The sequence below is a fragment of the Orlajensenia leifsoniae genome (assembly GCF_004570845.1).
Classification (GTDB): Bacteria; Actinomycetota; Actinomycetes; order Actinomycetales; family Microbacteriaceae; genus Orlajensenia; species Orlajensenia leifsoniae.
The window spans coordinates 1-112355 of sequence record NZ_SPQZ01000007.1; the positions used below are offsets into that span (position 1 = coordinate 1).

Here is a 112355-nt window from a genome sequence, read left to right on the forward strand (position 1 = left end):
CAAGGCCAACGCCCTGCTCGAGCTCGACATCGACGGCAAGACCGAGCTCGTGCTCGTCAAGGACGTGCAGAAGGACCCGGTCCGCCAGATCATCGAGCACCTCGACCTCATCGTCATCCACAAGGGCGAGAAGGTCCAGATCGAGGTTCCCGTGCACGTGACCGGTGAGACCGTCGCCGGCACCATCGCCGACCTCGACGCCAAGACCCTCCTGCTCGAGGCCGAGGCGACCCACATCCCCGAGAACGTCGTCGTCGATGTCGGGGGACTCGAAGAGGGTGCCCAGATCTTCGCCAAGGACATAGAGCTGCCCCGGGGCTCCTCGCTCATCAGCGACCCCGACATCTCCGTTGTGTCGCTCGTTCCTTCCGAGATCTCAACGTCAGCTTCTGTTCAAATGCGACTCAAGGCTCTCATTGCCCTTTTCGGTGAGGACGAACTTGGACACGTTCTAAGGGTAACCAACCCGGAGTTGCTCCGCCTCGATGAAGCCTCAGCCAAGAAGTCGAATGCACTCGACGCCCTCGCGGGTCTGGAGCGAGTAGCAGTCTTGGCAACCAATCGATGGGGATCTGCCGCTATCGATTGGCTTCGTGGACCAAACATTGTCCTTGAAGGAGCGCGTCCGATGGACGTGCTCGAGCTCGATGGGCCTGACGAAGTGATCCGAGCAATACGACTCAGCGCGGCATAGGCGTGATCGTCTATCGCGTTTTTCCATATGATCCCGCTGCTGCGGTGGGAACCTCAGGACATCCCGACTACTTGCACCGCCCGCAAGGAGGCGGACGCGCAGATAATGCAAACGAGTACGACACCTGGTACTACGCACTTACGCCCGAAGCCGCCGTCGGTGAAGTGTTCGGAGAGTTCGCCGAGTGGTCGGATGAGATGTTCGACGTTCCCTACTTGCCGTCTGGAAGACGTGCCCTTGCCGCGTATGAGATCCCGGACTTGCTTCGGTTTATCGACCTAGACGATGCGCGGAATCTTGTAGATCGAGGCTTACGGCCAACGCAAGTGGTATCTAAGAATTTGGGAGTTACGCAGGGGTGGGCTATGGACGTCTTCCGCGAGCGGAATTCGAACGGCGCGCCTCGATGGGACGGCTTACGTTGGTGGTCCTTTTGGCGTCCAAATTGGACGGTCTTTGCCAGATGGCGCCCAGTCGGAGGCTCACCCGATCACCAACTTCTGAATATTGAGTACATCGACATCACCCATCACGTAGTCGATGTGGCACGCAAAGAACTGCGACGCCCGCGCCGCTAGACGGATTTGGCAAGCGGGGCCCGGCGAGACCGCCGAGAATTCTTTCCCATTGTATCTACGGGACTATCACCGAGTAGTTTGCGCGGCCCGTCCATGCCGCTGCTCGACTCTTGTCGTCATCCCTGTATCCGCCGGACAGTCTTCAGACCTTCGCTACCGGTCCAAGGCGTGCATGCAAAGTCGACCATTTTCGATCCTCAGTTTAGAAACGGAGTGGCCCGCCCAGGAAACTACCCGACGCGTGGTTCTCAAAGGGGTGCGTCCGCACTGTGCGAGTCTCCGCGGGCTCTCAAATCGCGCACTGCAACATTCCTCCTTGGCGATCACTGGAATAGTTTGCTGCTTAGCTTGGAACATCTCCTCAGGACCGCCGTATGTGCCCGGTTAACTGAAGGCCTTCCGGATTGCCCAAGATCGCCACGATAAGTCCCTCGGATCCGCAAGGATCCGGGGGACTTCGTCTTTGCCGCGACCCGGGCGTCGGGACGACCCGATAGCCTCGCGCTATGGAAGCCGTTCGAGAGCCGCAGGGCGATCGGGCCTGGCAGCCGGGAACCGTCCGGGACGCCGCCGGCGGCATCGTCGCCCTCACGATCGCGACCTTCTTCGCCATCACCACCGAGATGCTGCCGGTCGGGGTGCTGCCTGCGATGGGCGACGACCTCGGCGTCTCGGAATCGATCGCCGGGCTCCTCGTCACCGTCTACGCGTTCATGGTCGCCGTGCTCGCCGTGCCGTTGACGCTCTGGACCCGACGGATGCCGCGCAAGGGCCTCCTGCTGGTGACTCTCGCCGCGTACACGGCAGGCAACCTGGTCGTGGCCCTGGCGCCCACGTTCGCCGTGGTCGCGGCGGGCCGCGCACTCGGCGGCATCGCCCACGCGCTGTTCTTCTCGTTGAGCATCGCGTACTGCTCGCGTCTCGTGCGGCCGGAGTTCACCGGGAGGGCACTCGCACTGGTCACGGCTGGGGCGTCAGCCGGCTTCGTGCTCGGCGTTCCCCTGTCGACGTCCCTCGGCTCGGCCGTGGGATGGCGGGTCGCCTTCGGCGTCCTGGCGGCGGGGTGCGCTCTCGCATTCGTGTCGGTGGTGGTCCTGCTGCCGGCCGTCGCCGTGGACGCCGGACACGACCGCGACCATCCCGAGCGTCGAGCGCGCCGAGGGCGCCTAGCAGCGGTCTCGGTCACGAATGCGCTCGTCTATCTGGGCCAGTACTCGGTCTACACCTACATCGCCGTCATCCTGCTGGCGTCGGGTCTGTCCACGGCCGGCGTGGGGCCCGTGCTGCTCGTGCTCGGCGGCCTCGGTCTCGTCGGAACCTGGTTCGCCGCCGTCAGTCTCGACCGCCGCCCGCGGTCGAGCCTGCTGATCGCGCTCATCGCGATGGTCGTCGGGCTCATGGCGCTCGGGTTCGCGTTCCCCGACCAGGTCGGGGTGCTTGCGGCATCCGCCCTCTGGTTGACCGGCTTCGGTGCTGTCGCCTCCAGCTTCCAGACCGCAGCCATCCGCACGCTAGGTGCGTCGCCCGACCTCATCGGGGCGCTCGTCAACGCGACGGCGAACATCGGCATCGGCGGGGGAGCGGCTCTCGGTGGAGCCGTGCTGGCCGGCATCGGACTCACTTGGCTGCCGTACTGCGGCGCGGCCCTCATCCTGGCCGGCGTGATCGTCATCGTCGTGTCCCGGCGGGCGTTCCCGTCATCTCCCACCGCGAGCTGACCCGACCATGGTGAAGCCCCTGCTCCGAGACGACGCCTTCGAGGCCGTCGCCGCAGACATCATGGCCGATTCGGCGAATGCCGATCTCACCGCTCGCGGCTGGACTCCGCTCTTCACCGGCTCCCGCACCTCCCGTGTCGTGATCATGAGTCAGGCGCCCGGGCGGATCGCGCAGGAGTCCGGCATCCCCTTCGATGACGCGAGTGGGCGACGCCTCACCCGCTGGCTCGGCGTCGATCATGCACAGCTCATCGATCCCCGGCACTTCGCGATCGTTCCGATGGACTTCTACTACCCGGGTAAAGCTCCGTCGGGAGATCTGCCTCCGCGCAGGGGAATCGCGGAGAAGTGGCATCCGCGCATTCTCGAACTGATCACGGATGCCCGGCTGACGGTGCTGGTCGGCTCCTACGCCCAGCGCCATGTGCTCGGCAGTGAGCGCCGTGCGACGCTGACCGAGACCGTGCACGACTGGAGCGCCTACGCGCCGGCGGTCGTCCCGATCGTGCACCCATCACCGCTCAACACCGGTTGGCTCATGCGCAATCCGTGGTTCGAGTCCGAACTGGTTCCCGATCTGCAGGCTCGTGTGACCGCAGCCCTCGCAGCGCCGGCGCCGACTCGCCAGGCGCACTGACCCCATTTCGTGGCGGATCCGGCCGGTCGTCAGTGAGGGCTCCTCAGCCTCAATAGAGTGGGACTTGTCGAACGGAGTTGCAGATGACCGACGCGCCCTACCGCGTCCTCGTTATCGAAGATGACGAGGACGTTGCGCTGTTCACTCGCACCGTGCTCGAGAAGCGCGCAGGATGCGATGTGCGGGTTCTCTACTCGGGCATCGGCGCCATCGACGTGGTGCGCGAGTTCCGGCCCGACGTTCTGGTGACGGATGTCGAACTCCCGGGCGCCAGCGGACTCGACATCCTCGAGCAGGCGCGCCTCATCGATCCCTCCCTTCCCGTCATCGTCATGACGGCGCACGCCTCCGTCGACTACGCGGTCCGGGCCCTGCGCGATCGCGCCGACGAGTTCCTCACCAAGCCCGTGCCGAGCACAGTTCTGGTCGAGACGGTCCACCGTCTCGGCGCGAGGTCGCGTCAGGCGGCTGCGGCGCGTCAGAAGCGCACAGTGCTCGCGATCGGCGCCCACCCCGACGACGTCGAGATCGGCGTCGGAGGGGTTCTCGCGGCCCACGCCGCAGCCGGCGACCCGATCGTCATCCTCACGCTCTCTCGCGGTGCCCGCGGAGGTGCCGCCGACGACCGCCAGCACGAGTCGCTGGCATCAGCCGAGATCCTCGGTGCGAGGCTCTTCATGGAGGACCTCGAGGACACCCGCATCCCGAACTCCGACCCGACGGTGGGCATCATCGAACGGGTCGTCGCCGAGGTGTCTCCGGGCATCGTGTACACGCACACGAAGAACGAGCGACACCAGGACCACCGCTCCGTGCACGAGGCGGCTCTCATCGCCACCCGCAGGGTCCCGACCGTCGCGTGCTTCCAGTCTCCGTCCTCGACCATCGAGTTCCGGCCCAGCCGCTTCGTCACCATCGACGGTCACACCGACACGAAGCTCGCCCTGCTGAGGGCGTTCGCGTCGCAGGCCGGCATCCGCGACTATCTCGAACCCGACTTCGTTCTCGCCACCGCCCGCTACTGGTCGCGCTTCGGCACCGGCCGCTACAGCGAGCCGCTCGAGATCATCCGTGACAGCGCCGCGATCGGCGCTCCGTCATCCATCGACACCTCGGCCGGCGCAGTGGCGTCGAGTCCGAGACCTGGGGAGGAAATGTGACCGTCTCACGAGTGCTCGTGACTGGAGCCGGGGGACCGGCAGGAGTGGCGGTCATCCGGTCGCTGCTCAAGCGGGACGACCTGGAGGTCTTCGCCGCCGACATGGACGGCTGGGCCAGCGCGCTCTACCTCGTTCCGGCCGAGCGCCGCCGCATCATCCCGGCCGGCCTCGCGCCCGAGTTCGTCGACGCCATCATCGCGCTCGTCGCCGAGGACGCCATCGACGTGATCGTGTCGACGGTGGATGCCGAGCTCCCCGGCCTCGCCGACAGGCGCGCCGAACTCGGCGCCGAGCTGGCGGCCCCATCGGCCGAGGCACTGCACACCACGCTCGACAAGTGGCTGCTCATGCAGGCCGTCGAAGGCAAGGCACGTATCCCGCACACCGAGCTGCTCACCCAGGAGGGTGCCGAGTACGACTGGGTCTTCCCCGTGATCGTGAAGCCCCGCAGCGGTGCCGGCTCCCGGGGAGTGCACCTCGTGCACACCCGCGCCGAGCTCGAGGCCGCGGCGGGCGACACCAGCCAGATCATCCAGGAGAACCTGCCCGGCGACGAGTTCTCGGTCGACGTCATCCTCGGTGCCGACGGCCACGTCATCTCGGCCGTGCCGCGCCTGCGAGCCCGCGTCGATTCCGGAGTGGCCGTCGCCGGTCGCACCGTGCACCGCGCAGAGCTCGAGGACACGGCCGCCGCGTGCGCGATCGCCGCCGGACTCGTCGGCGTCGCGAACGTGCAGTTGCGCTACGCCACCGACGGAACCCCTGCCCTCCTCGAGATCAACCCGCGCTTCTCGGGCTCCATGCCGCTCACAGTCGCGGCCGGCGTCGACATGCCGTCCCTCGCCGTCGATCTCGCTCTCGGGCGCGAGCTCCCGCACACGGTCCCGTTCCAGGAGATCGCCGTCACGCGGTTCCTCGAGGACATCTTCCTGCCCGTCGACGAGATCATCGCGTCGTCATGAGCGCGGCATCGCATCCGGAGCTGAACGGCGACTGGCATGTGCACTCGCAGTTCTCCGACGATGCGACGAGCACGATGTCGGAGAACATCCGAGTGGCGGCCGAGCGCGGCATCCGTCACCTGAGACTCATCGACCACGTGCGGGTGAGCACGACCTGGGTTCCCGAGTTTCTCGCGGCCGTCGCCGCTGAACGAGTCTTCGCGCCCGATTCGCTCACCGTGCACACAGGGGTCGAGGCGAAGATCCTCGACGCGTCCGGAAGGCTCGACATCCCCTCCGACCTCGTGGTCGGGCCGGGCGGAGTGGATGGCATCGTCATCGCCGATCACCAGTTCCCGAGTCACGACGGCCCGTGGACACCCGAGCGCACGCGTGCCGAACTCGCTGCGGGACTCTCGACGACGGATGCGCTGGCCACGCTCGTGCACGCCACGATCGGCGCCATGAAGCTCGCTCCCGGCGGCCAGCTCGCGCATCCGTTCTCGATCCTGCCGAAGATCGGGATCAGCGAGGACGACCTCCCCGACGACCTGCTCGCGGAGTGGGCGGATGCCGCCGCCGCGACGGGCACGAGCATCGAGGTCAACGAGAAATGGGCCTGCCCGGGCCCACGCGTGATCAGGGCGGCCCGAGCGGCCGGCGCGACGGTCGTCGCCGCAACGGACAGCCACGTGGCCGAGGACGTCGGACGCTACGACCGCGTCATCGCATTGCTGGATGCCGCTGTCCCGGGGGAGACCGCATGACACCGGCCGACTGGGGGAACATCCTCGAGACGATCCTCGTGGTCGTGCTCGTCATCTTCGTGGCGCTCGGCATCGTGCCGGTGCTCATGATGGCGTACCAGTTCCTGCTCATCCCCTTCCACGCCTTCCGCAACCACTACCGGAAGGCGGCGCCCTACCTGCCCAACGTCGCGGTGATCGTGCCGGCCTGGAACGAGGGTGCCGTGATCGGAGCATCGATCGACAGGCTCATGTCGCTGGAGTATCCAGAGGGGCGCCTGCGAATCTACGTCGTCGACGACGCGTCGACGGATGACACTCCCGACGTCGTGAAGGCGAAGGCGCTGCAGTACCCCGGCGCGGTGTTCCACCTGCGACGGGACGTGGGCGGTGAGGGCAAGGCGCACACGCTGAACCACGGCATCCGCATCGTGCTCTCCGAGGACTGGATGGAGGCGCTGCTCATCATGGACGCCGACGTCATTTACCTGCCCGACTCGCTGCGCCGCATGACGCGGCATCTCGCCGACCCCGAGGTGGGCGCCGTCACGGCGTACATCCGCGAGGGCAGCACAGAGAAGAACTTCCTCAATCGCTTCATCGCCTTCGAGTACGTGCTCTCGCAGATCGGCAGTCGCCGCGCGCAGAACGTGCTCGGGGCCCTGGCCTGCCTGGCCGGGGGCGCTCAACTGCACTCGCGCTTCAACCTGGTCGACATCGGCGGCGCCATCGACACCAGTTCGCTGGCCGAGGACACCGTGACGACGTTCAAGACGCAGCTGGCCGGCCGACGGGTGGTCTTCGAGCCCTACGCCGTGGTCCTCGCCGAGGAGCCGCTGGCCATCGCCGCTCTGTGGAAGCAGCGTCTACGCTGGGCGCGCGGCAACGTGCAGCTCACCAAGCGCTACAAGGACGTCTGGTTCCGCCCCTCGAGGAAGCACAACCTCGGCAGCATCTCGTTCGGCCTGTTCTGGTTCAGCGTGTTCCTGCTGCCGGTGCTGATGATCCTCTCGTCCATCGGTCTCATCGGCCTCCTCCTGTTGGAGTCGAACCTGGCCTCGGAGGTGTTCCGCATCCTCTGGGTCACCGCAGCCTGCACCTACATCTACACGATGCTGCTGGCGGCCCAACTCGATCCGGTCACCGGACGCTCCAGCTGGCGCGAGGCGATCCTGTTCCCCGGGCTCATCTCGATCGTGATCATGGTCTCCGCCCTGCTGCCCGGATTTTTCGAGGTGGTGGTTCCCGCCTGGTTCGGCTTCCACATCACCGAGACCGGCCTCTTCCTCTGGACCCTGTTCACGTACATCTGGATCTCGGTGTCGATGCTCGGCGCCTGGCTGACGAAGGCCGTCGACGGCACCCGGGCAGGGCGCTGGCTGAGCCCGCTCCTCACCTACATCGTCGGCTACGGTCCCATCCTCTGCGCTGTAACCTTCGACTCGTACATCAAGGAGGCTCGCGGAGCCGCCATGGTGTGGGACAAGACTGAGAAGACAGGACGGGTGATGGGATGACCGAGCTCGGTGAGCGCGCCCTGCAGCGCGAGATCGACGACAACCGGCGCTCCGAGCGCCGCCTGATCCCGCAGGCCCTGCTGGCATTGCTGATCGTGGCGGCCATCGTCTTCGTGAGACAGGTGTACTTCCTGTGATGGCCGACGATCCGACGGCTCCCTGCCGCGTGCTGATCGTCGACGACAGCGACGACCAGCGCGAGTTGCTCGGCAAGCACTTCACCAAGGCCGGATGCGTCATCGAGCTGGCTGAATCCGGAGAGGACGGCCTCGCCGTCGTGCTCGACTTCGCGCCGGACATCATCGTTCTAGACCTGCTGCTCCCCGGTGCCGATGGCTGGATGATCACCACGCGGATGCGCGCGCTCGCCCCTGAGGCTGCCATCGTCATCTCCTCGGTACTCGACGCCCACGACTACCCGGTGGCGGATGCAGTTCTGCCCAAGCCGTTCACCGGTGATCAGGTGCGCGCGATCGCCGAACGCCTGCGCAGGGAGCATCCCGTTGCCGACTGAGAACCGGGCGCTTCGCACCCTCGTCGCCGACGACGATTCCGACATCCGCTCGCTCATGGAGATCACCGCGATCATGGCCGGCCTCGATGTCGTGTCCGTCGTCAGCGACGGCAGGGCAGCACTCGAGGTGATCGAGCGAGGGGGCATCGAGCTCGCCATCCTCGACGTCTCGATGCCCGAGATGAGCGGCCTCGAGGTTCTCGCCAGCATCCGGTCATCGCGACCCCGGACGGAGCCGCGCGTCGTCATCGTGTCGGCCAGCGTGGATGCGGCTTCCCTCGCGGCCGGACTGGAGTCGGGCGCCGACGACTACGTGACCAAGCCGTTCAGCCCGCGCAGGTTCGCGGAGCGGTTGAAGGAACTGATCGAGGAGTGGGACGCATGACGACGCCGACGTGGATCGGCCGCCTCGTCGGTGACTCGCCGACGCCGGGACTGAAGCAGATCCCGTCCGTGGCAGGGCTCGCCCTCGCGCTGCTGGCCATCCTCTTCGCACCGCGTGCGGGCATGACCGATCCGGCTTGGGGATGGTTGGGCATCCTCATCGTCGTCGTGGCCACGATCGCGGCCTTCCTCCTGCCGTGGCGACGCATGCCCCATACCTGGACTCTGGCCCTGCCTCTCGTCACCATGGTGGGCTTCGGCTTCTTCCGCGTCGGCACGGGTGGGGCATCCTCGCTCTTCGGCGCGCTCGTCATCCTCCCGGTCGTCTGGATCGCCACCGAGGAAGGCCGGCGCTACATCGCGGTCGCCGCCGTCTCCGCCTGCGTCGTGCTGCAGATGCCGTATCTGCTGGGTGAGGCGTCGTGGACCGATGGCATGGTGCTTCGAGGCTTCTTCTCGCCGTTCGTGTACCTCATCTTCGCTGCCATCCTCAACGATCTCGCACACCGGTCCCGGCTGCAGATCGCCTCGCTGAGCACCCTCGCCGAGCAGCGCGCGACGCTTCTCGCCGAAGCGGAGAGGCAGGCGCGCGATCTCGAGGCGAGCGAGGCCCGACTGCGTGAGTCCGAGCAGTTCAACCGCAGCATCTGGGAGGCCATCGTCGCGGAGTCCGTCATCGCCGTCGACCTTCGCGGCGAGGTCGTCGCCTGGAACCCCGGGGCCGAACGGATGCTGGGTCACACGAGCGACGAGACCGTGGGCAGGAGCTACATCGTCGACTTCATCGATGCCGGCCAATTGGTCGAACGCACCGCGGAGTTCGACTCCAGCATCGATCCCATCAACGACCACGACCATTTCGTCGACCTGATCTCGGCGGCGCGCGAGGGATACGGCGACAACGCCGAGTGGACCTACCTGCACGCCGATGGCACGAAGATCCCCGTGCAACTGTCGGCATCGCCGCGCATCGACCAGACGGGTCAGGTCGTCGGCTTCATCTTCATCGGCACCGACCTCACGCAGGCGCGCGAGGTGAACAAGCTCAAGGACGAGTTCGTCGGCATGATCTCGCACGAGCTGCGCACGCCGCTCAGCTCGATCCTGGGCTACCTCGAGCTCATCCGAGACGAGGCCGAGGAGCCGCTCACGCCCGAGCAGCTCGCCTACTTGGCCGTCGCCGAGCGTAACGCGAACCGCCTGCTCTCACTCGTCGGCGACCTGCTCTTCACGGCGCAGGTGGAGGCGGGCAAGTTTCCGCTCGAGCGTCAGACGGTGGAGCTCGGCGAGATCGTCGCCGCTGCCGTCGAGTCGGGGCGTCCGGCCGCCGAGCGCAACGGCGTGAACCTCGAGGCCGAGCTGCCGCAGAACCCCGTGGTCGTCGACGGCGACCCGACGCGGCTCGCCCAGGCCTGCGACAATCTGATCTCGAACGCGCTCAAGTTCACGGGCCGCGGTGGATCGGTCACGGTCTCGCTGACCGAGTCCGAGACCGAGGCCGTCATCGCCGTACAGGACACCGGGATGGGCATTCCCGCCGCCGAGATCGACAGGCTCTTCACCCGATTCTTCCGCTCGTCCACGGCTATGCGTCAGGCCGTGCAGGGTGTGGGGCTCGGCCTCAGCATCACGAAAGCCATCGTCACGGCGCACCATGGCCTGATGGGCGTCTCGAGCGTCGAGAATGAGGGAACGACATTCACCATCGCACTGCCCCGACCACTCGGGATCCGGCGCGGGGTCGAGGTCGCAGGAAACCAGATGAACGAGGAGTCGACTGCATGAGCGAGACCAGCATCAGGCGGAACGACGATGGCGGGCGCTACGAGCTCTCCATCGACGGCGAGATCGCCGGCTACGCCGAATTCCGGCAGAGCCCGGGCGAGATCATCGTGACCCACACGCAGACCCTGCGCGACTACAAGGGCCAGGGCGTCGCGACGCGGCTGACCGAGTGGATGCTCGCCGACGCTCGAGAGCGCGGCGAGCGGGTCGTGCCGAAGTGCCCCTTCCTCGTGGAGTACCTCGAGACCCACCACGAGTTCGACGACATCATCGATCGAGGCTGACGGATGCCGTCACTCGACGACCGGACGGCTGCCGGTGCTGCAGACCTCGGCGTCGCCGTGGCGCAGTTCGCGCCCACCGACGACGCCGGGTCCAACCTCGCCGAGATGACCAGGCTCGCCCGTCTCGCGGCATCCCGCGGCGCACAGCTCGTCGTCTTCCCCGAGTACTCGGCCTTCTTCAGGGCCGAGCTCGACCAGGACATGGTCGATGCGGCCGAGCCCCTCGACGGGGAGTTCGTCCGCGCTCTCGCCGACCTGGCCGCCTCGCTCGGGATCCACATCGTGGCGGGTGTTCTCGAGCAGTCGACGGATGCCGCACGCTTCTCCAACACCCTCGTCGCCTTGAACCCGCGCGGTGAACTGGTGGCCACGTACCGGAAGCAGCACCTCTACGACGCCTTCGGCCAGACGGAGTCCGCCCGAGTCGTGCCCGGTGCCATCGGCGAGCCCGAGACGTTCGTGGTGGGCGGCATCCGCGTGGGAATGCAGACCTGCTATGACATCCGTTTCCCCGAGGTGACCCGTCGCCTCGTCGACGCCGGCGCCGACCTCGTGCTGGTTCCCGCCGAATGGGTGCGCGGGCCGCTCAAGGAGCACCACTGGCGCACACTCGCGACGGCGCGCGCCATCGAGAACACCGTCTACGTCGCCGCGGCCGATCACGCACCGCCGGTGGGAGTCGGCACCAGCTTCGTGATCGATCCGATGGGGGTCGAGCTCGCCACGATCGGTGAGACGACGGATGCCGCCCTCGCCTGGGTCAGCGCCGAGCGCATCGCGGCCGTGCGTCGCACGAACCCGGCGTTGGCGCTGCGGCGCTACGCCGTGGTGCCGCGCTGACGCGTCTCCGTCGCTGAGCCGCGGCGGCGGCGTCGGTCGGCCGGTCAGTCGTTCAGTCGTTCAGCCGTTCAGCCGTTCAGCCGCGCGAGTCTCGCGACGGCGTCCTCGAGCACGCTCGTGCGCTTGCAGTAGGCGAAGCGTACGAGGGAGGCGTACTCGTGGCGCCGATCCTCGTGCACGAAGGCCGTGATCGGAACACCGACGACTCCGGCCAGGGCGGGCAGCGATCGGCAGAACTCCACGGCATCCGGATGCCCGAGCGGAGCGGCATCCGCCACCACGAAGTAACCGGCCTGGGGGAGTGAGACCGTGAATCCGGCATCCGTCAGCCCCGACGACAGCAGGTCGCGCTTCGCCCTGAGGGTGTCGGCGGCCGAGGTGAAGAAGCTGTCTGGCAGGCCGAGCCCGACGGCGATGGCGGGCTGGAACGGTGCACCGTTGACGTACGTGAGGAACTGCTTGACGGCGAGCACGGCCGTGACGAGCTCGGCCGGCGCGGTGAGCCAGCCGATCTTCCAACCCGTCGTGCTGAAGGTCTTACCGCCCGAGGAGATGGTGATGGTGCGTTCGCGGCCGCCGGGCAGGGTGGCGATCGGCACGTGCTGCGCCTCGAACACCAGGTGCTCGTAGACCTCGTCGGTCACGATGATGGCGTCGTGGCGCTGCGCGAGCTCGATGATCAGCTGCAGCACCTCGGGGCCGAACACGGATCCCGTCGGGTTGTGCGGCGTGTTGACGATGATCAGTCGGGTGCGATCGGTGATCGCCGCACGCAGGTCGTCGAGGTCGGGCTGGAAGTCGGGAGCGCGCAGGGGAACCGTGCGATGGATGCCGTTGGCGAGCCCGATGATCGCGCCGTAGGAGTCGTAGAACGGCTCGAACGTCACCACCTCGTCGCCCGCCTCGACCAGCGCCAGGATGGTCGCGGCGAGGGCTTCGGTCGCTCCCGCCGTCACCAGTACCTCGCTCTCGGGGTCGAGGGTGATGCCGCGGAAGCGCGACTGGTGAGCCGCGATCGCCTCGCGGAGCACGGGCATGCCCCGCCCGGGCGGGTACTGGTTGATGCCGGCGGAGATGGCGTCACGGGCGGCCTCGAGCACCTCGACCGGGCCGTCCTCGTCGGGGAAGCCCTGACCCAGATTGATGGCGCCGGTGCGGGTGGCCAGGGCGCTCATCTCGGCGAAGATCGTCGCCGCGATGCTGCCGTCGGCACCGAGCAGGCCGGCTCCGCGAGCTGCGCGTTGCCACGGGGCGTCGGCCGTCATCGGTCTCCTGTCGTCGTGCGGTCGGGGCATCGAGATGACGGACGCCCTCCACACCCACGCTAGGCGACCAGTGCGGCACACTTGTGGATTTCTCTCGCGACGAGCCGCGCGAATGGCCTACCGTGACTGCATGCGCGCCGCATCCCACCGCTACACGCTCCTCGGTGCGGTGCTGCTCGCGACGGGTCTGTCGACGGTCGCGCTCGGCGGATGCGCCGCGTCACCGAAGCCGCTTCCGTCGGCCAGCAGTACGCCGTCCGCCACCCCGGTGTTCGCGTCGGACGAGGAGGCGCTCGCAGCGGCGGAGGAGGCGTATGCGGCGTACCAGAAAGTCAGCGATGAGGTTGGGCACGACGGGGGCACCCGACCCGAGCGGTATGAGGCGGTTGCGATTGGGGAGGCGCTTGAAAATGCGCTGAAGAACGCAAGCCAATATCGCGACGCCGGCGCCACCCTGATCGGATCCACCTCGTTTTCGACCCAGGAGTTGCAAACGGCCGAGTATGCGAAGTCAGAAGCTCTCGAGATCGTTCTGTACGTATGCGACGACGTATCTCTTGCTGACATTGTCGATGAGACGGGAACTTCTATCGTCAAACCCGATCGGCAAACTGTGTTGCCATTCGTCCTAACCGTTGTAGGGAGTGCAGACCAGCTTCAAGTTTCGGAAAAGGTTCTCTGGGACGGAAAGAACTTCTGTCCATGAAAAGGGCCGGGTTTCTAGTTGCGCTAGTGCTGGCTATTTCGTTGGGGTCTAGTCCTGCATACGGGGCGGGCGGCCCATGTCTTGATTTTGATTCCATCACCGGTGGCTGTCCGACATCCTCGGGCTCGATCAACGACGGCAGCGTCGACATCAACGCGCACACCGGCGGCAGTACCGACGGCGACGGTGGGGCATCTGACGGCGGTGGAGACGGCGGTGAGGCCGGCGGGGGCGACGCCGCACCCCCGCCCGACCTCATCATCAACCCTGCGGTGGGTGACGACGGCGTCGACGTGAGCCTGCGAACGCTCACCGGCGGTGACGGCGATGGCGGATCCGTCACCTGCGGCGCCATCGTCGACTGCACTCCGCAGGAGCCGACGCCGCCCACCGTCGTCACCCTCGACGACATCGCCTCATTCCGACCCACGACGCCGTCCCAGACGATGGAACCCGATGGCTGGGCCGTCATCGGGCTCCCGGCCAACTTCTTCACCATCGCCGCCGCCGAGACCGAGGCGGGCACCCTGCTCGGCTTCGACGCACGTGTGCGTTTCACGCCGGTCGGCTACAGCTGGGCCTCCAGCGATGGTGCCTCGGCGTCGAGCGGAACCGGCGGCGCCAGCTGGGCGGCTCTCGGGGTGCCGGAGTTCACGGCGACACCGACCAGCCTGACCTTCACGACGACCGGGCGCATCACCGTGAGCGCATCCGTCGACTATGCAGCCGAGTTCAGCTTCGCAGGCCAGCCGTGGCGCCCGATCGCCGGTACGCTGACAGTGTCGGCGAACGACATCATCGTCACAGCAGCACAGGCTGAAACGGTGCTCGTCGCTCGGGACTGCGTGCGAAATCCATCGGGTCCAGGCTGCTGACGACCGGAAGCTTGCGGGTCATAGGGAACTCTTATGCTCGGGCAAGTCTGCTCACAGTCTTCACGAAACCAACGCACAGCTTCGCCCGCCAAGCTGACATCGCTTGGAAGGAGCAACCATGACCGAGAGCAACACCCCGGACGGCACGCCGGAGCAGATCGCTTCGCACAACGCCCCCGAGCAGACTTCCCCTGAGGCGAAGACGCCCACCGGACCCACCGAGGTCATCGAGCCGACTGTCGAGCACGCCGCTGCTCCTGTCGTTTCCGAGCCCGCGACTCCGGATGCCGCGACCACCCCGATCGCGCCGGCCGCACCCGCCGCGCCTGCCGCGCCGGTGACCCCGCCGGCAGCAGCCGCCCCCGTCACCCCGACCCCGGCACCTGTCACCCCGGCACCCGTCGCCCCCGCTGCGGCTCAGCACCCGGGCGCACACCCCCAGACCACCGACGCGTTCGGCCAGCCCGTCGCTCCGGCCGCCACGGTCTACGCTCCGGGCACCGCCCCGCAGCCGTACGCCCAGCAGACGCAGCCCACGCAGCCCTACGTCGGCGTTCCCGCAGCACCCGGAGCAGCCGGTGGCAACGGCGGCGCCGCCGGCGGAACCACCGCGACCAAGCGTCGTGCGACCCTCCCCATCGTTGCCGCGCTCATCGCCGGCGCCCTCATCGGAGGAGCCTCGGGAGTCGGCGTCGCCGCCGTGCTCACGAGCAACGACGACACGACGCAGTCTTCGACCTCGGCCGAGCCGCAGAACGTCGTCGTCAACAACACCGACTCGGTCAATGAGATCACCGCCGTCGCCGCCAAGGCCTCGCCGAGCGTCGTGACCATCTCGGTGCAGTCCGATGCCGGAGCGGGAACAGGCTCGGGCATCGTGCTCTCGAAGGACGGCTACGTGCTCACGAACACGCACGTCGTCACCCTCGACGGCAGCGCGAGCGACACCCAGATCCAGGTGCAGATGTCCGACGGAACCCTCTACACCGCGAAGCTCGTCGGCACCGACCCCGTCTCGGACCTCGCCGTCATCAAGCTGACGGATGCCTCGGGCCTGACCCCCCTCGAGTTCGCGGACTCCAGCAAGCTCAACGTCGGCGACTCCGCCGTCGCCATCGGCGCGCCGCTCGGCCTCGCCGGCACCGTCACCAACGGCATCGTGAGCGCGCTCAACCGCTCCATCCAGGTGGCGTCCTCCGCAGCCCCCGACGACTCGACGCAGGACCAGCAGGACCCCAACGACGAGAACGGCCAGGGCGGCGACAGCCCGTTCAACTTCTGGAACCTGCCCGACGACGGCAGCGGCCAGCAGCAGGCGCAGCCCCAGGCCACGTCGACCATCTCCCTCCCGGTCATCCAGACGGATGCCGCCATCAACCCGGGCAACTCGGGTGGTGCGCTGCTCAACTCGAAGGGCGAGCTGATCGGCGTGAACGTGGCCATCGCCAGCGCCGGAGCCACCACCGAGGGCAGCCAGTCGGGCAGCATCGGCGTCGGCTTCGCGGTCCCGTCGAACCTGGCCGAGCGCGTCGCGAACGAGATCATCAAGGACGGCGCAGCCTCCCACGGTCTTCTCGGAGCGAGCGTGCAGGATGCGACCAGCGCCGAGGCCGGAGTCGTCGGTGCCCTCATCAAGGAGGTCTCCTCCGACGGAGCGGCAGAGAAGGCGGGCCTCGAGTCCGGTGACATCGTCACCGAGTTCAACGGCGTGCCGATCTCGAACGCCACCGACCTGACGGCCCAGGTGCGCTACCTGGCCGGCGACGCGAAGGCCGACCTCAGCTACGTGCGCGACGGCAAGAGCGAGACCGCCACCGTCACCCTCGGCGAGTACACGGCAGGCTGATCGGAGCCGACCGATCCTGAAGCCGCCGCACCCCAGGGTGCGGCGGCTTCAGCCGTTTCCTGCTGCGGGTGTTCCCAGAATCCCTGCGATAGGCTCAATCGACCGTCTGACGAGTGGATGCAATGACCGAGAACGCCCCCAGCGGCCCAGCAGAGCTGCTGCCTGGCGTCTCCTACGTCATGCCGGTGCTCAACGAGGTGACGCACGTGCGCGCCGCGGTGAAGAGCCTGCTCGAACAGGACTACGTCGGCGAGTTCGAAGTGGCGATCGCGCTCGGCCCGAGCATCGACGGCACCACCGAGCTTCTCGCCGACATGGCGGCCGAAGACCCGCGCATCAGGGTCATCGACAACCCGGTGGGGTCGACTCCCGCCGGTCTCAATGCGGCGATCCGTGCGTCGCGGCATCCGATCGTCATCCGCGTCGATGCCCACTCCAGCCTGCCGAGGGACTACGCGCGCATCGCGGTGGAGACCATCCTCGCGACCGGCTCGGCCAACGTCGGCGGCATCATGGACGCCCGCGGTCACAGTCCGTTCCAGAAGGCCGTCGCCCTCGCCTACACGACCAAGGTCGGACTCGGCGGCTCGTCGTTCCATGTCGGGGGAGTCGAGGGACCGGCCGAGACCGTGTACCTCGGATGCTTCCGGCGAGAGGCCATCGAGGCCGTCGGCCTGTTCGACGAGGGCATCAAACGCGGCCAGGACTGGGAGCTCAACCGCCGTCTGCGGCTGGCGGGGGAGACGGTATGGTTCACCCCGCGACTCAAGGTCGTCTACCGCCCCCGACCGAGCGTCTCCCGTCTCGCGCGCCAGATGTTCTCGACCGGACTGTGGCGCGGCGAACTCGCGCGGCGGTTCCCCGCCAACAACGGTCTGCGCTACTTCATCCCTCCGCTAATGGTGGTGGGAGTCACTCTCGGCGTCCTGTTGGGCCTCGCCGGCGTGGTCCAGGCCCTCGTGGGAGCCCTCCCGTGGATGCTGATCGGCTTCGCCATGCCGGCCGTGTACGCGCTGTTCGTGGTCGCGGCCACCATCCTGTCAACCACGGGCGCCGGAATTCGCGTGTCCCTGTGGTTTCTCCTAGTCTTGCCGTGCATCCACTTCTGCTGGGGGCTCGGCTTCCTGCCGGGCTATCTCTCACTGACCAGCAATATCGCGGCGCACACGGGGAGATGAGCTTGGCGGCAACACACGAGTCGGCGGCGTCTCCCGAGCGTCCGGCGCGACCGTCGTCGATCGCCGAGCTGCGCGCCGTCGCGCAACCACCGGAGGTGCGAGGCCGTCGCAACGCCGAGCACTGGACCGCGTCGCTCTACCTGCGCGACCTCTCGCCGTACCTCACCTGGATGCTGCTGAAGACGCGTATCTCGGCCAACGGCGTGACCGGACTGATGATCCTCGTGGGCTGGTCGACGGCCGCAGCCCTCCTCATCCCCGGCATCTGGGGCGCGCTTCTCGCGCTCGTTCTCGGCCAGCTGCAGATGCTCGTCGACTGCTGCGACGGAGAGGTCGCCCGCTGGCGCCGCACGTCCTCCCCGGCTGGTGTCTTCCTCGACAAGGTCGGGCACTACTCCACCGAGGCGCTCATCCCCATCGCCCTCGGCATCCGTGCCGCCGCCTGGCCGTTCGACACTCCGGAGGACTACCTCTGGACCACACTCGGCACCCTGCTCGCGCTGCTCATCGTGCTGAACAAGGCGTTGAACGACATGGTGCACGTCGCCCGAGCGAACGCCGGACTCACGAAGCTCGCCGACACCCACGGAGAATCAGCACCCACCCACAGTCTCGTCGCCACCCTCCGTCGGGCCGCGCGCTTCGTGCCGTTCCACCGTCTCTACCATTCCGTCGAGCTCACGATGATCGCCTTCATCGCGGCTGTGATCGGTCTGTTCGTCGGCCAGCCCGAGGTCGACCGCATCCTCGTCGTCGTGCTCGTTCCCCTCGCCTTCCTCGCACTGATCGGCCACTTCGTCGCGATCATGGCCTCCAAGCGTGTCCGTTCCTGATCCCACGGTCGGGGTCGTCGTGCTCACCCAGGGCACGCGTCCCGACGACCTGGCCCGCGGCATCCGGTCGCTCCTGGATCAGACCGGTGTGAGCCTCGACATCGTGTGCGTCGGCAACGGATGGGAGCCGACCGCGCTGCCCGCCGGAGTCGCCGCTCTCGCCCTGCCCGAGAACCTCGGCATCCCTGCCGGACGCAATCGCGGAGTCGCGCAGGTAAGCGGTGAGTTCCTGTTCTTCCTCGACGACGACGCGAGCCTGCCCGATCCCGAGTTTCTCGCGGCGGCGGTGGCGAAGCTGCGCGCCGACGCCTCGATCGGCCTCGTCCAGCCCCGCGTCGTCGACCCCAGCGGGACCACGCCGCCGAAGCGCTGGATTCCGCGCATCCGCAAGGGCGAGGCCGAGCACTCCAGCAACGTCTTCTCGGTCTGGGAGGGCGCCGTCATCCTGCCGCGCGCGGTCTTCGACGCCACCGGCGGCTGGGCCGAGCCGTTCTTCTACGCCCACGAAGGCATCGAACTGGCCTGGCGGGTCTGGGACCAGGGCAAGCGCGCCTGGTACGCCGGCGACCTCGTCGCGAACCACCCGGTGATCACGCCGACGCGGCACAGCTACTACTACAGGCTCAACGCCCGCAACCGGGTGTGGCTGGCCCGGCGCAACCTTCCCGCGGTGTTCGTACCGCTCTACGTGGCCTCCTGGACCGGCGTGCAGCTGCTGCGTTCGGTGCGCAATCGCGACGGCCTCGGCGCCTGGTGGGGCGGCTGGCGCGAGGGGTGGAGAACGGATGCCGGTGAGCGTCGGCCGCTCCGCTGGCGCACGGTGTGGCGCATGACACTGGCGGGGCGCCCGCCCGTCATCTGACGTGGGCGCTCGAATCGCGGGATGATCGCGGGCGGCATCCGTCGTCGACCCCCATCGCAGTCACCCGGGTAGGCTGGAACCGTGGGTGTGATGAAGGACGCGAAGCTCGGCTTGCGCTATGTGAAGAGCGTCTTCGCCAACCGCCGGGCCCAGTCGGAGCTGCGCCAGAAGCTCGCTCTCAAGCCGCCGCTCGAGCCGTACCGGTTCAAGGTCGCGGTCTACTTCGCCGACGGCAAGGTCAACCTGTACCAGATGCGGCAGTGGTACAAGCCGCTCGCCGAGTTGTCGAAGACCTGGCCCGTGCTCATCCTCAGCCGTGCCTCGGGCTCGGCGTCGATCCTGCTCGACGAGGCGCCGGTTCCCGTGGCGTACGTGCGCAAGGTCGTCGACCTCGAGCGGGTGATCGACGAGCAGGACCTGCACGTCATCTTCTACGTCAACCAGAACGCCAAGAACTTCCAGATGATGCGCTACGGGCGCCGCTGGCACGTTTTCATCAATCATGGTGAGAGCGACAAGATGTACATGACCACGAATCAGTTCAAGGCGTACGACTACGCCCTGGTCGCCGGTGACGCCGCCCTGTCGCGACTGAACAAGGTGCTGTGGGACTACGACTTCGCGAAGCGTGCGCTGCCCATCGGCCGGCCGCAGGCGGACCACTACTCGGGCGATCTGCCCTACACTCCGGATGCCCGCGAGGTCGTGCTCTATGCGCCGACGTGGGAGGGCGACCGGGCGGCAGCGGCGTACGGTTCCGTCGCCACCCACGGCGTCGCGCTCGTGCGCGCCCTGCTCGCGAGCGGTCGGCATCGGGTGATCTATCGCCCGCATCCGCGCTCCGGAGTCGTCGACGACGCCTACGGCGCCGCGAACCGCGAGATCATCCGCATGATCGCTCAGGCCAACGCCGCAGACCCGACGGCGCAGCACATCTTCGACCAGGGAGCCGACCTCGGCTGGCAGCTCGCCGCTGCCGACGTCGCCGTCGTCGACATCTCTGCGATGGTCTACGACCGTCTGGCCACCGGCAAGCCGCTCATGATCACGCGACCGGTGAACCCGGCCGCCGAGATCGACACCGGCGGATACCTGTCGGACTGCGAGTGGCTGACGGCCGCGGACGCCCCGGGCATCGTCGCCTTCGTCGACGAGCTGTCGCACGGGGACGACGCGCGCGAGAGGCTGCGCGTGTGGGTGGAGCGCTACTTCGGCGACGCGACTCCGGGGGCGGCCACGGCGCGCTTCCACGCGGCCGTACAGCACCTCATGGACGAGTGGGAGCGCAACGCCGCACTGCACGCGGCCGATGGAGAGGTCGACGAGCACGATGTCGGCGAGGACGACGACCCGGGCATTCTCGGCCAGTAGACGGCGTCAGCGGTCGAGGCCGCCGAGATCGGCGCTCGATCAGCGCGCTTCGGGGTCCGGTTCGCCGAACAGGTCGTCGAGGGGATCCGGCTCGAGAGCGGCATCCGGTGCCGTCAGGCTCTTGCGACGGGGACGGATGGCGCGCATCCGCCCGTTGATGATGTTGCTGGCCCGGGAGACGCCGCCCTGCACTCCAGCGAAGGCGCGCGTCGCGATGTTGCCGCGCGAGTCGCCGACCACGATGTCGTGCGGTTCGAGTTCATGGGGGAGCGTCTCGGGCGGCATCCCGAACGCCAATCGCGACGACTGCACGACGCGTCCCGACACGATCCGGTTGCCGACTCCACCGATGACGGCACCGATTCCGAAGGGGATGGCCTTGGAGAAGACGCTGGCGCCGGCTCCCACCACGAACTTGCGCAGGAACATCGACTTGAGCTTGTCGGCCAGCGGCCCGACGAGCGCGCGTGGCAGGTTCGCCGTCACGAGCTCGCCCCAGTAGGCGCTGCGCACGGCTCCACCGCCGGACACCTGTCCGGCGAGCTGGCGCACCAGGCTCGAGCCCTCGGAGCCGAGCATCATCGTCATGATGAGGGCGCGGGCCCGATCGGGGTCGGCCACGGCGATACCGTGCACCTCGGCGACGGACTGCGCGTACAGCGCCGTCGCCTCGAGGAAGCCCGCGGTCTCGACACCCGAGAGCACGATCGTCATGCCCGTGCCGATGCCGGGGACCACCGCCGTCGCTCCGACGGCCGCGCCGCCGGTGGTGGTGGCGGCCATGTACCGCCGCTCGAGGATGCGCACCAGCTGTGCCGGGGTCGCATCCGGATTGCGTCGACGGATGCTGCGGATGTGCGCGAGCACCGCGGGGCGCTGCACGCCCAGTCCGAAGTCGATCGTGCGCACCAGGCGCGGCGGCAGCTCGCCGCCGACGGGGGTGCCGCCGGTGGAGGAGACGATGGGCTTCGGTGTGCGTGCCATAGAGGACGAGCCTATTGCGAGAGTCTGAGGGATCCCCCTCCCTTGCGGATGGTCGCCCGATGTGGCACGAGGCGCCCGTCGCCGGCCGGGCCCATCCGCAGCATGCGGTCCGCCCCGCGAGCCTCCTCGAACTAGATTCGAGGTATGACGCAGCTCATCACCTGGGAATCCATCGAGGGCCTCGAGCGCCGAGCGCCCCGCCTCGTCGCGACTCCCGACCAGCATCGCGCAGTCGCCGAGACCGTCACGGCCTGGGCGACGGATGCCGCATCCTTCGATGTCGACGACGGCATCACGCGGGCGCACCTCCTCCTGGTGGGGGCCGAGCACCTCGAGATGGCCGGCGACCTCGATGAGGCGCGTCGGCTGGCCGAGACTGCCGCCACGCATCCGACTGCGGAGCCGTTCGGGGCGCATCCGACGCTCATCTCGCTCGCCTTCGCAAGCGGCGACGTCGATCGGGCCGTGGCCCTGGCCGACGAGGTCAGGGCGGCGCCGGAGGCAGGCCTGCACATCATCCTGATGATCGCCGAGACCTTCGAACTGAACGGCGACCTGGCGAGGGCCGAGCGCTGGAACACCATCGGTGCACGGCGGGCGTCGGCCGCCAGCCTGTCGCCCACCGAGCAGTACCTGACCTTCCTCGGCGGGCGCTTCCGGGCGCGACGCGACGCGGGCAAGCCGCTCGACGGCCTCGACGACGAGGCGCAGGAGTTGCGCGCCGAGGCCGGGCTCGACCCGCTGGTCTGAGCGGCATCCGTGGCCCGAAGCGGTCAGGCGGAGCGAGCGGCCCGACATGCCGCCGGCCCGCCGGCCCGCCGGCCCAGCTCAGGCCTTCGGGGGCTTGGCCACTCCGTAGTCGGCGTTGTAGGCGTCGAGCACGTCGCCGATGGGGCCGTCGAGCACGAGCTTGCCCTTGTCGAGGTAGAGGCCGCGCGTGCAGAAGCGACGCAGGTCGCGCTCGTTGTGCGACACGAAGAACAGCGTGCGTCCTCCGGCGAGGAGCTCCTCGATGCGGGCGTAGCACTTCTCGCGGAACGCCTTGTCGCCGACGGCGAGCACCTCGTCGACGAGGATGATCGGCTCCTCGAGACGCGAGATCACCGAGAAGGCGATGCGCACCTTCATGCCGCTCGAGAGGTGCTTGTAGGGCGTGTCGAGGAAGTCGCCGATGTCGGCGAACTCGATGATGTCGTCGAAGCGCTCGTCGATCATGCTGCGCGTCATGCCGTGCAGTCCAGCCGTGAGGTGGATGTTGTCGCGTACTGTCAGGTCGTCGACGAAGCCGCCGGTGATCTCGATGAGCGGCGCGACGCCGCCGTGCACGGTCACGCTGCCCTCGTCGGGAAGCATCACCCCGGCCACGAGTTTCAGCAGGGTGGACTTCCCCTGGCCGTTGCGCCCGACGACGCCGATGGCCTCGCCCTTGCGCACGTCGATCGACAGCCCGCGCAGCGCCCAGAACTCGCCGGGCCGGCTGCGACGGGCGCGTCCGGCGAAGAGATCCTTGAAGTTGCGCCGGCCGCGCTTGTTGCGGCGGAACCTGATGCCGGCATCCGCCACCCGGATGTCGATGGCTGCAGCGCTGGATTCGGTCTCGATGGCGGCGTCGCTCATCAGATCTCCTTCAGGACGGAACGCTCGAGCCGCCGGAACAGCAGGAGCCCGACGACGAGGAAGGCGACGGACACGAGAGCCGAGATGCCCACGTCGAACCAGTTGAGCTGGTCGGGGAAGAAGCCTGCGCGGTAGAGCCCGAAGATGCCGGACAGCGGGTTGAACGCCGCCCACACCTGCAGGTCGGCCGGCAGGTCCGTCGTGCCGTAGATGATCGGCGATGCGTAGAACAGCAGGCGCAGGATCAGCCTGACCGCGCGCTCGATGTCCCTGAAGAACACCACGAGCGGCGCCACGATGAGTCCGACGCCCACGGTGAGCACGGCCTGCAAGAGGATCGCGAGGGGGAAGTAGAGCAGGTCGACGTTGACCTGCGCGCCCGAGAAGATCGCGAACAGTGCCAGCACCGGCAGCGACGCCACGAACTCGATGCCCTTCGAGAGCACGATGCGATTCACCCAGATGGTGCGGGGGATCGTGGTGGAACGGATGAGCTTCGCCTCACGCAGGAACGCGCGCGTGGAGTCGGAGATGGTGCCGTTGAACCACATCCAGGGGAGCAGGGCCGTGAGGAGGAAGACGATGTAGGGCTCGGCGCCGACGCTGCGCTCGAAGATGACGGTGAAGACGAACCAGTAGATGGCCGACATGAGCAGCGGGTCGAGGATCGACCAGACGTAGCCGAGGGCCGACGTGGAGTACCGCACCCGCAGGTCGCGGCGGGTGAGCAGCCAGAGGGAGTGGCGATAGCGCGAGAACGGGGTCCACTGGGGGCGCGACTCGGCGTAGGAACTCACGCCGTCCATCGTATGCGCCCGCGCGTCGTGCTCCTGCTCACGCCACCGTGCCGCGTCGCTGCGCCGCGTCGCTGTGCCGTCGCGCCCCGCTGGTGCCGGCATCCGGAGCCGAAACCATGCCGAGACGACGAAAGCAGGCCGAAACGACGAAAGCAGGCCCGATGGGCCTGCTTCCGTGAGTTTCAGCCGATGCGGCCTGTCATGACGATCACACGAAGTGGTTCGCGCGCTCCAGGTCTTCGGCGAAGTCGATCTCGACAGCGTAGAGGTCGGTGATGTCGACGGGCTCGACCAGGATGCGCTCCTTCTCGATCGCGAGCTCCAGGCCGCGCTCGAAGTAGTCCTGGTCGTTCACCTTGGTTAGGTGGCGGATGAAGGTGGCCTTGTCGGCGCTCGAGATGTAGTTGATGCCCACGGCCTCGCCGAGTCCGCCCTTGACGGTCTTGGAGAGCTCCTTGATGTAGCCCTCGGCGCTCATCGTGTACTTGACCTCTTCGTCGGAGACCTTGGAGTGGTTCACGGTGACGAAGGACTGGTCGCGCGCGATCATCTCGGCGGCACGGTCGAGAACGGTGGGGTCGAAGACGACGTCGCCGTTCATCCAGAGCACGCCGCCGGCCTGCGATGCCTGGAGGGCACGCAGCAGGCTCTTCGAGGTGTTGGTCTGGTCGTACTGCTCGTTGTATACGAACGCAGCGTCGGGGAAGGCCTCGATGATGTGCTCGAGCTTGTAGCCGACGACGATCGTGACCTTGGCGCTGCGGCCGAAGGCGTGCTCGATGTTGTCGAACTGCTGCTTCATGATGGTGCGTCCGTCGCTGAGCTCGGTCAGCGGCTTCGGCAGGGAGCGGCCGAGACGGCTGCCCATGCCTGCGGCAAGAATGACGACCTGGGTGGTCATAGTGATCTCCTCGATGGAATTCGGGTCGACCGTACGTTTCATGAACATCCACCATCGGACGTTCACCCACGGTTCACCCACACGTGTATGTGAAGACACGCCTTTATGCCCGGTTCACCTTATCGTGCCGGGTCGGTCGGGGGCCAGACACGGGGGACGGCGTGCCTCGATTGTGACCTGCTGCTGAGCGTATTCACAGGGACGGGCGTCATCTGCCGTTCGGCTGTCGCAGGGGAGTTGGTAGGTTTACTCCGTGAGTTCTGCGCAGCGATTCCCAGACCCGCACGACCAGGGGGCGACGGCCGAGGAGGCCTCGATCGAGGGCGCTTCCGCGACGGAGGATTCCGCGGACGCCGCACGTTCTCGGGGGACATCGACGGCGACCTCGTCGGTGCCGGATGCCGGTTCCGATGCGGCGTCCGACGCCCCGGCTGCTCCGGCCAAGCCCGCAGCGCGCAAGCCGGCCGCCCGCCGACCCGCCGCTCGCAAGCCGGCGGCGTCGAGAAAGCCGGCGGAGACGTCTGCTGCGGCGGAGGGAGATGCGTCAACCGACGCTGACGTGACAAGCGAGAGCGCCCCCACGTCTCCCGCCGTCTCAGCGCCCAAGCGACCGGCCGCTGCCCGGAAGACGACCACGCCCCGCAAGCCGGCGGCGAAGACCGGCGGCACCAGCGCCGCCACAGCGAAGACGACGTCCGCCACACCGAAGAGCCCGGCAACGTCGAAGACTCCCGCGGCGAAGACGACCGCCGCCGCGAAGACGACCCGGGCGACCCCCGCGCGCTCGACGAGTACGCCGGCACGAGCCGCCGCTGCCGCCAAGGCCGCAGCCGCGAAGGCTGCCGAGGCCGCAACCGCCGAGACGACGGAAGCGGCGACCGCTGCGTCTGCGAACGACACGACGGGGAGCGCCGCGACGCCCGCGGCACCCGGCACGCCCGCGGCGAAGGCCGCGACCCCGCCCCGCAAGCGCCCTGTGCGCGCCCCCAAGGCCCCGCCGGCCGTCGTCAAGGCCGCGCCGACGGTCGCCGCCGCCGAGGTCGTGCGCGATACGGCCACGGCCGAGCCGCGGCATCCGTCGACGACGCAGAAGGATGCCGCAGACACTCCGGCCGATGCTGCAGCAACGACCTCTCCCGGGAGCGCCACGACGTCCGCCCCCACGGAGACCGAGACCACGCCGGAGACCGCAGACGAGACCGCCGTCATCGAGGCGTCGGAGGCCGAGTTCCCCACGGACGACGACCTGGTGGCCATCGGCCTCGTCGACGCCCCTCCGGCCGAGCTGACGATCGAGGACACCGCTGCGGCGGTCGCCGAACTCGAACTCATCGAAGAGCTGACGATCGAGCAGATCGACGAGGACGAGGCCGAAGCCGAGGCCGAGGCCGCAGCGGCAGCCGCGAAGGCCGCGGCCCGCAAGAAGCGTGCCACCCGCAAGCTGCCCACCGCGACGAAGGCGCCGGCGGCATCCGCCCCCGCCGTACTCACCATCTCGGGCCTCGCCAAGAGCTACGGTGCGACGCAGGCCGTCGCCGGTATCGACCTCGAGGTTCGCACCGGATCGTTCTACGGGATCGTCGGCCCCAACGGCGCCGGAAAGACCACGACCCTGTCGATGGTCACCGGACTGCTGCGACCGGATGCCGGAACGGTCGTCGTGCACGACGTCGACGTCTGGAAGGAGCCGGCCAAGGCCAAGCGCATGACCGGCGTGCTGCCCGACAGGCTGCGTCTGTTCGACAGGCTCACCGGAGCCCAGCTGCTGTACTACTCCGGCGTGCTGCGCGGGCTCGACGCTCAGACCGTGCGCACGCGCTCGGCCGACCTCGTCTCCGCCTTCGGGCTGGAAGAGGCGATCAACCGCCTCGTCGCCGACTACTCCGCCGGAATGACGAAGAAGATCGCCCTCGCGTGCGCCATGATCCACTCGCCCCGCCTCCTGGTGCTCGACGAGCCGTTCGAGGCCGTCGACCCCGTGTCGGCCGCCAACCTCATCGAGATCCTGCAGCGCTACGTCGCCGCCGGCGGCACCGTCGTGCTCTCGAGCCACGGCATGGACCTCATCGAGCGCGTCTGCGACAGCGTCGCCATCATCGTGCAGGGCAGGGTGCTGGCAGCCGGGACCCTCGACGAGGTGCGCGACGGCGAACGACTCGAAGACCGGTTCGTCGAACTGGCCGGCGGCCGCAAGGTAGCAGAGGGGATGGAATGGTTGCACAGCTTCTCGGACTGAAAGTCCGGCTCTTCGGCAACCTGTTCCGCCGCGGCCCCTGGCAGATCGTCGGCATCATCGTCGGGCTGATCTACGGCCTGGGCATCGCCGTCTTCCTGATGGCACTGCTCATCGGCCTGCGCTTCGCGCCCGACGTCGAGTTCCTGCGCGACGGGATCGTCCTCGTGGGATCGATCGTCACCGTCGGGTTCATCGTGGTCCCTCTGTTCATGGGCTCGGATGACTCCCTCGATCCCCGGCGGTTCTCGCTGTTCGGCATGCGCAACCGCGACCTCTCGTTCGGACTCGCGCTGGCAGCCTTCGTCGGCGTCCCGGCCCTCGTCCTGGCGATCACGCTCGTCGGCTTCGTCGTCACCTGGACGCGCGGCTTCGGTGAGGCCGTGGTCGCGCTGATCGCGGCAGTGCTCGTGCTCGCCACCTGCATCATGCTGTCCCGCGTCTCGACCTCGCTCGCCAGCCTCTTCCTCGCCACCCGCCGCGCCCGCGAGGTGAGCGGAGTGCTCGGCGTTCTCGTGCTCGTGCTGATCTCGCCGATCATCGTGCTGCTCGCCCAGGTCGACTGGGCGACCTCCGGTCGTGGTCTCGTCCGCGAGGTCAGCGCCATCCTCTCGTGGACTCCCCTCGGTGCGATGTGGGCCATTCCGGGCGACGCGGCCGCCGGCGAGTGGGGAGCATCCGTCCTGAAGCTCCTCATCGCCCTCGCCACGCTCTGGCTGATCTGGCTGGCGTGGCAGGCGCTCGTGGCGAAGACCCTGGTCACCCCGGGCCGCCAGACCCAGTCGCACGCCTACCACGGCCTCGGCTGGTTCGACAAGATGCTGCCGGGGGCCACCGGCGCCGTCGCCGCCCGCTCGCTGACCTACTGGATCAGGGACGCTAGGTACTGGGTGTCGCTCATCATGATCCCCGTGCTGCCGGTCCTCCTCGTCGTGCCCCTCGCTGCGGTTCAGGTGCCCACAGGGGTTCTGGCCCTGCTGCCGGTGCCGGTCATGTGCATCTTCCTCGGTTGGACCGTGCACAACGACGTCGCCTACGACTCCACGGCCGTCTGGCTGCACGTGGCATCGGGCGTCAGCGGCTTCGCCGACCGCATCGGCCGGCTCGTGCCCGCGTTCTTCCTGTCGATCCCGCTCATCGCCCTCGGCACGATCGTGAGCATGCTGCTGTACCGCGACTGGAGCGTGCTGCCGTCGTTCATCGGGGTCTGCGCGAGCCTGTTCCTGGTGGGACTCGGATGCTCCAGCTACACCTCGGCGCGCTTCCCGTACCCGGTTCCCAAGCCCGGCGCCAGCCCATTCGCCCAGCCGCAGTCCTCGGGCACGGCCGCAGCGACCGTGCAGTCGCTGACCTTCCTGGTGGCGCTGGTGCTCACGCTGCCCGCCCTCGTCTTCGGCTACCTCGCCCTGTTCGTCGACCCGGCGTGGCATATCGCCACGCTCATCGAGGGCGTCGGAGTCGGCCTGATCGCACTCGTGCTCGGCGTCGTCTGGGGGGCGCACACGTTCACGAAGCGCGGCCCCGAGATCCTGGCCTCGGCGATCCGGGCGTAGTGTCCGCCTGAGCGACCGAGGCGCGGCATCCGACCCCGCCGATGCCCGCTCGGGCGTTCTACACTGGAACCCATGAGCGAAACCTTCCGTGCGAGCATCGCCGACCCGGGTCAGCCCGGAGGCGGCACGTCCACCCTCGACCGCGAGCTCGAGGAACTGCTCGAGCAGGAGTCGATCGAACCCGGCGACCACGAGCGCTTCTCGCATTACGTGAAGAAGGAGAAGATCCTCGAGTCCGCCCTCTCGGGCAAGCCGGTCAAGGCTCTCTGCGGCAAGAAGTGGACGCCGGGGCGCGACCCCGAGAAGTTCCCGGTGTGCCCCACCTGCAAGGAGATCTACGAGAAGCTGAAGGCCGAGTAGACCGTCTGAGGCTGCAGCCCGACCGTCGTCCTGACGGTCGTCGCCCCTACTTGTAGACGGTGGGGATGGCCGCTTCGCCGGCTCCCAGCCGGAACGCCTCGATCGGAAGCTCCTGCATCACCGCGGCACGGTGCTCGCGTGCGGCCTTCGTGCCCGCGGCGCCGAGGAAGGCGGGATCAGCGACCCCGTCGCGCATGAGGGTCGCCTGCAGCGGGCGCTCCCGAGACTCGTCCTGAACGCCTTCGGGCTCGCCGTCGGGTCCGTCGCCGAGGTAGACGATCTCCTCGCGGGCCGTGCGGGTCGAGTCGATGCGCCGCACGGCGGTCTTGCGGCCGCCGACGCTCACCTTCTGGGCACTGGACTTCGCCACCGACACCCACTCGTCGTCGTCACCGCGGCGGGCGACCAGCTTGTAGACCATGCCGGCTGTGGGGGAGCCGGAGCCCGTGGCGACCGAGGTGCCGACCCCGTAGGCGTCGACGGGCGAGCCCGAGAGGGCGCCGATGAGGTACTCGTCGAGGTCGCTGGTCACGGTGATCTTCGTGTTGACGGCGCCGAGGCTGTCGAGTTGTTCGCGAACGGATGCCACGACCGACGGCAGATCGCCCGAGTCGATGCGCACGGCTCCGAGGCCGGTGCCGGCGACGCGCACGGCCGTCTCGACGCCCTTCTCGACGTCGTAGGTGTCGACGAGCAGCGTGGTGCCGGCACCGAGGGCCTCGACCTGTGCCCTGAAGGCGTCCTCCTCGGTGTCGTGCAGCAGCGTGAAGGAGTGCGCTGCGGTTCCCATCGTCGGCACGCCCCATGTACGACCGGCCTCGAGGTTGCTGGTCGCACCGAAACCGGCGATGTAGGCGGCGCGCGCCGTGGCCACGGCCGCGTACTCGTTCGTGCGGCGCGATCCCATCTCGGCGAGAGGGCGGCCGAGCGCCACCGACACCATGCGGGCGGCAGCACTGGCGACGGCGGAGTCCGAGTTCAGGATGCTGAGGATGAGGGTCTCGAGGATGACGCCCTCGGCGAAGGTCGCGTTCACGATCACCAGCGGCGAGCCCGGGAAGTACGCCTCGCCCTCGCGGTAGCCCCAGATGGTGCCGCTGAACCTGTAGTTCGCCAGCCAGTCGAGGGTCGACGGATGCACCACATCGGCGGCGCGAAGCCAGTCGAGCTCGGCATCCGTGAACCGGAAACGGCCGATCGCCTCGAGCAACCTGCCGGTGCCGGCGACGACGCCGTAGCGGCGTCCTGCCGGGAGGCGGCGCGCGAAGGCCTCGAACATCGACTCGCGATGAGCCGTGCCGTTCCGAAGGGCGGCGTCGAGCATGGTGAGTTCATAGCGGTCCGTGAGGAGCGCAGAGGAGCTGGTCACGAAAGATCACCCTATCCCGCACGACTAAGCTTGCACGTCGTGACGGATGCGCCGATTGGAATCTTCGACTCCGGCGTGGGCGGCCTCACGGTGGCCCGCGCAGTGAAGGACGCCCTGCCCAACGAGTCGATCCTCTACATCGGCGATCTCGAGCACTCGCCGTACGGCCCCAAGAAGATCGCCGACGTGCGCGGCTACGCCCTCGACGTTCTCGACGACCTGGTGGACCAGGGCGTGAAGATGCTCGTGATCGCCTGCAACACCGCATCCGCCGCCATGCTCCGCGATGCCCGCGAGCGCTACAGCGTGCCCGTGGTCGAGGTCATCCAGCCGGCAGTGCGCCGCGCGGTGGCCGCGACCCAGAACCGCCGCGTCGGCGTCATCGGCACCGCGGGCACCATCAACTCGCGCGCCTACGAGGACGCCTTCGCCGCGGCGCCCGAGCTGCAGCTGTTCACGGCGGCGTGCCCGCGCTTCGTCGAGTTCGTCGAGTCGGGCGTCACCACCGGCGCCGAGGTGCTGGCCGTGGCCGAGGAGTACCTCGCCCCGCTGCGCGAGGCCGACATCGACACTCTGGTACTCGGATGCACCCACTACCCGTTCCTCCGGGGCGCCATCTCCTACGTCATGGGCGAGAAGGTGACCCTGGTCTCGAGCGACACCGAGACGGCCAACGACGTCTACCGCGTGCTGGTCTCCCAACAGCTCGAGCGCACGGCGAGCAGTCCGCCCAGCTATCACTACGAGGCGACCGGCCCGAGCGTCAGCGCCTTCCTCGACCTGGCCCACCGCCTCATCGGCCGCGACATCGACGCCGTCGATCTCGTGCAGACCGGCACCATGCACATCATCCGCTGAGAGGCCTGACGAGGCTCCCGCCTCGCCTGCCGCATCCGTTCCACCCACAGACAGGAATCCACCGTGACAGACCTCATCCGCGTCGACGGCCGCGCCGCCGACGACCTGCGCCCCATCACCATCGAACGCGGCTGGAGCGACCAGGCGGAGGGCAGCGCCCTCATCTCGTTCGGACGCACCAAGGTGCTCTGCACGGCCTCGTTCACCAACGGCGTTCCGCGCTGGATGGCAGGCAAGGGCAAGGGCTGGGTCACGGCCGAGTACTCGATGCTGCCGCGCTCGACGAACAGCCGCATGGACCGCGAGTCCGTGAAGGGGCGGATCGGCGGACGCACGCACGAGATCAGCCGCCTCATCGGCCGGAGCCTCCGCGCCGTCGTCGACATGAAGGCCCTCGGCGAGAACACCCTCGTCATCGACTGCGACGTGCTGCAGGCCGACGGCGGCACCCGAACGGCCGCGATCACCGGGGCCTACGTGGCCATGGTCGACGCCATCGAGTGGGGTCGCCAGCACAAGTTCATCGGCCAGAAGGCCAAGCCTCTCATCGACAGCGTCTCGGCCGTCTCGGTCGGCATCATCGACGGCACCCCCATGCTCGACCTCGCCTACACCGAGGACGTGCGGGCCGAGACCGACATGAACATCGTCGTCACCGGACGCGGGCTCTTCGTCGAGGTGCAGGGAACAGCGGAGGGAGCCCCGTTCGACCGGCGCGAGCTCGACGCCCTGCTCGACTTGGGGGTCGCCGGCGGCGCCACGCTGCGGGACCTGCAGACCGCAGCCCTCGCGCCCGTCGGCGACGCGGCATCCGTCACCGCCTGATGGCACTCGAGGTGGTGCTGGCCACGCACAACCAGCACAAGGTCGAGGAGTTCCAGCGCATCCTCGGTGCCGCCATGCCGTCGATCACCGTCGTGGCCTACGACGGACCCGAGCCCGTCGAGGACGGCGTGAGCTTCGCCGAGAACGCCCTCATCAAGGCGCGGGCCGCGGCAGCCCACACGGGACTCGTGGCCCTCGCCGACGACTCGGGCATCTGCGTCGACATCCTGGGAGGTGCGCCCGGGATCTTCTCGGCGCGCTGGGCCGGTGGCCGCGACAGCACCGAGAACCTCGAGCTGCTGCTCGCGCAGTTGAGCGACATCGCCGATCCGCATCGCGGCGCGCACTTCACCTGTGCGATCGCGATCGTGGCTCCGGATGCCGCGGGGCGGTCGGGCTTCGAGCAGGTGGCGTCGGGCGAGTGGCCGGGGCGACTGGCCTCTGCGGCATCCGGTGCCCACGGTTTCGGCTACGACCCGATCTTCGTGCCGGACGGCCACGACGTGAGCGCTGCCGAGCTGGCGCCCGAAGTGAAGAACGCCGAGAGCCACCGGGCCCGGGCGTTCACCGCCGCCATCCCCATCCTGCAGCGCCTGGCCTAGCCCGCTCACGGCTCGCTACCATGGGGGCATCCCCAGCAAAGGAGCGCCTCGTGGGCACGGTGGTCATCTACGGCTCGATGTCGGTCGACGGCTTCATCGCGGACGAGAACGATCAGCCCGGGCCTCTGTTCGACTGGCTGCTCACCGGTGACGTGCCGTTGGACGACAGCGGCGTCCTGAAGGTGTCGCAGGCGTCCTACGACCACACCAGGGCGTACTGGGACAGCATCGGGGTGACGATCGCCGGCCGCCACGTCTTCGACCTGACGGACGGCTGGGACGGGACGCCTCCGAGCGGTATCGACCACGTGGTGGTCGTGACGCATCGGCCCGCGCCCGATGGCTGGGACCCCTCGGCTCCGTTCCATTTCGTCGACGGCATCGAGGCAGCCGTGGCCCGGGCGCAGGAGCTCGCGGGTGACCGCGTGGTCGAGGTCGCCGCGGGTGAGGTCGGTGGCCAGGCTCTTGCCGCGGGTCTCGTCGACGAGGTGCGCATGGACGTCGTCCCCGTCGTGTTCGGGTCGGGCAAGCGCTACTTCGGGTCGGTGAACGCGCAGCATCTGCTGGAGGGTCCCGACGAGGTGGTCCAGGGCAGCGGGGTGCTTCACCTGCGCTATCGGGTGCGTCGTCCACCGCTCTGAACGGGCGCTGCTGATAACGATTCCCGGAGTCGTTCCCAACTGCGCGGATGAGGTCGTTCGGGCGGGATTCCGGCCTACCCTTGAAGGGACATGGCCCACGATCACGCCCACCGGAGCTCCAACAGGTCCCGACTTCTCATAGTCATCGGGATCGTCTCCGTCGTGCTCGTCGCCGAGGTGGCGGGTGCCGCCCTCAGCGGATCGCTCGCCCTGTTCGCCGACGCCGGCCACATGCTCTCCGATCTCACCGGCCTCGTCGTCGCGCTGGTCGCCGCGATCGTGGCCGCGCGACCGGCGTCGGAGCGCCAGACCTACGGGTACCAGCGTGCCGAGGTCTTCGGGGCGCTCATCAATGCGCTCATCCTGATCGTCGTCGCGCTGTTCGTCGGCATCGAGGGCATCCGCCGCCTGATCGAGCCGGGCCCCGCAGAGGTGCAGGGCTCGCTCATGCTGCTCATTGCGAGCATCGGCCTCGTGGCCAACGTGATCGCCTTCCTGGTGCTGCGACGCGGCGACACCACGTCGCTCAACATGCGCGGTGCGGCCCTCGAGGTGCTCGGCGACCTGCTGGGGTCCATCGCCGTCATCGTGGCCGGCATCGTGATCATCACGACGGGATTCGCCGCGGCGGACGCGATCGCCTCGCTGCTCATCGCCGTGATGATCGTGCCGCGCGCGGTGTCGCTGCTGCGCGACGTGGTGCGGGTGCTCAGCCAGTCCGTGCCCGTCGACACCAGCGTCGCCGAGATCCGCGAGCACATCCTCGAGACCGACGGCGTCGTCGATGTCCACGACGTGCACGTGTGGGCGATCACCTCGGGCGAGTACGTCTTCAGCGCCCACGTGGTGGTCGAGCCGGACGCTCTCGCCGGCGAGCGGTCGAGCTGCCTGCTCGACGAGCTCAGCGACTGCCTCGCGCATCACTTCGACGTGGAGCACTCCACGTTCCAGCTCGAGCCGGCCGAGCACGCGGCGCACGAGCAGCCGCACCACGCGTAGCCACGACGCCCGCTGGGGCCCAGACGAAGTCCGCGGTCGAGCTCATGGGTCGGAGAACAGGCCCGATCGTCCGGAACAGGCCCATCTGGCCTGTAGCGGCTCGATTAGCGGATCGGGCCTGTTCTCGGAACGAGACCCGGGCAAGCGGATGCCGCGCCGAGGCTAGAAGCCGTCGGGGCGCTTCTCGAACACGTCGGGGTCGAGGGCCAGCTCGGCTGCCTCCTCGGCATCCGTCACCACGTCTTCTCCGGCCTCGGCTGCCTTCTTCGCCTGGTGGGCGGAGTGGAAGTAGTGCCAGAGCGTGGGGATGAGCGTGAGGACGACAGCGCCCAAGAGGATGATGTCGATGTAGTTCTGCACGAACTCGGCGACGGGCGGGATGTACCCGATGAGGAAGCCGAAGTAGGTCAGGCCAGCACCCCAGATGAGCGCGCCGATGGCGTTGTACAGCGAGTACCTCTTGTAGTCCATGTGGCCGATGCCCGCGGCGACGGGGGCGAAGGTGCGCACGATCGGCACGAAGCGGGCGAGGATGACCGCGAGCGCGCCGAACCGGGTGAAGAAGGCGTTCGTCCGCTCGACGTTCTTGACGCTGAAGAGGCCGGATTCCTTCTTCTCGAAGACCCGTGGCCCGAACCTGTGGCCTATGAGATAGCCGACCTCGCCGCCGAGGAAGGCCGCCACGGCGATGGCGAGGCAGACCCACCAGATGTCGACACCGAACACCAGCGAGGTGTGGGTGAGCAGGCCGGAGATGACCAGCAGGGTGTCGCCGGGGAGGAGGAATCCGACCAGCAGGCCGGTCTCCGCGAAGACTATCGCGCACACCACCACCAGGGCCCAGGGGCCTGCGCCGGCGATGATGGTCTCTGGGTCGAGCCAGGGGATCAGGGCGGTGTGCATGCGCCGCAGTCTACTGGGCCGAAGAGACGTCAGCCTGTGCAGACGCTGCGCGATCGGCGCGCTCCAGTCGCCATGCCCTGATGCCCGCGATGACGGATGCCGTGATGAAGACCCCGGCGATCACATAGGCCAGAACCTTCACCCCGGGGATGGACGCCGCGTAGTAGCCGATCACGGTGATCCCGACGCCCCACGCCAGGGCTCCGACGATGTTCGCGGTCACGAAGCGGGCGTAGCCCATGCGTCCGACGCCCGCGATGACGGGCACGAAGACGCGACCCCAGGGGATGAACCGGGCGATGACCACCGACCACCAGCCGAAGGTGCGGTAGAAGCGCTCGGTGCGGGCGATGACCCCCTGCATCCGGGGCCCGCCGCGCTTGTCGAGATAGGGCCTGCCGTACCGTCGTCCGAGCAGGAAGCCGACCTGGTCGCCGAGGAAGGCGGCGATGCCGGTTCCGATCGCGAGAACCCAGATGTCGACTCCGGATGCGCCTGCCGCGATGATCCCCGAGGCGAAGAGCAGCGAGTCGCCGGTGACGAACGGGACGAAGACGCCGACGAAGAGCGCGGTGCCCGCGAAGACGAGGCCCCACACGACGAGGTAGAAGACCACGACACCGACCTGGCCGAGCAGGTCGGTGAGCTGGCCGTCGAGCGCCGCCGTGCGGAGCACGATTCTCAGCCGTCGAGCGCGTCGAAGACGGCGCTGTTGAAGTCGAAGGCCGCGTCGGCTTCCGTGACGAAGGCGTCGACCTGCGCGGCATCGAAGCCGAGGGCGTTGAGGTTCTCGCGATAGGCGCGCTTGTAGTGCACGATGTCGGTGATCTCGGTGAAGCGGAAGAAGCTCAGCTGCTCGGGAGTGGCGTCGTAGTGGCGCGCGACGAGGCGCGCGATGGCCTGGCCGCCCGAGAGGTCGCCGAGGTAGCGCGTGTAGTGGTGGGCGAGGTAGCGGGGGAGATCGTCGGGGGCGATCGCGCGCAGGTGCTCGGCGTAGGCGGCCGTGGCCGGCAGGGCCGGGAGCTCGGTGCGCCACGCGGGGGATCCGAGGGCGGCGAGGTCGCTCTCCACCGCGGCGAACCTGTCGAGACTGTGGGCGTCGATGATGGCCGGATCGTTCGGCTGGGCCGGGCGCGACTCGAGCGCCTCGTAGATCCAGGCCAGCTGGGCGAGGTAGCGGGTGTAGGCCGCGAGGTCGAGCTCGCCCTTCATGAGGGCCGTGATGAACGGCTTGCTCTCGGCGGACCGGTGGGCGTCCATCGTGCGCTCGCGGACGATGGCGGCGACATCCGTCGCGTCGACAGTGAGGTTAGGCATACCTAAACAGTAACGGACGCAAGCCCCTTGTGTCTCACCCCCGAAACGGGCATCGGCGTGGGTGATCGGGTCCAGTACTCTTCCGAGGGGGGATGAGCAGCGTGCGCGTCCGCCGGGCTCATCGAAAGGACCTTCGTGTTCGACTTCCTCTTCAGCAATCCGCTCCTCGGCACGATCGCGATCGTGATCGTGGCGGTCATCGTCGTCTTCATCTACGCCAAGGCGCTGTACCGCAACGTGTCGCCGGATGAGGCTCTCGTCGTCACCGGCAAGCGCTCCAAGCGCCGGGTGGTCGACGGGGTCGAGGCCGAGGAGTCGGGCCAGCGCGTGGTGCACGGCCAGGGCGTGTGGATCACGCCGTTCTTCCAGAAGGCGCACAAGATCTCCCTGCGCTCGCGGGCCATCGACATCAAGGCCGAGGCGCAGACCAAGAACGGCATCACGATGAACGTCGACGCCGTGGCGATCGTCAAGGTCGGCGACGCAGACGAGAAGATCCGCGCCGCGGCCCAGCGCTTCCTCGGCCAGGACAAGAACATCGACATCTTCGCGCTCGAGGTGCTGTCGGGATCGTTGCGCTCCTCGGTGGGTGCCACCGACGTGCTCACCATCATCAACAAGCGCGACGAGCTCTCGACCGCGGTGCTCGACATCGCACGCCAGTCGCTGCTCAACCAGGGCCTCGACGTCGACTCCTTCGAGATCAAGGGCATCTCGGACAGCAACGGCTACATCGAGGACCTCGGCCGTGCCGAGCAGGCCGAGGTGCGCAAGCAGGCCGAGATCGCCGAGTCGCGCGCCAAGAAAGAGGCCCGCGAGGCCGCCGTCGCCGCCGAGACCGCCATCGCCGAGGCCGAGAACGCCCTCGCCCTGCGCAAGGCCGACCTGCAGAAGGAGACCGACAAGGCCGCGGCCGAGGCGGCATCCGCCCGCCCGCTCGCCGAGGCGCAGTCGCAGCAGGCCGTCGTCGCCCAGCAGGAGATCACAGCCCAGAAGCGCGCATCGCTGCGTGCGGCCGAGCTCGAGTCCGAGGTCAAGGCCGTGGCCGATGCCGAGGCCTACCGTGTGAAGACCATCGCGCAGGCGGCCGCAGACTCCAAGCTCATCGAGGCTCAGTCGGCCCGCGACGCCCGCAAGGCCGCGGCCGACGCCCTCGAGGCCGAGGGTCTCGCCGAAGCCAAGGCGATCGCCGCCCGCGGTGAGGCCGAGGCATCCGCCACCAAGGCCGCTGCCGAGGCCGTCGCCCAGCAGTCCGAGGCGCTGCTGCAGCTCAAGGTGATCGAGGCCCTGCCGCTCATCGCCCGCGAGCTCGCGGCGCCGATGTCGAACATCGACCAGCTCACGGTGATCTCCACCGACGGCGCCTCGCAGCTCGCCAAGAACGCGGCATCCGGACTCACGGAGGTCGATGGAGTACTGAAGTCGACGATGGGCCTCAGCATCCGCGACCTGCTCGGATCGTTCGTCGGCGGCGCTGCGGCCGGCCAGACGTTCGCGGCGAACTCGAACGGCGGCGCTGCAGCGCCGCACACGAACCACGTCGTCGCCGTCGACCTCGACCCGGAGCCCGAGTCGGAGACGCTGCCGGTCTCCTGATGCGAGAAGGGCCCACGCGTCACGCGTGGGCCCGATCCGTGCGGAAGGTGGGACTCGAACCCACACGCCGAAGCACAGGAACCTAAATCCTGCGTGTCTGCCAATTCCACCACTCCCGCTGGTGCCGTCCCAGTGTAAACGGCGCCGCCCTGTGGACAGTTCCTGCACTCGGGCGCGATGGCGCGGCACGATGATCGGATGACCGAGGCCGTTCGCACCATCACGGAGCGCGTGCGTGCCCGGGTGCGCACCGACGGCGTCGACCTGGCCTCGGATGCCGCCCTCGCCGAGCGCTACGCCCGCGACGCCCTCCGCGACTACGTCGAGCGCTCGGTCGCCGGAGCCGGTCCGCTCATCGCTGATGAGGAGCAGGCCACCCGCGAGGTCATCGCGTCGCTCACCGGATTCGGTCCGCTGCAGCCCTACCTCGACGACCCGACCATCGAGGAGATCTGGCTCAACTCTCCGTCCCGTGTCTTCGTGGCGCGCAACGGGGTGCCCGAGCTGACTTCGACCGTGCTCACCGAGAGCGCTGTGCGCGATCTGGTCGAACGGATGCTGCAGTCCAGCGGCCGCCGCGTCGACCTGTCGAGCCCGTTCGTCGATGCCTCCCTGCCCGACGGCTCGAGGTTGCACGTCGTGATCCCCGACATCACGCAGAAGCACTGGGCCGTGAACATCCGCAAGTTCACGAGGCGCCTGCGCGACCTGGGTCGCCTCGTGCAGCTGGGATCGCTGTCGCTACAGGCCGCGGAGTTCCTGCGCATGTGCGTGCTCGCCGACCAGAACATCCTCGTGTCGGGCCCGACGCAGGCGGGCAAGACCACCCTGCTCGGTGCCCTGCTCTCGAGCGCCCGGCGCGATGAGCGCATCGTGACGGTGGAGGAGACCTTCGAGCTCGACATCGACGCCCGCGACATCGTGGCCATGCAGTGCCGCCAGCCGAGCATCGAGGGCACCGGGGAGATCAGCCTGCGCCGCCTCATCAAGGAGGCGTTGCGCATGCGCCCAGACAGGCTGGTCGTCGGCGAGGTGCGCGAGGCCGAGAGCCTCGACCTGCTCATAGCGCTGAACAGTGGCCTTCCCGGCATGTGCAGCATCCATGCCAACAGCGCTCGCGACGCCCTGGCGAAGCTCTGCACGCTGCCGCTGCTCGCGGGGCGCAATATCGACTCCGCCTTCGTCGTGCCGACCGTCGCGGCCTGCGTCGACATCGTCGTGCAGTGCGAGATCGATCGGGCAGGCGCTCGCCGTGTGACGGAGATCCTCGCCCTCAGCGGTTCCGTCTCGGGATCCGTCGTGGAGGCGAGTCCGGTGTTCCAGCTGCGCGATGGCCTGCTGCAGGCCACCGGAAGCCATCCGCTCAAACTCGCGAAGTTCCGCGCGGCCGGTCTCGACCCGTCGATCGTCCTGGCTCGGAGCGCGGCGTGATCTCGGCCCAGGCCGTGGCCGTCGCCTGCGTGGCTGGAGCCGGCGTGCTGCTCGTGCTGTCGCCCTGGCTGTGGCCGCGGTCGGATGAGCGCCCACGCCGATCGGACTCGGCAGGTGAACGGATGCGCGAGCGCCTCGCGCTCGCCGGTCTCGGCGGCGTGCCACCGGCCGTGCTCCTGCTCATCTCAGTGCTCGTCGGTCTCGCGACCGCCGGGCTGATGCAGGCGATCGTGGGAGTGTCCGCACTGTCCCTCGCAGCCGGCCTCGTGGGTTTCGCTGCTCCGGCCCTCGTCGTGACTCTCCGTGCCCGAGCCCGCCGAGTGGCGAACAGAGCGCTCTGGCCCGATGTCGTCGACCATCTCCTGTCGGCCGTGCGCGCCGGCATCGCGCTGCCTGACGCCGTCGCATCGCTGTCGCAGTCGGGTCCGGCAGGCACGCGCGCGAGCTTCGCCGCGTTCGAGCGCGAGTACCGGGCCACGGGCAACTTCTCGCACTCGATCGACCTTCTGAAGGCCGACCTGGCCGACCCCGTCGCCGATCGCCTCCTCGAGACCCTGCGCATGGCGCGCGAGGTCGGTGGCAGCGACCTGGGCGAGGTGCTGCGCTCGCTCGCCGCCTATCTGCGCGATGACGCCGTGGTGCGGGCGGAACTGCGAGCCCGGCAGTCCTGGATCGTGAACGCCGCCAGGCTGGGAGTCGTGGCTCCGTGGATCGTGCTGCTCATGCTCGCGACCCGTCCCGAGGGGGCAGCCGCGTACAACTCGCCGGCCGGTGCCGTGCTCATCCTGGTCGGACTCCTCGTCTCGGCGTTGGCCTACCTGCTCATGATCCGGGTCGGGAGGCTGCCGGAGGAGCAGCGCTGGTTCCGATGACTGTGGATAAGTCGGGCGTCACGGCCCGAGATCGCGCCATGATGCCGCAATGACCGGCGTGGATGCGGTGGCGGGCCGGCGGAGCAGCCGATGAGCGCTCCGCAGGCGTTATCGCTGGTGCTCGGCTGCACTCTCGGCCTCGGCCTGTGGTCGCTCGCTGCGACGCTCCCGAGCTTCAGGCGCCCGCGCCTGGCTGACCGGGTCGCGCCCTACATCCTCGACGTCTCGCCTGCGGCGCGCGAGCACGTGCGACGACGCACGATCGATCCGCTGCCCGTGATCGGCTCCCTCGCCGCGCCCGTGATCGGCGCCTTCTCGAGTCTGCTCTCCCGCCTCTTCGGCGGTCCCGAGACGGCGGCACTGCGGTTGCGACAGAGCGGGTCTGCAGCATCCGTCGAGCGGTTGCGTTCCGAGCAGGTGATCTCGGCCATGCTGGGCGCCGCCGTCGGCATCGTCGTGGTGCTCCTGTCGGCCTCGCGCCTGCCGCCGGTGTTCACCCTGGTGATCCCGGTGCTCGGTGCCTTCAGCGGAGCGGCGTTGCGCGATCAGGTCCTGCGGCGCGCGGCATCTGCTCGCGTCTCCCGCATGACCGACGAACTCCCGACGGTCCTCGAGTTCCTCACGCTGAGTCTCTCCGCCGGCGAGGGCATCCATGATGCCCTGCGTCGGGTGGCCCGCACCAGCTCGGGCGAACTGGCTGCCGAGTTCGCCGGAGTGCTCTCCCGTGTCGGCGTTGGAGTCCCGCTCACGCGTGCGCTCGACGAGCTCTCGACCGGGCTCCGGATGCCCCCGCTCAGCCGGGCGATCGATCAGATCACCGCGGCGGTCGAACGGGGAACACCACTGGCCGGTGTGCTTCGCGCCCAGGCACAGGACGCCCGCGGCGAGGCGAAGAACCGGTTGCTCGAGCGCGCCGGGCGGAATGAGATCGCGATGCTGATCCCACTCGTGTTCCTGATCCTGCCGCTCACCGTCGTGATCGCGATCTTCCCGGGCCTGTTCGTCCTGCAGGCGGGGTTCTAGGTCGATGGAACACGAGACGGCTCGACGTGGGCGATGGCGACGACCGCTGAACGATGGATGACCGTGTGACGAACGAAGCGATGACGGATGCAGGAGCGATGACGGATGCAGGAGAAGGGTGTGGCGATGACGACTCTGATGGTGGGCGCTGCGACGGCGCTGAGGGGACGCCTGGCGCGCGAATGGGATGACGAACGTGGCGACGTGCCCGGCTGGGTGCTGATCACCCTCATGACGGCCGGGCTCGTCGTCCTGATCTGGGCGCTGGCCGGACCCGCACTCACGGGCGTGTTCCAGGACGCGATCGACCGCGTCTCCGATTTCTGAGCTGTTCCGTGACGCGTGTGCAGGCCGCGCACCGGACGCGGCGGTGTGCACTCGGGCGCAGGCTGAGGCCGTTCGTTCGCGACGAGCGAGGCTCTGCGGTCGTGGAGTTCACCCTCGTGTCCGTGCTGCTCACGACCCTCGCGCTCGCCGTGGTGCAGCTGGCTCTGGCGCTGCATGTGCGCAACACGGTGATCGACGCTGCCGCTGAGGGCGCTCGCTATGCCGCGCTCGCCGACAACACCCTCGCCGACGGCGAGGAGCGCACTCGGATGCTCATATCGACGGCCCTCGGTGCCGCCTACGCACGCGACATCTCAGGCAGCTACGGTCGTGTGGCCGGGTTCCCCAGCGCCGAGGTCCACGTGACGACGCCGCTGCCGCTCGCCGGACTCCTCGGTCCCGATCGCGCCATGGAGGTGGTCGGCCGTGCGGCGGTCGAGTCGGCGCCGTGACGCCGGCGCGACGCTGGCGGAGGAGACCGGCTCCGCGTCGCTCGAGTTCATCACCGTCGGCCTGATCCTGCTGGTGCCTCTCGTCTATCTCGTGCTGGCGGTGTCGTCCGTCCAGGCGGGTTCGCTCGCGGCCGAGGGGGCCGCGCGCCAGATGGCCCGCGTCTACGTGCAGGCGACGACGCCGGCGGAGGGCTTGGCGAGTCTCGACCGTGCGCTGGCCGTGGGCTTCGACGACTACGGGCTGGCATCCGTGGAGTCGGCCGCGACGATCGCCTGCGACGATTCGGCGAACGGATGCCTCTCCCGGGGCAACTCCGTCACGGTGACTGTGCGCGTGCGGATCACCCTGCCCCTCGTTCCCGACGTGCTCGCCCTCCGCGACGTGGTGAGCATTCCGCTCGAAGCGCAGGCGACCCAGCAGGTGTCCCGTTTCTGGAGCGATACCGGAGCGGCGGAAGGAGGCGGGGGATGAGACGCCTCTGCGAACGCCTGCGCGCGGCATCCGTCGACGAGACGGGGTCGACGCTGCCGCTGGCCATCTTCTTCATGTTCCTCGCCGTGGTGGTGATCCTCGGGGTGATGGGGGCGACCAGCCTGTACATCGAGCGCAAGCGCCTGCTCACCCTGGCCGACGGTGCTGCGCTCGCCGGAGCAGAGGCCTTCGACCTGACCGCCGTCACGGCGACGGACGACGGGCTCCGGGCCGTCCTCGACTCGTCTGATGTCGGCGCTGCGGCCGCGGACTACCTGGCAGCCGCACCGCGCGGCTCGCTCGAGCACCTCCGAGTGGAGTCGGCCGCGTCCCCGGACGGTCGCAGCGCCGAGGTCGCCCTGTCTGCGTGGTGGCGACCGCCCGTTCTGGTCCTGGTGCTGCCGGACGGCATCCGTCTCGACGTGGAGTCGACGGCGCGGTCGGTGTTCGGGTAGGCGCCTCGTCGGTCGTCGTCTACGCGTCGGCTGGAGGGGCTGCCCGCGCGGCGCGGGGACGCTTCGGCACGTAGCGCGGGATGTAGCGGGCGAGGATGCCGGCGCCCACCAGGCCGAGTACACCCATGACGCCGGCCGCCGCCGAGATGGAGACGACGGCCGTGATGCCGGCGACGGCCAGGGGCGCGGCAGCACCGCCGAGGTCGCCGGTGAAGCGCCAGGCTCCGAGGAAGGGCGCCGGGTTGGCCGGGGGAGCGAGATCCGCGCCGAGAGTCATGAGGATGCCGCTGCCGATGCCGTTCGCGAGGGAGAGGAACATCGCGACGCCGATGAACCACTGCACGTTGGTCGACAGGTCGTGGGTGAAGGCCAGGGCGAGCAGCCCGAGCCCGAGGCCGATCATCGAGGGCAGGGCGCTCCAGAGGCGGCCGAAGCGGTCCATGATCTGGCCGCTGGCGTAGAACAGGGCGAAGTCGATGGCGCCGGCGAGGCCGATGATGATGGCGGTGTCGCGCTCGGAGATGCCGATGGAGAGGGCCCACAGGGGCAGGATCACCGTACGGGTGGCGCGCAGCGCACCGATCAGACCGGCTCCGGTGCCGAGCCTCAGGAGCACGGCCCGGTTGTTCCACAGGGTGCGCCCGAGTCCGTGCGACTCCTCGGCGGCGAGCTCCTCGCCCGGCGTGCGGACGGCTCCATCCGCAGCGGTGACCTGCTCGGCCCGGCCGAACATGGCCTCGGGGTCGGGAAGCACGAGCAGCACGACGACGGCTCCGAGGCACGTCGTGATGAAGATCCAGAACACGATCTGGGTGTCGTCGACGAAATGCAGCACAGCCGCCGACAGGAGGGGGCCGACGAACCAGCCCGCGCGGAAGATGCCACCCAGCGTCGACAGGGCTCGGGCCCGATATCGCTGAGGCACGTAGCTCGTCATGAAGGCATGCCGGGCGAGGGCGAAGACGGCTGTCGCTATGCCGATCAGGAAGATCCCGATGCCGAGCACCCAGGCGTTCGTCGCCACGAGGCAGAGGATGGTCGCCGCGATGGCGAGGACGGCGCCGCCGATCATGGCCGTGCGCTCGCCGATGCGGCTCACGATCCAGCCGCTCGGGATGTCGCCGACCAGTTCGCCGAGCATCACCATGGAGGCGATGAGGCCCGCCACGGCGAGGGTGGCGCCGAGGTTGTTCGCCACCGTCGGGATGAGCGGGATGATGGCGCCCTCACCGACCGAGAACAGGAACGTCGGCAGATAGGCGGCGAGGGCGACCGAGCGCAGGCTGAAGGGGCGCTCGGTATCCGTCATGACCGTTCCACCCTATGCCCGGCTCGTACGGCGCCCTGCCGGGCTGCGGCTGGAGCCGATCGTTCGGGGTGCTCCAGCCGCCGGCGGTTAGGGCTCGACGGTAGGGGTGGGCGTGGGTGTCGGTGAGTGGGTGGCCGGCGGCGTGAGAGACGGGTCACCTGTCGGCGCGACGGGCGGCTCGACCGTCGGGATCGGCGTCTCCGTGGGCGGCGTCACGGATTCCGGCGTGTCGGCTGTCGGCGGCGCCGGCGTCAGGAATGGCGTCTCCGTCACGGGAGGCAGCGGTTCGTCGGGTGCCCGGAGCTTGGCGGCGGTGCCGCGCACCGCGATGCTCACCGGGTTGCCGAGCACGGAGTTGCCTCGCGGATCGGTCACCCTGATGCGGTAGTTGTAGGTCGCGCCGGCCGTGAGGTTGGTGTCGGTGAAGCTCATGGAGGGAAGGGTCCAGAAGTTCGAGTCGACGGTGGTGGTGTACACCGGAGCCGCCGTGTTCCCGTTGCGGATGACCGCGTAGGTCAGCCTCGTGTTGTCGCGGTCCCAGTTCGCCTTCCACGTCACCTTGGCCGTGCGGGAGGCGGGTGATGTCACCGTGGGCACGTAGTTCGCGCCGGTGAGCCGTGGGCCGTCCTTGTTGGGAGCGATGCTGCTCACGGCGAATCGCACGATGCCCTGCTGCTTCACGCTGTTCACCTGGGTGAACTCGCCGCCGTAGAGGATGTACTGGCTGTTGCCGGCCACCGACCAGCCGCCCTGGCTCACCCCGGTGAACGTTCCGGCGTTGATGTCGGGGAACCACTGCAGGAGCGCCGGCCGCGGGGTGCCGGCCCAGTTCGTGTAGCCGAGCGGATCCTTCGTGATCACGCCCTGCACGGTCTTGGTGAACGCCAGGCCGCGGTGCATTCCCCACGGGTTCGTCTGCGGGAAGCCGGCGATGTTCCCGCAGTAGTGGGCGTGACTGGTGGTGTAGACGACATCGCCCGCCGGGTACACGGAGTACGTGTCGCCGTGGCAGTCCTCGACCCAGATGATGTCGCCATTGGTCCACGAGGCGTAGAACGTGCCCTCCAGTGTGCCGGTTCCGTAGTGCTGTCCGGTGCCGTAGACGCCGTTCGCGTCTGATGCGAGGCTCGAGATGGCCGCGTTGCTTCCGGCGTTGCGCACCTTCGCGTTGACGTTGAAGGGGAGCATCGTTCCGGTGACGCCGTCGACCATGGCGAGACCGTAGCCGGGATTCGAGGATCCGTTGACCTTCTGGAAGTAGCCGCCGAGAACCACCTTGCTGCCGTCGGCCTTCACCGTGACAGCGATCGCCTGCCCTTCCGTCACTGCCGGCGCCCAGGTGGGGATCCGCAGTCCGGTGACGGCGTCGTAGGCGGCTGCGCCCGAGACCGTGGCCCCGTTCGCCACGGTGAACTGCCCGACGAGATACACCGCCGTGTTCGTCGCGGCCACGGCGTTGACCTTGCCGTTGAGGATGGGCTTGAACGAGGTGAGCGCCCCGGTGGCGGTGTCGAACGCGGCGATCCGGTAGCGGGAGGTTCCTGCGATCGAGGTGAAGCTGCCGACGACGTAGAGACGGGTCCCGTCGGGCGAGAGCGCCATGTTCCTGACGCGCGCGTTCGGATTCGGACTCCATGAGGCGTTCATGACGCCGGTCTGGAGGTTGTACGACAGCAGGTGTGGTCGCGCGACGGTGTTGACGCCGGGAGCGGCGCCGGCCGGCCGTGCGGTCTGGAAGTCCCCGCCGGCGAACACGGTGTTGCCTGCGATCTCCTGGTCCCAGACCACGCCGTCGATCTGCACAGAGGGCAGGACGTCCGTGGACACCGTCGCCGGGGTGCCGGCCACCGGGGGAGACGTGTCTGCAGCCGAGGGTTGGGCCACCAGCAGGAGACTGATGACCAACGCAGCAGCGCCGGTCAGGGAGATGGTTCGGGTGAGCGCGTGCGTGTGCGTGTGCATCAGATTGCCTCGGTTCAGGCGTGTCATCGACTCGGGTGTCGTAGTCCGAGCTTAGTGAGCATTGCTCATCAGCAGAATAGGCAGGCCGGAAAACTTCGGGCCGAGGATGCCCGGCCCGATCTCGCGTGCTCTCCGTCGCCGGTAGGCTGGCAGCAACATGATTGACCTTGATCTCTCTGAACAGATCGCCGCGTTGCGCGTCACCTTCGGTGACATCAGCTCCGTCGTCGATGTCGAAGCCCTCCGCACCGAGATCGACCGCCTCAGTGAGGAGGCGGGCGTTCCCGACCTGTGGGACGACACCGTCAACGCTCAGCGCGTCACCAGTGCGCTCAGCCACCGGCAGACCGAGCTCGCGAAGATGACGAGCGTCGCAGCCCGTCTCGACGACCTCGAGGTGCTCATCGAGCTGGCCAACGAGGCCGGCGACGAGGAGAGCGCCGAGGAGGCCCGCGTCGAACTCGTGAGCCTGCAGAAGGTCATCGGCGAACTCGAGGTGCAGACCCTCCTCGACGGCGAGTGGGATTCCTACCCCGCCGTCATCACCATCCGCTCCGGCGCCGGGGGAGTGGATGCTGCGGACTTTGCCGAGATGCTCTTCCGCATGTACCTGCGCTGGGCCGAGAAGCACAAGTACCCGGTCACCGTGATGGACACGTCCTACGCCGAGGAGGCCGGCATCAAGTCGGCGACCTTCGAGGTCTCCGCTCCCTACGCTTTCGGCACCCTGAGTGTCGAGGCCGGCACCCACCGCCTGGTGCGCATGAGCCCGTTCGGCGCGGCAGGCAAGCGCCAGACCAGCTTCGCCGCCGTCGAGGTCATCCCGCTCATGGAGGAGGCCGGCGAGGTCGAGATCCCCGAGAACGACATCCGCGTCGACGTCTTCCGCTCGAGCGGCCCCGGCGGCCAGTCGGTCAACACCACGGACTCCGCCGTGCGGATCACGCACCTCCCGACGGGCACCGTCGTCTCGATGCAGAACGAGAAGAGCCAGATCCAGAACCGAGCCGCCGCCATGCGCGTGCTGCAGTCGCGCCTGCTCCTCCTGCAGAAGGAGGCCGAGGCCGCGCAGAAGAAGGAGCTCGCCGGCGTCATCACGGCCAGCTGGGGCGACCAGATGCGCTCCTACGTCCTCGCGCCGTACCAGATGGTCAAGGACCTGCGCACGGACTACGAGGAGGGCAACCCCTCGAAGGTGTTCGACGGCGAGATCGACGGCTTCATCGGCGCCGGCATCCGGTGGCGAAAGCAGAAGACCGACGACTAGGACGCCCGACTGAGCGAGTCGCTAGCGACATTGCGGCATCCTCTGCTTAGCATCGAGTGAAATGATTCGCTTCGACAACGTCTCCAAGAAGTACCCGGGCACCAGCAGGCCGGCGCTGAACAGCATCGACCTCGAGATCCTTCGGGGCGAATTCGTGTTCCTCGTCGGTGCATCGGGTTCGGGCAAGTCCAGCTGTCTGCGTCTGATGCTCAAGGAGGAGAAGCCCAGCACGGGCTCCATCCACGTGCTCGGCCAGGACCTCGGCTCCATCTCGAACCGCAAGGTTCCCTACTTCCGTCGGAACCTCGGCGTGGTCTTCCAGGACTTCCGCCTCCTGCCCAACAAGACCGTTGCCGCGAACGTCGCGTTCACGCTCCAGGTCATCGGCAAGTCGCGCGGCTTCATCCAGGAGGCCGTGCCCGACACGCTCAAGATGGTCGGACTCGAGGAGAAGGCGCAGCGCCTGCCCCACGAGCTCTCCGGCGGTGAGCAGCAGCGCGTCGCCATCGCGCGCGCCATCGTCAACAAGCCCCAGGTGCTCCTCGCCGACGAGCCGACCGGAAACCTCGACCCTGTCACCAGCGCCGGCATCATGACCCTGCTCGAGCGCATCAACGCCTCGGGCACCACCATCGTCATGGCCACCCACGAGGCCGGCATCGTCGACCAGATGAAGCGCCGCGTGATCGAGCTCTCGGCCGGCCAGATCGTGCGCGACGAGCGTCGCGGCGGCTACGGCGCCACCACGGCCATCCCGGTCGTGGCAGAGGGCCAGATTGCCACCGCCGCTCCGACCGCCGAGGCGCCCGTCGCCGTCGGGGCCACCGTGGGTGCGGCATCCGTCGCCCCGGTGCCTCTGTCCGAGCAGGCACCGGCCGCGGCAGCCCCGAAGGTCCCGACCTCGGTCATGGAGAACGCCCAGCCGCTCTACATCGAGCCCGAGGTGACCGATGACGTGACGGATGCCGCCGCCGCGATCACCGCCGCCGCGACGAGCTCGATCCCCATCGTGCCCGTCGAGCCGCCGCCCACGACGATGTCGCGGCCGGTGCTGCCCGTCGCGACCGAGAACGACGTGCCCGCTCTGACGCTGGCCGAGAAGCTCGGACTCAGGGCGCCGGGCGCGAAGACGAACGACACCGGTGAGCAGGAAGTTGGGCCGACCCGATGAGACTCGGTCTCGTACTCACTGAGGCCGCGAACGGCCTGCGACGGAACGCCTCGATGGTGGTCTCCGTCGTGCTCGTCACGTTCATCTCGCTCACCTTCGTGGGCACGGCCGTGCTCATGCAGATGCAGATCGGCCAGATGAAGGACTACTGGTACGACCGTGCACAGGTGGCGGTCTACATGTGCACCGACATCTCGGGCTCCTCCAACGAGAACTGCGTCGGTGGCGAGGCGAACGAGGATCAGCTCGCGGCCATCAAGGCCGAGCTCGAGGGCCCCACGCTGTCGCCGTTCATCAAGAAGTTCTACTTCGAGGACCACGACCAGGCCTACGAGAACTTCCAGAAGCAGTTCAAGGACAACCCGGTCTCGGCCTACGTCACCCCCGACCAGCTCAACCAGACGTACTGGGTGAACCTCAAGGACGTGTCCCAGGCCGATGTGCTCGTCGAGAGCCTCTCGGCCCTGCCGGGTGTCGAGGCCGTCACCGACCAGCGCAGCTACCTCGACCAGATCTTCGCGGTGCTGAACGCGGCCAGTTTCACGGCCATCGCGATCGCGGCGATCATGCTCGTCGCGGCCGCGCTGCTCATCGCCACGACGATCCGCCTGTCGGCGTACTCGCGCAGACGTGAACTCGGCATCATGCGCCTCGTCGGAGCGTCGAACAGGTTCATCCAGACCCCGTTCGTGCTCGAGGGCATCTTCGCCGCCCTCATCGGATCGCTGCTGGCGGGCGGTGCCATCTGGGCGATCGTGCACTTCTTCATCCAGGGCTGGCTGAAGGATCGCCTGCAGCTGACGTCGTTCGTGACCGAGGGGAGTGCCCTGGTCGTCGCACCGATCCTGCTGTTGGTCGGCATCATCCTGGCGGCGTTCTCGGCCAACTTCGCGATCACGCGGTACCTCAAGGTCTAGAGCCTGTCCGGGGGGCGCGGGTCAGCGGGTCGACGGCGACCGGATGCTCCGCCGCGCGTCCCGGGTGCGCTGGTGCGGTTCGGCCGCGACCGTCTGCTGGTCGCATCCGTCGCACTGCTCGCCGTGACCCTGATCGCGACGGCCGGCCTGCAGAGTGCGGCGGCGACTGCGCTGCAGGCGACCCTCGACGACCACTGGCGGGGCGCCTACGACATCCTCGTGACCTCGGAGAAGGCGACCAGCGACGAGCTCCTGTCGCCGAACTCGCTCATCGGCGAGGACGAGCGGATGCCGTTGCGCGACCTGGAACGCATCAGGGGCATCGACGGCGTCGACGTCGCTGCCCCGATCTCGCAGCTGCTGGTGCCGTCCCTCGACTCGGCGCGCGTCGACGTCGCGGTGCCGATCGACCTGTCGCGCTCGACGCTCGACCCGCAGGACTACCGTCTGCGCGTGCGCTACCTGACCGATGACGGCCTCGGTGAACGTCTCGCGCTCGCCGAGACCTACAGGCTCACCCTCGACACCTCGAACGCGCCACGCGACATCGTCGTCGATCGCAGCGCCTACGACGACAACGACTGCCGCACGCAGGTAGGGGATGTGACGGTCGACTGCGGGTACGACTATCCCGAGACGGAGAAGCGCTACACGGCACTGATCGCGGAGGAATCGGGCGAATCCGGGTCCATGGGGTCGAGCGGCAGCATCACCAGCACGGTGGTGGACGACGACGTCGTGTTCCCGCTTCCGGGCGTCGCCCTGCCGCCGACGCGCGTGACGCTCGTCGACCCCGTGGCCGAGCGCGCGCTCCTGGGCGACGGGGGTGCCTTCCTGGACCCGCTGGTGACCGTGGGCGCCGGTACCCGGCCCTCCGTCGCCGACCTGGACCGGTGGAGCGTCGATCAGCCGACGAGCGCATTCACCAGAGCCATCTCGCAGGCCGTCGAGCAGCAGCAGGCCATGTACGACAGCCTCGCGGGGAGCGGACAGTACGCCGAGTACGTCGCCGAGAAGCAGAAGCGGGGCGAGGAGCCGTTGCCGGTCGAGGAGGTCTTCGCCGCTCCGCAGCATCTGCCGGTGGTCGTATCGACTCAGAGGGACGTGCCGCTGACCGTGCGGGTCGACGTTGAGGCGATGGGGCCCGGCGAGATGCCGGACGTCGCGTCCTCCTACTGGGCCGTGCCCACGTTCGACGACGCCGGGGTGGCCGGCGTCCCGCTCGGGGCCATCTCCGCCGATGTGCGCAGTCTCCTCGACCCGTTCTCGACGCAGAAGCTCACACTTCCCTGGGTGGGGAACCCGGATGCCGTCCCGCAGCTCGGCGACCAGGGCTACACCGGCGGCTACTTCGGGCAGGTGGCGCATTCGACTCCGGCCGAGCCGACCTCGCGGGCCGGCGAACTCGTCCTGGACTCGACCGGTCACCTCGGCACGTCCATGGACAACTACTGGGGCGGTGATCCGAGCTCCTGGGTCAATAAGGGGCCGGGCACATCACCCGGGATGCAATCGACCTACGCGACGGTGAGCGCCGACCAGGTGCTCCAGTCGAACGACGACAGCGGGACGTACTTGCTGCCGATCGCCGGATTCGACATGGACGACATCGTCCTGCCCGCTGATCCGCTCTCCTACACTCCGCTGGGCGCCTACGATCCGGCAGCGGCGACCCTGGTGCGCAACGCAGCGGGAGATGACATCCAGCACGTCGACCTGCTCCCGGTCGCTGGAGGACTCGGCCTCGTCGGAGCCAGAACGGCGGCCATCGCCGACATCGATGCCGTCTCCGACTCCCTCGTGGACCCGACGATGGATGCCGTGCGTGTACGCGTCGCCGGAGTCGACCGCTACGACGCCGCCGGCATCGACGCCGTCGGTTCCGTCGCCGAGGCGATCGAGAGACTGGGGCTCGCGGCCACGATCGTCGCCGGTTCCAGCCCGCAGACCGCGTCGATGACGGTCGACGGCTATGCGTTCGGCACCACGGATGTCGACGGCGAGCAGAGCGTCGGCCTTCTCGGCACCGTCGAGCAGCGCTGGTCCGCTCTCGGCGCGGCAGCCCGTCTCGGCACCAGCGTGTCGCAGGCCACCCTCGCACTCCTGGCCACCGTGATCGCCGCGACCCTCGCACTCTTCGCGGTCGCCTCGCTCTCCGCCGTCGGCTCCCGTCGTTCCGGTGCTGCGACGCTCCGGACAGTCGGCTGGACGCGGGGACGCATCCTGCGCTGGCTGCTCGCCGAGCAGTGGCCGGCCCTCGCCGCCGTGCTGCTCGCCGGCGGCCTGGCCGCCGTGCTGGCCGCCGACGACGCGCTCGTGCTCTCGACGACGGCATCCGTGGTGCTCGCCGTCATCGTCATCGCCGTCGTGCGCGCGGTCTCGGGAGCATCGGGCGAACGGATGCGGCTGGCCACGGCAGACGAGCTGCTGCGGGAGCACCCGGAGGAGCGGCCCGAGGTGCGCTGGACCAACGCGCCGACTGTCGAGAGTCACGGCGGTTACGGCCTCCCCGACGAGTCGTCGCCCGAGCAGGTGATCGTCCCCGATCGCCCGCGCTCTCACGGACGGATGCGGCTCGGCGCCGAATCGGTCGTCGGCTTCGGTCTGCGGCTCGTGCGCGGTGACGCGGGCAGCGCCATCGGGAACGCCGCTGCCGTGCTCGTCGTCATGGCGACGACAGCCTGCTTCGTACTGAGCCTCGGCCTCGGCCAGACGGCGGCCGGAACGAGTCTCATCGCACAGTTCGGCACGGCTCAGGCGCTCGCTCCCCAACTCGCCCTCGGCGTGGTCGGGGTCGTCGCCGGCGTGCTGCTCACCATCCTCGTCAGGACCCAGGCGCTGCACCGCCGCCGTCGTTCGCGGGCGGTGCTGCGCGAGCTCGGCTGGGTCGGGAGCGACATTCGCCGTGCCGAGCGTTCCGAGGTGCTCGTCATCGGGCTCCCGGCGGCGCTGCTTGGCTGCTACCTGCTCTGGTTCGCCCTCGACACCGCCGGGCTCGCCGGCATCGACACGGCCGTCTCGGCCGCCCTGGTCGCAGGGCTCGCCGTCGTGGCGCTCCTGCTCGTCACCACCCGGAAGGCCGCCACAGCTCCATGAGCACTGTCCTCGAGTTCGACGATGTCACCGTCGCCTATGCCCGCCCGCGCGACGTTCCCCTCGTCCTCGTCTCGGGCTGCGACATCACCGTGCGCCCCGGACGCCTGCACTGCGTCGCCGGTCGCAGCGGATCGGGGAAGACCAGCGTGCTGCGGGTGGCGGCCGGTCTCGTGGCGCCGAGTGAGGGCCGCGTGCTCTGGGACGGCCTGGACCTGGCAGGCCTCGACGACGACGCGGTGACGCGGCTGCGCCGGGATCGCGTCGGATTCCTCGACCAGGCCGGCTCTTTGCTCGATGGTATGAGCGTGCTCGAGAACGTGCTGGTTCCCGCGGTGCCGGCCCGGCGCGTGCGGGAGCTGGGGGAGCGGGCGCTGGCCCTGCTCGACGAGGTCGGCATAGCCGACAGGGCGTCCGCGCGCCCGGGCGAGCTCTCGGGTGGCGAGCGACAGCGCGCAGCCCTCGCACGGGCCCTGCTGCTCTCGCCGCGGCTGCTCATCGTCGACGAACCGACGGCCGGCCTCGACAGGACCAGTGCCGATGGCATCATCGACCTGCTCGTGGCCCGACGCGATGCCGACGTGGCCGTGCTCGTCGCCTCGCACGACCCCCACCTGATCGACGCGGCGGATGCCCGCACGCACCTGGCGTGAGGCCGCGTTGGCGGCGCCGTTCGCGCCGGGAGCCGGGCGGCGACCGTGCGTGAGTGTGGGCCGCGGCATCCGTTAGACTGAACGGCTGCCCGAGCCACGGGCGCACGCAGGCCATCCACCGAGGAGGAGGAATCATGCCGAAGGAACGCGGAGAGAACGTCGTCGCGACGAACCGGAAGGCGCGTCACGACTACCTCATCGGTGAGACGTACGAGGCCGGGCTCGTGCTCACGGGCACCGAGGTGAAGTCGCTGCGCGCCGGTCGTGCATCGCTCGTCGACGGCTACGCCTTCATCGAGGGCGGGGAGATGTGGCTCGACGCCGTGCACATCCCCGAATACAGCCAGGGCACGTGGACGAATCACCCGCCCCGCCGCAAGCGCAAGATGCTGCTGCACAAGGCCGAGATCATCAAGATCAGCCACAAGACGAAAGAGGGCGGCTACACGCTCGTTCCGTTGAAGATCTACTTCTCTGACGGACGGGCCAAGGTGGAGATCGCCGTGGCCAAGGGCAAGAAGGACTACGACAAGCGGCAGGCGCTGCGCGAGCGGCAGGACAAGCGCGAGTCCGATCGAGCCATCTCGAGTCGCAAGCACCTGGGGGAGTAGAGCATGCCGGCCAACGAGGTCATCAGGGTTCCCGGAACCTACAACCTGCGCGACGTCGGAGGCTACCCCGCGCGCGACGGCGTCGTGCGCAGTGGCGTGCTGCTGCGCTCCGATGGTCTCGGTCGTCTCGACGACGCCGGTCGAGACGCGCTGCGCGCCCTCGCCGTGCACACGATCATCGACCTGCGCGACGGCTTCGAGACCTCGTCGATGCCCGATGCGATCGACGGCCTCGACGTCGACACCATCTCGCTTCCCGTCTTCGAGGGTTCCGGCGCCTCCCACACCGAGAACACCATCACTCTCGAGGCGCTGTACGAGCGCATTGTGACCCAGCACGCCCCGGTCGTGATCGAGGCCATCCGCACCATCGCCCGGCATCGCGACGGCGCCGTGCTCGTGCACTGCACGGCGGGCAAGGACCGCACCGGCGTCATCGTGGCTCTCGCCCTGCTCGCCGTCGGCGTCGACCGTCAGCTCGTCATCGAGGACTACGCGGCGACCGAGGCGAATCTCGCCGGCGAATGGCTCGAGGGCATGATCGCGATGATCGGCAGGTACGGCATGGCCGATACGCCCGAACTCCGCACCCTGATGGGCGGCAGCCCGGCTGCAGCCCTCGACTCGACGATCGACCTCATCGAGCGCAAGCACGGATCGGTGCAGCAGTACCTCCTCGCCTCGGGCCTGACCCTCGACGAACTGGCGGACCTCGAAAGCGTGCTCGTCGAGCGCTGATCGCGCTGAATTGCACTCATAACGCGGTAGTGCAAGAATGCACTACATGACCGAGAGTGCAACGACGGGACTGCGCGAGCGGCGGATGACGGAGACCCGTCGCGCCCTCTCGCAGGCGACGCGCACCCTGACCGCCGAGTGCGGACTGCACGGCTTCACGATCGAGAAGGTCTGCGAGCGCGTCGGCGTCTCGCGCCGCACCTTCTTCAACTACTTCGAAGCCAAGGAACAGGCCATCGTCGGGCATCCGCGCGAGTGGTTCGACGACGCAGCCGTCGACATGTTCATCGCCATGCGTCCCCCCGGAGACGGCATCTCGGTCACGCTGTTCGACGACCTGGTCGCGCTCGAGACGGCGCACCTCGCCCAGATCGCATCGTCGCCGCAGGAGTTCCGCGACTTCCTCGCCGCCATCGAGGCCGAGCCGCAGCTGTTGAAGCGCATGATGCAGGCCGGCATGCTCCGCAACGACCACCTCAGCGAACTGGTGGCGCGACGCGAGGGCCTCGAGCCCGGCGACCCCGTGGCATCCGTCGCCGTGCTTCTCGTCACGACGCTGATGCACTCGTCGGCCGAGACCTACTTCACCCCTGAGAACACCCTCACGCTGGATGAGATCCTCGCGCCCCGCGTGGCCGCGGCCCGCACCCTGTTGGGCGGCGCGTCCACCTCGCAGGGCTGAGTCCAGCTCTCCGCGAGCTCCGCTCGACATCCCCCCCAGCTTTCCGACCTCCACCCAGAACCCCCACGAACAGGAACCGCATGTCCTCCCCAGCCTCGACGGCCGTCGGCGCAGCCCCCGTTCTGCTCACGCAGAAGCGCATCTGGATCATCTTCTCGGCGCTCATCGCCGGAATGCTGCTCTCCAGCCTCGACCAGACCATCGTCTCGACAGCCATGCCCACGATCGTCGGCCAGCTCGGCGGCGTCGAGCACCAGGCCTGGATCACGACGGCCTACCTGCTCGCGACGACGATCGTCATGCCGATCTACGGCAAGTTCGGCGACGTGCTCGGTCGGCGCAACCTCTACCTGATCGCCATCGCGCTGTTCACCCTCGCTTCGGTGGGACTCGCCTTCTTCGCGACGGACTTCTGGACCTTCGTGGCTCTCCGCGCCGTGCAGGGCCTCGGCGGCGGTGGCCTCATGATCCTGTCGCAGGCGATCATCGCCGACATCGTGCCGGCCAATCAGCGCGGCAAGTACATGGGACCCCTCGGAGCCGTCTTCGGCCTCTCGGCCGTCGCAGGTCCGCTGCTCGGCGGCTACTTCGTCGACCACCTCACCTGGGAGTGGGCGTTCTACATCAACATCCCCGTGGGCATCGCCGCGTTCGCCATCGCCTGGTTCGCCCTGACCCTGCCGTCGAAGAAGGCCGAGCGCCGCATCGACGTCATGGGCGTCGTGTTCCTCTCCATCGCCACCACCTGCCTCATCTTCTTCAGCGACTTCGGCGGATCGGCCCAGCACGGCTGGGATGCCCTCGAGACCTGGGCATGGGGTGTCGGCATGCTGGCCGCCGTCGTGGCCTTCATCTGGACCGAGGCCAAGGCCGACGACCCGATCATCCCGCTGTCGCTGTTCAAGAACCCGATCTTCATCAATGCCACCGCCATCGGCTTCACGCTGGGCCTCGGCATGTTCTCGGCGATCGCCTTCGTGCCGACCTTCCTGCAGATGTCGTCGGGCACCTCGGCTGCGGAGTCCGGCCTGCTCCTGCTCCCGATGATGGTCGGCCTCATGGGCACGTCGATCTGGTCGGGTATCGCGATCAGCCGCTCGGGCCGGTACAAGATGTACCCGATCCTCGGAACCATCATCACGGGCCTCGCCATGCTGGCGTTCACGACCCTCACGGCCGCGACGCCGATCTGGCTCATCTGCGTGTTCCTGTTCTTCTTCGGAGCCGGCCTCGGCCTGATCATGCAGGTCGTGGTGCTCGTCGTGCAGAACGCGGTCACCCCCGACATGGTCGGAACCGCCACGAGCACGAACAACTACTTCCGCGAGGTGGGTGCCGCCCTCGGCGTCGCCATCTTCGGAGCCATCTTCACCAACTCGCTCTCGAGCAAGCTGACGGATGTCTTCACCCAGGCCGGCGCCACTCCCGACCAGGCCGGCACCGCGACGGCGACGCTCGACCCGCAGGCCCTGAACGAGCTGCCGGACTCCGTGCGCGACGGCATCGTGAACGCCTATGCCGACTCGCTGGCGCCGGTGTTCTGGTACCTCATCCCGTTCATCGTGATCGCCCTCGTGTTCGCCATCTTCATGAAGCAGATCCCGCTGTCGGATGTCTCCGGCATGGTGGCGCGCGGCGAGGCGATCGGCGGCGACGAGGCTGAGCGGCTCGAGGCCGAGCGGCTCGAGGCCGAGCGCATCGAGCGCGCCGGGCGTGCCGCATCCGGTGATGTCGTCGCCGAGAACGACGACGAGCTGGAGTCGGAGAGCAGATAGGGCTGAGCGGGCAGGTCACGGGACGCCGTGCGGCGCCCGGGACCTGCCCGCCGCGGCGCTCGCGCCTACGCGGTCTCGAAGCGCACGTGCACTGTCGCGGCGATCGTGATCGGCTGGGGCGCGAGATCCATCGCCGGACTCGACCCCTTCATGCGGAGCGAGGCTCCCATCGGCGCGGCGGCGAGGCCGGGCTGGAGAGCGCCGGGGTCGAGCAGCCCCGGATCGGCGACCGCGACGGGTGTGAGCCCGGTGAGGGCGAGCGCCGCCGCGTAGGTCGCCGCAGCTCGCACGGCCGCCTTGACGGCCTGCGCGCGCACGTCGGCGGTGACCTCCGCCTTCGTGGCGTCGGTCAGCGTCCACTCCACGCCGGTGACGACCACTCCGTCGTTCGTCGCGACGGAGCCGAGCCACTCCGAGAGGGTGCCTGCATCGGCGAAGGTGACCGTCACCGGCGCCGTGGCCGTGTGCACGAACGGCAGCTGCTGGCCGTCCTGGTTCCACGGCCGTGCCGACGACACGGTCACACCGTCGCTCGCCCAGCGCGTCAGGGCTGCGCCGTCGGCCTCGTGGAGGGCGACGATTCCGGCGACGATCGTGCTGTGGATGACGGCGGCCTGCTCCACGACGCTCTGCCGGTCGGCGCCCTCGGTGCTGACGCTGAGATGCACGGTTCCGAGTTCGGCCGCATGCTCGATCTCAGCCTCGCCTGCCACGGTGATGGTCGTCATGGAGGAATCCTCTCGTGCCGCGGGCGTGTCCGCGGACTCGTCATCACCCTAAGCCGACGCCGTCTCGGGGAGTAGGCGATCGCCCGAATATCGGTGTAGAATGGAGGGCTGCATCCGGTTCCGAACGGGGTGGATGCAGCCCTTGGTAATTCAACAGCGTGTGACAGCGGCCCACTCAGTGCGACCGACCTCTCGGGGCCGGAAGCGAGTGCTCATGGGGATGATCGGTTTCGACATTGCCTGTGAGACTGTGAGAAGCGGGCCGAGGATCCAGGGTTATCTCGTAAACGATCTCTGGAAAACACAAGTGCCAATTCAAAGCGCACTGACTTCGCTCTCGCTGCCTAGGCAGTAGAGCCCATAAGTCCGTCAGACCGGGCCAGACCTCGCCCCGGACCCTGACGTCATCTAGAGGACTGGCTGCGTATCGACGCCTCGAGCGATACGTGGGACTTGCACTCGGGCTGGGCCCGTCCACCTAGACGCCTGTGGCAAAGGTGGGGGCCGAGTAGAACGACTTCGCAGGATACGCCCGTAGAAGGCATGGAATCTCAGCAGTGGACCCGGGTTCAATTCCCGGCATCTCCACCTCTGGTCGCTGTCACACGCTGTTGAACCCGTGTCTCAGCCGGCGGCATCCGCGGCTCTACACGATGCCGCCCGTGAAAGCGATCCCTTCCCCCTGGACGACTGCCGAGCCTAGGCTCGATGAGCAGACACCGGACATCCCGGTGCGCAGATTCAGATGGGGGCATCATGCGCAGATTTCTCACCCTGCTGCTCGTCGCCGCAATCCTCGCCGTCGGCTACGTCTACGGTTCGAGGGCAGGCAAGGGCCCGTACCGCGATGTGATGGCGTCGCTCGACGCGCTGTGGAACGACCCGCGCGTCAAGAAGGCACGCAAGCACGCCCTGAAGGACGCCCAGAACGCGGCCAAGGCCGCCGAGAAGAAGATCGCGAAAGCGGCAAAGGGATAGAACCGATGGCAGAGAACACCACGAACACCTCGGACGGCGCATTCGACGATGCCCGCGAGAACCTGGCCTCGGCGGCGGACAGCGCCGCTGACGCCGCCAAGTCGGCCGCCTCGAGCGCGAAGAAGACGGCGACGGATGCAGCGGGCAAGGCGCAGAAGGCCGCAACCGAGGCTGCGGCCGGCGCCAAGAAGAGCGCCGAGACCGTCGTCGACGACGTGAAGGTCTCGGCCGCCACCGTCGGCAACGAGGCGAGCGGCGCCACCGCCGACATCGTCGGCTCCGTGTCGGATGCGGCAGAGGACGTCGTCACGCGCATCAAGCAGGCCGGTGCCGACGTCGCCGACACCGTGTCGGCGTCCACGGCGCGCATCGTCGACGAGACGAGCGAGCAGTACCGCCGCAACCCCGCCGTCGTCATCGCCATCGGCGTCGTCGCGGTGGTCGGCTTCGTCGCCATCATCCGCGCGATCTCGAAGCGCTGACTCCGCATCACCGGTGAAGCCGGTCCTTCCCGACGGGGAGGGCCGGCTTTCGGTGCCTTTCGGGCGATCAGCCGCCGACGGCCTGCGCGCAGGCGATGCAGAGCGAGGCCTCTGGGCGAGCGCGCAGCCTGTCGATGGGGATCGACTCCCCGCAGCGCACGCAGGTTCCGTAGCTGCCGTCAGCGAGACGCTCGAGGGCGGCATCCACCTGGACCAGGTCGTCGTCGACGGCCAGCTGTGTGCCCGCCAGACGAGACCACTCCGACGACATCGTCGGGCCCTCGGGGTCGTGTTCGTCGTCGGCCATGCCGTCGCTGCGCGATTCGCGCACGTCGGCGAGCGAGCCGTCGAGCCGCGATCGCTGGGCGGCGACGTCAGCCCGGCGTGCCAGCAGCACGCCCTCGAACTCGGCGACCTGGGCGGCATTCAGCGTGCGACGATGCATCCGCTGATGCTACGCGCCCTGCGGCCCAGATCAGCGCAGCGCGCTGACGACGGCGTCGTGCAGGAGTCCGTTCGTGGCGAGCGAGCTGCCGTGGGCCAGCTCCACATCACCGGTCACGCTGGTGAGGCGGCCGCCGGCCTCCTCGACGATGGGCACGAGTGCCGCCACGTCGTACGCCTTCACGTCGAACTCGGCGACGATGTCGACCAGGCCCTCCGCCAGCAGCGTGTACGACCAGAGGTCGCCGTAGGCGCGGTCGCGCCAGACGGTCTCGGCGAGACCGAGGAGGCGGTCGAGGTAGCCGGCCTCGCGCCACTGGGCGATGCTCTGGAAGCTCAGCGACGCGTCGGCGAGCTCGCGCACGCCCGAGACCGCGATGCGGCGGGCGCCCCCGTCGGCAGCGGGATCCGCTGTCCACGCCCCAGCACCCCGAGATCCCCACCAGCGGCGTCCGAGAGCCGGACTGGACGCGACACCCACCACGGGCACACCGTCGATCGTGAGGGCGATCAGAGTGCCCCACACGGGGACGCCGCGGAGGAAGTTCGCCGTGCCGTCGATGGGGTCGATGATCCACTGACGGTTCGAGTCGCCCTCGACGCCGTACTCCTCGCCGAAGATGCCGTCGCCGGGTCGGGCTGCAGCGATGCGCTCGCGGATGGCCCGCTCGACGGCCTGGTCGGCATCAGTCACCGGGGTGCGATCGGGCTTGGTCTCGACCACGAGGTCGGCGGCCCGGAAGCGGTCGAGCGCGATCGCGTCGGCTGCATCGGCGATCTCGAGGGCGAGCGCCAGATCGGCGGAGTGGTCGAGGGGAACGGATGCAGCGGATTCGGCGGTCACGTCAGCCAGCCTAGCGAGGCGGAGGATGCGGCATCCGTCGCCCAGGGGTGCGGTGAGGCTGCCTCGATTGGCGTTCACCGTCGATCGGATGCTAGAGTCATCACTCGGTTCGGGAAGCAATTTTCGAGCCGATCTCGCACCTCTAGCTCAATCGGCAGAGCAACTGACTCTTAATCAGTGGGTTCTCGGTTCAAGTCCGAGGGGGTGCACGAAAAGCCTCGAACCTCTCGCCAGGTTCGGGGCTTTTTGCTTGCCCGAACGCGTCGAACGTGCCGTCGAGAGATCGTTGCGCACCGTGCGCCGTCGGGCCCGGTCAGCTCGACGGATCTATCCGCAGTCGAGCTTGGACGTGGAGATCGAGGTCGGGCTGACCACCGGCGTGACCTCGGCCGACAGCGTGCGGAGGTCGTCGTCGGTGGCGAGGACGTCGAAGTCGAACTGCGCTGTCTCCCCGGGCGCGATGGTCGTGCCGACCCGGTTCACCGGATAGTCGCCATCCGTCGTGATGATGGATGGGGCCGGCTGGCCGTTCCGGGAGACTCCCACCATCGTCGAACCGGGTGGGGCGTACACGAGCGTGTCGACCCGCATGCTCCCGATAGCCGTCGACGCCCCACCGCCCGTCACGGAATCAGGAAGCGTCAGCGCCTGATCCGGCGTCACGGTATTCGCGAGCGAGACTCGGACCCGAACATGGCGCTTGCCGTCGGCTGCGCACACCGCCTGTGCCAGGTCCACGCCCTGCGTCATGAAACGCTGCATCCTGCCCGGTGTCGAATCGATGAAGTAGACGCCGAAGGCATCCGTCGTCGTGGTGCTGGCGGGCGGCTCACCCTCGAAGGGCGATCCTTTCAGCAGCGATTGCTCGCCGGCATCCGTTCCCCACAGGCGGATGCGCTGCTCGTCGCCGGCGCGGCTGACTGCCGCGGTGAGGGACGCCATGTCGACATCCCCGGAGGCGATCCGCGCGAACGCCATCGCCACGACCGACTGGCTGATGGCGTCGACCTCCTCCGGCGGGAAGGTCGCGTACAGGTCGCCCAGAAGCATGGACACGGCGTTGCCGATGTCGAGTTTCGACCCGTCGGGAAGGTCGATCGGTCCCGTTGCGGCCATGATGTAGGACAGAGCGACCGTGTCCACTGCAATGACTCCATCCACCGCGACGCCGGTTCGTTGCTTCCACATCTCGTGCGCGATCTTCGAACTCAGGTCGAACCGGGGTGTTCTCGTGAGGCTCTGCACGCGACTCCCGAGACCGTCCGGGTACGTCTCCTGGGATCCTGGCGGCATCCCGACGACCGGTCCCGGAAACGCTGGGAATGCCTCGGCGGACCCTGACGACTGGCGCGTGATCGTGAGCGCGCCGTTGTCGGCGTGCACCTCGGCGAGGGAGTCGATGGTGCCACCGCCCGGCATCACCTCTCCGCTGTTCTGGAAGAGCAGCAGGTAGTTCCGCGGGCCGTCGCCGCCGAGGACGGCAGGCAGCACCTTGAGTCCGTTGTCGACACTGACGATGGACGGGCGGAGGGTGGCGATCTCGCCTGCAAGCCGGTCGATTCCGGCCGCGACCTGAGGAAGGAGGGCCGCCCGGTCGACGAGGCTCAGTCGCGCCCCACTCAGATCGGCCACCGTCAGAGCACGGGACACCGTCGTCGAAAGAGTCCTGACCGCCGCGAGGTCGATCCGTCCGTCGACGGGCCGGATGGCGTCGACTCCGACGTCCGCCATCGGGATGACGACCTCGCCGGTCAGACGATCGGCCTCTTCCGCCGCGACTCGCACCGCAGCGAGGTTCTCACCGACCCACGGCATCCTCTCGACCATCGTCCAGGCGCGACTCTGGGTGGCCGCCCGGGCGCGTGCCGTATGCGTGCGCATCTCCGCGCCCGCTGCGGCTGCAGCGGCTGCGTCGCCGGATGTCGCCGCCTTCTGCGCCGCCGCGGCGTAGGGGATCGCCTTCTCGAGTTCGTCCCTCGCCGTCAGGACCGAAGGCGTGACGGTGACCGCGAGCCAGGCCAAGCCGACGAGTACGGCGGCCAGGCTTACGGGCACCCAGAATCGCGCACTCCGCAGCAGCGGTCTGCGCACTCGTCGGGTCCGAGCACTCATAGGACCTCAACGATAGACCTGTGATGAGCGAATCTCAGGTCGGGTATGTGGAAACAGCCTCTCCGACTCGAATGCGAGCACGGTGCGTTGCACCGAGATGTCGCTGTACGCCCGCTCCGTGACATCATCGGAGAGCAGGAAGACGAGCTGCAGAGCCGCACTGATGGTCGGGTGCGTGCGCAGGAGGGTGCGACTTCATGACTCTGTTCACCAATCAGTCGGCCATCGCCTGCGCCCTGGCCGCCGCCATCACCTTCGGTGGGGGTGCCGCCCACGCGGATACCCTTCCCGACACACCGACCGCCTCGGCTACGCCGGCGCCGACTGAGACCGCGCCGACTGAGACGCCGGCTGCAGCTGAGACATCAGCGCCCACCGAGCCGCCGCCGCCCACCGAGTCGCCCGCCGCGACGCCGTCGCCCGCTCAGACGACAGCGCCCAGCGAGACCCCGGCGCCCATCGAGGCGCCGGCGCCTTCGGCGGATTCCGATGACGGTGAGGCGGCCGCGGATCCATCAGAGGCCGCGATCGCGGCAGCCGCGCAGCGCGACGAAGCCACCGCCGTCATCGCAGCGGCGAAAGGGAACGCATCCTCCGCAACCATCTCCGTTCTCATCGCCGCCGTCGACTCGGTGACGGTCGCGCTCGACGGTGACGCCGACGATGCCACTCTCACAGCGCTCACGGCCGCGATGGGCGTCGCTCGGACGGCGGTCGAGGAGTCCGTGAACGTCTACACGGATGCCCGGGCGGCTCTCGCCGACCAGGGGAGCCTGATCGCAGCCGACCTGCCGACGGGGATCCTCGACGCCCAGAAGGCGACGGCTGCACCCCTCGCCGCGGCCCTCGCAGCGCTGGCTGCTGACGACGCCGTCGCCGCCGCCGCGGGCCAGGTGACTGCGTGGTCGGCGAACGTCCGCGGGTATCGTCCGGCGAAGGCCACCGCCACGGGCTACGTCACCCAGATCACCACTCTGCGGAAGACCAAGTCCTACGCGGCTGCGACCATCGCTCGAGCCGCCGAGGTGGTGAACAGCAAGACGGCACTCATCTCGGCGTTGAGCGCCCCCGTCCCGCAGACCGCCACGCTGAATGCGGCATCCGCCCGGGCGAAGGCGGCGATCGCGGCGTGGAGGAAGAGCAACTCCGACCGCGGCTCCGCGTACAGGGAAGCTCTCGCCGTGAAGGCCACCGGCGCTGTCACCTCCAAGAAGTACGCCACGACCGTCAACGCCACCTACGCGAAGCGATTGACGTCGGCGCTGGACAAGCTGACCGCCGGCCTGAACACCACGACCATCGCCCAGCTGGGCACCCTGACTCAGGCCGTCCGGTCGGCGAACACCACGGTGACCTCGGCCGCATCCTCCCTCGCTACGGCGAAGACCGTCTACGCGAACGGGATGAACGCCCTGCGGGTGTTCACGAAGGCGACAGCCGCCACCCGATCGCCGCTGTCGAAGGCGAACGCCGCGTTGAAGAAGGCGATCACAGCGAAGGCGTCACCTGTCACGCTGAAGCGTCACATCACTAACGTGAGCTCGAGAGCCGCTGCGGCGAAGATCTCGCACACCGAGGCGCCGATCCGTGCCGAGCTGAAGTGGGTCGCCGAGAATGCCTGGTCTCGCTCCTATACGTGGGGCCACCCGTACATCTTCAACGAGGACTGCGCCAACTTCGCCTCCCACGCCCTCGAGGTGCGCGGCCTCGGTCCCCAGGTGCTGAACATCTCCTCCACCTCTCTCCGGAACCACCTCGTCGGGCGAGGGTTCCGGGAAACGGCCGACAGCCAGGCCGTGCGGAGGAACGTGAAGCTCGGCGATGTCATCCAGTTCGACTGGCGGAACAACGGACGGTACGCCGGCGACCGTGACCACACCGGCATCGTCACCCGCATCGACAGGAACGCGAACGGCACGATCACCATCCGGTACACCGCCCACACCGACCCCGGCAACGACCCGAAGGTGAATCAGACGATCGAAGCGTCACTCGCCGACTGGGGGCACGACCGGAACGGCGGGGTGTTCTTCATCAGCATCTAGTCGCCGAGAAGACCCGGTCAGGTCGACTCTGCAACGGCCACCGGCTCCTTGGGCAGGATCCGCAGCTCAGGCACGCCCGTCACCAGGAGCCACGTGGGAAGCACGATGACGCACAGGATCGGCAGCAGGGTGGTGTCTCCGGTCAGGGCGATCCCGAGGAACAGGGCGATCCAGCCGTCGCGGGTGACGACGAGAACTATGCCGAGAACGCCGCAGGCGATGGCGAGCCCGATCGGCATGCTCGGGATCACGGAGTGGAAGAAGAGTCCGAGCGCCACTCCGATGAACACCGCCGGGAAGACCCGACCGCCTCGGAAGCCAGCGGCGGCCGCGATCAACAGCGCGACGAGCTTGATCACGGTGAACAGGGCCAGAGTCCCTGGCGAGTAGTCGCCGGGATTGTTGATGATCTGGCCGGCCTGCTCCAGCCCTTTGAACATCGTCAGAGGTCCGCCGATGATGGCGAGCACACCGAGGACGGCGCCGCCGAGGGTGGTGAAGATCACGGGATTCCTCAGGGCGTGGAAGGCCCGGTGGATGAGCGGGAAGGCATAGACGGCGAGGATGCCGAGCACGGCGGAGACGACAGCGACCAGTGTGCCGGTCGCGAGGTCGATGGCTTCTGGAGTGCCGAACGGGGCGACCGTGAACGCCATAGGCGGCGTGCCCAGCACGTGCATCGTGAGAGCTCCCGCGCCGGCTGCAGCGACCGGGAGGAAAAGTCGATCCCAGAGCGAGCCGCCGGACTTCAGCGCCGCCACGATCCCGGTGAAGACGAGGGCTGCCGCGACCGGGGTGCCGAACAGGGCCCCGATCGTCGCCGCCGACGCGAGGAGCGCCACGAGCGGGGTCGGTACCGCCGTTGCGAATCGTGCCACGGCGGTGACGGCCACGGCCGTGTTGATGGCGATGATCGGATTCTCCGGCCCCAGGCTCACTCCGCCAGCCAGCGAGATGGTGACCGCGAGCGCCAGTCCGGGCAGGACCCGGAGCGGAAGCGGCGGCGCAGACAACTCGGTGGTCGCGGAGTCCGGTCCGGCGTGGCCGGGCATCAGCCACACGACCAGGCCGACGGCAGCGCCCGTGAGGGTGAGAACCCCGAAGGTCCACCACGGTGTGTAGGGCTCAAGCCCCAGCGCATCGGGCCACGCGGTCCAGATCTGATCCGCGAGCAATCCCGAGATCTGATTGAGAAGCCAGAGGATGAGGGCCGAGACCACGCCGATCACGAGCGCGGGAATCGCGAGGATGGCGAGCGTTCGTGCTCCCGGCGGAGCGATCGAAGGTGTGGACACCTGACCTCCTCTTTCCGCCACGCAGGGGCGCTTCGGACGGTAGGCCCCAAGGGAAGGCACTGTCAAGAGTCCGGCCCTGACCGGGGGACTTGTCGCGCCCGTGTTACGCCACCGCGCCGATCCTCGTCTTTCCCGGCGCGGCCGAGTCGTGGAGGATGGGCACATGATCGAACCAGGGCTCTATCGCCATTTCAAGGGCGGCCTGTACACGGTCGTCGGTGAGGCCACCGACTCTGAGACCGAGCAGCCCGTCGTCGTCTACAGGTCGGCGGACGGACGCCTGTGGGTTCGGCCTGCAGCGATGTGGACAGAGGTCGTGGAGCATGAGGGCGCGCTCGTGACGCGGTTCACTCCCATAGCGCACGAAGGGTAGGGAGGGACCGGCGCCTGAAGAGATGCCGAATGTTCACCATTCCCCACTTCCCTCGCCCCCCGGTCGGGGGCATACTCGATCCACACGGGTCGGGGGATCCGCGGAACGGGGGAGACGATGGCGACTCAGATCGATCTGGCAATCCTGATCGCAGAGCAATTGGCAGCCGTCGCCGCAGCGGACGCAGAGCTCGGCGACTGAGCTCGACAGCGTCTCAGCCCGGCAACTCCTGGGCCGACGGCGTCCCGGGCGCGGGGGTGAGCCGGTCGATGACAGCGAGCAGGGCGTCGAGGTCCGTCGGGACGGCGACGGATGCGTCGAGCCCGACGTCGGCGATGGCCGAGTTGTAGTACAGGCCGTCACTGACGAGCATGATGAGCTGCGCAACGGCCGGGTCGCCCACGGCGTCCTCGATGGCCTCCAGCCGCCCCGCGTTCACGGCGGCGATCGCAGCCTTCGCGCCCTCGTGCCGGCCCTGGGCCAGTCGGTAGGCGCCGATCATCGACCGGTCGAGTGGGGAGCCCGTGTCGACGGAATTGCGGATGAGGTGATCGACGGCTCCCGACGACGCCGTGCGGATCTGCTCGGCATCGAGGGCGGCCAGGTCGCGCAGGCGGTCGAGGAGGCCGGTGGCGAGGGCGTCCTTCGAGGCGAAGTGGTAGAGCAGGCCGCCTTTGGAGACTCCGGCCGACGCCGACACCGCATCGAGGGTGGCCGCACGCTCTCCGCCGTCGATCAGCAGGTCCTGAAAGGCATCGAGGATGCGGTCTCGGGTCGTCGGGGGCATGGCGCAATCTTAACGATCGTCGCCGCCCGTCCGGGAGACCAGCCGGGCAGGCTGGATAACTGTACCGGGTAGACGGTACACTAATCCCACGCCCACGATCCGAGAACACCGAGTACAGCCATGACCATGCAGAACAGCACGCCCGCGACGGCATCCGTCGTCGTCCCTTCCGAGCACGACGGAGCCACGACCCGTACGGGAGCGAGCTCGTCGAGCGGCGCCCGTCGCCGCTGGTTCGCGCTCGCCGCCCTCATGCTGCCGGTGCTACTCGTCTCGATCGACAACACCGTGCTCAACTTCGCCCTGCCGGCCATCTCGGAGGCACTGCAGCCGAGCGGCGTGCAGCTGCTCTGGATCATCGACATCTATCCGCTCGTGCTGGCCGGCCTGCTGGTGTCGATGGGGAGCCTCGGCGACCGTATCGGTCGTCGTCGCCTGCTGCTCGTCGGCTCCGTCGGATTCGGCGTCGTGTCCGTGGCCGCCGCCTTCGCCCCGAGCGGGGAGTGGCTCATCGGTGCCCGCGCGCTGCTCGGCTTCTTCGGTGCGATGCTCATGCCGTCGACCCTGTCGCTGTTGCGCTCGGTGTTCTCCGACCGTGACGAGCGCCGTCTCGCCATCGCGATCTGGGCGACCGGATTCGCGGCCGGAAGCGCCCTCGGCCCTGTCGTCGGCGGTATCCTGCTCGAGCACTTCGCCTGGGGGAGCGTCTTCCTGCTCGCCGTGCCGCTGCTGCTGCCGCTCGTCATCCTGCTGCCGCTCCTGGTGCCCGAGTCGAAGGACCCGAACCCCGGCCGCATCGACCTCCCGAGCATCGTGCTGTCGCTGCTCACCATGGTGCCCGTGGTGTTCGGCATCAAGAACCTCGCCGAACACGGCTTCGACCTGCTCGGCATCGGGTCGATGCTCGTGGGCCTGGCCGCGGGTGTCGTGTTCGTACGCCGACAGAACCGCATCCGGAACCCGATGATCGACATGGAGCTGTTCCGGCGCGGTTCGTTCAGCGGTGCCATCGGCGTGAACCTCCTCAGCGTGCTGGCGCTCGTGGGCGGTCTCTACTTCGTCTCGCAGCACCTGCAGCTCGTGCTCGGGCTCTCGCCGTTCGCGGCCGGTCTCGTGCTGGTGCCCGGGCTCATCGCCATGATCATCTCCGGCCTCGCCGTCGTGCCCATCGCCCGACGCGTGCGGCCTTCGCGCCTCGTTCCGGTCGCGCTGGTGATCTCCGCCGTCGGCTACCTGGCCGTTGCGCTCTCGGGCGGCCGCATGGACGCCGCCGGCATCGCGGTGGCGTTCGTGGCGCTCGGTATCGGGATCGGCGCCGCCGAGACCGTGTCGAACGAGCTGATCCTCGCGAATGCCCCCGCAGCCAAGGCCGGCGCGGCCTCCGCCGTGTCCGAGACGGCCTACGAGGTGGGCGCCGTGCTCGGCACGGCCATCCTCGGGACCATCCTCACCGCGTCGTACCGGGCGACTGTGGTGTTGCCCGAGGCCCTCGACGCCGCCCAGCGTCATGCGGCAGGGGAGACCCTCGGTGGGGCCGTGGCGATCGCGGACGAGCTTCCGGCGACGGATGCCGCCACTCTGCTCGCCTCGGCCACGGAGGCGTTCGGCAGCGGGGTGGGGCTCACCGCGTGGATCGGCTTCGCGCTCGTGCTGGGTGCTGCCGTCGTCGCCGCGACAACGCTGCGCCGGGCACGCTGAGGCGAGGCCGCGAACGCCCTAGCGGGCTTCCGCTGGCAGAGGCACAGACGCGAAGCGGCTGCGCCGAAGCCGAGGGCAGGCGGGTGAGGTGCGCTTCGCGGCGCTCGCTTCGCTCCCGTCGCTCTGCGGGCGGGGTGGTCCGCTTCGGCCGCCGACTTCGTCGGGGCCTCAGCGAGCGGAGCTCGCCGGCTGAAATGTCATGCGGAAAACGTGGCCGACCCTTTGTCGCCCAGGTTTTCCGCATGGCATTTCAGCCCATAAGCATCAGTCGTCGACGCCGCGGGCTATGAGCGCGTCGCCGAGTTCGTCGGCAGATTGCAACGACCTCACGATGACGGGCACGGCGATGGCCCGAAGCGACCGGTCGACGCCGCGTGCGCGCCTGGCCTCGAAGACCGACCCCACGATCTCGCTGAGGAGCGGGATCGCGCGGATCGTCAGGGCGAGCAGCAGGCCCACCCGATCGGCATCGACTCGGGGCAACGGACGCAGCAGTGTCTCGACGGCGCCGAGCACGGCCGACACCGTCGTCGTCAGCGTGAACAGCCCGGCGAGGGCCACGACGGTGACCACGCGCAGGGCCATGATGACGGCGGAGTCCCAGCCGACCAGCCAGCCGTTCAGCGGCACCGCTATCAGCAGCACCCAGAAGACCGGGCCCACGGCGCGGAGCGCGAGCCGCGGCGGGATGCCGGCGACGACGAAGAGCAGCGTCGTCACGGCGAGGGCGATGCCGAGTGCCTCGGGGGAGCGCAGGAACGCCACGACGGTGACGGTCACGATCAGTGTCAGCAGCTTGGCGACTGCCGGCATCCGGTGCAGCAGCGATCGCCCCGGGTGATAGAAGCCGTTCACCGGATCGCCGCTCGGTACAACTCGAGTGCCGGGCCCGGAGCGTCGTCGGCGACGACCCGGCCGTCCTCCATGACGATGACGCGCTCGAAGTCCTCGAGCAGCTCCAGCTGGTGCGTCACCACGATCAGCTGCTGGTGGAGGGAGCCGAGGTACTCGGTCACGATGCGCGCGTTGCGGCCGTCGAGCAGCGTGGTGGGCTCGTCGGCGATCACGATCGACGGCTCGGCCACGAGCACGGCCGCCAGGGCGAGCAACTGCTTCTGCCCGCCCGAGAGCTTGTGGGCCGCGCGATCGGCCAGTGCGTCGAGGCCGAAGCGCTCGAGGGCGGCGTCGACACGGGCCGCGGCATCCGTCGCCGGGAGCTTCAGGCGGCGCAGGGAGAACGCGACGTCTTCGCGCACGGTGGGCATGACGATCTGGGTGTCGGGGTTCGTGAAGATGAATCCGACGCGGCGCCGCACCTCGCGAGCGTGCTTCGCGACGTCCTGGCCGTCGACGAGAACTCGACCCGCCTGCGGGGAGACGAGGCCGTTGACGAGTCGCACGAGGGTCGACTTGCCCGATCCGTTGGCGCCGACCACGCCGATGCGCTGCTCGGTGAGCGTCAGGTCGATGTCGCGCAGCACGGCATCGTCGCCGAAATGATGGCTGACGCCCTCGAAGCGGATGTCTCCCATGCGTCAGGCGTCGACGGCTGCGGTGGTCGCATCCGTCGACGAACCGTCGCGTCGGCGTCCCCATGGCCGCGGCGTGATGAGGCCGGGCCAGGCGCGGTGCACGGCTTTGGCCACCGAGACGGTGACCAGCACCTTGATCAGGTCGCCGGGCAGGAAGGCCACCATGCCGAGCGCGACGGCGCCGATCGGAGTGCCCGTCGTCACGGCGAGCCACGGGATGCCGATGAGATAGACCGAGAGGATGCCGCCCACTGCCGTGAGGCCGAGAGCCGGCCAGAACGGGTAGCGGGGAAGGAGGCGTGCGGTGAGCCAGCCGACGACGAACGCGCAGAGGATGAAGCCGAACAGGAATCCGCCGGTGGGTCCGAAGAGGATGCCGAGGCCGCCGGTGCCGCCGGCGTAGATCGGCAGCCCGATGGCGCCGAGCGCCACATACACGACGACGGCGAGGGTGCCCTTCTTCGGACCGATGATGGCGCCGGCCAGCAGCACGCCGAGGGTCTGGAGGGTGATCGGCAGCCCGAGTGCCCCCGTGGGAATGGCGCCGGGGAGGGTGAGTGCGGCGATGAGCGCCGCGAAGACGGCTATCTGGGCCAGGTCGCGAGCTGAGATGCGGGCGGATGCCATGGGCGAACTCCGGTGGGCGTCGGGGCCGCACTGCGCGGCCGGGTGACACCAGACTAGGAAAGGAGAGTCGCCGTGCGCGGGCATCCGCTTACAAGATCACGGCTCGGATTTTGTACGGCCGTGCCGGGGTGCGCTCAGGCGACGAGACGAACGGGCTCGGCAGAGACGTGCCGGGCGGGAACGATCTCGTTCGAGTCCGTGTCCGTGGTGTCGAGCAGCTCCGCCATCGGGGCCTCGGCGATGACGACGGCGTCGCGCTCAGCCCACTCGGTGATGGGTGCAGGGATCCACGACAGTGCGGCAGGCTCGGGAACGGGCTCGCCGCGCAGGGCGGAGCGCTCGGCGAGCAGGGCCTGAGTGAGTTCCGATGCGATCTGGTGCGTGAGCATGGCGTGGAAGATCTCGTCGGTGTCGGCGTCGGTGCGTCGAACGAGGGTCCAGCTGCCGTGTGCTCCGATGACATCGGCCAGACGGCTGTTGAGAAGATCGAAGACCTGTTCAGGCGTGAGCTCTGGGGTGGAACTCGCCACGACCGGAGCATCGTGCCTCCGTCGCCGGAACATTCCGGTGCCCTTCGCCATGCTGGTGCCCTTTCGTGCCGCGGATGCTACCCACAGTCTCGTTCAGCGCAAGCCGCGCGAGCGGGGGACACGCCGCAGGAACACGCCGAAATCGGCGGATTTCCGCGGATCGAGGGGGATCGGCGCCGAAAAGGGCTCGCACAGGAGCGCCTAGGGGCTGAAAGGTCCCGCGTCAGCCTCGGGTCACTTGCCGATGGCCTTCTCGTCGGACTCCTCCTTGACGGTTCCGATGGCGATGGCGAGGGTGAGCCCCCAGCTGATCCAGGTGAGCAGGAGCTTCCAGTCGCGGGGTCCGTTGCGGGTGCGCTGAACGACAGCCCAGCCACCGATGACGCTGCCGATCACGGCTCCGTTGAACAGGTACTTGCGCATGATGCATCCCTTTCGTCGTCTCAACGTTATCGCTCGGTGCGAATGCGCAGCAGGGGTATTCTTTGCGAGGCATATCGTCTAGTGGGGCGGGCCGAGTGGAGGCTCGCGGAATGAAGACGGCGCTCATCGGAGCGGGTCTCCTCGGGGTCGGAGCCGTCGCGCTGGCGACAGGCATCCTGCCCGCCGACGAGGCTGTCGCCCTCTGGGATCGGGTCTGGCCCGTGCTCCTGTTCGTCCTCGCCATGACGATCGTGACGGAGTTGGCTGACGAGGCCGGACTCTTCGACTGGCTCGCCCAGCACGCCTCCACCTGGGCGCACGGGCGCTCGTGGCTGCTCTGGCTCATCGTCGTCGCCCTCGCCACCGTCTGCACGATCTTCCTGTCGCTCGACACGACGGCGGTCCTGCTCACACCGGTCGTCATCGTCATGGCGCGCCACGTCGGGATCAGTCCGCTGCCGTTCGCCCTGACGACGGTGTGGCTCGCCAACACGGCGTCGATGCTGCTGCCCGTCTCGAACCTCACCAACCTGCTCGCCGTCTCGAAGCTCGAGCAGATCGTGGGGCATCCGGTGAGCCCCCTCGAATTCGCCACCCTCACGTGGGCTCCGGCCATCGCGGCGATCGTTGTGCCCGTCGCCGTCATCGCCGTGCTCCACCGTCGCAGCCTCGTCACGCGGTACGTCATCGAACGACCCGAGCGCGTCGCCGATCCGACACTGCTGATCGCGAGCGCCGTGGCGGTCCTCATCCTCATCCCCGGCCTGCTCTCCGGTCTGCCCGTGTGGATTCCGGCCTGCGTGGCCGCCGTGACCCTGCTCATCGCCTTCGCCGTCTCGAGACCGGCAGTGCTCCGGCTCGGGCTGGTGCCCTGGCCGCTGCTGCTGCTCGTCGCCGGCCTCTTCCTCGTGCTCGAGACAGCGCACGCTCTCGGGCTGGGAGACGCTCTCGCCGCGGTCGCGGGCACGGGAGACGATCCGCTCAGCCTGCTGCAGCTCGCAGGCCTCGGGGCCGGAGGCGCGAACGTCGCCAACAACCTGCCCGCCTACCTGGCGCTCGAGCCGTCGGTCGACTCGCCGGCCCGCATGATCGCCTTGCTGATCGGCGTGAATGTCGGCCCGCTCGTCACGCCCTGGGCGTCGCTGGCCACGCTGCTCTGGCACGACCGCCTCAAGGCGATGGGCGTCGAGTTCACGTGGTCGCGGTACGCGATCCTCGGGTTGGTCGTAGCACCCCTCGCCGTCGTGGCCGCCACGGCCGCGCTCGCGGTCCGGTGACCAGCAGGTTGCGGATGGCTGGGAGATCGCCGCAAATCTGACCGATCGTGCAGTTGCTGACCGATCGGTCAATTACCGTCGGATCATGCCTGCAGAACCTTCGGTCTCCGCGCGCGCCAAGCCCAGCGACGAGCTTCAGGCCGTCGCCCTCGAACAATTCGCCACCCGGGGCTTCTCGGGAACGTCGTTGCAGCAGATCGCCGACGTCGCGGGCTATTCGAAGTCGAGCGTGCTCTACCACTTCGCATCCAAGGAGGCCCTGCTCGACGCCGTGCTCACGCCGGCGATCGACGAGTTCGGGCGCATCCTCGACGCCTGGATCTCCGATGCGTCGACGGATGCCGCCCGCCAGGCCTTCCTCGAGGCCTTCGTCGACCTGCTCCTGCGCTATCGCCTCGAGGTGCACACCTTCATCAGCCAGGGCCAGTCCCTCGAGGACGTTCCCGTCGTCGCCCGGGCCAACGCCACGATCCTGCGCATGGCGGAGGCGGTCTGCCCGCCCGAGGCCAGCGTCGAGGATCGCCTGCGCTTCGGCATCGCCCTCGGCGGCGCCGCCTACACCCTGACCGCCGACCTGACCTTCGGCAGCGGGATGACCACCGACGACGCGGCGACAGACGTCGAGCTGCGTCCGGCACTGGTGCACATCATCTCCGAGCTCCTCTCCCCGGTTCCGGCTCACGCCGTGCCGGCTTCGACCCGATAGGACACTCCCGTGGCCACTTTCCTCTACCGCGTCGGACACTTCGCCTTCCGCCGAGCCTGGCTCGTGGTCGCCGTCTGGGTCGCGCTGCTCGTCGGCATCCTCGGCGGCGGTCTCGCCCTCGGCGGCCAGACCCAGGAGTCCTACGCTATTCCGGGCACCGAGTCGCAGGAGGCCATCGACAAGCTCGCCGCGGTCTTCCCGCAGACCGCCGGCGCCTCCGTCCAGGTGGTCATGCAGGCCCCGGAGGGGGAGACCGTCACCGACGACGCGCACAAGGCGGCCATCGAGTCGATGGCGACGCAGCTCGAGGACATCGACGGAGTCGAGTCCGTGCTCGACCCCTTCGACGAGTATGCGGGCAACGCCGTCTCCGACGACGAGCGCACCGCATACACGCAGGTACAGCTCGATTCCCCGTCGACGGATGTCGCCCCTGAGACTCTCACCGCCATCCAGGACACGGCGGAGACCGGCGAGGACGCCGGCCTCGATGTGGCCTTCGGCGGCCAGGTGTTCCAGGACCAGACCTTCGGGCTCACCATCACGGAGGGTCTCGGCGTGCTGTTCGCCGGGGTCGTGCTGTTCATCGCCTTCGGGTCGCTGCTGGCGGCCGGCATGCCCCTGTTCACGGCGCTCATCGGGGTCGGCGTGGCCGTCGCCGGTGTCACCGTCGTCTCGGCGTTCACGCCGGTGTCGAGCACGGCACCCATGCTGGCGGTGATGCTGGGCCTCGCGGTCGGCATCGACTACGCGCTGTTCATCCTGTCGAGACACCGCAATCAGCTCGCACGCGGCGAGACGCCCGAGGAGTCGGCCGCCACCTCGGTGGCCACGGCGGGTTCCGCCGTGATCTTCGCCGGCGTGACCGTCATCATCGCTCTGCTCGGCCTCCTCGTGGTCGGCATCCCGTTCCTCAGCACCATGGGCATCGCAGCGGCCTTCGCCGTCTTCGTCGCCATGATCGCCGCGGTCACCCTGCTTCCGGCGGTGATGGGCATCTTCAAGGGGCGACTCATCCCGAAGCCGAGCAGCCGCGCCGCCCGCCGGGCGGTCGCGGCCGATGATGCGAAGCCCACCATGGGCCGACGTTGGGTGAACCTCGTGTTGAAGGCACCTGTCGTGGCGGTCGTGTTGGTGGTCGGCATCCTGGGCGGACTCGCCATCCCGGCCCTCAGCCTCGACCTGAACCTGCCCTCGGGGGCGAGCGAGCCCGAGGGCTCCACGACGCGTGACGCCTACGAGATGCTCTCCGAGGGCTTCGGTCCCGGGTACAACGGCCCGCTCATCGTCTCGGTCGACATCACGCAGACCACCGACATCCTCGACGACCTCGATGCGATCGGCACCGAGCTCGGCGCGCTCGACGGCGTGGCCGAAGTCGGTCAGGGCATCCCGAACGCCTCGGTCGACACCGCCATCATCCGCGTGATCCCCGAGACGGCACCGGATGATCCGGCCACCAAGGTGCTGGTGCAGGAGATCCGCGATCTCGCGCCCCACATCGACGACGAGTACGGCACCCCCATCACGGTGACCGGTGCCACGGCCGTGTCCATCGACATCTCCAACCGGTTGACGGATGCCCTGGTGCCCTTCGCCCTCGTGGTCGTCGGGCTGTCGGTGCTGCTGCTCATGATGGTGTTCCGCTCGATCTTCGTGCCGATCAAGGCCGCGCTCGGCTTCCTGCTCTCGGTGTTCGCCGCCATCGGAGTCTCCGTCGCGATCTTCCAGTGGGGCTGGTTCGCCGACCTGCTGCACGTGGAGACGACGGGCCCCATCCTGAGCTTCCTCCCGATCCTGCTGATGGCCGTGCTGTTCGGCCTCGCCATGGACTACGAGGTCTTCCTCGTGTCGGGCATGCGGGAGGAGTACGTGAAGACGAAGGACCCGCGCGGATCGATCGTGCACGGCTTCCGGCACTCCGCCCGAGTGGTGACCTCGGCGGCTCTCATCATGTTCTTCGTGTTCTTCGCCTTCGTGCCTGAGGGCAGCGGACCGATCAAGGGCATCGCCCTGGCGCTCGCCGTCGGCGTCGCGTTCGACGCCTTCCTCGTGCGCATGACCCTCGTGCCCGCAGCCATGGCGCTCGCCGGCCGCGCGGCCTGGTGGCTGCCGAAATGGCTCGACCGTATCCTTCCCGATGTCGACATCGAGGGCGAGCACCTGCGTCATCACCTGACGGATGCCGCATGGGCGCGCACCGAGGACGCCGCGATCTCCTCGGTCGACGCCACCTTCGGGATCGAGGACGCCCCCATCGGTCCGCTCGATCTGAGGGTCCCTGCCGGCGACGTGCTGCTGGTCACCGGCGACGCCGCCGACCGTCGGGTGGTCTCCGCCACCCTGGCCGGTCGCCTCGCACCGGTCTCCGGACGCCTGCAGGTGCTCGGATCGCCGCTACCGTCGGAGAGCGGCAGGGCGCTGCGTCGAGTCGCGCTCGTCGACATCGCCGCCGGGGAGGCCGCCTTCGGCGACCGCACCGTGGGCGAGGTGCTCTCGGAGCGCATCGACCTCGGCCAGCCCTGGTATCGCGCCAGCACCATCGACTCGCAGGTCCGCCGATGGATCGGCCAGATCCGCACGGCTCTCGCCGACGACCCGCAGTCCGAGCGGGTTCAGGCCGAGACGCAGATCTCCTCGCTCGACAGCCTCGAGCGCTCGGCCGTGCTCGTCGCGGCCGGTCTCTCCGAGCGACCCGGTGCCCTCGTGGTGGAGCTCGGCGACGACCTCCCCTCCGAGGGAGCCGCCGACGAGCTCATGCTCATGATCGGCGCTCTCGCCCCCGTGGCGACGACGATCGTGCTGACGGCGGCCGGAGTCGAGGCCCCGGTCGGTCTCGGAATTCGCGGCGTGCACGCCGTGGCGCTCGCCGACAGGACACCATCCTCCCTCTCGAACAGAAAGGCCGTGCTGCGATGAGCGCGCGACTCGACAGCCTCTTCGGACGCACCCGCTCCCAGCGACGCTGGCGCTTCGGAGCCATCATCGTGGGCGTCCTGGTCGTCCCGCTCGCCGTGGCCGGCCTGGTCACCGGCGGCCTCGCCAGCGCGAACGACCGGCTCGACACCGTTCCCGCCCTCATCGTGAACAACGACGAGATGGTCACGGCGACGGCAGCGGACGGAACCGAGACGCAGATCCTCGCCGGACGCCTGCTGGTGACCCAGCTCACCGACCCCGACGACGCGGGATTCGACTGGCAGCTCTCCAACACCGATGAGGCGACGGAGGCACTCGAGGCGGGAACGGCCTACGCCGTGCTCACCATCCCGAACGACTTCTCGGCATCGATCAACTCCATCTCGGGATCCGATCCGCAGCAGGCCGACCTCAACATCCGCACCGACGACGCCCACTCCTACCTCGCCGGTTCGGCCGCCCAGTCCGTGGGCGGGGCGATGACCGATGCCTTCGGTCGAGCCATCACCGAGCAGTACCTCAAGGGCTTCTACGCCAACCTGGCCGGCATGGGTGGCTCCCTGTCCTCTGCCGCCGATGGGGCCACGAAGGTGTCCGACGGCGTCGCCAGCCTGGCCGGAGGCCTCGACCAGCTCGCATCAGGCGCATCGTCGGCTGCATCCGGGGCAGCGGATGCGGCATCCGGAGCCGATCAGTACTCCAGCGGCGTCGCCGACTACACGAACGGCGTCGACGGACTCGCAGGCGGCATCGGCGAGCTGAACGCCCAGGCCGGCGGTCTCGACGGGATCTCCGACGGCGTCGGCTCCTACGTCGGGAACGTCGCTGCGACATCGACCGGCTTCACCCAGCTGAACGGCGCTCTGTCGGCAGCTCTTCCGCCAGGCCCGCAGGGCGATGCCCTTCGATCGGAGTTGGCGAAGGTCGACGCCGGCCTCCAGGCCCTCGCTGCCGGCGGGCAGACACTCGCGCAGCAGACCACTGGCGGAATCGACGGCCTCCAGTCCGGCATCGCCTCCCTCGCCACAGGGGCGAGCCAGCTCTCGGGCGGATCCGCCGCCCTGCGCGACGGCGCCGACAACCTCGCCAGCGGGGTCGGCTCGCTCTCCGACGGCCTGTCGACGCTGTCGACCGGAACAGCCACCAGCGCCTCGGGGGCGCACCAGCTCGCCGACGGCGCAGGCACCCTGGCGACGGGACTCACCGACGGCGCCACCCAGGCCTCCGCGATCGGCGACATCGACGCCGACAAGACGGCGAGCGTCGTCTCCCAGCCCGTGACCGTCAGCACCGACCGCGACAACCCGATCGAGACGATCGGCGAGGTGATCGGCATGGTGTTCGTTCCCGTCGGGCTCTGGATCGGCGCCCTCGCGATCTTCCTGCTGCTCCGACCGATCACCGCGACGGCGCTGCAGAGCACGGCCTCCACCCGGCGTCTCGTGATGCGCTCGCTCGCCCGGGCGGCCGGACTCGCCATCGCGCAAGCCGTGCTCGTGGTCGCCCTGCTCCACACCGTGCTCGGAGTCACATGGGAGACGCTGCCCGCCACCCTGTCGTTCGCCGTGCTCATGGCGCTCGCGTTCGCGGCGATCCACCAGTTCCTCACGGTGGCGTTCGGTCGCGTCGGCATCGTGATCTCTTTGCTGCTCGTGATCGTGCAGCTCACCTCTGCCGGCGGCATCTACCCGGTCGAGATCCTGGCGGTGCCCTACCAGGTCATCACCCCGTACCTGCCGCTCACCTGGGCCGTGCAGGGGATGCAGCAGATCATCGCCGGCGTGGGCGGAGCATCCGTCGCCGCCGCAGCCGGAGGCCTCGCGGCGCTCGGCCTGCTCGCGCTGCTCGGATCCCTCGTGGCGGTGGCGCGCAAGCGCGGCGCCCGATCCTGGGGCTTTGCACTCGCCCGGGGGTGATCGCAACCCCCGGGTCGGGGTCGCCGCCCCGCTGGTAGCCTGAGAGAACGCAAGGAGGCGCTGGCCGACAGGCCGGTGTCGGAAAAGGATCGTCGCCATCTCGCAGCCCACTCAGACCCCGAACCGCGACCAGTCCTACAGCATGGTCGTGCTGTCCAACCGCCTGCCCGTCGACCACGTCGTGAACTCCGACGGGTCCTCCGGCTGGAAGTCGTCGCCCGGCGGCCTCGTCACGGCTCTCGAGCCCGTGATGCGCGCAGCCGAGGGTGCCTGGATCGGCTGGGCCGGTGTCGCCGACACCGAGTTCGCGCCCTTCGAGAACGACGGCATCGAGATCATCCCCGTTCCCCTCAGCGAGTCCGAGATCGAGCAGTACTACGAGGGCTTCTCCAACGACACCCTGTGGCCGCTCTACCACGACGTCATCGCCCCTCCGCAGTACCACCGGGAGTGGTGGGAGGCCTACGTGCAGGTCAACCGGCGCTTCGCCGAGGCCGCCGCCCGCTATGCGGCCACCGAGGCCGTCGTCTGGGTGCAGGACTACCAGCTGCAGCTCGTTCCCGAGATGCTGCGCGAGCTCCGCCCCGACCTCGTCATCGGGTTCTTCGACCACATCCCGTTCCCGCCGTACGGCATCTTCTCCCAGCTGCCGTGGCGCAAGCAGATCCTCAAGGGTCTTCTCGGCGCCGACGTCATCGGATTCCAGCGGGTGGCGGATGCCGGCAACTTCACCCGCGCCGTGCGCCGCCTCTTCGGCTTCACGACCCGCGGCAACGTCGTCGAGGTCATCGGCGATGACGGCGACGTGCGCCACGTCGTCGCGCGCACCTTCCCCATCTCGATCGACGTCGCCGGCTACGAGGAGATCGCGGCTCGGCCCGAGGTGCAGGAGCGGGCCCGCCAGATCCGCCACGACCTGGGCGACCCGAAGGTCGTCATGCTCGGCGTCGACAGGCTCGACTACACCAAGGGCATCGGCCACAGGCTCAAGGCCTTCGGCGAGCTGCTCGCCGAGAACCGGCTCCAGGTCGAGGACGTCACCCTCGTGCAGGTCGCCAGCCCGAGCCGCGAACGGGTCGCCACCTACATGGCCCTCCGCGACGAGATCGAACTGCAGGTCGGCCGCCTCAACGGCGAGTTCTCCACCATCAGCCACAGCGCGATCGCCTACCTGCACCACGGCTACCCCCGCGAGGAGATGGTGGCGCTCTACCTGGCCGCCGACGTCATGCTCGTCACCGCCCTCCGCGACGGCATGAACCTCGTGGCGAAGGAGTACGTGGCGTGCCGGGCCGACAACACCGGGGTGATGGTGCTCAGCGAGTTCGCCGGAGCCTCCGACGAGCTGCGGCAGGCGATCATCGTGAACCCCCACGACATCGCCGGCCTGAAGGACGCCATCGTGGCCGCCGTCGAGATGCCGAAGCGGGAGCAGGCCCGACGGATGCGGGCACTCCGCAAGACCGTCAACGGCAACACCGTGAACGACTGGTCGAAGTCGTTCCTCGACACCCTCACCGGGCGTGCAGCGGTTCCGCGAGGCATTCCCGAGACCCTCGTCAACGCCCTCCGCGAACTCGCAGCCGCCGATGAGCTCCTCATCGCCCTCGACTTCGACGGCACCCTCGCCCCGCACGTCGACCAGCCGGAGGACGCGCGCGCTCTCGACAGCGCCCGGGACGCGGTTCTCCGCCTCATCCGCCTCGCCGACACTCGTGTCGCGTTCGTCTCCGGGCGTGCCCTCGTCAGCCTGCAGCACGTGGCCGACCCGCCGGAGGACGTGCTGCTCACGGGCTCGCACGGCGTCGAGCTCAAGCTCGACCAGCCCGACGTCACCCTCGACCTGCTCGCCAGCGAGATCGACAGGCTCGATCACGTGGCCGGCATCCTCGAGCGCATCGCAGGTTCGGCCGAAGGCGCATGGGTCGAGCGGAAGCCTGCGGGCCTGGCTCTCCACACCCGCCTGCTCTCACCTGCGGCGGGGCAGAGCCTGCAGCGCAGCGCCCGCACCCGTGTGCGCTCCGCCGAGCCCGGACTGACGGTGCGCGAGGGAAAGAACGTGATCGAGTTCGCGCTGCGCCCCGGCAACAAGGGCGACGCCATCGCGAAGCTCCGCGAGCACACCGGTGCCACGAGCGTCTTCTACGCCGGCGACGACGTGACGGATGAGGACGCCTTCGTCGCCCTGGGAGCCGACGACCTCGGGATGAAGATCGGCCAGGGACGCACGGCGGCAGGACACCGAGTGCGCGGCCCCGAGGAGGTCGCCGAGGTGCTCGCGCTGCTGGCCGACTTCCGTGCCGGGTTCCTCCAGGCGCAGAAGCGCGAGCGGGCGTACACCGGATCGAATCCGATCGTCACCGAGTCCTGAGCGCCGGGCGGAGCCGCGGCATCCGTCGTATGCGAAATGGGCATGTTCACTGGTCATAGACTTTGGACCATGGCGGAGATCGATCTGAAACCACGTTCGCGAGTAGTCACCGATGGCATCGAAGCCACCACGAGCCGCGGAATGCTGCGCGCCGTCGGCATGGGCGATGAGGACTGGGACAAGCCCCAGATCGGCATTGCGAGCTCGTGGAACGAGATCACTCCCTGCAACCTGAGCCTCGACAGGCTCGCGCAGGGTGCCAAGGAGGGCGTGCACTCCGGCGGGGGATACCCCCTGCAGTTCGGCACCATCTCCGTCTCCGACGGCATCTCGATGGGCCACGAGGGCATGCACTTCTCGCTGGTGTCGCGCGAGGTCATCGCCGACAGCGTCGAGGTCGTGATGAACGCCGAGCGCCTAGACGGTTCGGTCCTGCTGGCCGGATGCGACAAGTCGCTGCCCGGCATGCTGATGGCCGCCGCCCGCCTCGACCTCGCCTCGGTCTTCCTGTACGCGGGCTCCATCGCTCCGGGCTGGGTCAAGCTCAGCGACGGGACCGAGAAGGAGGTCACGATCATCGACTCCTTCGAGGCCGTCGGCGCCTGCAAGGCCGGAACCATGAGCGAAGAGGACCTGAAGCGCATCGAGTGCGCCATCGCGCCGGGTGAAGGCGCCTGCGGCGGCATGTACACCGCCAACACCATGGCATCCGTCGCCGAAGCCCTCGGCATGAGCCTGCCCGGCTCGGCATCGCCGCCCTCGGCCGACCGTCGTCGCGACTACTTCGCGCACCGCTCGGGAGAGGCCGTCGTCAACATGCTGCGCCTCGGCCTCACCGCCCGCGACATCATGACCAAGAAGGCGTTCGAGAACGCCATCACCGTCGCGATGGCTCTCGGCGGTTCGACCAACGTCGTGCTGCACCTGCTCGCCATCGCCCACGAGGCCGAGGTCGAGCTCACCCTCGACGACTTCAACCGCATCGGCGACAAGGTTCCGCACCTGGCCGACATGAAGCCGTTCGGCAAGTACGTCATGAACGACGTAGACCGCCACGGCGGCATCCCCGTTCTCATGAAGGCCCTGCTCGACGCCGGCCTCATCCACGGCGACGCCCTCACCGTGACCGGCAAGACCGTGGCCGAGAACCTCGAGGCGCTGAACCCGATGCCGCTCGACGGCGAGGTCATCCGCACTCTCGACAACCCCATCCACGCCTCCGGCGGCATCACGATCCTCAAGGGCACCTTCGCCCCCGAGGGCGCCGTCGTCAAGACCGCCGGCTTCGACGCCTCGGTCTTCGAGGGCCCTGCACGGGTGTTCGAACGCGAGCGTGGGGCGATGGACGCCCTCACCAACGGCGAGATCCAGGCCGGCGACGTGATCGTCATCCGCTACGAGGGTCCGAAGGGCGGCCCCGGCATGCGCGAGATGCTCGCCATCACCGCCGCCATCAAGGGCGCTGGCCTCGGAAAAGATGTACTACTCTTGACGGACGGTCGATTCTCAGGCGGCACAACCGGACTGTGCATCGGCCACATAGCACCCGAAGCGGTGGACGCAGGTCCTATCGCCTTCGTGCGCGATGGTGATCTCATTAGGGTCGATATCGCAGCTCGCTCGCTCGACCTACTTGTCGACGAGGCTGAGCTGGTCGCTCGCCGTGAAGGCTGGGCTCCGCTTCCCCCGCGCTACACCCGTGGCGTCCTCGCGAAGTACTCCAAGCTCGTGCACTCCGCCGCTGTCGGCGCTGTCACAGGCTGAGTCTCGCGCCAGATCATCCATACGCAATCAAGGGACCACACACGCATGTCCACGGAAACCTTCCCCGTGCCATCGCCCGCTGCCCCCTCTCAGAAGGGGCCTGAACTGCTGACCGGGGCCCAGGCCGTCGTCCGCACGCTCGAGCTGCTCGGCATCACCGACGTCTTCGGTCTGCCCGGCGGCGCCATCCTCCCGGTCTACGACCCGCTGATGGACTCCACCAAGCTCCGGCACATCCTCGTGCGCCACGAGCAGGGCGCAGGCCACGCGGCCGAGGGCTACGCATCGTCGAGCAACAAGCTCGGCGTCTGCATCGCCACCTCGGGCCCCGGAGCGACGAACCTCGTCACGGCCATCGCCGACGCCCACATGGACTCGGTGCCGGTCCTGGCCATCACCGGCCAGGTCTTCTCGACCCTCATGGGAACGGATGCCTTCCAGGAGGCCGACATCGTGGGCATCACGATGCCGATCACCAAGCACTCCTTCCTGGTGACCGACGCTCACGACATCCCGGCGACGATCGCCGCGGCGATGCACATCGCCACGACTGGTCGCCCCGGCCCCGTGCTCGTCGACATCACCAAGGACGCCCAGCAGGACACCGTGCCGTTCATCTGGCCGCCCAAGGTCGACCTGCCCGGCTACCGTCCGGTCATGAAGGCGCACGGCAAGCAGATCCACGCCGCAGCCCAGCTCTTCGCCGAGGCGAAGAAGCCCGTGCTGTACGTGGGTGGCGGCGTGATCAGGTCGAAGGCGTCCGAGGAACTCCTCGCCCTCGCCGAGACCACCGGCGCCCCCGTCGTCACGACGCTCATGGCCCGAGGTGCGTTCCCCGACTCGCACCCGCAGCACCTCGGCATGCCCGGCATGCACGGAACGGTTCCCGCAGTGCTCGCGCTGCAGGAGGCCGACCTGCTCATCTCGCTCGGCGCGCGCTTCGACGACCGTGTGACGGGCAAGGCATCGCTCTTCGCTCCGAACGCCAAGGTCGTGCACGTCGACGTCGACCCGGCCGAGATCTCGAAGATCCGCGTGGCCGACGTTCCCATCGTGGGCGACGCGCGCGACGTGATCGTCGATCTCACCGCCGCCTACAGCGAGGCCGTGCGCGATGCTCCCGCCGACATCAAGGACTGGTGGGAGTACCTCGACGGCCTCCGCACCGAGTTCCCGCTCGGCTACGCTCCGACGACCGACGGCGCCCTCGCACCGCAGTACGTCATCAGCCGCATCGGCGAGCTCACCGGACCGGAGGGCGTCTTCGCCGCCGGCGTCGGCCAGCACCAGATGTGGGCGGCGCAGTTCATCAAGTACGAGCGCCCCAACTCCTGGCTGAACTCGGGCGGCGCCGGCACCATGGGCTACGCGGTTCCGGCCGCCATGGGCGCCAAGGTGGCCCAGCCCGATCGCCACGTGTGGGCGATCGACGGCGACGGATGCTTCCAGATGACCAATCAGGAGCTCGCCACCTGCACGATCAACGACATCCCGATCAAGGTCGCGATCATCAACAACTCGTCGCTCGGCATGGTGCGCCAGTGGCAGACCCTGTTCTACGAGGGCCGCTACTCGAACACCGACCTGAACACCGGTGCCGACACCATCCGCGTTCCCGACTTCGTGAAGCTGGCCGAGGCCTACGGGGCCCTCGGCATCCGTGTCACGAAGGAGGAGGAGGTGGATGCGGCCATCAAGCTCGCGCTCGAGACGAACGACCGCCCCGTCGTCATCGACTTCGTCGTGAGCCGCGACTCCATGGTCTGGCCGATGGTGCCGCAGGGCGTCTCGAACAACTACGTGCAGTACGCACGCGACCACAGCCCCGCATTCGACGAGGAGGCGTAAGACCATGAGCACCCACGTCCTGTCCCTCCTCGTCGAGGACAAGCCCGGCCTCCTGACCCGCGTCGCCGGCCTGTTCGCGCGTCGTGGCTTCAACATCGAGAGCCTCGCCGTCGGCAAGAGCGAGATTCCCGGCCTGTCGCGCATCACCGTCGTCGTCGACGTCGAGGACCTCCCGCTCGAGCAGGTCACCAAGCAGCTCAACAAGCTGATCAACGTGATCAAGATCGTCGAGCTCGACACCTCGCAGTCGGTGCAGCGCGAGCACCTGCTCATCAAGGTGCGCGTCGACAACACCACCCGCTCGCAGGTGCTCGAGGCCGTCAATCTGTTCCGGGCCCGCGTCGTCGACGTGGCGACGGATGCCCTCGTCATCGAGGTCACCGGCGACTCCGGCAAGACCACCGCCTTCCTCAAGGTGCTCGAGCCCTATGGCATCAAGGAGCTGGCCCAGTCGGGCCTGCTCGCCATCGGGCGCGGCTCGAAGTCCATCACCGAGCGCGTCTTCAAGAACTAGCGCTTCACGAATTAGCTGTACGAACACAAGGAGAGAAACACCAATGGCTGAGATCTACTACGACAAGGACGCCGACCTGGCGATCATCCAGGGCAAGAAGGTCGCCGTTGTCGGCTACGGCTCGCAGGGTCACGCTCACGCGCAGAACCTCCGCGATTCCGGCGTCGAGGTCGTCATCGGACTCAAGGACGGCTCCAAGTCGAAGCCGAAGGCCGAAGAGGCCGGCTTCCGCGTTCTGAGCGTCGCCGAGGCGGCATCCTGGGCCGACGTCATCGTCATCCTCGCGCCCGACCAGTTCCAGCGCCACATCTACGCCGAGTCCATCAAGGACAACCTGGCCGACGGCAAGACGCTCGTCTTCGGACACGGCTTCAACATCCGCTTCGGCTACATCGAGGCTCCCGAGGGCGTCGACGTGATCATGGTCGCCCCCAAGGGACCGGGTCACACCGTGCGTCGCGAGTACGAGGCCGGCCGCGGCGTTCCCGTCATCGTCGCCGTGGAGAAGGACGCCACCGGCAACGCCTGGCCGACGACGCTCAGCTACGCGAAGGCCATCGGAGGCCTCCGTGCCGGCGGCATCAAGACCACCTTCACCGAGGAGACCGAGACCGACCTGTTCGGTGAGCAGGCCGTTCTCTGCGGCGGTGTCTCGCAGCTCGTCCAGTATGGCTTCGAGACCCTGACCGAGGCCGGCTACCAGCCCCAGGTCGCCTACTTCGAGGTGCTGCACGAGCTCAAGCTCATCGTCGACCTCATGTGGGAGGGCGGCATCGCCAAGCAGCGCTGGAGCGTCTCCGACACGGCCGAGTACGGCGACTACGTCTCGGGCCCCCGCGTCATCGACCCGAGCGTCAAGGAGAACATGCAGGCCGTTCTCGCCGACATCCAGTCGGGCGCCTTCGCCGAGCGCTTCATCGCCGACCAGGACGCCGGAGCCCCCGAGTTCCTCGCGCTCCGCGCCAAGGGCGAGGCTCACCCCATCGAGGCCACGGGCCGCGAACTGCGCAAGCTGTTCGCGTGGAACGCGTCGAACGACGACGACTACGTCGATGGCGAGGTCGCGCGCTAAAGCGCGGACCTGCCTGCACACACCCCTCGCGCTATCGACTCCCCGCCGCGCTGCTGTTCTTTCAGCAGCGCGGCGGGGGTTCGGTAGCGCGCCCCTCGTTTCAGGAGCAACGATGACAGCGGTCGAGATCGCCGTGCAGGATCTGGCCGGCGTGCGCACAGCCCTCGAGGAGGGCGCCGACCGCATCGAGCTGTGCATCGCGCTCGACCTGGGCGGACTCACGCCGTCGATCGGGCTCGTCGAGGCGGCCGTGGCCGCAGCAGCCGAGGCGCGGGTCACCGACTTCGTCCACGTGCTGGTGCGTCCGCGCGGCGGCGGCTTCGTGTACGACGAGGGCGAGCTCGCCGTGATCGAGCGTGACATCCGCGCGGTCTTCTCCGCCGGCGCCGATGGCGTCGTCGTCGGCGCCGCGCACGCCGATGGCACCCTCGACGAGACGGCGATCGCGCGGTTCGGCGAGGCATCCGACGGCATGACGGTCACAGTGCACCGCGTCATCGACGCTGCACCCGACACTGTGGAGGCGCTGCGTCCACTCGGCGGCCTCGGCGTGACACGGGTGCTGAGCTCCGGGGGAGCTGCCGACTGCCGGGCCGGGGCACCGGTGCTGGAACGGATGCGGACCGCCGGCGCCGGCGCCGTGCAGATCATGGCGGGCGGCGGCGTGCGCGTTGACGACATCGCGCTGCTCGTCGCGGCCGGTGTCGACGCCGTGCATCTCTCGGCCCGCGGGCGCACCGACCGCGGGGGAGCCAGCGGTCCGGGCGGCGGAGCGGCCGGCTTCGACGTGACCGACCGCGCCCTGGTGCGCGCCGCGGTCGACGCCGCTCGCGCCGCGCAGGGCTGAGTCAGTCCGGCATCGGCCGTCGTCGGCTGTTCACCCGACACACCGGCTGCTGATCGGTCCCGTTCAGATCGGCGCGGGAGTCTGCGCGTGTGACGCACGAGGCACGACCTTTCCGGATCATCGCCCCGGCCTTCGCCACCGTTCTCGCCGGTGCCCTCATCACGGTGCTCGTCACCTCGATGGGCACCACTCCGGTCGAGGCGCACGGTGCGCAGGCGCGACTCGAGGGGACCGGGAGCGCCGCGGCGCGTTCGACCTCGAACCGATCACCGAGCCTGCAGCCGCGCACGGACGACCTCGTCGCCGGCGGGTCCGTCGTGATCAACGAGCTCGCGGCAGGAGGGCCGGCATCCGACTCCGACAGCTTCTTCGAACTGCGCAACATCGGAACGTCCGCGGTCGACCTCAGCGGCTGGGGCGTGTACCGCTGCAGTGCCCAGGGTCTGCGGGCGAACGTCGGGCGGGCCGAGACCGATCTCGACGGCGTCACCCTCGACCCCGGGGAGATCTTCACCGTCGCACGCGTCGGGGCCCACCTCGACGGCGCGCCGGTCGATGCGCAGTTCACCCAGCCGTTCGCCGCCCTCGGCTTCGGGCTCTACCTCGAGGATGCCGCAGGCGACCGCGTCGACTCGGTCGGGGTCTACCCGAATCAGCCGTGGCCGACCACGACTGAGTGCTCGAACGGCTCGAACCTGCCGAACAGCCTCGCTGCAGCGCTCGGAGAGAGCTGGCAGCGGGTCGCCGCCACCGGTGTCGGCACGGCCGACTTCCAGCGGGCGACGGCGACGCCGGGAGCGCCGAACATGCCCGACGGTTCGACTGCTCCGACGCGCGCCTCGGTTCCGGATGCCGCAGCTCGATCCATCGTCATCAACGAGCTCGCGGCCGCCGGCCCGGCATCCCGCTCCGACGACTTCGTCGAGCTCCGCAACGAGGGCGACGAGTCCGTCGACCTCGCCGGGTGGCAGCTCTTCCGCTGCACTGTGAGCGGGCGGCTCACCGAGAGCAGCCGTCAGATCGTCCTGCCGGCGGGCACCCGCGTGGAGCCCGGTGGGCTGTTGACGATCGCGAACGAGGACTACGTGCCCGCGACGGGAGAGGCATCCGTCGCCCTGCGCTATGCGACCTCCTTGTCCGACTCGAGTTTCGGCGCGCTGCTCACCACTCCCGACGGCAGGAGAGTCGACGGCGTGACGGTGTCGCCCCACCCCGACAGCGCCTGCCAGGACGGCGACGCCAAGTTGCCCGCCGAGCTCGACTATCGGGCGGGGGAGTCGTGGCAGCGCATCGCCCGCACCGGGAACCTGCTCGCCGACTTCGTGATCGCCCCACGCACCCCGGGTGCGGCGAACGCCAGCGAGGAGACGAGCGTGTTCCGCGCGCCCTTCTCCTATCCGCAGCAGCCGTCTGTGGCGATCAGCGAGTTCGCGACGGACCCGTCGACCGAGGGGATGCCGGCGGGCAGCGTGCAGCGCAACTACGTCGAACTCGCGAACTACGGAGACGCGTCCGTCGACCTGAGCGGCTGGAGCATCGCGCGCTGCGAGTCCGATGGACTGCGGGCGCGGGACGACCAGGCTCGCATCGCCGCCGGCACGATTCTGCGTCCGGGCCAGACCTGGCTCGCCGCCGCCTCCGGGACGCCCCTGGCAGCGACGGCAGACGCGAGCTACGACACGGCATTCGACTTCCTGGGGAGCGGCGTCTGGGTGGCGGATGCCGCGGGCGAACGCGTGGACAGCGTCGGCGTCTACCACGCCAACGAGATGGACCACAGCACCGAGCGTCCGAGCCCGTGCACGAAGGGGCTCTCCCTCGTCACCTTCGAACCCGACAGGCTGCTCACCGAGACCTACCAGCGCACGAGGTTCACCGGCGTCGACGCCGACGACTTCGTCACGGCACCGGCCACCCCGGGGGAGATCGACGAGCACCCGTGGATCGATCCGACGGTGGCGGATGCCGCGAGCCTGTCGAGGGCGGCGGTCTCGCCCGAACCGGAGGTCGAGCCCGAGGCCGGGGCTGACGCCGAGCCGGACGACGCAGCGGCCGAGAATGCCGACGGCCGCCCGGTCAAGGTGCTCGCCGCGTACGCAGGCCGCAGCGCCGGCGGGCGCCTCGCGACGCGCGTCGGCGATGTCGAGCGTCCGCTCGATGCGGGGGAGACCGCGGACCTGGCCGCCGCCGACGACGCCTACGACTTCCCGTACGTGCGACTGGTGCTCGACGCCACGACCATCGCACCCGGCGACGCCATCACCTGGACCGGCGCCAGCGTCGGCCGCAACGAGGTGCAGTTGTCGGTGTGGAATCCGCCGTCGGCGAGCTGGCGCCTGCTCGATGCCGGAGTCGCCGGCGCCGGCGCCGGCGCCGGCGCTGACGCCGACGCCGACGCCGACGGCACTCCCACCCTCACCCTCACTGGTACACCGACCGCCGACGAGGTGATCGACGGTGGCATCGAGGTGCTCGTGCAGAACGGCCCCCGCACCGGGCGCACGCTCAGCGAGGGCGTCACGGGCGACTTCGAGCATCCGGACGACTACGACCTCGCGATCAGCCATGTCACCGACACTCAGTACCTCACCGAGGCGTATCCCGAGGTCTACACCGGTCTCGTCAGCTGGATCGCCTCCAACGCGCAGGCTCGCAAGATCGCCTTCGCCACGCACACGGGCGATCTGGTGCAGAACTGGGTCGACCCCGACCAGAACGAGCAGCGCGCCCGGCGCGAGTTCGCGCGGGCCTCGGCCATCCAGGGCATCCTCGACACCGCCGGAGTGCCCAACAGCGTGCTGCCCGGAAACCACGACAACAAGCGGGGCGTCAGCAACGAGCTGTTCAACGAGTACTTCCCGCCCGGGCGCTATGCCGCGACAGCGACCTACGGCGGATCCATCGCCGCAGGCGACAACAGCGCGAACTTCAACACCTTCATGCACGACGGCGCTCGCTTCCTGATGCTCAGCCTGCCCTACGCGTTCGGCGAGAGGGAGCTCGCCTGGGCCGAGCAGGTCGTGGCCTCGCACCCCGACCACAACGTCATCATCTCGACCCACGAGCACGTCACCCCGAAGACCGCCGAGATCGGAGCCGGTCGATCGACGGGCTCCCGCTGGGTCTCGCGAGGGGGTGAGCTCTGGGACCGGGTCGTCGCCCCCAACCGCAATGTCCTGCTCGTGCTGTCGGGCCACTTCCACGGTCTCGGCCAGATCACCACGGAGAACGCCGGCGGTATCGCGGGTCACACCGTCGTGGAGCTCGTGGCGGACTACCAGGAGTTCCGCACGCACACCGGCGAACGGGCCACGGGCTTCCAGCGCCTGCTGCAGCTCGACCTCGACGGCGGCGCCATCGCCGTCGACACCTTCTCGCTGCGACTCGGCGCGCACGCGAGCTTCCCTTACGACTACGAACAGTTCGTTCCCGACAACGGATCCACGGTGTCGGGCTCGAACGCCCGTCCCTGGCGCATCGTGGCCGACGGCCTGCAGGATCGTTACACGGCCATCGACGATGAGTTCCAGGTGCCCATGACCTTCCAGTTCCCGAAGCTCGTGCAGACGGTATCGATCACGGCGGCGCCTGCCGCCTGAGGCGGACGTGCTGCGATCGACCCTCCCGGTAGTCTGAGTGCATGGCTGCAGCACGCGACGACGACGCTCTCAACTGGGCGGGCGACGACGATCCGACGCTCGTGGCGAAGGATGCCGACGCCCTCGCGCCCGGGCGATCGACCGATCCGGAAGCTCCTGCCGGAGCCGAGCTCCCCTCAGGGTGGACGCCGGTCGGCGAGCCCGGCCGCGTGACGCATCCGGATGCGGCAGCAGACACCGACGACGGCCCCGCCCAGACCAGTTCGGCCACCCTGATCACGCTCGGCGTGCTCGGCGGCATCTACTTGATCTACACGATCGGGTGGGCAGTGGTCGCGACGCGCATGTCGACGGGATCCATGGACCCCGTCGCGCAGTTCATGTTCGTACTCGGCACGTGGCTCGCCATCCTCGCGGTGCCGCTGTGGTTCGCCGTCACGCTCTGGCTCACCGGCGGTCGCCCGCGCCGGCGATTGCTCTGGCTGTTCGCTGGGGTGGTGCTGCTGGTGCCGTTGCCGTTCCTGCTCGGCACGGGGGTGGCGTCATGACCGCATCCGACGACCTGAACGCCGCGCCGACCGTGAGGTCCGATTCCGACGGGACCCGACCGCGCACCCCGCTCTGGCTCGCCGTCACCCTGGCCGTGCTGTTCGGCCTGTTCTACGCCTACGACGTCTTCGAGGCGCTCGGCAACCTCATCGGCATCTCCGACTTCGCCAACCAGCTCGACGCCTCGATCAACGGGTTCGGCTGGGTGCTGCTCGTTCTCGGCCTCGTGCTGCCGCTCGTGCTGTTCGCGATCGCCTTCTCGCTGGGGCGCAACCGAGGTCCACTGGCCCAGATCGCGTTCTACGCCGTGGGGCTCGGCCTCTCGGCCGTGCTGAGCCTCGACATCATCGCCGCGTTCGCGCGCTGGATCCCGATCGGCTGACCCGGCGGTCAGAGCCCGGGATCACCGGGTAGCGGCATCCGCTCGCCGTCAGACGGCGGCGAAGATGCACAGCCCGATCAGCACGATCTGCGCGATGAGGCGCGGGACGAGCGGGATCGAGAGCGAGCGGAAGGTCTCCGGATGCCGCGCCGCGAAGGCGTTCGCCGGGAAGACGGCGACGAGGAAGATCGCCAGCAGGATGCCGGCCGCGAACTGCGTGGCGGGGATCAGCAGGCCGATGCCGCCGGCGATCTCGCACACGCCGGTGAAGCGCACCAGGTTGATCGGGCTCAGCAGGCCATCGCGCCGCATCCGGGGCGGAATCATCTTCGCCATGATCTTCGCGGGGCCGCGTCGGAAGTGATTGAGGCCCATTCCGATGAAGACGATGGCGAGCAGGATGCGCACCACCCACTGGGCGATCTCGAAGATGTCGTCCGTCGTCATGAATTCCTCTCGGCTATGCGGCCTCGGCTAGAGTTTCACATGATTGCGTCCCAGTGACGGCGACGCGCATCCTCCCCTCTGCTGCAAAGGAATCGATTCGTCGTGTCAAAGCCGGTCGTGCTGATCGCTGAAATCCTCTCGCCCGCCACGATCGATGCCCTCGGTCCCGACTTCGATGTGCGCCAGGTCGACGGAACGGATCGCCCCGCGCTCTTCGCCGCTCTCGCCGACGCGAACGCGATCCTCGTGCGCAGTGCCACCCAGGTCGACGCGGAGGCCATCGCGGCGGCGCCGAAGCTCCAGGTCATCGCCCGCGCCGGCGTCGGCCTCGACAACGTCGACATCAAGGCGGCCACCACGGCCGGCGTCATGGTCGTGAACGCTCCGACCTCCAACATCATCTCGGCGGCCGAGCTCACGGTCGGTCACATCCTGAGCCTCGCCCGTCACATCCCGGCCGCGCACAACGCCCTCGCCCAGGGACAGTGGAAGCGCTCGGCGTACACCGGAACGGAGCTCTACGAGAAGACCGTCGGCATCATCGGTCTCGGCCGCATCGGCGCGCTCATCACGGCCCGCCTGCAGGCCTTCGGCACGAACGTGATCGCCTACGACCCCTACATCACCAGTGCCCGCGCCCAGCAGCTCGGCGTACAGCCCGTGAGCCTCGACGAACTGCTCGAGCAGTCCGACTTCATCACGATCCACATGCCGAAGACGCCCGAGACCACGGGCATGATCAGCACCGAGCAGCTGAAGAAGATGAAGAAGACGGCCTACGTCGTCAACGTCGCACGTGGTGGGCTCATCGATGAAGCCGCGCTGCACGAGGCCCTCGTCGCCGGCGAGATCGCCGGAGCCGGCCTTGACGTGTTCGTGAGCGAGCCTCCGGAGGACTCGCCGCTGCTCGCCCTGCCGAACGTCGTCGTCACGCCGCACCTCGGTGCGTCGACGGACGAGGCGCAGGAGAAGGCCGGAGTGTCGGTGGCCAAGTCGGTGCGCCTCGCTCTCGCGGGCGAGCTGGTCCCGGATGCCGTCAACGTCGCCGGCGGCGTCATCGACCCGTACGTGCGCCCCGGCATCCCGCTGCTCGAGAAGCTCGGCCAGGTGTTCTCGGGCCTCGCGCACTCGAGCCCCCTCACCAGCGTCGACGTCGAGGTGCGCGGCGAGCTGGCCGACTACGACGTCAGCGTGCTGAAGCTCGCGGCCCTCAAGGGCGTGTTCACCAACGTCGTCAGCGAGACGGTCTCCTACGTCAACGCGCCGCTGCTCGCCGACCAGCGCGGCATCGGCGTGCGCCTGATCACCGACGCCGTCTCCGAGGAGTACCGCAACGTCATCACGCTCCGCGGCGCTCTCGCCGACGGCACCCAGGTCTCGGTCTCGGGAACGCTCACCGGAACCAAGCAGACCGAGAAGATCGTCGAGATCAACGGCTACGACGTCGAGGTGCCGATCGCGAAGAACCTGATCGTGATGCAGTACACCGACCGCCCCGGCATCGTCGCGGTCTACGGTCGCGAGTTCGGCGACGCCGGCATCAACATCGCCGGCATGCAGATCGCCCGGCACACTGCCGGGGGCCAGGCACTCAGCGTGCTGACGGTCGACTCGCCCGTTCCCGCCGAGATCCTCGCCGCCGTGCGCGACGCCATCGCCGCCGACGTCCTGATCGAGATCGACATCACCGAGTAGCGCACTCGCTCCAGACAGCACGAAGGCCCCGGATGATGCATCCGGGGCCTTCGTGGTCGTGCGAGGTGATGCGCTCTACAGCTCGGGAGTCGAGCTCTCGTTGCGCGTGACCTGGCTGCCGTTCGCCGGGTCGACCGAGGTCGCGGTGACCGAGGTCGACTGGCGACGACGGAACAACAGCACGAGTCCGATGATCACGACCACGGCCCCGGCGATCATGAGCACGTAGCCCACCATGTCGAGGTTGATCCATTCGACGTCGACGTTGAGCGCCCAGACGAGGATCGCCCCGACGGCGATGAGGAAGATGCCGAGACCGATGCTCATAGGTCAGCCCTTGTTTCCCGAGACCACCCGGATGAGCCAGGCGATGATCGCGATCACGGCGAGGATGATACCGACCCAGAGGAGCCAGCTGAGTGCGCTGTTCAGGCCACCCAAGATGGCGAGCACGACAGCGACGACGATGATGATGATGAAGAGGAGGTTCATTGTGGTGGATCCTTTCGTCGGGATTCCGGTTCTGCGTCGAATCACGACCGGAGATGACCCCCGATCGCAGGATGCACGGCGCATCGCCCCCTGTTCGGGGCAACACCCGACATTACTCAGCATCGGCCCCCGAGGGTAGAGGATTGCGGGCGTGGCGGATCTGTGATTAGCCGTGCGCTGCGCCGCCCGAACCGGCGACTACGCTGGAATGACACCCTTTCACCGCTTGCGAGGAGCGAAATGTCGCGTGTCATCTCCCTGGCCGTCATCCCCGGCGACGGCATCGGGCCCGAAGTCGTCACCGAGGGCCTCAAGGTGCTCGATACCGTGACGGATGGCGGCGACGTCGCCTTCGAGAAGACGACGTTCTCGCTGGGAGCCACCCGGTACCTCGAGACCGGCGACACCCTCACCGACGACGACCTCGCGGCCGTCTCGCGCCACGATGCCATCCTTCTCGGAGCTGTCGGCGGCACCCCCGGCGACCCACGTCTGGCCGGTGCGAACATCGAGCGCGGACTGCTGCTGAAGCTGCGGTTCTCGCTCGACCACTACGTGAACCTGCGCCCGTCGGTGCTGCACCCCGGCGTCTCGAGCCCTCTGGCCGACCCCGGATCCATCGATTTCGTCGTCGTGCGCGAGGGCACCGAGGGGCCGTACGTGGGCAACGGCGGCTCGATCCGCCAGGGCACGCAGCACGAGGTCGCCAACGAGGTGTCGGTCAACACGGCCTACGGCGTCGAGCGCGTGGTGCGGCACGCCTTCGGAGTGGCATCCGCTCGCCCGCGAAAGCACCTCACCCTGGTGCATAAGACCAACGTCCTGGTCTTCGCCGGCGGCATCTGGAAGCGCGTCGTCGACGAGGTCGCCGCCGAGTTCCCCGAGGTGACCGTCGACTACCTCCACGTCGATGCCGCGACGATCTTCCTCGTCACGAACCCTGCTAGATTCGATGTCATCGTCACGGACAACCTCTTCGGCGACATCCTCACCGATCTTGCGGCCGCGATCAGCGGCGGCATCGGCCTCGCAGCCTCCGGCAACATCAACCCGGACGGCCGATTCCCCAGCATGTTCGAGCCGGTGCACGGTTCTGCGCCCGACATCGCCGGGAAGGGCATCGCCGACCCGACTGCCGCCATCCTCTCCGTCGCACTCCTGCTCGATCACCTCGGGCTCACGGATGCCGCGGCACGAGTGCAGGCGGCCGTCGCAGCCGACATCGCCGAACGCGGTGAGGCAACTCGGTCGACCTCGGAGATCGGCACTGCGATCTCCGACCGGATTCGCGCACACTAGACGTACTCGAAGAAAGAGCAGCCCATGACGATCCAGCTTCCCCTCGCAAGCCAGAGCCTCATCTGGCAGACCGTCCGCAACGAGAACCCCGTCGCTCCCGAGGCGCGCGAGGCGATCCTCGCCGACCCCGGATTCGGCAACCACTTCACCGACCACATGGTCGACGTGTGCTGGTCGGAGCGCGGCGGTTGGCACCGTCCGCGTGTCTCGCCCTACGGGCCCATCCAGCTCGACCCGGCCGCCGCCGTGCTCCACTACGCCCAGGAGATCTTCGAGGGTCTCAAGGCCTACCGTCACGCCGACGGCTCCATCTGGACCTTCCGCCCCTACGAGAACGCAGCACGCATGCAGCGCTCGGCGCACCGCCTCGCCCTGCCCGAGCTGCCGTCGGAGCACTTCATCGCGTCGCTCAAGCAGCTCATCGCCGTCGACGGCGACTGGGTGCCGACGGCGCCGGAAACCAGCCTGTACCTGCGGCCGTTCATGTTCGCCAAGGAGGCGTTCCTCGGCGTGCGGCCGGCGAAGAAGGTGGCCTACTACCTGATCGCCAGCCCCGCTGGTGCGTACTTCACCGGGGGAGTGCAGCCGGTCAACATCTGGCTCTCGAGCGAGTACGCCCGCGCCAGCAAGGGTGGAACCGGCGCGGCCAAGACCGGTGGCAACTACGCGTCGAGCCTGCTGCCGCAGGCCGAGGCCTACGAGCACGGCTGCCAGCAGGTGCTCTTCCTCGACGAGGGGAAGTACCTCGAGGAGCTCGGCGGCATGAACATCGTGCTGGTGCGCAAGGACGGCACTCTCATCACGCCGGAGTCCGAGTCGATCCTCGAGGGCATCACGCGCGATTCGGTTCTGCGCCTGGCCGCCGACCGCGGTCACCTCATCGAGCAGCGCAAGGTCACTCTCGACGAGTGGCGGGAGGGTGCGGCGTCCGGCGACATCGTCGGAGCCTTCGCCTGCGGCACGGCCGCGGTGATCGTGCCCATCGGACGGCTGCTCGGCGAGGACTTCGAGATCGTGCACAACGGCCCGCAGGCGGAGGAGCTCGCGCTGTCACTGCGCGAAGAGCTCACCGGCATCCAGTACGGCCGCGTCGAGGACCGCCACGGCTGGCTGGTGCGTCTCGACGCATGAGCGCCGCGTGACTGACGCTCCTGAACTGCAGCTGCGGGCCTTCGGGCGCGACGACACCGAGACCGTCGTCGCGCTCTGGCGTGCCTGCGGTCTCGTCGTTCCCTGGAACGACCCGTACCGCGACATCGAACGCAAGCTCGCCGAGCAGCCCGAGCTATTCCTCGTGGGGGAGAGCGGCGGCCGCGTCGTGGCGTCGGTGATGATCGGCTACGACGGCCACCGGGGCTGGATGAACTATCTCGCCGTCGACCCGACGGAGCAGGGAAGAGGCCACGGTCGCACGCTGGTGCTGGAGGCCGAACGGATGCTGACGGCCCGCGGATGCCCCAAGCTCAACCTGCAGGTGCGGGGGACGAACACCGCCGCACTGGGGTTCTACGAGGCCATCGGCTACGCGCCCGATCACGCCGTGAGCCTCGGCAAGCGCCTCATCGCCGACGACTGAGGCGGCAGCACCCGCCCTGCTGCCGACGCAAGCTACGGCATCCGTCGCCCGAATCGCGTTCGTGCTGCTCCCTGCGCTGCCGGTACCGTTGAGGCATGAAGATCGCACGGTTCAGCCACGACAATCGCATCGCCTTCGGAATCGTCGACGACGACGACCTGGTGGTGTTGACGGGAGACCCGATGTTCGCGGGCTACGACACCACGGGGGAGCGCGTGCCGATCGCGGACGCCACCCTGCTGGCGCCGTCGATCCCGCGCTCGAAGGTGGTCGGCGTCGGCAAGAACTACCGCGACCACGCCACGGAGATGGGCACGGCGGTTCCCGAGGAGCCGCTGCTGTTCCTGAAGCCGAACACCTCGGTGTCGGGTCCGGGCGACTACATCGTGCTGCCGAAGCAGAGCCAGCGGGTGGAGTTCGAGGGCGAGCTCGCCATCGTGATCGGCACGATCACCAAGAACGTCACCGAGGAGAAGGCGATGGAGCACGTGTTCGGCTTCACCATCGCCAACGACGTGACGGCACGCGACCTGCAGAAGTCCGACGGCCAGTGGACCCGCGCGAAGGGCTTCGACTCGTTCTGCCCGATCGGCCCCATCGTCGACACAGAGTTCGACTTCCCGTCGGCCGAGATCGTCACGCGCGTCAACGGCGTGGTGAAGCAGCAGGCGCCGCTCACCGACATGGTGCACGACGTCGAGACGATCATCGCCTACGCCTCGAGCGTGTTCACGCTGCTCCCGGGCGACATCATCCTGACCGGAACCCCGGCCGGTGTCGGCCCGATCGAGAACGGCGACACCGTCGAGGTCGAGATCACGGGACTCGGAATCCTGACGAACCCCGTGGTGCGGCCCCGCGGCTGAGCGACTGAGCGACTGAGCGACTTCAGCGGCCCAGCGCTGCCAGCGCGTCGGCCACGTCCTGCTCGTCGTTCCAGAGGTGGAAGGCGACTCGGGCGCATCCGTTCCGGCCCGACGCGGTGATCCCGGATGCGGCGAGCCGACCGAGATCGCGACCGTCGGCATCCGGCCACGTGATGATCGCCTGGCCCGGTCGGCGTTCGAGTCCGAGTCCGTCGGTGAACGCCGCCGCGAGGCCTGTCACGTGGGTGCGCAGGGCCCCGAGGTCGAGCTGCGCGAACATCGCGATGGCCGCCTCGGCGCCCACCCACACGGGCCAGGCGGGGGAGACGTCGAAGCGCCGGGCATCGGCGGCGAGGGTCATGGTCGGTCCATAGCACGACGCCCACGGATCGACGCCGGCGTACCAGCCGGTCTGCGTCGGCGCGACCTCTGCGGCGAACGCTGCCGAGATCGTGAGGAAGGCGGCCCCGCGGGGAGCGCACAGCCACTTGTAGCCGTGGCAGATCGTGGCGTCGAAGAGAGCGGCATCTACCGGCATCCACCCAACGGCCTGGGTGGTGTCGCACAGCGTGCGGGCGCCCTGCGCCCGTGCTGCCGCGACGACGGCAGCGGCATCCGCCACCGCCCCCGTGGCGGACTGCACGAGCGAGAACGCGACGAGCCAGGTGGATGCCGTGATGGATGCGGCGAGCTCGACGAGCGGCACGCTGCGCACGGTGACGCCGCGGTGCGCTTGGCTGAGGAACGGGAACACGATCGAGCTGAAGTCGCCGTCGACGCAGAGCACCTCGGCGCCGTCGGGCACGCTCGCGGCGATGACGGCGGCCATCGCCGAGGTCTGCGACCCGATCGCCACGCGGTCTGCGCCCACTCCGACGAGGCCGGCATAGGACAGGCGTGTGCGTTCGACCCCGGCGGTGTAGTCGACGGCGCAGGCTTCGCCGCGCGCCCAGCGATCGGCGTCGGCGCGCATGGCCGCGCTCGTCTCGACGGTCGGCAGGCCGAGCGTGCAGGCGGCCAGGTAACCGCGTCCAGCGGCGAACCGGGCGCGCGCGTCGGCGACAGAGACAGGGGTGGTGGCGGCGGGCATGCCTCCATGGTGCGCCGACGGCTCCCATTCGACAATCGCAGATGAGTGCTGACACCCATAACAAGTGGTTATGCTGCGGACGTGAACAGCACCGACCTCGACCTCGACTCGCACTCGCTGCGCACAGTGCTGGCCATCGCCGAGCACGGCTCGATCACGGCGGCATCCGAGGCCCTCGGCTACAGCCAGCCGGCGATCAGCCAGCACGTGAAGCGGCTCGAGGCGCGCATCGGCATGCCCGTACTCGAGCGCACAGGTCGCACCGTGCGCCTCACCGAGGCCGGCACCGTGCTCGCGCGTCACGCCCAGACCGTGGCGACGGCTCTGGATGCCGCAGCAGGCGAGATCGCCGAACTCCAGGGCCTGCGCTCCGGCAGGGTGCGCATCGCCGCGTTCCCCTCGGCGTCGGCGACGATCGTGCCGAGGCTGCTCGCCGCGATGGCGGAGCGGCATCCGGCGGTCTCCATCAGCTATCTCGAGGCCGAGCCGCCCGAGGCCGTCGCGGCCGTCCGCGAGAACCGCGCCGACATCGCGATCACGTTCAGCTACCCGGGAGACCAGGACGACCCTCACCGCGAGAGCGCCCGCGGCCTCTCGGTGCGCACAGTAGGCCGCGAGCCCGTGCACGTCGTGCTGCCCGAGTCGCATCAGCAGGCGGCTGCGGCATCCGTCGACATCGCAGCCCTCGCCGACGAGAGCTGGATCGCCGGATGCCCGCGCTGTCGCGGCCACCTGGTCGAGCTCTGCGCTGCGAGCGGCTACGTTCCCCGCATCGGCTACGAGACCGACAACTTCGTCGCTGTGCTGGGCATGGTGGCGGCCGGCCTCGGCGTCGCCACGCTTCCGCGCCTGGCCCTCGCCTCGACCCGGCTGCCCGCTGGGGTCGTCGCCCTTCCGACCACGCACGCCGACCACCGCACGCTGAACGTCGTCACTGCCGAGGGCGCCGAGAAGGTACCGGCCATCGGAGCGAGCCTGCGCGTGCTCGCCGGCATCGACCGCAGCGAATGGACCGGCGAGGATCTCCACGCCTGACCGGCTCCGGCACCGGATGCCGCTGGCTAGACTTGACCGCGATGTCTGACACCGCGCACCCCTTCTCCTCTGCCACCGGGAGCGACGTTCGCGTTCGCTTCTGCCCGTCGCCTACCGGAACGCCGCACGTCGGCCTGGTGCGCACGGCTCTCTTCAACTGGGCCTACGCCCGGCATACCGGCGGCAAGCTCGTCTTCCGCATCGAGGACACCGATGCCGCCCGTGACAGCGAGGAGAGCTACGAGCAGCTGCTCGACGCCCTCACCTGGCTGAAGCTCGACTGGGACGAGGGCATCGGCATCGGCGGACCGCATGAGCCCTACCGCCAGTCGCAGCGGAGCGCCATCTACCTCGACGTGATCGAGCGCCTCAAGGCCTCGGGTCACGTCTACGAGAGCTTCTCCACCGCCGAGGAGATCGACGCCCGCAACGAGGCGGCCGGCCGCCCCAAGCAGCTCGGCTACGACAACTTCGACCGCGACCTCAGCGACGAGCAGCGTGCGGCCTTCCGTGCCGAGGGCCGCGAGCCGGCTCTGCGTCTCAGGGTGCCCGACGCCGACCTCTCCTTCACCGACCTGGTGCGTGGCGATATCACCTTCCCGGCCGGCTCGTTCGTCGACTTCGTCGTCGTGCGTCCGAACGGGGCCCCGCTCTACACGTTGGTGAACCCCGTCGACGACGCGATCATGCAGATCACGCACGTGCTGCGCGGCGAGGACCTGCTCTCGTCGACTCCGCGCCAGATCGCGCTCTACCACGCGCTCATCGACATCGGAGTGACCACCTTCGTGCCGCAGTTCGGCCACCTGCCCTACGTCATGGGCGACGGCAACAAGAAGCTCTCCAAGCGCGACCCCGAGTCGAACCTGTTCCACCACCGCGACCGCGGCTTCATCCCCGAGGGCCTCGTCAACTACCTGTCACTGCTCGGCTGGTCGCTGTCGCACGACCGCGACGTGTTCACCGTGGCCGAGATGGTGGCGGCGTTCGATGTCGTCGACGTGAACCCGAACCCCGCCCGCTTCGACCTGAAGAAGGCCGAGTCGATCAACGGCGACCACATCCGCCTGCTCGGCGTGCAGGACTTCGCGGCGCGCACCGTGCCGTACCTCGAGGCCGCCGGTGTGCTGACCTCGCCGATCACACCCGCCCAGGAGGCGATCCTCGCCGAGGCGGCGCCGCTCGTGCAGGAGCGCATCGCACTTCTCGGCGAAGCGCCGGGCATGCTGGGCTTCCTGTTCACGGATGCCGCGAGCCTGGGCTACGACGATGGCGTGGTGTCGGGACTCCCGGCCGACGCTGCCGCCGTGCTGACGGCATCCGTCGACGTGCTCGATCGTATTCCGCCGCTGGAATGGACCCACGAGGTCATCCAGGAGGCGCTCTCGGCCGCGCTCATCGACGGTCTTGGTCTCAAGCCGCGCGTGGCCTACACGCCGCTGCGGGTCGCCGTGTCGGGTCGGAGGGTCTCTCCACCGCTCTTCGAGTCGATGCAGATCCTCGGCAAGGACGACACCCTCGCGCGTCTCATGCGCCTGCAGGGTGAGCTCGGCGCGTAGGCGTCGAGCGGCGCGACTGCTGCCTCACGGGCGAGCCTCCCTCAATTTGGAGGGGTGCCCGACCGTAGGTTAGAGTTGCATGTCGGCCGGGGGTTCGCCCGCGGCTGGTGGGGTATGGTGTAATTGGCAACACGGCGGTTTCTGGTACCGTTGTTCTTGGTTCGAGTCCAGGTACCCCAGCTCGAAAAGCCCGGTTCGCCGGGCTTTTTCTGTTTCTACTCGGCCTGTCGGGCTGACGGCGGAGTCGGGCTCCAGGCGATCCCGTCGGGCTTGCGTCCGGTCGCCATCAGCCGCAACAGCCGACCCGTCGTGACATCGACTTCCACGACGCAGTCGTCAGCGTCGCAGGCGGAATAGGCACGGATGCCGTCCGGATGGAGAACGATCGCCTGAGGATGATCCGGTGTCGGAATCCGATGCACGATCTCCCCGGATCGGCGATCGATCACGGCTATCTCCGAAGCCGATCTGAGGGCGACGACGAGGTGGGATCCGTCGGCCGTCACTGCGGTGCCGAATCCGATCGAGGGCAGGTCGATCCACGCAGCCAGCTCGATGAGCTCGGTGTCGATGACGGCGATGCGGGGGAGTGACTGGTCGGCCGTATAGGCGAGGCGTCCCTGGGGTTCGAGGCAGATGCGATTGACCTTCTCGGAGACCTCGACCGCGCCGAGAAGCAGGCGCGACGCAACGTCGATCACGCTGACGCTCCCCGCACCGACGTTCGCCGTCACGATGCGCCCGCCGTCGGCACTGACCGCGAAGGTGTGCGACTCGATCTGCCCGGTCGGCAGCCGCGCAACGATGCGGTGCGTCCCGCGATCGATCACGCAGACCGACTCGTCGAGTTCAGCCGACACGAGCAGACGCCCGTCGGCAAGAAGGCCCGGCTGGTGTGGACGACTCGCGAAGGGCAGATCGATCTGGTCGACGCGCCGCAGCGTGACGAGGTCGATGACGTCGACTCTGCGGCCATCCGTTCCCGGCCACCCCACCGGCGAATCACTGTAGGAAGGGAGGTAGCCGAGCCGACCCTCGCTCGTGGCGACCACCTCATGTGGCGTGGGAGCCGAGGCCACCACCGTCCCCACAGTCGTGGCGGTCTCGAGGTCGATCACCTGGAGCGAGCTGTCGTCTTTGCAGACGACGAGCAGCCGTCCGTCGTCCATGGCACCTCCGCTCATCAGTGAAGCCCATGTCGGCCGCCGTGTCGATGCGGCCACCCCATCCGGCTTACTGGGTGGAACGAGCTTTGGCGCGCTGCTCGGGCGGAGCCTAGATTCGCAGCAGCCCCGGGCCGGTCTCGCATGGCGCATTCGGGGTGGGCACGAACGATCAAAGGAGATCACATGAAATCGCTCATTCGCTCCGGGGCCGCATTGGTCGCCGCCGCAGCGCTCGGCGCCGGTATGGCGCTCGGTGGGGCTGCGCTCGGCAACGATCGGGACAACGGGCACGGCAACGGTGGACGGTCGGTGTCCGCCGACGAGATCTACCTCGACGAGATCAAGGACTACGGCGTGTGCCGTGGCACCGATTCCGAGTGTTACAACGAGTGGGGCAACGGATGGGTCGAAGGTGAACAGAAGCGCATCTTCGTCTGGAGCCGCACGGCCGGCCCCCGCCACGCACACCTCGGCACTCCGCTGGCGCCGGGACTCAATCCGCCGCTGGCCGCCGACAACGTCGCCCAGATCGCCCTCAAGGCGTGGGCCGAGGAGCGGGGAATCGCCGTGGACTACACCGAGGACCTGGCGAGCTTCAGCCGCCTGAACAACTATCAGGCGGTCGTGTTCCTGGGCTCCAACCGCGACACCCTCGACGACGCCGCACAGACGACTCTGATGCAGTACATCCGTGGCGGCGGTGGCTTCGTCGGCATCCACAACGCCTTCGGCGCCGAGTACCACTGGCCGTACTACGAAGGACTCCTGGGCGGTGCGAACTTCTACAACCACGGGCCCAACCGCGACGGAACCGTGGAGCGGATCAACCGCAAGGACGTCTCGACCTCGTTCATGCCGAAGACCTGGCCCTTCAAGGACGAGTGGTACAACCTGGTGCCGTACCCGAGCTACGTCAACGTCCTGCTGGAGGTCGACCAGGCGACGAGCGAGGCGACTCCGGCGGGTCACGGCAAGTCCCATCCGGTGAGCTGGTGCCAGTACTACGACGGTGGTCGGTCATGGCTGACGACTCTCGGCCACGACGTCGCAGCCTGGACCGACGCTCCGCTGGCGGGCGACGAGTTCTTCAAGCAACACGTCATGGCGGGTCTCGAGAGCGCCATGGGCGTCAAGCCGTTCTGCGCGGTCTGACATCACGAATCAGGGAACGTGAGCTCGCCGTAGAGGGAGCCCGGATGCTCCACCTGGAGCATCCGGGCCCCCTCTTTCGGCGTTCCACGCCGCGGATTGCTGACGCCTGTCCCGCTGAATGGGATCTTGACAGGCTCGACCCACGACATGCTTGCCCCGATCTCGGCCTCGACTGATACTGCAATCATGCGATCCGCTCTCACTGGCGAGCCGGTGTGCGTGCTCGACCGGATCCTCGCCATCCTCGACACCGTCCGGGAGTCGCACGGCACGTCCACGATCACCCAGCTCGCTCAGGCCACCGGCATCCCGAAGTCCACGGTGTCGCGACTCGTCGGAGATCTCGTCCGCCATCGGTACCTCGTGCGCACCGACCAGGGAGTCGTCATCGGACTGAGGCTCTTCGAGCTCGGAGCGCGCGCGAGCACTCCGCGGCGCCTCATCGTCGCGGCGACACCGGTCCTGGTCCAGCTGTTCAACGCCACCGGCGAGCACCTGAACGTCGCGGTCCAGGAGGGATGCGACATGCTCTCGGTGATCTCGGTACGGGGTCGGCTGCGACCGGCTCCGTCGCGGGCGGGGGTGCGGGTGCCTTCGGCGACCACGGCGCTCGGGAAGGCTGTGCTGGCATTCACCGACGATGAGTCGGTCATCGGCAGCGCGATGACCGGGCTCGACTCGCGGAGGCGGGAGATCTTCGTACGGGAGCTCGCAGCGGTTCGCACGGAGTGGGTCGCCGTCGACCGGTGCGAGACGTTCCCCGGAGTCGTCGGGGTGGCGAGCCCGATCCTCTCGCCCGACGGGGATCCGCTCGCGGCCATCTCCGTCGCAGGGCCCGCGACCGACATGGACGTGAACCGGATGATGCCCTTGGTGCGGCACGCCGCGCTCGCGCTCACGCACCGCTTGGGAAGGCAGGCGGCGTGATCGATGGGCGACGCCGCTGAGAATGACACCCTGGGAGTCCTCGACCGCATGACCTCGATCCTCGAGGCCTTCGACCAGGACGACCATGGCTTGGGGATCTCCGAGCTCGCGTCGCGTGCCGGGCTGCCCAAGTCCACTGTCTCGCGGCTGGTCACGACGCTGGTGCGGCAGAGGTATCTCGAACGCGACGGCAGGCGGATCCACCTGGGTCTGCGGGTGTTCGAGCTCGGGCAGCTCGCCGCGGGCCCCCGCGACCTGAGGGCCGCCTCGCTGCCGGCACTGGCAGACCTTCGCACTGCGACGCGCCACACCGTCCACCTGGCCATCCGTGACGGACGCGAGCTCGTCTGCATCGCCGTCCTCCGCTCCTCCGCGGCCGAATCGACGGCGGTCCGTGCCGGCGGCCGACTTCCCATCCCGTGCACCGCGCTGGGCAAGGCGGTGCTCGCGAACTCCACGGTCCGCGAGATCGACGAGATCCTCTCCGTGAAGCTCGACCCCTGCACGACCCGGTCCATCACCGATCCGACGGTCCTCCGTCGCCAGCTCGACGACATCCGGGGCGGACGTCCCGCTCTGAGCCTGGAGGAGTTCCGCGCCGGCGTGTCCTGCATGGCGCGGGCGGTGTTCGGCCCAGCGGGTGCCGTCGTCGGAGCGATCTCCCTCTCGGGAAGCGCGGACGGATTCGACGCGGATCGGTTCGATCCGGCCCTCCGCCTTGCTGCTCTCAGGGTCGCGAGTCGCCTGTCGCAGGGTGCGTCAGGGGCAGTCTGACTCTCGTCAGCGCACGCGCCGATCCGTCATCGTCGCGATGACCATGTCGCCGATGAGACGGCGGTGCCGGTCCTGAAGTGCCGGATCGAGCATGTCCCTGTCGAAGATGGCCGAGAACGTGTGCCGGTTGGCGACGTGGAAGCACGCGTACGCGCTGATGATCATGTGCACGTCCACCGCGTCCACGTCGTCGCGGAAGATCCTCTCCGCGACCCCGCGGGCGATGACCTCCTCGAGCAGAGTGATCGCGGTGACGTTCTCGCGCAGGATCGTCTCGGACTGACGCAGGTGCTCCGCGCGATGGATGTTCTCGATGCTGACGAGCTGAATGAAGGCCTCGTGCGTCGTGTGGTGGTCGTACGTCGCCTCGGCGAGCGTTCGCAGCGCCTCGTCAGGGGACAACTCGTCGATGCGGATGCCGCGCTCGACACTGCGGATCTGGGCGTAGACCCGCTCGAGCACCGCGAGGTAGAGCCCCTCCTTCGATCCGAAGTAGTAGTAGATCATGCGCTTGGTCGTGCGGGTGCGCGCCGCGATCTCATCGACTCGTGCGCCGGCGTAGCCGTTCGCTGCGAACTCGGCGGTGGCGACCTCGAGGATGTCGCCCTGCGTCCGGACGGCTCGTTCCGTCATCCCGCTCTCGTGCACATCGCTCAGCCGATCGGTCATTGCGAGTTCCCTCCTGCACCGGACCGTTGCTCTTCTCCGATCAATGCGCGGAAGGTCCGTTCCATCCGGTCACGATCGGGCAGCATTCCCGTGATGATTCGGAGACTAGCGCACGCCTGCCCCACGGCCATCAGGCCTCCATCGAGCACGGGATGCCCCCGATCGGCAGCCTGCCTGACGAGCTCGGTCTGCAGGGGCCGGTACACGACATCCGACAGCCATGCTCCCTCTCGGAGCCAGGCGACGTCGAAGGCGATCCCCGGGTGATGGAGCATCCCCATCGGTGTGGCATGGACGACGCCGTCTGCGCGGGCGATGGCTCGGGGAAGGTCGCCGTGTTCGACCGTCACGATGGTCTGACTCGGGAAATGAGCGCGCATTCGGGCCGCGAGCTCCTCGGCACGTGTTCCGTCCACGTCTGTCAGATCGAGACGCTGGGCGCCTGTCGACAGGAGCGCGTAGGCGGTGGCGGCCCCTGCGCCACCGCACCCGATCTGCAGGACGCGGTCGAACGACGCCCCGGGAAGGCCAGCAGTGAGGCCGTCGCGGTACCCCATCCAATCGGTGTTGTATCCGACGAGACGCTCCTCCTCGAGCACCACGAGATTGGCTGCTCCGAGGCGGGCGGCATCCGTGTCCAGGTCATCGACGAGCTCGAGGACGAGTTGCTTGCACGGATGCGTGATGTTCAAAGCACTGAAGCCGGCGGATCGGGACTCGGCGATGAGCGAGCCGACGTCGGATGCGGGGCGTCCGAGCTCGATCAGATCGAGGATGCGGTATTCGTACTCGAGACCCATCTCCCTGGCCTCGGCCACATGCATCGCCGGCGTCAGGGATGCCGTGATGCCCTCGCCGATCAGGCCGACGAGGTAGGGCCCGGCGCTCGATCGAGGGGTCGCTCCTGCGTCGCCTGACTGATCGATCACGGCAGGTCCGGCATCTCGAAGTCGACCGTCGCCAGAGACGTCTTCACCGGGCCTGAGATCCTGAGCACCTCGGCATGGGCGGGATGCCGCGTGTACGCCTCCAGCCCGGCGAGATCATCGAAGTCGGCGACGATCGCGAGCTCATGCGACGCCGGGCCCCCCAGCACATCCACTCCGACGCTCATTCTGCGGAGTTCCGGAATCTGCCCTTCCAACGCCAGCACGAGCGACACCCAGTGCTCGCGTTCGGCTCCGGCGAACTCCGGCACGAATCGGAAGACGGCCACATGTCGGATCATGCGAGATCCCCCTGGTTCGCTCGGTGGCGATACTGAGACGCGAGCCTGATGGGAGCGTTCAACGCACCGTATCCCGCATAGCCATCGCGTCGCTCGACCACTTCCAGGAAGACGGTGCCGACGGAATGGGTGTAGAAGTGCAGGAACTCGCCTGCGTCATCCCGGTCGTACATGACGTTCAACTCCCTGAGCTCATCCAACAGCGCGGGTTCGAGCTGATAGCGCGCGTCGATGTCGTCGTAGTAGTTCGCGGGGATGTCGAGAGGACTGAAGCCGCGTTCACGGGCGGCTCGAGCCAGGGAGAGCACATCCGACGTCGCAAATGCGACGTGCTGCGGCAGGATCGCGTCGGCTCCCGAGCCGGATGGCACCAGGTTGAGAGCGATCCGCAGGATTCCATCGTCGCTGCGGAGAACCTGGCTGCGTACGAGTCCGACCGGAGCGGCCACCTCGACCGATGCCTCGGTGTGCAGGTCGAGCACCGCCCGGAAGAACAGGACCGCCGCGTCGAAGTACTGCCAGGGCTGAGCGAGGTTGACATGGTCGACGCGCTCGATGAGGTCCGCGTGCTCGGCCGCGGTGGAACCGAACTCGTCGACCCATGTCGGCACGGATCCGCGATCAGCCCCGAAGAACACCTCCGAACCGTCGGGTGCGCGAACGCCGACGAGGGGCTCCTCGCCCTCCGACTCCTCTCGGGGAACGACCGCTGAGAAGAGCTCTTCCGCCCGCAGCAACGCCGCGGCGGGATCTTTCACGGTGAGGCCGATACCGGCCACCGTCGGCTGCGGATGCTCCGAATCCGGCGCGCCGAGCACGATCCGGGCGGCGCCCTGCGACCACAGCTCGACCTGCTTGCTCCGGTGTCGACCGTGTGGGCGGAACCCCAGCTGCATGAGGAGCAGCCGCAGCTCGTCCGAGTCTCCGGTACGCAGCTCGACGTAGCTCACATCGGCGGGGGACTCGACGAGGGGAAGCATGGCCGTGGACATCGGTGCGGCGCGGCTGCTCGGCCCCGAGCCCAGCGATGCGGCCGTCTCGTGCTCGAGCCAACGCAGTGAGCGTCGCGCATGGATCGCGGTGGCGAAGGGGTCGGCCTGCCGGAACGTGTCGTTGAAGACCTCGAGCGAGATGGGACCGTCGTAACCGGTTCGGGCGAGGTGCCCCATGAAGGTGCCGAGGTCGAATGCGCCCTCGCCGGGGAAGAGACGGTGGTGCCGACTCCACGAGAGCACGTCCAGGGAGAGGAGGGGAGCATCCGCCATCTGGACGAAGAAGATCTTGTCGGCGGAAATCGTCTCGATCGCCTCGGGGTCGTGACCCTTCGACAGGATGTGGAAGCTGTCGAGGCAGAGGCCGATGCGCTGATGGTCGGCGAGGCGAACGATCCGAGCGGCCGTTTCGTAGTCGTCGACGAATCTGCCCCACGCAAGTGCCTCATAGGCGACGCGGACACCGAAGCGATCGGCGACGTCTCCGAGCTTCCGCAACTGAGCGGCAGCCAGGTGCTCATCGCCGCTGCGGGCGGTCGCGACGTTGCTGCACAACAGCATGGTCTCGATGCCGAGGCGATTCATCAGGGTGAACTTCGCCGCCGCACGACGAAGATTCTGCTCGAGCCGCTCGGGGCCGACGCCCTCGAAATCCCGAAAGGGCTGGTACAGGTCGAGACTCAGCCCCAGGTCCTCGGCTCGCGTGCGGATCGCCTCCGGTGACAGCGGGGAGGCGACCAGATCAGGCTCGAAGATCTCGACGCCGTCGAAGCCGGCCTCGCGCGCAGCGACGAGCTTCTGATCGAGCGTGCCACTCAGGCAGACCGTGGCGATCGATGTGCGCATGACGCCTCTCTGCGGTGGCCGGCGATGAGGTCCGAACGATTCTCGAAACAGCATTGCACGAATGTGTACTAACTAGTACGTTCGAACACAAGGATGATCGACGACGATTCAATCCGCTGGGAAGGGAAACTCGATGACGAGTCTCGCCGAATGGAACAGCGTTCCGACTGCGCCGGTCGCCGTGCTCGATCGAATCATCGCGATTCTCGACGCGGTGAGGGCCTCACGGGGCTCGATCTCGATCACCGACCTGGCCACGAGCACCGGCCTGCCGAAGTCCACGGTGTCCCGCCTCGTCTCGGAGCTGACCGCGCAGCGCTACCTGGAACGAACGGATGACGGAGTGACGCTCGGGCTGCGCCTCTTCGAGCTCGGCGCACGGGCTAGTCTGCCTCGCCGGCTCCTGGCAGCCGCAGCACCCGTCATTCGGAATCTGCGGGACGTGACAGGTGAGCGAGTCGGGCTCTGGGTCCAGCAGGGAACCGACATGGTCTCCATTGCCACGGTCGCGGGTCGACTTCCGATGCTTCCGACGCGTGCCGGAATGCGCTCGCCGGCCCTGACGACGGCCAGCGGCAAGGCCTACCTCGCGTTCTGTGCGGACAAGGGCATCGTCGACCGCGTGAGCGCACCACTCATCGACGATGCTGCAGCGCACTTCCGCGACGAACTCACCCTGGTGCGCGCCTCGGTCGTCGCCATGGACATCGAGGGCTCCTACCCGGGCATCCTCGCCGTGGCCAGCCCCGTCCTCACCGCGGGACACGTCGTCCTCGGCGCGATCTCCATAGCGGGTCCCAGCGGAGCGATGGACCCGGATCGCGTCGCGCCTCTCGTGCGTGCGGCAGGCGAGACCGTAAGCCGTCGACTGACGGCGGCCTAGGACGTGCGCACCGCCGACTGGACCGACTCCGTGAGCGTGCTCGACCGCGTCACAGCGGTCTTCGACGCATTCGGCGATCACGACGAGGGTCTCGGCATCTCGGAGCTCGCCCGGCGCGCGAACCTCCCGAAGTCCACGGTCTCGCGGATCGCCGCCGATCTCGTCACCCAGCGCTTCCTCGACCGTGACGGCGACAGGCTGTACCTGGGCGTTCGGCTCTTCGAGCTGGCCATGGCCGTGGAACGGCCGCGCAGACTGCGCCACGCCGCGCTTCCAGTCATGAGCGACCTGCGCGACGTGACCGGTCACTCGGTGCAACTGGCGGTTCTCGAAGACGACGACGTCGTCTTCGTCATGATCGTGCGGGGCGGGACGGAATCCAAGCCGGCGGTTCGGGTCGGCGAGCGGCTCCCCGCGCGGGGGACCGCGCTCGGGAAGGCGATGTTGGCCTATTCGCCGCAGTCGGTGGTCGAGCTCGTCATCGCGGGCGCTCCGGCGGGTCTCGACGGGCGCGTCCCGTGCGATCCGGCAGAACTCCGACGCGCGCTGGCCGACATCCGCAAGTCTGGTCTGGCCATCGAGAAGGAAGCGTCCGCGAACGACAGCGTCTGCGTAGCCGCCCCGATCCTCGGGCTCGGTGGCGTACCGATCGCGGCGATATCCGTCGTCGGCTCCGCCCCGGGGCTCGTCCCCGAACGGATCGGCCCGGCGGTGCGGGCAGCCGCGATGGCGCTCGGTCGTCGGCTGGGAGCCGAACACGTGCGCTGATGCCGGTCCCATGCCGGGACACACAGGAACGGGGTGGGTGCGCATGCGCACCCACCCCGTTCCTGTGAGGCTTACGTCAGCCCGCGGTCTCGCGGATGGCCTGGTAGGCCTCGAGGTTCTCACCGGTGAAGAAGCCCTCGAAGTACTCCTCGGCCTGGCTCCGGAAGGCATCCATGTCGATGTCGTCCTGCTCGATGACGGTGAAGGCATCGTTGGCACGGTACTCGTCGAGGATCTTCTCGGTCTCCTCGTCGACGCAGTCCCGGTTCTCGGGCCGGATCTCGTGGATGGTCTTCTCCAGCAGCTCGGTCTGCTCCTCGCTCAGCTTGTCGTACGTCTTGTCACTGACGATGATCCAGTGGATGCCGACATTGTGGTCGTTGAGGATCGCCGTGTTGAGCACCTCGTCGTAGCTCGACGAGTGCGTCGCGACGATGGGGTTCTCCTGTCCGACTGCGATTCCCTGCTGCAGAGCGGTGTAGACCTCCTCAACCGCGACCGAGACCGGGTTCGTCACTCCCATAGCCTCGGCGTTCGCGAGGAAGATCGGGGAGTTCGGGAACCGCATCGGCACACCTGCCAGGTCATCGGGGCTGCGAACCTCGACGTCCTTGGTGGTGAACGTGCGGTTGCCGAAGAACCAGCCGTCCACGACGTTCACACCGGTCGCCTCGTGGAAGCCTGTGAAGAGGTCTTCCGAACTGTCATCGATCCACTTGAAGGCGTGGTC

Annotated in this window: 108 protein-coding genes, 3 tRNA genes, 1 other RNA gene and 1 pseudogene (1 of these 113 running past the window's edge); 80 read left to right on the forward strand and 33 right to left on the reverse strand. The window is 68.5% G+C overall.

Translation table 11 applies throughout. The features are described 5' to 3' along the window. The 14 genes and pseudogenes from E4M00_RS18275 to E4M00_RS15455 all read left to right on the forward strand — a co-directional run. Positions 1-361 (forward strand): annotated as a pseudogene (locus E4M00_RS18275) (50S ribosomal protein L25); the annotation flags it as partial. Positions 362-738: 377 nt separating this feature from the next. Continuing rightward, entirely contained in the window at positions 739-1272 is a 534-nt protein-coding gene (locus tag E4M00_RS18280) for an RES domain-containing protein (RefSeq protein ID WP_420813457.1), read from the forward strand. 506 nt (positions 1273-1778) lie between these two features. After that, entirely contained in the window at positions 1779-2990 is a 1212-nt protein-coding gene (locus E4M00_RS15405) for an MFS transporter (RefSeq protein WP_135121384.1), read from the forward strand. A gap of 7 nt (positions 2991-2997) precedes the next feature. Next, complete coding sequence (locus E4M00_RS15410; RefSeq protein WP_135121385.1) at positions 2998-3627, forward strand: uracil-DNA glycosylase family protein; 630 nt, start codon at positions 2998-3000, stop codon at positions 3625-3627. Positions 3628-3710: 83 nt separating this feature from the next. Further along, on the forward strand, positions 3711-4787 hold the full coding sequence (locus E4M00_RS15415; RefSeq protein WP_135121386.1) for a response regulator: 1077 nt from the start codon (positions 3711-3713) through the stop codon (positions 4785-4787). Continuing rightward, entirely contained in the window at positions 4784-5749 is a 966-nt protein-coding gene (locus tag E4M00_RS15420) for an ATP-grasp domain-containing protein (RefSeq protein WP_135121387.1), read from the forward strand. Before E4M00_RS15415 ends, E4M00_RS15420 begins: the two co-directional genes overlap by 4 nt. Beyond that, positions 5746-6495, forward strand: coding sequence for a PHP domain-containing protein (locus E4M00_RS15425; protein WP_135121388.1), 750 nt, complete (start codon positions 5746-5748; stop codon positions 6493-6495). Before E4M00_RS15420 ends, E4M00_RS15425 begins: the two co-directional genes overlap by 4 nt. Further along, the gene (locus tag E4M00_RS15430) at positions 6492-7991 is read left to right on the forward strand and encodes a glycosyltransferase family 2 protein (protein WP_167756919.1); all 1500 of its coding nucleotides are present in this window, start codon (positions 6492-6494) and stop codon (positions 7989-7991) included. Before E4M00_RS15425 ends, E4M00_RS15430 begins: the two co-directional genes overlap by 4 nt. Then, positions 7988-8128 carry a hypothetical protein gene (locus E4M00_RS17905; protein ID WP_167756920.1) on the forward strand — a complete coding sequence of 47 codons (141 nt, stop codon included), beginning with the start codon at positions 7988-7990 and terminating at the stop codon, positions 8126-8128. The genes E4M00_RS15430 and E4M00_RS17905 overlap by 4 nt, the downstream gene beginning before the upstream one ends. Then, entirely contained in the window at positions 8128-8505 is a 378-nt protein-coding gene (locus E4M00_RS15435) for a response regulator transcription factor (RefSeq protein ID WP_135121389.1), read from the forward strand. Before E4M00_RS17905 ends, E4M00_RS15435 begins: the two co-directional genes overlap by 1 nt. After that, the gene (locus E4M00_RS15440; RefSeq protein WP_167756921.1) at positions 8495-8890 is read left to right on the forward strand and encodes a response regulator; all 396 of its coding nucleotides are present in this window, start codon (positions 8495-8497) and stop codon (positions 8888-8890) included. The genes E4M00_RS15435 and E4M00_RS15440 overlap by 11 nt, the downstream gene beginning before the upstream one ends. Next, positions 8887-10674, forward strand: coding sequence for a sensor histidine kinase (locus tag E4M00_RS15445; protein ID WP_135121391.1), 1788 nt, complete (start codon positions 8887-8889; stop codon positions 10672-10674). The genes E4M00_RS15440 and E4M00_RS15445 overlap by 4 nt, the downstream gene beginning before the upstream one ends. After that, the gene (locus E4M00_RS15450; protein WP_135121392.1) at positions 10671-10958 is read left to right on the forward strand and encodes a GNAT family N-acetyltransferase; all 288 of its coding nucleotides are present in this window, start codon (positions 10671-10673) and stop codon (positions 10956-10958) included. Before E4M00_RS15445 ends, E4M00_RS15450 begins: the two co-directional genes overlap by 4 nt. Before the next feature lie 3 nt (positions 10959-10961). After that, positions 10962-11798: a carbon-nitrogen hydrolase family protein gene (locus E4M00_RS15455; RefSeq protein ID WP_135121393.1), complete on the forward strand. Its 837-nt coding sequence runs from the start codon at positions 10962-10964 to the stop codon at positions 11796-11798. 68 nt (positions 11799-11866) lie between these two features. Here E4M00_RS15455 and E4M00_RS15460 read toward each other — a convergent pair whose 3' ends face one another. Beyond that, positions 11867-13063, reverse strand: coding sequence for a pyridoxal phosphate-dependent aminotransferase (locus E4M00_RS15460; protein WP_135121394.1), 1197 nt, complete (start codon positions 13061-13063; stop codon positions 11867-11869). A gap of 130 nt (positions 13064-13193) precedes the next feature. Between E4M00_RS15460 and E4M00_RS15465 the strand changes: the two genes are divergently transcribed. The 7 genes from E4M00_RS15465 to E4M00_RS15495 all read left to right on the forward strand — a co-directional run bounded on the left by E4M00_RS15465 (position 13194) and on the right by E4M00_RS15495 (position 20734). Then, positions 13194-13769, forward strand: a complete 576-nt coding sequence (locus tag E4M00_RS15465; protein ID WP_135121395.1) for a hypothetical protein — start codon at positions 13194-13196, stop codon at positions 13767-13769. A 41-nt stretch (positions 13770-13810) separates the two neighbouring features. Next, on the forward strand, positions 13811-14644 hold the full coding sequence (locus tag E4M00_RS15470; RefSeq protein WP_135121396.1) for a hypothetical protein: 834 nt from the start codon (positions 13811-13813) through the stop codon (positions 14642-14644). Positions 14645-14762: 118 nt separating this feature from the next. Continuing rightward, a complete protein-coding gene (locus tag E4M00_RS15475; RefSeq protein ID WP_135121397.1) occupies positions 14763-16490 on the forward strand; it encodes a S1C family serine protease in 1728 nt (575 codons plus the stop codon). A gap of 122 nt (positions 16491-16612) precedes the next feature. Next, positions 16613-17668 carry a glycosyltransferase family 2 protein gene (locus E4M00_RS15480; RefSeq protein WP_135121398.1) on the forward strand — a complete coding sequence of 352 codons (1056 nt, stop codon included), beginning with the start codon at positions 16613-16615 and terminating at the stop codon, positions 17666-17668. A gap of 2 nt (positions 17669-17670) precedes the next feature. Then, entirely contained in the window at positions 17671-18501 is an 831-nt protein-coding gene (locus E4M00_RS15485; RefSeq protein ID WP_240037198.1) for a CDP-alcohol phosphatidyltransferase family protein, read from the forward strand. Further along, complete coding sequence (locus E4M00_RS15490; protein ID WP_135121400.1) at positions 18488-19363, forward strand: glycosyltransferase family 2 protein; 876 nt, start codon at positions 18488-18490, stop codon at positions 19361-19363. The genes E4M00_RS15485 and E4M00_RS15490 overlap by 14 nt, the downstream gene beginning before the upstream one ends. Before the next feature lie 81 nt (positions 19364-19444). Beyond that, positions 19445-20734: a CDP-glycerol glycerophosphotransferase family protein gene (locus E4M00_RS15495; RefSeq protein ID WP_240037200.1), complete on the forward strand. Its 1290-nt coding sequence runs from the start codon at positions 19445-19447 to the stop codon at positions 20732-20734. 39 nt (positions 20735-20773) lie between these two features. Here E4M00_RS15495 and E4M00_RS15500 read toward each other — a convergent pair whose 3' ends face one another. Continuing rightward, positions 20774-21718, reverse strand: coding sequence for a hypothetical protein (locus tag E4M00_RS15500; protein WP_240037202.1), 945 nt, complete (start codon positions 21716-21718; stop codon positions 20774-20776). A 144-nt stretch (positions 21719-21862) separates the two neighbouring features. On the opposite strand from E4M00_RS15500, the gene E4M00_RS15505 reads away from it, so the two are divergent. Further along, positions 21863-22468 (forward strand): hypothetical protein, encoded by a 606-nt coding sequence (locus E4M00_RS15505; RefSeq protein WP_135121401.1) that lies wholly within the window; start codon positions 21863-21865, stop codon positions 22466-22468. 78 nt (positions 22469-22546) lie between these two features. Here E4M00_RS15505 and E4M00_RS15510 read toward each other — a convergent pair whose 3' ends face one another. The 3 genes from E4M00_RS15510 to E4M00_RS15520 all read right to left on the reverse strand — a co-directional run bounded on the left by E4M00_RS15510 (position 22547) and on the right by E4M00_RS15520 (position 25033). Then, positions 22547-23335, reverse strand: coding sequence for an ABC transporter ATP-binding protein (locus tag E4M00_RS15510; protein WP_135121402.1), 789 nt, complete (start codon positions 23333-23335; stop codon positions 22547-22549). Next, positions 23335-24132 carry an ABC transporter permease gene (locus E4M00_RS15515; protein WP_240037204.1) on the reverse strand — a complete coding sequence of 266 codons (798 nt, stop codon included), beginning with the start codon at positions 24130-24132 and terminating at the stop codon, positions 23335-23337. The genes E4M00_RS15510 and E4M00_RS15515 overlap by 1 nt, the downstream gene beginning before the upstream one ends. Before the next feature lie 208 nt (positions 24133-24340). Then, positions 24341-25033 carry a phosphocholine cytidylyltransferase family protein gene (locus tag E4M00_RS15520; RefSeq protein ID WP_056167967.1) on the reverse strand — a complete coding sequence of 231 codons (693 nt, stop codon included), beginning with the start codon at positions 25031-25033 and terminating at the stop codon, positions 24341-24343. Positions 25034-25286: 253 nt separating this feature from the next. Here E4M00_RS15520 and E4M00_RS18225 point away from each other — a divergent pair, with 253 nt between their 5' ends. From E4M00_RS18225 to E4M00_RS15535, 3 genes are all read left to right on the forward strand, one after another. After that, positions 25287-27269, forward strand: a complete 1983-nt coding sequence (locus E4M00_RS18225; protein ID WP_338033198.1) for an ATP-binding cassette domain-containing protein — start codon at positions 25287-25289, stop codon at positions 27267-27269. Further along, positions 27245-28819 carry a hypothetical protein gene (locus tag E4M00_RS15530; RefSeq protein WP_135121403.1) on the forward strand — a complete coding sequence of 525 codons (1575 nt, stop codon included), beginning with the start codon at positions 27245-27247 and terminating at the stop codon, positions 28817-28819. The genes E4M00_RS18225 and E4M00_RS15530 overlap by 25 nt, the downstream gene beginning before the upstream one ends. 72 nt (positions 28820-28891) lie before the next feature. Then, positions 28892-29179 carry a DUF3039 domain-containing protein gene (locus E4M00_RS15535; RefSeq protein ID WP_055819602.1) on the forward strand — a complete coding sequence of 96 codons (288 nt, stop codon included), beginning with the start codon at positions 28892-28894 and terminating at the stop codon, positions 29177-29179. A 46-nt stretch (positions 29180-29225) separates the two neighbouring features. Here E4M00_RS15535 and E4M00_RS15540 read toward each other — a convergent pair whose 3' ends face one another. Beyond that, positions 29226-30548 carry a nicotinate phosphoribosyltransferase gene (locus E4M00_RS15540; protein ID WP_135121404.1) on the reverse strand — a complete coding sequence of 441 codons (1323 nt, stop codon included), beginning with the start codon at positions 30546-30548 and terminating at the stop codon, positions 29226-29228. Positions 30549-30587: 39 nt separating this feature from the next. Here E4M00_RS15540 and murI point away from each other — a divergent pair, with 39 nt between their 5' ends. The 5 genes from murI (at position 30588) to E4M00_RS15565 (ending at position 34473) form a co-directional block, all read left to right on the forward strand. Continuing rightward, positions 30588-31406 (forward strand): glutamate racemase, encoded by an 819-nt coding sequence (murI, locus tag E4M00_RS15545; RefSeq protein ID WP_135121405.1) that lies wholly within the window; start codon positions 30588-30590, stop codon positions 31404-31406. A gap of 63 nt (positions 31407-31469) precedes the next feature. Next, positions 31470-32231 (forward strand): ribonuclease PH, encoded by a 762-nt coding sequence (gene rph, locus E4M00_RS15550; protein ID WP_056167238.1) that lies wholly within the window; start codon positions 31470-31472, stop codon positions 32229-32231. Beyond that, positions 32231-32833 (forward strand): RdgB/HAM1 family non-canonical purine NTP pyrophosphatase, encoded by a 603-nt coding sequence (gene rdgB, locus E4M00_RS15555; protein WP_135121406.1) that lies wholly within the window; start codon positions 32231-32233, stop codon positions 32831-32833. The genes rph and rdgB overlap by 1 nt, the downstream gene beginning before the upstream one ends. Positions 32834-32883: 50 nt before the next feature. Next, positions 32884-33474 carry a dihydrofolate reductase family protein gene (locus E4M00_RS15560; protein ID WP_135121407.1) on the forward strand — a complete coding sequence of 197 codons (591 nt, stop codon included), beginning with the start codon at positions 32884-32886 and terminating at the stop codon, positions 33472-33474. 90 nt (positions 33475-33564) lie between these two features. Next, the gene (locus tag E4M00_RS15565; RefSeq protein WP_135121408.1) at positions 33565-34473 is read left to right on the forward strand and encodes a cation diffusion facilitator family transporter; all 909 of its coding nucleotides are present in this window, start codon (positions 33565-33567) and stop codon (positions 34471-34473) included. Positions 34474-34635: 162 nt separating this feature from the next. Here E4M00_RS15565 and E4M00_RS15570 read toward each other — a convergent pair whose 3' ends face one another. From E4M00_RS15570 to E4M00_RS15580, 3 genes are read right to left on the reverse strand one after another with little or no spacing between them, the layout of a single operon-like run. Next, complete coding sequence (locus tag E4M00_RS15570) at positions 34636-35376, reverse strand: DedA family protein (RefSeq protein ID WP_135121409.1); 741 nt, start codon at positions 35374-35376, stop codon at positions 34636-34638. 10 nt (positions 35377-35386) lie between these two features. Then, a complete protein-coding gene (locus E4M00_RS15575; RefSeq protein WP_135121410.1) occupies positions 35387-36052 on the reverse strand; it encodes a DedA family protein in 666 nt (221 codons plus the stop codon). A gap of 5 nt (positions 36053-36057) precedes the next feature. Further along, positions 36058-36693, reverse strand: a complete 636-nt coding sequence (locus E4M00_RS15580) for a biliverdin-producing heme oxygenase (RefSeq protein ID WP_135121411.1) — start codon at positions 36691-36693, stop codon at positions 36058-36060. 135 nt (positions 36694-36828) lie between these two features. Here E4M00_RS15580 and E4M00_RS15585 point away from each other — a divergent pair, with 135 nt between their 5' ends. After that, positions 36829-38289 (forward strand): SPFH domain-containing protein, encoded by a 1461-nt coding sequence (locus E4M00_RS15585; RefSeq protein ID WP_135121412.1) that lies wholly within the window; start codon positions 36829-36831, stop codon positions 38287-38289. A gap of 39 nt (positions 38290-38328) precedes the next feature. Here E4M00_RS15585 and E4M00_RS15590 read toward each other — a convergent pair. Further along, a tRNA-Leu gene (locus E4M00_RS15590) sits at positions 38329-38408 on the reverse strand. A gap of 79 nt (positions 38409-38487) precedes the next feature. Between E4M00_RS15590 and E4M00_RS15595 the strand changes: the two genes are divergently transcribed. The 7 genes from E4M00_RS15595 (at position 38488) to E4M00_RS15625 (ending at position 43321) form a co-directional block, all read left to right on the forward strand. Then, the gene (locus E4M00_RS15595) at positions 38488-39720 is read left to right on the forward strand and encodes a TadA family conjugal transfer-associated ATPase (protein WP_135121413.1); all 1233 of its coding nucleotides are present in this window, start codon (positions 38488-38490) and stop codon (positions 39718-39720) included. After that, positions 39717-40592 carry a type II secretion system F family protein gene (locus tag E4M00_RS15600; protein ID WP_240037206.1) on the forward strand — a complete coding sequence of 292 codons (876 nt, stop codon included), beginning with the start codon at positions 39717-39719 and terminating at the stop codon, positions 40590-40592. The genes E4M00_RS15595 and E4M00_RS15600 overlap by 4 nt, the downstream gene beginning before the upstream one ends. A gap of 90 nt (positions 40593-40682) precedes the next feature. Beyond that, entirely contained in the window at positions 40683-41615 is a 933-nt protein-coding gene (locus tag E4M00_RS15605; protein WP_135121414.1) for a type II secretion system F family protein, read from the forward strand. 138 nt (positions 41616-41753) lie between these two features. Then, positions 41754-41942, forward strand: a complete 189-nt coding sequence (locus E4M00_RS15610) for a hypothetical protein (RefSeq protein ID WP_135121510.1) — start codon at positions 41754-41756, stop codon at positions 41940-41942. 101 nt (positions 41943-42043) lie between these two features. Further along, positions 42044-42394, forward strand: a complete 351-nt coding sequence (locus E4M00_RS15615) for a TadE/TadG family type IV pilus assembly protein (protein WP_135121415.1) — start codon at positions 42044-42046, stop codon at positions 42392-42394. Next, entirely contained in the window at positions 42369-42866 is a 498-nt protein-coding gene (locus E4M00_RS15620; protein ID WP_240037209.1) for a hypothetical protein, read from the forward strand. The genes E4M00_RS15615 and E4M00_RS15620 overlap by 26 nt, the downstream gene beginning before the upstream one ends. Then, positions 42863-43321: a pilus assembly protein TadG-related protein gene (locus E4M00_RS15625; RefSeq protein WP_135121416.1), complete on the forward strand. Its 459-nt coding sequence runs from the start codon at positions 42863-42865 to the stop codon at positions 43319-43321. Before E4M00_RS15620 ends, E4M00_RS15625 begins: the two co-directional genes overlap by 4 nt. A 19-nt stretch (positions 43322-43340) precedes the next feature. Here E4M00_RS15625 and E4M00_RS15630 read toward each other — a convergent pair whose 3' ends face one another. Together E4M00_RS15630 and E4M00_RS15635 are read right to left on the reverse strand one after the other, a co-directional pair. Continuing rightward, on the reverse strand, positions 43341-44630 hold the full coding sequence (locus E4M00_RS15630) for an MFS transporter (protein WP_135121417.1): 1290 nt from the start codon (positions 44628-44630) through the stop codon (positions 43341-43343). Between the two features lie 87 nt (positions 44631-44717). Continuing rightward, positions 44718-46592, reverse strand: a complete 1875-nt coding sequence (locus tag E4M00_RS15635) for a hypothetical protein (protein WP_135121418.1) — start codon at positions 46590-46592, stop codon at positions 44718-44720. A gap of 157 nt (positions 46593-46749) precedes the next feature. Here E4M00_RS15635 and prfB point away from each other — a divergent pair, with 157 nt between their 5' ends. The 9 genes from prfB to E4M00_RS15680 all read left to right on the forward strand — a co-directional run bounded on the left by prfB (position 46750) and on the right by E4M00_RS15680 (position 57499). Then, complete coding sequence (prfB, locus tag E4M00_RS15640) at positions 46750-47859, forward strand: peptide chain release factor 2 (protein ID WP_056167434.1); 1110 nt, start codon at positions 46750-46752, stop codon at positions 47857-47859. Positions 47860-47920: 61 nt separating this feature from the next. Next, the gene (gene ftsE / locus E4M00_RS15645) at positions 47921-49030 is read left to right on the forward strand and encodes a cell division ATP-binding protein FtsE (RefSeq protein WP_135121419.1); all 1110 of its coding nucleotides are present in this window, start codon (positions 47921-47923) and stop codon (positions 49028-49030) included. Next, the gene (gene ftsX, locus E4M00_RS15650) at positions 49027-49947 is read left to right on the forward strand and encodes a permease-like cell division protein FtsX (protein WP_056167439.1); all 921 of its coding nucleotides are present in this window, start codon (positions 49027-49029) and stop codon (positions 49945-49947) included. Before ftsE ends, ftsX begins: the two co-directional genes overlap by 4 nt. Before the next feature lie 72 nt (positions 49948-50019). Next, positions 50020-53043, forward strand: a complete 3024-nt coding sequence (locus E4M00_RS15655; protein ID WP_135121420.1) for a hypothetical protein — start codon at positions 50020-50022, stop codon at positions 53041-53043. Then, a complete protein-coding gene (locus E4M00_RS15660) occupies positions 53040-53693 on the forward strand; it encodes an ABC transporter ATP-binding protein (RefSeq protein WP_135121421.1) in 654 nt (217 codons plus the stop codon). The genes E4M00_RS15655 and E4M00_RS15660 overlap by 4 nt, the downstream gene beginning before the upstream one ends. Before the next feature lie 134 nt (positions 53694-53827). After that, the gene (gene smpB / locus E4M00_RS15665; RefSeq protein WP_055819495.1) at positions 53828-54304 is read left to right on the forward strand and encodes an SsrA-binding protein SmpB; all 477 of its coding nucleotides are present in this window, start codon (positions 53828-53830) and stop codon (positions 54302-54304) included. 3 nt (positions 54305-54307) lie between these two features. Further along, entirely contained in the window at positions 54308-55042 is a 735-nt protein-coding gene (locus E4M00_RS15670) for a tyrosine-protein phosphatase (protein ID WP_135121422.1), read from the forward strand. A 46-nt stretch (positions 55043-55088) separates the two neighbouring features. Beyond that, positions 55089-55724, forward strand: coding sequence for a TetR/AcrR family transcriptional regulator (locus tag E4M00_RS15675; protein ID WP_167756922.1), 636 nt, complete (start codon positions 55089-55091; stop codon positions 55722-55724). An 80-nt stretch (positions 55725-55804) separates the two neighbouring features. Next, positions 55805-57499, forward strand: coding sequence for an MDR family MFS transporter (locus E4M00_RS15680; protein WP_135121424.1), 1695 nt, complete (start codon positions 55805-55807; stop codon positions 57497-57499). 65 nt (positions 57500-57564) lie between these two features. Here the strand turns inward: E4M00_RS15680 and E4M00_RS15685 are convergent, their stop codons facing one another. Further along, entirely contained in the window at positions 57565-58227 is a 663-nt protein-coding gene (locus E4M00_RS15685; RefSeq protein ID WP_135121425.1) for an SIMPL domain-containing protein, read from the reverse strand. Between the two features lie 216 nt (positions 58228-58443). On the opposite strand from E4M00_RS15685, the gene ssrA reads away from it, so the two are divergent. The 3 genes from ssrA to E4M00_RS15700 all read left to right on the forward strand — a co-directional run bounded on the left by ssrA (position 58444) and on the right by E4M00_RS15700 (position 59687). Next, positions 58444-58818: a transfer-messenger RNA gene (ssrA, locus tag E4M00_RS15690) on the forward strand. 165 nt (positions 58819-58983) lie between these two features. Beyond that, positions 58984-59205 (forward strand): hypothetical protein, encoded by a 222-nt coding sequence (locus tag E4M00_RS15695; protein WP_055901008.1) that lies wholly within the window; start codon positions 58984-58986, stop codon positions 59203-59205. Positions 59206-59210: 5 nt separating this feature from the next. Beyond that, entirely contained in the window at positions 59211-59687 is a 477-nt protein-coding gene (locus E4M00_RS15700) for a hypothetical protein (RefSeq protein ID WP_135121426.1), read from the forward strand. Positions 59688-59754: 67 nt separating this feature from the next. Here E4M00_RS15700 and E4M00_RS15705 read toward each other — a convergent pair whose 3' ends face one another. Together E4M00_RS15705 and hisN are read right to left on the reverse strand one after the other, a co-directional pair. Next, positions 59755-60132, reverse strand: a complete 378-nt coding sequence (locus E4M00_RS15705) for a TraR/DksA family transcriptional regulator (protein WP_135121427.1) — start codon at positions 60130-60132, stop codon at positions 59755-59757. A 30-nt stretch (positions 60133-60162) separates the two neighbouring features. After that, positions 60163-60975, reverse strand: coding sequence for a histidinol-phosphatase (hisN, locus tag E4M00_RS15710; protein ID WP_135121428.1), 813 nt, complete (start codon positions 60973-60975; stop codon positions 60163-60165). 136 nt (positions 60976-61111) lie between these two features. Between hisN and E4M00_RS15715 the strand changes: the two genes are divergently transcribed. After that, positions 61112-61184, forward strand: a tRNA-Lys gene (locus E4M00_RS15715). A gap of 118 nt (positions 61185-61302) precedes the next feature. Here the strand turns inward: E4M00_RS15715 and E4M00_RS15720 are convergent. Further along, on the reverse strand, positions 61303-63087 hold the full coding sequence (locus E4M00_RS15720; protein ID WP_135121429.1) for a DUF4012 domain-containing protein: 1785 nt from the start codon (positions 63085-63087) through the stop codon (positions 61303-61305). 197 nt (positions 63088-63284) lie between these two features. On the opposite strand from E4M00_RS15720, the gene E4M00_RS15725 reads away from it, so the two are divergent. Then, the gene (locus E4M00_RS15725) at positions 63285-65132 is read left to right on the forward strand and encodes an amidase domain-containing protein (protein ID WP_135121430.1); all 1848 of its coding nucleotides are present in this window, start codon (positions 63285-63287) and stop codon (positions 65130-65132) included. Between the two features lie 17 nt (positions 65133-65149). Here the strand turns inward: E4M00_RS15725 and E4M00_RS15730 are convergent, their stop codons facing one another. Continuing rightward, positions 65150-66427, reverse strand: coding sequence for an ion channel protein (locus E4M00_RS15730; protein WP_240037211.1), 1278 nt, complete (start codon positions 66425-66427; stop codon positions 65150-65152). 163 nt (positions 66428-66590) lie between these two features. Here E4M00_RS15730 and E4M00_RS15735 point away from each other — a divergent pair, with 163 nt between their 5' ends. Beyond that, entirely contained in the window at positions 66591-66800 is a 210-nt protein-coding gene (locus E4M00_RS15735; protein WP_135121432.1) for a DUF1653 domain-containing protein, read from the forward strand. A gap of 214 nt (positions 66801-67014) precedes the next feature. On the opposite strand, the gene E4M00_RS15740 is transcribed toward E4M00_RS15735, so the two are convergent. Continuing rightward, on the reverse strand, positions 67015-67587 hold the full coding sequence (locus E4M00_RS15740; protein WP_135121433.1) for a TetR/AcrR family transcriptional regulator: 573 nt from the start codon (positions 67585-67587) through the stop codon (positions 67015-67017). Between the two features lie 126 nt (positions 67588-67713). Between E4M00_RS15740 and E4M00_RS15745 the strand changes: the two genes are divergently transcribed. Beyond that, positions 67714-69285 carry an MFS transporter gene (locus tag E4M00_RS15745; protein WP_135121512.1) on the forward strand — a complete coding sequence of 524 codons (1572 nt, stop codon included), beginning with the start codon at positions 67714-67716 and terminating at the stop codon, positions 69283-69285. A 264-nt stretch (positions 69286-69549) separates the two neighbouring features. Here the strand turns inward: E4M00_RS15745 and E4M00_RS15750 are convergent, their stop codons facing one another. The 5 genes from E4M00_RS15750 to E4M00_RS15770 form a co-directional block, all read right to left on the reverse strand. Continuing rightward, complete coding sequence (locus E4M00_RS15750) at positions 69550-70098, reverse strand: energy-coupling factor transporter transmembrane component T family protein (RefSeq protein WP_204773025.1); 549 nt, start codon at positions 70096-70098, stop codon at positions 69550-69552. A 38-nt stretch (positions 70099-70136) separates the two neighbouring features. Beyond that, a complete protein-coding gene (locus E4M00_RS15755) occupies positions 70137-70817 on the reverse strand; it encodes an energy-coupling factor ABC transporter ATP-binding protein (protein ID WP_135121435.1) in 681 nt (226 codons plus the stop codon). Positions 70818-70820: 3 nt separating this feature from the next. Next, positions 70821-71444, reverse strand: coding sequence for a biotin transporter BioY (locus E4M00_RS15760; protein ID WP_135121436.1), 624 nt, complete (start codon positions 71442-71444; stop codon positions 70821-70823). A 134-nt stretch (positions 71445-71578) separates the two neighbouring features. Next, positions 71579-71974, reverse strand: a complete 396-nt coding sequence (locus E4M00_RS15765) for a hypothetical protein (RefSeq protein WP_135121437.1) — start codon at positions 71972-71974, stop codon at positions 71579-71581. Between the two features lie 234 nt (positions 71975-72208). Further along, complete coding sequence (locus E4M00_RS15770) at positions 72209-72397, reverse strand: hypothetical protein (RefSeq protein ID WP_135121438.1); 189 nt, start codon at positions 72395-72397, stop codon at positions 72209-72211. A 110-nt stretch (positions 72398-72507) separates the two neighbouring features. On the opposite strand from E4M00_RS15770, the gene E4M00_RS15775 reads away from it, so the two are divergent. The 13 genes from E4M00_RS15775 to E4M00_RS15835 all read left to right on the forward strand — a co-directional run bounded on the left by E4M00_RS15775 (position 72508) and on the right by E4M00_RS15835 (position 92161). After that, a complete protein-coding gene (locus tag E4M00_RS15775; RefSeq protein WP_135121439.1) occupies positions 72508-73674 on the forward strand; it encodes an SLC13 family permease in 1167 nt (388 codons plus the stop codon). A gap of 85 nt (positions 73675-73759) precedes the next feature. Beyond that, positions 73760-74380, forward strand: coding sequence for a TetR/AcrR family transcriptional regulator (locus tag E4M00_RS15780; protein WP_056167503.1), 621 nt, complete (start codon positions 73760-73762; stop codon positions 74378-74380). A gap of 9 nt (positions 74381-74389) precedes the next feature. Then, positions 74390-77299, forward strand: coding sequence for an MMPL family transporter (locus E4M00_RS15785; protein ID WP_135121440.1), 2910 nt, complete (start codon positions 74390-74392; stop codon positions 77297-77299). Continuing rightward, positions 77296-79215: a YhgE/Pip family protein gene (locus tag E4M00_RS15790; RefSeq protein WP_135121441.1), complete on the forward strand. Its 1920-nt coding sequence runs from the start codon at positions 77296-77298 to the stop codon at positions 79213-79215. The genes E4M00_RS15785 and E4M00_RS15790 overlap by 4 nt, the downstream gene beginning before the upstream one ends. A gap of 142 nt (positions 79216-79357) precedes the next feature. Then, entirely contained in the window at positions 79358-81586 is a 2229-nt protein-coding gene (locus E4M00_RS15795) for a bifunctional alpha,alpha-trehalose-phosphate synthase (UDP-forming)/trehalose-phosphatase (protein WP_193555599.1), read from the forward strand. Positions 81587-81655: 69 nt separating this feature from the next. Then, positions 81656-83350, forward strand: coding sequence for a dihydroxy-acid dehydratase (gene ilvD / locus E4M00_RS15800; RefSeq protein ID WP_135121442.1), 1695 nt, complete (start codon positions 81656-81658; stop codon positions 83348-83350). 45 nt (positions 83351-83395) lie between these two features. Beyond that, complete coding sequence (locus tag E4M00_RS15805) at positions 83396-85198, forward strand: acetolactate synthase large subunit (RefSeq protein WP_135121443.1); 1803 nt, start codon at positions 83396-83398, stop codon at positions 85196-85198. Between the two features lie 4 nt (positions 85199-85202). Continuing rightward, positions 85203-85712 carry an acetolactate synthase small subunit gene (gene ilvN, locus E4M00_RS15810; protein ID WP_056167521.1) on the forward strand — a complete coding sequence of 170 codons (510 nt, stop codon included), beginning with the start codon at positions 85203-85205 and terminating at the stop codon, positions 85710-85712. A gap of 43 nt (positions 85713-85755) precedes the next feature. Then, positions 85756-86784, forward strand: a complete 1029-nt coding sequence (gene ilvC / locus E4M00_RS15815) for a ketol-acid reductoisomerase (protein ID WP_055819425.1) — start codon at positions 85756-85758, stop codon at positions 86782-86784. A gap of 112 nt (positions 86785-86896) precedes the next feature. Further along, positions 86897-87631: a copper homeostasis protein CutC gene (locus E4M00_RS15820; RefSeq protein ID WP_135121444.1), complete on the forward strand. Its 735-nt coding sequence runs from the start codon at positions 86897-86899 to the stop codon at positions 87629-87631. 89 nt (positions 87632-87720) lie between these two features. Next, positions 87721-91230 (forward strand): lamin tail domain-containing metallophosphoesterase family protein, encoded by a 3510-nt coding sequence (locus E4M00_RS15825; RefSeq protein WP_135121445.1) that lies wholly within the window; start codon positions 87721-87723, stop codon positions 91228-91230. Positions 91231-91271: 41 nt separating this feature from the next. Next, entirely contained in the window at positions 91272-91778 is a 507-nt protein-coding gene (locus E4M00_RS15830) for an Asp23/Gls24 family envelope stress response protein (RefSeq protein ID WP_135121446.1), read from the forward strand. Next, the gene (locus tag E4M00_RS15835) at positions 91775-92161 is read left to right on the forward strand and encodes a bacitracin resistance protein (protein ID WP_135121447.1); all 387 of its coding nucleotides are present in this window, start codon (positions 91775-91777) and stop codon (positions 92159-92161) included. Before E4M00_RS15830 ends, E4M00_RS15835 begins: the two co-directional genes overlap by 4 nt. A 48-nt stretch (positions 92162-92209) precedes the next feature. On the opposite strand, the gene E4M00_RS15840 is transcribed toward E4M00_RS15835, so the two are convergent. Continuing rightward, a complete protein-coding gene (locus tag E4M00_RS15840) occupies positions 92210-92608 on the reverse strand; it encodes a DoxX family protein (RefSeq protein WP_135121448.1) in 399 nt (132 codons plus the stop codon). Positions 92609-92710: 102 nt separating this feature from the next. Between E4M00_RS15840 and serA the strand changes: the two genes are divergently transcribed. After that, positions 92711-94303 carry a phosphoglycerate dehydrogenase gene (gene serA, locus E4M00_RS15845; protein WP_135121449.1) on the forward strand — a complete coding sequence of 531 codons (1593 nt, stop codon included), beginning with the start codon at positions 92711-92713 and terminating at the stop codon, positions 94301-94303. Between the two features lie 75 nt (positions 94304-94378). Here the strand turns inward: serA and E4M00_RS15850 are convergent, their stop codons facing one another. Both E4M00_RS15850 and E4M00_RS17910 read right to left on the reverse strand, forming a co-directional pair. Then, on the reverse strand, positions 94379-94630 hold the full coding sequence (locus E4M00_RS15850) for a DUF6458 family protein (protein WP_135121450.1): 252 nt from the start codon (positions 94628-94630) through the stop codon (positions 94379-94381). Positions 94631-94633: 3 nt separating this feature from the next. After that, a complete protein-coding gene (locus E4M00_RS17910) occupies positions 94634-94795 on the reverse strand; it encodes a hypothetical protein (RefSeq protein WP_167756923.1) in 162 nt (53 codons plus the stop codon). Positions 94796-95035: 240 nt separating this feature from the next. On the opposite strand from E4M00_RS17910, the gene E4M00_RS15855 reads away from it, so the two are divergent. From E4M00_RS15855 to E4M00_RS15870, 4 genes are all read left to right on the forward strand, one after another. Then, positions 95036-96094 carry a 3-isopropylmalate dehydrogenase gene (locus E4M00_RS15855; RefSeq protein ID WP_135121451.1) on the forward strand — a complete coding sequence of 353 codons (1059 nt, stop codon included), beginning with the start codon at positions 95036-95038 and terminating at the stop codon, positions 96092-96094. 24 nt (positions 96095-96118) lie between these two features. Beyond that, entirely contained in the window at positions 96119-97225 is a 1107-nt protein-coding gene (locus E4M00_RS15860) for a branched-chain amino acid aminotransferase (RefSeq protein ID WP_135121452.1), read from the forward strand. A gap of 7 nt (positions 97226-97232) precedes the next feature. Further along, complete coding sequence (locus tag E4M00_RS15865) at positions 97233-97670, forward strand: GNAT family acetyltransferase (RefSeq protein ID WP_240037214.1); 438 nt, start codon at positions 97233-97235, stop codon at positions 97668-97670. Between the two features lie 95 nt (positions 97671-97765). After that, positions 97766-98536: a fumarylacetoacetate hydrolase family protein gene (locus E4M00_RS15870; protein ID WP_135121453.1), complete on the forward strand. Its 771-nt coding sequence runs from the start codon at positions 97766-97768 to the stop codon at positions 98534-98536. Between the two features lie 22 nt (positions 98537-98558). On the opposite strand, the gene E4M00_RS15875 is transcribed toward E4M00_RS15870, so the two are convergent. Continuing rightward, positions 98559-99626 (reverse strand): aminotransferase class V-fold PLP-dependent enzyme, encoded by a 1068-nt coding sequence (locus E4M00_RS15875; protein WP_135121454.1) that lies wholly within the window; start codon positions 99624-99626, stop codon positions 98559-98561. Positions 99627-99707: 81 nt separating this feature from the next. Between E4M00_RS15875 and E4M00_RS15880 the strand changes: the two genes are divergently transcribed. From E4M00_RS15880 to E4M00_RS15890, 3 genes are all read left to right on the forward strand, one after another. Next, positions 99708-100661, forward strand: a complete 954-nt coding sequence (locus tag E4M00_RS15880; protein ID WP_135121455.1) for a LysR family transcriptional regulator — start codon at positions 99708-99710, stop codon at positions 100659-100661. Between the two features lie 41 nt (positions 100662-100702). Further along, complete coding sequence (gltX, locus tag E4M00_RS15885; RefSeq protein ID WP_135121456.1) at positions 100703-102220, forward strand: glutamate--tRNA ligase; 1518 nt, start codon at positions 100703-100705, stop codon at positions 102218-102220. A gap of 108 nt (positions 102221-102328) precedes the next feature. Then, positions 102329-102400 (forward strand) — tRNA-Gln (locus tag E4M00_RS15890). A gap of 35 nt (positions 102401-102435) precedes the next feature. On the opposite strand, the gene E4M00_RS15895 is transcribed toward E4M00_RS15890, so the two are convergent. After that, positions 102436-103404 (reverse strand): YncE family protein, encoded by a 969-nt coding sequence (locus tag E4M00_RS15895; RefSeq protein WP_135121457.1) that lies wholly within the window; start codon positions 103402-103404, stop codon positions 102436-102438. 165 nt (positions 103405-103569) lie between these two features. Here E4M00_RS15895 and E4M00_RS15900 point away from each other — a divergent pair, with 165 nt between their 5' ends. The 3 genes from E4M00_RS15900 to E4M00_RS15910 all read left to right on the forward strand — a co-directional run bounded on the left by E4M00_RS15900 (position 103570) and on the right by E4M00_RS15910 (position 106239). Beyond that, positions 103570-104538: a ThuA domain-containing protein gene (locus tag E4M00_RS15900; protein ID WP_167756924.1), complete on the forward strand. Its 969-nt coding sequence runs from the start codon at positions 103570-103572 to the stop codon at positions 104536-104538. Positions 104539-104724: 186 nt separating this feature from the next. Beyond that, complete coding sequence (locus E4M00_RS15905) at positions 104725-105465, forward strand: IclR family transcriptional regulator (protein WP_167756925.1); 741 nt, start codon at positions 104725-104727, stop codon at positions 105463-105465. 3 nt (positions 105466-105468) lie between these two features. Continuing rightward, positions 105469-106239, forward strand: a complete 771-nt coding sequence (locus E4M00_RS15910; protein WP_135121460.1) for an IclR family transcriptional regulator — start codon at positions 105469-105471, stop codon at positions 106237-106239. A 6-nt stretch (positions 106240-106245) separates the two neighbouring features. Here the strand turns inward: E4M00_RS15910 and E4M00_RS15915 are convergent, their stop codons facing one another. Genes E4M00_RS15915 through E4M00_RS15930 form a run of 4 tightly spaced genes read right to left on the reverse strand, consistent with a single transcriptional unit; the run spans position 106246 to position 109974 of the window. Beyond that, complete coding sequence (locus tag E4M00_RS15915) at positions 106246-106908, reverse strand: TetR/AcrR family transcriptional regulator (protein ID WP_193555600.1); 663 nt, start codon at positions 106906-106908, stop codon at positions 106246-106248. Beyond that, positions 106905-107837 carry a shikimate dehydrogenase gene (locus E4M00_RS15920; RefSeq protein ID WP_240037215.1) on the reverse strand — a complete coding sequence of 311 codons (933 nt, stop codon included), beginning with the start codon at positions 107835-107837 and terminating at the stop codon, positions 106905-106907. The genes E4M00_RS15915 and E4M00_RS15920 overlap by 4 nt, the downstream gene beginning before the upstream one ends. After that, positions 107834-108124 (reverse strand): Dabb family protein, encoded by a 291-nt coding sequence (locus tag E4M00_RS15925; protein WP_167756926.1) that lies wholly within the window; start codon positions 108122-108124, stop codon positions 107834-107836. Before E4M00_RS15925 ends, E4M00_RS15920 begins: the two co-directional genes overlap by 4 nt. A gap of 8 nt (positions 108125-108132) precedes the next feature. Then, on the reverse strand, positions 108133-109974 hold the full coding sequence (locus E4M00_RS15930) for a bifunctional sugar phosphate isomerase/epimerase/4-hydroxyphenylpyruvate dioxygenase family protein (RefSeq protein ID WP_135121462.1): 1842 nt from the start codon (positions 109972-109974) through the stop codon (positions 108133-108135). Positions 109975-110107: 133 nt separating this feature from the next. Between E4M00_RS15930 and E4M00_RS15935 the strand changes: the two genes are divergently transcribed. Together E4M00_RS15935 and E4M00_RS15940 are read left to right on the forward strand one after the other, a co-directional pair. Then, positions 110108-110857 (forward strand): IclR family transcriptional regulator, encoded by a 750-nt coding sequence (locus tag E4M00_RS15935; protein WP_135121463.1) that lies wholly within the window; start codon positions 110108-110110, stop codon positions 110855-110857. A 3-nt stretch (positions 110858-110860) separates the two neighbouring features. Beyond that, a complete protein-coding gene (locus tag E4M00_RS15940) occupies positions 110861-111625 on the forward strand; it encodes an IclR family transcriptional regulator (protein ID WP_135121464.1) in 765 nt (254 codons plus the stop codon). Positions 111626-111701: 76 nt separating this feature from the next. On the opposite strand, the gene dctP is transcribed toward E4M00_RS15940, so the two are convergent. Beyond that, positions 111702-112355, reverse strand: the 3' portion of a protein-coding gene (gene dctP / locus E4M00_RS15945; RefSeq protein ID WP_167756927.1) for a TRAP transporter substrate-binding protein DctP. It continues 264 nt past the right edge of the window; the window shows 654 of its 918 coding nt (coding positions 265-918); its start codon lies off the right edge, out of view; the stop codon is at positions 111702-111704.

Excerpts from the sequence above, each read along its gene's own strand:
- E4M00_RS15405 (WP_135121384.1), top strand. The coding sequence starts at position 1,779 with ATGGAAGCCGTTCGAGAGCCGCAGGGCGATCGGGCCTGGCAGCCGGGA.
- E4M00_RS15410 (WP_135121385.1), top strand. The coding sequence starts at position 2,998 with ATGGTGAAGCCCCTGCTCCGAGACGACGCCTTCGAGGCCGTCGCCGCA.
- E4M00_RS15415 (WP_135121386.1), top strand. The coding sequence starts at position 3,711 with ATGACCGACGCGCCCTACCGCGTCCTCGTTATCGAAGATGACGAGGAC.
- E4M00_RS15425 (WP_135121388.1), top strand. The coding sequence starts at position 5,746 with ATGAGCGCGGCATCGCATCCGGAGCTGAACGGCGACTGGCATGTGCAC.
- E4M00_RS15430 (WP_167756919.1), top strand. The coding sequence starts at position 6,492 with ATGACACCGGCCGACTGGGGGAACATCCTCGAGACGATCCTCGTGGTC.
- E4M00_RS17905 (WP_167756920.1), top strand. The coding sequence starts at position 7,988 with ATGACCGAGCTCGGTGAGCGCGCCCTGCAGCGCGAGATCGACGACAAC.
- E4M00_RS15435 (WP_135121389.1), top strand. The coding sequence starts at position 8,128 with ATGGCCGACGATCCGACGGCTCCCTGCCGCGTGCTGATCGTCGACGAC.
- E4M00_RS15445 (WP_135121391.1), top strand. The coding sequence starts at position 8,887 with ATGACGACGCCGACGTGGATCGGCCGCCTCGTCGGTGACTCGCCGACG.
- E4M00_RS15450 (WP_135121392.1), top strand. The coding sequence starts at position 10,671 with ATGAGCGAGACCAGCATCAGGCGGAACGACGATGGCGGGCGCTACGAG.
- E4M00_RS15455 (WP_135121393.1), top strand. The coding sequence starts at position 10,962 with ATGCCGTCACTCGACGACCGGACGGCTGCCGGTGCTGCAGACCTCGGC.
- E4M00_RS15460 (WP_135121394.1), bottom strand. The coding sequence starts at position 13,063 with ATGACGGCCGACGCCCCGTGGCAACGCGCAGCTCGCGGAGCCGGCCTG.
- E4M00_RS15465 (WP_135121395.1), top strand. The coding sequence starts at position 13,194 with ATGCGCGCCGCATCCCACCGCTACACGCTCCTCGGTGCGGTGCTGCTC.
- E4M00_RS15475 (WP_135121397.1), top strand. The coding sequence starts at position 14,763 with ATGACCGAGAGCAACACCCCGGACGGCACGCCGGAGCAGATCGCTTCG.
- E4M00_RS15480 (WP_135121398.1), top strand. The coding sequence starts at position 16,613 with ATGACCGAGAACGCCCCCAGCGGCCCAGCAGAGCTGCTGCCTGGCGTC.
- E4M00_RS15500 (WP_240037202.1), bottom strand. The coding sequence starts at position 21,718 with ATGGCACGCACACCGAAGCCCATCGTCTCCTCCACCGGCGGCACCCCC.
- E4M00_RS15505 (WP_135121401.1), top strand. The coding sequence starts at position 21,863 with ATGACGCAGCTCATCACCTGGGAATCCATCGAGGGCCTCGAGCGCCGA.
- E4M00_RS15510 (WP_135121402.1), bottom strand. The coding sequence starts at position 23,335 with ATGAGCGACGCCGCCATCGAGACCGAATCCAGCGCTGCAGCCATCGAC.
- E4M00_RS15520 (WP_056167967.1), bottom strand. The coding sequence starts at position 25,033 with ATGACCACCCAGGTCGTCATTCTTGCCGCAGGCATGGGCAGCCGTCTC.
- E4M00_RS15530 (WP_135121403.1), top strand. The coding sequence starts at position 27,245 with ATGGTTGCACAGCTTCTCGGACTGAAAGTCCGGCTCTTCGGCAACCTG.
- E4M00_RS15535 (WP_055819602.1), top strand. The coding sequence starts at position 28,892 with ATGAGCGAAACCTTCCGTGCGAGCATCGCCGACCCGGGTCAGCCCGGA.
- rdgB (WP_135121406.1), top strand. The coding sequence starts at position 32,231 with ATGGCACTCGAGGTGGTGCTGGCCACGCACAACCAGCACAAGGTCGAG.
- E4M00_RS15565 (WP_135121408.1), top strand. The coding sequence starts at position 33,565 with ATGGCCCACGATCACGCCCACCGGAGCTCCAACAGGTCCCGACTTCTC.
- E4M00_RS15570 (WP_135121409.1), bottom strand. The coding sequence starts at position 35,376 with ATGCACACCGCCCTGATCCCCTGGCTCGACCCAGAGACCATCATCGCC.
- E4M00_RS15580 (WP_135121411.1), bottom strand. The coding sequence starts at position 36,693 with ATGCCTAACCTCACTGTCGACGCGACGGATGTCGCCGCCATCGTCCGC.
- E4M00_RS15595 (WP_135121413.1), top strand. The coding sequence starts at position 38,488 with ATGACCGAGGCCGTTCGCACCATCACGGAGCGCGTGCGTGCCCGGGTG.
- E4M00_RS15605 (WP_135121414.1), top strand. The coding sequence starts at position 40,683 with ATGAGCGCTCCGCAGGCGTTATCGCTGGTGCTCGGCTGCACTCTCGGC.
- E4M00_RS15610 (WP_135121510.1), top strand. The coding sequence starts at position 41,754 with ATGGTGGGCGCTGCGACGGCGCTGAGGGGACGCCTGGCGCGCGAATGG.
- E4M00_RS15625 (WP_135121416.1), top strand. The coding sequence starts at position 42,863 with ATGAGACGCCTCTGCGAACGCCTGCGCGCGGCATCCGTCGACGAGACG.
- E4M00_RS15630 (WP_135121417.1), bottom strand. The coding sequence starts at position 44,630 with ATGACGGATACCGAGCGCCCCTTCAGCCTGCGCTCGGTCGCCCTCGCC.
- E4M00_RS15635 (WP_135121418.1), bottom strand. The coding sequence starts at position 46,592 with ATGCACACGCACACGCACGCGCTCACCCGAACCATCTCCCTGACCGGC.
- prfB (WP_056167434.1), top strand. The coding sequence starts at position 46,750 with ATGATTGACCTTGATCTCTCTGAACAGATCGCCGCGTTGCGCGTCACC.
- ftsE (WP_135121419.1), top strand. The coding sequence starts at position 47,921 with ATGATTCGCTTCGACAACGTCTCCAAGAAGTACCCGGGCACCAGCAGG.
- ftsX (WP_056167439.1), top strand. The coding sequence starts at position 49,027 with ATGAGACTCGGTCTCGTACTCACTGAGGCCGCGAACGGCCTGCGACGG.
- E4M00_RS15660 (WP_135121421.1), top strand. The coding sequence starts at position 53,040 with ATGAGCACTGTCCTCGAGTTCGACGATGTCACCGTCGCCTATGCCCGC.
- smpB (WP_055819495.1), top strand. The coding sequence starts at position 53,828 with ATGCCGAAGGAACGCGGAGAGAACGTCGTCGCGACGAACCGGAAGGCG.
- E4M00_RS15670 (WP_135121422.1), top strand. The coding sequence starts at position 54,308 with ATGCCGGCCAACGAGGTCATCAGGGTTCCCGGAACCTACAACCTGCGC.
- E4M00_RS15675 (WP_167756922.1), top strand. The coding sequence starts at position 55,089 with ATGACCGAGAGTGCAACGACGGGACTGCGCGAGCGGCGGATGACGGAG.
- E4M00_RS15680 (WP_135121424.1), top strand. The coding sequence starts at position 55,805 with ATGTCCTCCCCAGCCTCGACGGCCGTCGGCGCAGCCCCCGTTCTGCTC.
- E4M00_RS15685 (WP_135121425.1), bottom strand. The coding sequence starts at position 58,227 with ATGACGACCATCACCGTGGCAGGCGAGGCTGAGATCGAGCATGCGGCC.
- E4M00_RS15695 (WP_055901008.1), top strand. The coding sequence starts at position 58,984 with ATGCGCAGATTTCTCACCCTGCTGCTCGTCGCCGCAATCCTCGCCGTC.
- E4M00_RS15700 (WP_135121426.1), top strand. The coding sequence starts at position 59,211 with ATGGCAGAGAACACCACGAACACCTCGGACGGCGCATTCGACGATGCC.
- E4M00_RS15705 (WP_135121427.1), bottom strand. The coding sequence starts at position 60,132 with ATGCATCGTCGCACGCTGAATGCCGCCCAGGTCGCCGAGTTCGAGGGC.
- E4M00_RS15720 (WP_135121429.1), bottom strand. The coding sequence starts at position 63,087 with ATGAGTGCTCGGACCCGACGAGTGCGCAGACCGCTGCTGCGGAGTGCG.
- E4M00_RS15725 (WP_135121430.1), top strand. The coding sequence starts at position 63,285 with ATGACTCTGTTCACCAATCAGTCGGCCATCGCCTGCGCCCTGGCCGCC.
- E4M00_RS15735 (WP_135121432.1), top strand. The coding sequence starts at position 66,591 with ATGATCGAACCAGGGCTCTATCGCCATTTCAAGGGCGGCCTGTACACG.
- E4M00_RS15740 (WP_135121433.1), bottom strand. The coding sequence starts at position 67,587 with ATGCCCCCGACGACCCGAGACCGCATCCTCGATGCCTTTCAGGACCTG.
- E4M00_RS15745 (WP_135121512.1), top strand. The coding sequence starts at position 67,714 with ATGCAGAACAGCACGCCCGCGACGGCATCCGTCGTCGTCCCTTCCGAG.
- E4M00_RS15750 (WP_204773025.1), bottom strand. The coding sequence starts at position 70,098 with ATGCCGGCAGTCGCCAAGCTGCTGACACTGATCGTGACCGTCACCGTC.
- E4M00_RS15755 (WP_135121435.1), bottom strand. The coding sequence starts at position 70,817 with ATGGGAGACATCCGCTTCGAGGGCGTCAGCCATCATTTCGGCGACGAT.
- E4M00_RS15760 (WP_135121436.1), bottom strand. The coding sequence starts at position 71,444 with ATGGCATCCGCCCGCATCTCAGCTCGCGACCTGGCCCAGATAGCCGTC.
- E4M00_RS15770 (WP_135121438.1), bottom strand. The coding sequence starts at position 72,397 with ATGCGCAAGTACCTGTTCAACGGAGCCGTGATCGGCAGCGTCATCGGT.
- E4M00_RS15775 (WP_135121439.1), top strand. The coding sequence starts at position 72,508 with ATGAAGACGGCGCTCATCGGAGCGGGTCTCCTCGGGGTCGGAGCCGTC.
- E4M00_RS15780 (WP_056167503.1), top strand. The coding sequence starts at position 73,760 with ATGCCTGCAGAACCTTCGGTCTCCGCGCGCGCCAAGCCCAGCGACGAG.
- E4M00_RS15790 (WP_135121441.1), top strand. The coding sequence starts at position 77,296 with ATGAGCGCGCGACTCGACAGCCTCTTCGGACGCACCCGCTCCCAGCGA.
- E4M00_RS15795 (WP_193555599.1), top strand. The coding sequence starts at position 79,358 with ATGGTCGTGCTGTCCAACCGCCTGCCCGTCGACCACGTCGTGAACTCC.
- ilvD (WP_135121442.1), top strand. The coding sequence starts at position 81,656 with ATGGCGGAGATCGATCTGAAACCACGTTCGCGAGTAGTCACCGATGGC.
- E4M00_RS15805 (WP_135121443.1), top strand. The coding sequence starts at position 83,396 with ATGTCCACGGAAACCTTCCCCGTGCCATCGCCCGCTGCCCCCTCTCAG.
- ilvN (WP_056167521.1), top strand. The coding sequence starts at position 85,203 with ATGAGCACCCACGTCCTGTCCCTCCTCGTCGAGGACAAGCCCGGCCTC.
- ilvC (WP_055819425.1), top strand. The coding sequence starts at position 85,756 with ATGGCTGAGATCTACTACGACAAGGACGCCGACCTGGCGATCATCCAG.
- E4M00_RS15820 (WP_135121444.1), top strand. The coding sequence starts at position 86,897 with ATGACAGCGGTCGAGATCGCCGTGCAGGATCTGGCCGGCGTGCGCACA.
- E4M00_RS15830 (WP_135121446.1), top strand. The coding sequence starts at position 91,272 with ATGGCTGCAGCACGCGACGACGACGCTCTCAACTGGGCGGGCGACGAC.
- E4M00_RS15835 (WP_135121447.1), top strand. The coding sequence starts at position 91,775 with ATGACCGCATCCGACGACCTGAACGCCGCGCCGACCGTGAGGTCCGAT.
- E4M00_RS15840 (WP_135121448.1), bottom strand. The coding sequence starts at position 92,608 with ATGACGACGGACGACATCTTCGAGATCGCCCAGTGGGTGGTGCGCATC.
- E4M00_RS15850 (WP_135121450.1), bottom strand. The coding sequence starts at position 94,630 with ATGAGCATCGGTCTCGGCATCTTCCTCATCGCCGTCGGGGCGATCCTC.
- E4M00_RS17910 (WP_167756923.1), bottom strand. The coding sequence starts at position 94,795 with ATGAACCTCCTCTTCATCATCATCATCGTCGTCGCTGTCGTGCTCGCC.
- E4M00_RS15855 (WP_135121451.1), top strand. The coding sequence starts at position 95,036 with ATGTCGCGTGTCATCTCCCTGGCCGTCATCCCCGGCGACGGCATCGGG.
- E4M00_RS15860 (WP_135121452.1), top strand. The coding sequence starts at position 96,119 with ATGACGATCCAGCTTCCCCTCGCAAGCCAGAGCCTCATCTGGCAGACC.
- E4M00_RS15870 (WP_135121453.1), top strand. The coding sequence starts at position 97,766 with ATGAAGATCGCACGGTTCAGCCACGACAATCGCATCGCCTTCGGAATC.
- E4M00_RS15875 (WP_135121454.1), bottom strand. The coding sequence starts at position 99,626 with ATGCCCGCCGCCACCACCCCTGTCTCTGTCGCCGACGCGCGCGCCCGG.
- gltX (WP_135121456.1), top strand. The coding sequence starts at position 100,703 with ATGTCTGACACCGCGCACCCCTTCTCCTCTGCCACCGGGAGCGACGTT.
- E4M00_RS15895 (WP_135121457.1), bottom strand. The coding sequence starts at position 103,404 with ATGAGCGGAGGTGCCATGGACGACGGACGGCTGCTCGTCGTCTGCAAA.
- E4M00_RS15900 (WP_167756924.1), top strand. The coding sequence starts at position 103,570 with ATGAAATCGCTCATTCGCTCCGGGGCCGCATTGGTCGCCGCCGCAGCG.
- E4M00_RS15905 (WP_167756925.1), top strand. The coding sequence starts at position 104,725 with ATGCGATCCGCTCTCACTGGCGAGCCGGTGTGCGTGCTCGACCGGATC.
- E4M00_RS15910 (WP_135121460.1), top strand. The coding sequence starts at position 105,469 with ATGGGCGACGCCGCTGAGAATGACACCCTGGGAGTCCTCGACCGCATG.
- E4M00_RS15915 (WP_193555600.1), bottom strand. The coding sequence starts at position 106,908 with ATGACCGATCGGCTGAGCGATGTGCACGAGAGCGGGATGACGGAACGA.
- E4M00_RS15930 (WP_135121462.1), bottom strand. The coding sequence starts at position 109,974 with ATGCGCACATCGATCGCCACGGTCTGCCTGAGTGGCACGCTCGATCAG.
- E4M00_RS15935 (WP_135121463.1), top strand. The coding sequence starts at position 110,108 with ATGACGAGTCTCGCCGAATGGAACAGCGTTCCGACTGCGCCGGTCGCC.